Here is an 84,707-nt window from a genome sequence, read left to right as displayed (position 1 = left end):
ATTCTGATCTACATCGTGTTCCATCTCCAGTTCCAGATGTAGATCCTGATCGTGTTCCAGAGCCAGAGCCAGAGCCAGAGCCAGCGCCAGCGCCACAACCAGAACCTGTTGTTGCGGCTCAGCCATTACAGTGTTTGTTAGTGAAGATGTACGGCGTCAAGCTGGCCCTACCGATCGAATATTTGCAAGGCGCACATGATATCAGCGCGATGAAGCTGGGCTTGCATCATGATGCGGAATGGATTCTTGGCAGTTATGATGAATCCGGTACGCTTGTAGATGTTGTCGATACCGGTATGTGGATAATCCCAGAACGCTATGATCCCGCTAAAGCAAGCTACACCGAGTTGGTGAAGTTTAAAGGTGAGCCTTGGGCCATGACGATTGACTCGATGCTCGATTCGCAAGCGATAGACGAAAGCTTGATCACTTGGAATAACAATTCGAAAGCGCGGCCTTGGCTCTTGGGTACCTGTATGCAGTATCAGTGTGCCGTGATCAACGTTCCAGCCTTGTTAGCTGGGTTCAATGCCGCCTTGCATCCGTGAAGAGGAGATAAAATGATCTGGTTCGCTTTAGCACTCGTGGCCATGATGGCAGCCGTTTGCGTCGCTTATACGGTTAATGCTCGGCGTAAACTGCAACAACATCAGCGTCAATATGAAGCCTTAATCAATGTGCTGCGTAATGAAATACAGGCGCTCACCAGTAGCTCTATCGGCATGGGCCATCGCTTGATGGATGTCGAAAATCAACTCAATATTACCGCTGAAAAACAGCAAGAGCTAGCCAGTCGTGATCCGGGGGTTTTAGCCTACAATCAGGCAGCCCGGTTGATGGAAATGGGCGCCGATGTTGATGATCTGGTTAAAAATTGTGGAATTGGGCGGCCTGAAGCCGAGTTGATGGCTTTATTACATAAAGAGATAGCCGCACCGGATAAACAGGCTTAATCCGCGCCGTTCTTTAACTGATATGTAAAGGCGATAATCTCCGCGATCGCACGATAGAGGCTTTCGGGTATTTCATCGCCGAGTTCTAAGCGTAACAACACTTCTACCAATTCTGGGCTTTCGTGGATATGGACATCATGTTCCTGCGCTAGCCGGATAATCTGCTCAGCAATCACGCCTTGGCCTTTTGCCGTGACTTTCGGGGCACCTTCATGATCGTAATTAAGGGCAACCGCTTGTTGATATTGTTCTGTTTTTTTATTCATCAGCCGCTCGCTTAAGTGGTGATATCAATCAGTTGTTCAACGTTGTTAATCGCTTTCGGCGCTGTGCCTTCACTGCAATGAGTCGACTGAATCGTAAACCCCTGTTGCTGTAGCTGATGGTTAAATTCCGGCAGCTTTTGCTTAAGATCTTGTGCAGTTTGTGACTGACTACACCAAAAATGTGCCGTGATTTGATGTTCATCTTCCAATACCAATTCGACATCGATGCTGCCCTGTGTCTGCCAGTCAAAGTGTAGTCGAATGCGCCAGCGTTGTTGCCACTGGTCTTCATCTTGTTGATTGCGATGTTCGGAAATTTTAAGTTGGATATTATCCAGTAGATCGCCGTTTTTAACGGGCAGATCGAGGGCGAAGTAGCGTTCAGTCGTGCCATCACTATTACTGCGGGTATTATGAAGGCTCTCCAGTTGATTAGCGGTGACGCGATTGAGTAAATTTTTAACCAACTCGTGAAGCTGTTGCCTTGCTGATTCCGGTAGTTTGTCCGCCTGCTTTAGCAACTGATTGAGCTGATATTTCATATCGTTGTTGGCGAGTTGACGCTGTGGATCGGTGAGATTGCGCTCACTGAATAGACCGCCATTAATTAAGTTTTGTCGCACCCCCGTCTGCGCCTCGGCAGCCGAAGCGCTATTCACACCAAAGAGGTTGAGCAGTGAACTTAGCATGCTATTAATGGGGCTTTTCGTGCCGCCGGTTTTATTATTTAACTGCTGCAGCTTGATGAGACTATCGGCAATTGGCTGTTGAGCGGGTAACACATAGCGTAATGCGGCGTTAATCGTCTGCGAGACACTTTGATTTTGCGAGGAGGGTGTGAATGGCTGTATTAGCACCTGATTGTCAGCGGTGCGCGTGAGTAATGCTTTGCCTTCAAAGGGGAGAGACTGATTGAGTGTTAAGGGGAGTGGTTTACCATTGATGGTGGCGATAATATTCCCCTCGCCAGGCGCGACTTTGATCGCCACGGCTACGCTGCCTACAACGGGCTGATTGACGGGCAGTAGGCGATTAAGCTCTGCTGATATACGGGTGGCTAGGGTGGCGATGGAGGGGGGCGCCGCGTTATTCGCGAGCGATGGGTTCTGCGGCGCGACAGGCACCGACGTTTGCGCTTGAGGAGTGGATTGTTGGCTGTTGAGTAACAGCTGCCCGGCGGTCGTGCGCGTTAGCGTGGCGGTGCTGCCCGGTGGTAGTGATTGATCACTCTTGAGTTGATAGAGCTGACTACCGAGCTGTACCTGTAAGGTGAATTGATTTGGCCGTGTTGTATCGGCGCTGCTTTGACGGATGCTAATCGGTGCCGGCGTATTGAGCGGCAAGGCGCGCATCAGTTCGGCGGCGGATAGTGATTTTCCGGCACTGGTTTGCAGATTCTGTATGCTTAGCGGATTAAGCATGAGTGTTTTTCCTGCACGGTGTTAGCACCTTCATGGTTCTTTTGATCGAGTTATGCACTACGGCTGTTTATTTTGTATATAATGCCTTGCTTTCGGCGGTTATTGCCAATGATAAAGGTGAGCTTGTCAGTTTTTTCGTTTATTGAAGTCGTGTTTTTGAGGTTGCGCTGTTGTCTACATTAAGACTGAAAATCGAAAATCTTTTTTGCGAGCGGGATGATCGAGTGCTGTTTGATGCGCTTTGTTTCGAGGTTAACGCAGGCGAAGTGATTCAGATAGAAGGCCAGAATGGTAGCGGTAAAACCACCTTGCTGCGGATTCTTAGTGGCTTATCGCGTCATTTCGAGGGGGATATCTACTGGCAAGGTGAGCATCTTGATCACTGCGCACCGGCTTACCGTGAATCGTTGCTTTATTTCGGCCATCAGCCAGGCATCAAGGCGGTCTTGACGCCGCGAGAAAATTTGCGCTGGTATGCTTCGCTGCATCCCGATATGCACCTTGATCGACTCGATTATGCGCTCGCTCAGGTGGGTTTAAGCGGTTTTGAAGATGTCCCCTGTCACACCCTTTCGGCCGGTCAGAATCGACGCGTTAGTCTGGCTCGATTGTATTTGAGTCAAGCGCCGTTATGGATATTGGATGAGCCTTTTACGGCCATCGATAAGCGAGGCGTCGCCGAACAAGAAGCGTTAATGGCGGCTCATGCCGAGCAGGGCGGTAGTGTGATTTTAACGACTCACCATGAGTTGGCCATGGGGGATAAAATTCGTCGACTTAATTTGGATCAATTAGCAGGAACTTTATGAGCGATAGTATGCCTAATCGACCGGCAGGCGACGTCATGAATACTGAGTGCCGCGTTGATGGCCCATTTTGGGGCGCGTTAAAAAGGGAATTGCTGCTATCTTACCGGCGCAAAAGTGATTTAGTGAATCCGCTAATTTTCTTTCTCATGGTGGCAACACTGTTTCCGCTGGGAGTTAGCCCTGATCCTGCTTTTTTGGCGGATGTCGCGCCGGGAGTCGTGTGGGTCGCGGCATTGTTGGCCACGTTGTTATCGATGGATAGCCTGTTCCGCTCTGATTTTGAAGATGGAACATTAGAACAAATTTTACTCAGCCCGCAGCCGCTGTATTTAGTGGTGCTGGCAAAAGTGTTAGCTCATTGGATGCTAACCGGTTTGCCTTTAACCTTGTTGGCCCCGTTACTGGGGGTGATGTTGTTTCTGCCGAGTGATGGCATGTGGGGGTTGATGTTGAGTTTATTGCTGGGGACGCCCACGTTGAGTCTCGTCGGTGCGATTGGTGCAGCGCTGACGGTTGGTTTGCGCAAGGGGGGAGTACTGATTTCGTTATTGGTGTTACCGCTTTATATTCCGGTGCTGATTTTTGGCAGTGCCGCCGTGCAGGGTGCGGTGACAGGGTTACCCTTAGGAGGGTATTTAGCGCTACTTGGCGCCATGTTGTCGTTTGGGTTGGTGATGGCGCCGCTGGCAATTGGTGCCGCTTTAAGAATTAGTGTGAGTGGGTGAAACCCCGATAAGGTTGAAATATGGCTGAAAATAAGTGGCTGCCGCGTTGGTTTTATCAACTGGCTTCGCCCCGCTGGTGTTATGACATCACGGGTAAGTTACTACCAATTTTTGTGATTCTAACACTGCTAACGCTCGTCACTGGAACGGTTTGGGCGTTAGCCTTTGCCCCAGCTGACTATCAGCAGGGCAATAGTTTCAGAATTATCTACATTCATGTGCCTGCCTCCATCTTGGCTCAATCGTGTTATATGCTCATGGCACTGGCCGGCGCCATTGGTCTTATCTGGAAAATGAAAGTGGCCGATATGGTGGCGAAGAGTTGTGCGCCGATCGGTGCCTCACTTGCGATTTTATCACTGGTTACCGGCGCTATTTGGGGTAAGCCTACCTGGGGATCTTGGTGGGTATGGGATGCACGTCTAACCTCGATGTTGATTCTGTTATTTCTCTATCTTGGCGTGATCGCACTAAATTCGGCGATTGAAAGCGAACGCACTGCAGCACAGTCGACGGCTGTGCTGGCATTGGTGGGGTTAGTCAATATTCCTATTATTAAATACTCGGTCGACTGGTGGAATACGCTGCATCAGCCCGCCACTTTTACATTGACTGAACGTCCGGCGATGCCGGCCGAGATGTGGGTGCCCTTGTTGGTGATGGTCATCGGTTTTTACTGTTTCTTTGCTGTCGTTATGATGCTGCGGTTACGTAACGAAATTATTCAACGTGAGCGACGTAGTCGCTGGGTTCGCACCCTGATCACTGGTTGAGGATATGAATTTGAATTTCGAATCATTTGCCGAATTTATCGATATGGGAGGCCATGGCCTCTATGTCTGGTTGAGTTATGGGATTGCCCTCGCGGTGATGGTGATCAATGTTGTCAATCCGCTGATGCACAAGCGTCAGATTTTTAGTGAGCAAGCCCGTCGGCTGCGTAGGGAGAAACAGAAGTCATGAATCCTAAACGGAAGCAGCGTCTGATGATTGTACTGTTTATTGTTTTTGGTGCCGCTACGGCGGTTGGGCTGGTGATGTACGCCCTCAATCAGAATATTAACTTGTTTTATTCACCCACCGATATTGTCGAGCAGAAGGCGCCTGAAGGTACGCGTATTCGCGCCGGTGGAATGGTGGTCGAAGGCAGTGTTAAGCGTGATCCTGAAAGCCTCAAGGTTACCTTTGATATGACCGATTACGCCAATAATGTCACCGTAACGTTTACCGGAATCTTGCCGGATCTGTTCCGTGAAGGTCAGGGGATTGTCGCGCAAGGTGAAATGAATAGCGAAGGGGTCTTTGAAGCGGTGGAAGTGTTAGCGAAGCATGATGAAAACTATATGCCTCCGGAAGTCGCGGAAGCGCTGGAAAAAGCCGGAAAAATGCCGGATCAGCTGCGCGCTAAAGGAGCTCAGTCACTATGATTCCTGAATTAGGACAATATGCGCTGATTTTAGCGCTGTGTATGTCTGCTTTGCTGGCGGTTGTGCCGATGGTGGGGGCCTCTGTCGGTAATACGTTGTTAATGAATTATGCGCGTCCTCTATCGCTGGGGATGTTTTTCTTTTTAGCGATTAGTATGGCCTGTTTAGGTTATTCGTTTGTTACCGATGACTTCTCCGTTGTCTATGTTGCTTCCAATTCCAATACCTTATTACCTTGGTATTTTAAGATCAGTGCGGTCTGGGGTGGGCATGAAGGCTCGCTGCTGTTGTGGGTGTTCATTCTGAGTGGCTGGACGGTTGCGGTGGCCTTTAAAAGTAAGAATATGCCGCTAGAGATCGTGGCCCGCGTATTAGGCGTGATGGGGATTGTCGGGGTCGGCTTTACCCTGTTTACCTTGATGACATCGAGCCCCTTTGATCGTCATCTACCGACGTTTCCAGCGGAGGGAGGCGACCTTAATCCCTTGCTGCAGGATATTGGCCTCATTATTCATCCTCCTATGCTTTATATGGGCTATGTGGGCTTCTCGGTAGCATTTGCTTTTGCCATCGCCGCATTATTAACCGGTCGTCTCGATTCGGCTTGGGCGCGTTGGTCTCGCCCTTGGACGAGTATTGCTTGGGCGTTTCTGACACTGGGGATTGCATTAGGCAGCTGGTGGGCTTATTACGAGCTTGGCTGGGGTGGCTGGTGGTTCTGGGATCCGGTTGAAAATGCGTCCTTTATGCCTTGGTTAGTCGGGACTGCATTGGTGCATTCGCTGGCGGTGACAGAGAAGCGTGGCGTGTTTAAAAGCTGGACCGTGTTGTTAGCGATTTTTGCTTTTTCATTGAGCTTACTCGGGACATTCCTGGTGCGTTCTGGTGTACTGACATCGGTGCATGCATTCGCCTCAGATCCTGATCGAGGGTATTTTATTCTCGCATTACTGGTGATCACCATCGGTGGTTCTCTGATTCTTTATGCGGTTAAAGCGGGCAATGTGAAGAGTGAATCCAGTTTTGCGCTGTTGTCTCGCGAAACCCTGTTACTGATCAATAATATTTTGTTAGTGGTATCGGCGATGATGGTACTGTTAGGCACGATCTATCCGTTGATTGTCGATGCCATGGGCTGGGGTAAAATCTCAGTCGGGCCGCCCTATTTTAACTCGCTGTTTATTCCCTTGATGTTGTTGATTCTAGGGGCGATGGGGGTGGGGGTTGCCGCACGCTGGCGGGAAACATCGCTGTCATTTTTATTACGGCAGTTATGGCTGCCTGCGGTATTGAGCCTGATCGCCGGTCTAGCGTTCCAATACTATTACGCCGAAACGTTTAACGTTGTGGTTGCCGGCGTGATGACCTTGGTGTTCTGGGTTGTATTTACCAGCTTTAAGGATTTTTGGCGCAAAATTACGGGTCGTAACAGCCTGAAAAAAGCCTTGCAGGGGATGACGCGTAGCTATGTCGGTATGATGTTAGCGCATGCGGGTATTGCGGTTGCCGTTGTCGGGGCGTTGATGGTGAGTATCTATAACGAAGAACGCGATCTGCGTATGTCGCCCGGCGATGTGATCAATTTTAGTGAATATCAGTTTGAATTTTTAGGCGCGCAGAAGAAGCAGGGGCCGAACTATAGTTCTGATATGGGCATCATACGGGTACTGCATCAAGGCGAGTTTTACGGTGAATTACGCCCTGAAAAGCGTTTTTATCCTGCCCGAGGAAACGTGATGACCGAAGCGGATATCGATCCTGGGTTGTTCCGTGATTTGTATGTGGCGTTGGGTGAACCGTTGGAAAATGGCGCTTGGGCGGTGCGGGTACAGCATAAGCCTTATGTACGCTGGTTATGGTTGGGCGGTTTATTGATGACGGCGGGTGGCTTATTAGCTGCCACTGATCCTCGATATCGTAAGCAGGCTCGGCGCGATGCAGCCCGAGCGGCTGCGTGATTAAGTGTTTCGATAGCTACAGATAGGTATAGCGATGCGTCGATTAATTGTTATTGTTCCACTGGTTTTATTTGTCGCACTGGGACTGTTTCTCTGGAACGGTATCGGTAAAAATACTGAAACGATTCCGTCGCCGTTAATCGGTAAACCGGTGCCCGCGTTCAGTTTGTCTGCTTTGCTGGATGAACAACAAAGCATCACGGCTGCCGATTTAAAGGGACGTCCCGCCTTACTCAATGTGTGGGCCACCTGGTGTCCAACATGTAAGGCCGAGCATGCACAGCTCAACCGTATTGTGCAGCAAGAAGGGGTGACTATTTACGGTGTAAATTATAAAGATGATCGGGCTAAGGCGAAGGTCTGGCTGGATCAATATATGAATCCCTATGCGCTGAATATCTATGATCCTGACGGCAAGCTAGGACTGAATTTAGGGGTTTACGGTGCCCCAGAAACCTTTGTGTTAGATGCGCAGGGAATCATTCGTTATAAACATGTGGGCGCTGTCGATGAACAGGTCTGGCGTGTGTTACGCGAGCAACTGCAGCAGTTGGAGGTCAATCAATGATTCGGCATGGACTGTTAGTGCTATTACTGAGCCTAAGTGCTCTGGCAAATGGCGCTATTGATACCTTTGAATTTAAGGATGCCGCTACGCGTGAGCGGTTTCAGTCATTAGCAGCAGAATTGCGCTGTCCTAAGTGTCAGAATCAGAATATTGCCGATTCCAACTCGCCGATCGCCGAAGACCTGCGTCAGGAACTACATCGAATGCTCGAAGCGGGCGCTAACGATGAGCAGGTGATTGATTTTATGGTCAGCCGTTATGGTGAATTTGTGCTGTATCGCCCAAGGATGAACGAGCAGACCTATTTGTTATGGTTTGGACCGGCGGTGTTGTTATTGATTGGTATCGGTGTGGTTTTTTTGGTCAGCGGAAAACGAAAAAAAGTGCAGCAGGACAAACCCAACAGCAATCTCAGTGATGCAGAAAAGCAAAAGCTGGAGCAGTTATTGAAACAGGAAAAGACTAAATGATAGCGCTATGGTTAGGTATCGCACTGTTTTCTCTATTGGCGGTGGCATTTGTGCTGTACCCAGTTTATCAAGCACGTCAGGTAGAGACGAAAAGCCTAGTCGATGTTGATCGTCGGGCGTTAAATATCGCTATCTATGAAGAGCGTCTAGCAGAATTAGAGCAAGAGCGCGATGTTGGCAATCTGGATGCGCCTAACTTCGCGTCACTGAAACTAGAGCTAGAACGCAACCTGTTGCAAGATGTCGATGATACGATTGAATCGAACAGTAAACCGTTGAAAATTAACCGTCAATCGATCATCACCGCATTTGCATTGGCATTACTGATGCCCGCGATGGGGTTAGCGATCTATTCTGATTTTGGTCGTTCAGGTGATTTGGCGATTGCGATCAATGGCCCGGTGGATCCTTTCAATGGGAAAACGCCAACCGTGGAAGAGGCGATTACCGCTTTGCAAAACCGCCTTGAACAAGAACCTGAAAACCCTGAAGGCTGGTACTTATTAGCTAATACGTTTATGAGTATGCAAAACTACTCGGCGGCGGCCGATGGTTACCGCAATGCGTTAGCATATTTGCCGTCAGAAGCGCCTCAATATGCCGGCGTAAATGGACAGTATGCTCAAGCGCTGTTTTTTGCCAATAGCGGACAAATGGATGATAAAATTCGTACTGAGGTCGATAAAACACTGGCACTAGATCCGTTTGAGATCACGGCTCTCGGGTTATTAGGTATTGCTGCTTATGAAACCGGAGATTATCGCGCCGCCATTGGGTTTTGGCGTAAAGGTTTAACGCATGCCGAAGGCGAACAGGTGTCTTCACTTAAATCTGGGATTGTTTCGGCCCGCGATAAGCTGATCGCTGCCGGCGAAACGGTACCGGATCTGCCTGAATTAGAAGAGGTGAAACTGACACTGATGGTGAGTATTGACCCTGAACTTCGCAGTCGGGTAACGCCGGATATGACTGTCTTTGTGTTAGCTCGTCCGGTGGGCGGCAGAATGCCGTTGGCTGCCAAACGTTTAACCGTGGCTGATTTACCGCTGACGGTGGTATTGGATGACAGTGTATCAATGAGCCCACAGGCGAAGCTTTCTGGCGCCGAAACGGTAGAGTTGGTGGCGCGTGTATCCGCGTCAGGACAACCGACCCCTCAGGCAGGCGATTTGAGTGGAAAGATTTCTTCTGTTGCTGTTCATGGTCAAGTTGATATATTAGAGCTATCGATCGATCAGATTGTTGAATGATCGACATAAACCAGCACAAGAGACGATTTGTGCAACGTATATAAATTAAAATAAGGGTAATATCAGGCAATGGAATTAGGATTACGCGAATGGCTGATTATCGGTGGCGTGATAGTTGTTCTCCTGATTGTGTTGGATGGTTGGCGCCGCATGCGCGGCAGCAGCAATCGACTAAAGATGAAAATTGATAAGTCGCTCACCGATCTGCCTGAAATGCCCGAAGAATCGTCTTTTAATCCCGAATTGCCAGGTGGGGGAGCCCGTGTCGTTCATGGTCACGACGAGGCGGTTGCGGGTGGTCGTCGTGAGCCGGTGATGAGTGATGATCATCAGGCGGCCACTAAACAACCTGAGTTTGATGAACTGAATGTCTCGCCGGTAAGACGGGCTGAGGCCCATGTACAAATCCCTTCGGTGGATGATCGTCCTCTGAAGCCGGAGCGTTCGGATAGTCGTCAGAGCGAAAACGAGCTCGAAAACAATAGCGCAATCAAGCCCGCGAACAACGAGTATGCAAACGAGCACCCGAGCAAGAGCAGCTTCGATAGCGCAATTAACACCGCGCCCCGTGCCGCGTCTAGCGACAGGTTAGTACCGCCTAGCAACACATCTAGCAATACAGACAGTAACGCCGCCAAAACTTCAGGGTCTGATACGTCAGAGTCTGAGCCAACCGCTGTCACCAGACCGGTTGATCAATCACCGCTTCAAATGCCTTTGTCGACAGACAAACGTGATGAGCGCCAGCAATCGTTGTTAACCCCTGAACAAGTGGCAGAGCAAGACCCTCTATTCGCCTCATTTGATAGCTTTCCACCGCATCACGATGGCCCTTCTTTCGATGAGATGGATAATAATCTCTCGGCTGTTCGAGTGGTGCAGGATGAAGAATCCGAGCCTGAGGCGATCCCCTCGTCAACGGATAACGTGCCCACCATCGGCGATATCGATACTGATACAGAGCATGACCGCATCGCAGCAGCCGTCAGTGAGTTTGAGGCGCAGGAAACGTCGATTGAAGATGATGTGCCGTTGATTCAAACGCTTGTCCAGTCAAAAGCCACAGAGGCATCGTTCGACACGACTGAGCCCCCAGAACGTCAAGATCTGTTTGCTGCAGAAACGATGCCTGAGCGAAAAGCATCGCATACGCGCACACCGCCCGATTATTCGGCAGAAGAAGATAACTTGATTGATTCGTTGCCCGAAGGTTTCCGTTTTGATGTTGTCGATGACACCACCGCCGATGACGATGACTACGAGTTTGATTATACCCGTCCGGTGAGTGAGTTAATGCGTCCGTCACGAGAGGAGACGCCGGCGGCGCAACAAACGGCTATGGATCTGCCGCCAGCGCAAGATACAGACGTATTACATCGGCATAGGCCTGATACGCAAGATGCACAAACAAGCGCATCAGAAACGCTGCATTTTTCGGCGATCGATGATGATCAGGCTGAACTCAGTGGTAGTTTATTTACAGAAGAGCCACGTCAGACTCCCGTCGTTAACACGCTGCAGGCGTCAGATACGGACGTCAATGAGTTAGCCGCAGCGGATGATGTTGCAGCAGCGCCGGGAATGGGTATCAAAGGGCAGTCATTACAGAAAATTCCTGAGGCCGATAAAGTCTTGGTGATCTCGGTAGTCGCTGCCGAGGGTGAACAAAGTTTTACTGGCCGCAGTTTATTACAGATCTTGCTGGCCTGCGGTATGCGCTATGGCGATATGAAAATCTTCCATCGTTATGAAGATGGTATTGATGAAGGTGCGGTTCAATTCAGTATGACCAACGCGCTGGAACCGGGTTATTTTGATATCGATACCATGGACAGTATCGAAACCCGTGGCGTGACCTTCTTTATGTCGATGGAAGAGCCGCGCGACGTGATGAATGCCTATGAGTGCATGTTGGCCACGGCCACGGCTATCGCTAACAATCTGCACGGTATTCTGTTGGATGAAAATCGTTCAACTATGCGTGATCAAACCAAAGAACATTATCGCGAACGCATTCGTAAATTTGAAATGCGTAAGCTGAAAAAAACGACAACTGCCTGATAGTCTCAGATAAAGCCAATGAAACCCGATACCTCTATACCGCAGTTGCTTGAGCAACTGCGCGATCAATTGCGTCACTATAACTATCAATACTATGTACTCGATGACCCACAGGTGCCAGACGCTGAATATGATCGCGTGTTTCAGCAGCTCAAAGCATTGGAAGATGAACATCCCGAACTGATTACCGCTGAATCGCCCACGCAACGGGTGGGCGCAGCGCCGTTGACCGCATTTACTCAAGTGAGGCATGAAATGCCGATGCTATCGCTGGATAATGCGTTCTCAGCCGACGATATGTATAGTTTTGAAAAGCGTCTACATGATCGACTCAAATGGATCGAAGATACGCCATTGACCTTTGCCTGCGAGCCTAAACTGGATGGTATTGCGGTGAGTCTACTGTATGAACAGGGGCGCTTAGTGCGCGGTGCTACGCGAGGCGATGGCAGTACGGGGGAAGATATTAGTCTCAATGTCAGAACGATCGAGTCGATTCCGTTACAGTTGATGGGCGCGGGTTACCCTGAACGGTTAGAAGTGCGGGGGGAAATTTATATGCCCCGTAGAAGCTTTACGCGACTCAACGAGGCGGCGTTAAAGCGGGGTGATAAACCGTTTGTGAATCCGCGTAATGCGGCGGCGGGTAGCCTACGGCAGCTGGACCCGAAAATAACGGCACAGCGATCATTGGAGATGTGCTGTTATTCGGTTGGCGTTGTCAGTGGTGGTGAACTTCCCGATAATCATGCGGACATATTGCGTCAGTTAGCCACCTGGGGGCTGAAAATCAATGCTGAGATGGCAGTGGTGCAAGGGGCGAAGGGCTGTCTTGAGTATTATGATGCGCTCTCAGAGCGGCGTAATCAGCTAGCTTATGAGATTGATGGTATCGTATTCAAGGTGAATGATATTGCGCTACAGCAGCGTTTAGGCTTTGTCTCAAGGGCTCCTCGTTGGGCTATTGCGCATAAGTTTCCGGCGCAGGAAGAGATAACGCAGGTTAAAGCGATTGAGTTTCAGGTGGGCCGCACGGGCGCGATCACTCCGGTGGCGCGTTTAGAGCCGGTATTTGTCGGTGGCGTGACGGTGAGTAATGCCACCTTACACAATATGGATGAGGTGGAACGTTTAGATGTGCGGGCGGGGGATAGCGTGATTATCCGTCGAGCTGGGGATGTGATCCCGCAAGTCGTCTCGGTCGTGTTAGAACGTCGACCTGCTGACGCTGAAGCGGTGCAATTACCCGCAACCTGCCCGGTGTGTGATGCGGAAGTTATTCGCGTGGCGAGCGAAGCCGTGGCCCGTTGTTCGGGTGGGCTGAGTTGTGGCGCACAACGAAAAGAAGCGTTGAAGCATTATGTGTCGCGTAAAGCGATGGATATTGATGGCTTAGGTGAAAAACTGATCGATGCTTTAGTCGAAAAAGAACTGGTACATAGCCCTGCCGATCTGTATCAATTACATCATCGGCAGTTAGCCAGTATGGAGCGTATGGGTGATAAGTCGGCGACCAAGCTGTTACAGAGTATCGATAACAGTAAAGCCACTGAACTGGCGAATTTTATCTATGCCCTGGGTATTCGTGAAGTCGGCGAAGCCACGGCCAGAACATTAGCGCTTCATTTTGGCTCGTTGGAAGCGGTGATGGCGGCGAGTGAAGAGCAGCTTCAGGCGACCCCGGATATTGGCCCGGTGGTGGCACAATATATTGTTAGTTTCTTCCATCAAGTACATAACCGTGAAGTGATTGATGCCTTGCGTCAGGCCGGTGTTCATTGGCAGGATGTCAGCCTAGATCAAGCCTCGCAACCTTTGCTGGGGCAAACCTGGGTATTAACAGGCACACTGGAGCAGATGCCGCGTAGCGAGGCTAAAAAGCAATTATTAGCGCTCGGTGCTAAGGTTGCTGGCAGTGTGTCAGCCAAAACTGATTATGTGGTGGCCGGCCCTGGGGCTGGCTCTAAGTTACAGAAAGCGGAAGCGTTGAATATCCCGGTGATGGATGAAGCAGAGTTAATGGCATTACTGACGCAATATAACGAATAAGAGAGACGGACAGATGCGCAGATCGAAGATTTACCGATCAATACCGGTATGTTTACTGGGGGCCTTGTTAACGCAGGGCTGTAGTCAGATGGCTGAAGTCGTGCCGGAGCGATTTGTAAAGCCGGATAATCTGTTTTGTCGAGGGCTGTATCAGAATAATGATTGGCTCGATGCGGCGGCTGCCACTGAACAACGTTGGGGCTTACCGCTGCATATTGCTCTGGCCGAACTGAATATGACGGTGGGCACAGAGGCGAGTGAATATATTCGCCCTACGCACGCTGATTGGGAAGAATATCGTCTAGCGAGTGAGAATTGGTCCGCTGCGGTCGATGACATTAGCACGGCCCTGGATTATCTCGGCTGGCATGCGCAGATGGCGAGTCGGCGCATTGATTTGACCATGAATGAAGCGGGCAAACTCTATATGGCGTCGAGAATTGGTCATGGCGGTTTGTATCGAATGGAGTATCGTGCGGATTCACTGTTGCAGCGTCAAGCTGAGCAGGTTGATCATCGAGCGCAGCAGTATCGCGAAGATTTGAAGTCTTGCCCACGGATACGTGAACGCGCCGATAGCTTCTTTCGCTGGCCTTGGTAAGTATGATTATTCCTTGGCAACAACTGCAACCGGATACGTTAACGAGCCTGATCAAAGAGTTTGTTACTCGTGATGGCACCGACTACGGCTATAACGAAACCTCCCTTGATATGCGCATCGAACAAGTTAGGGCTAAACTCAGCAATGGGGAGGCCGTGGTGTTGTTCAGTCAGAGTACAGGCCTATGCAATATAGTGGCTCGTGACCGGTTATAGTTGAGCGAGGTATTCTCATGGATCAGTTAGAACAGATTACCGCACTGATTGCGCTGACCATGGGGGTTGGTTGGGCGAGTGGCATTAATCTTTATGCGACCATCCTGATGCTAGGGTTGGCGGCGAATATGGGGCATTTACAGCTGCCGAGTGGCTTAGAAATTGTGGCCGACCCGATGGTCTTGATGGCCGCAGGCTTGATCTACTGTGTTGAATTTTTTGCCGATAAAATTCCGGGCGTGGATAGCGGATGGGACACCATACACACCTTTATTCGTATCCCTGCAGGGGCTGCTCTGGCGGCGGGTGCGGTGGGGGATATGAATGAAGCGGTGATTGTTGCTGCCGCCTTGGTCGGAGGCTCATTATCCGCGACCAGTCATGCCTTCAAGGCGGGCGGACGAGTCATAATCAATACCTCTCCCGAGCCTGTGAGTAACTGGGCGGCCTCGATTACCGAAGATCTGGCGGTGTTTGGCGGGCTATGGGCCGCACTCAACTATCCGATCGCCTTTCTCATCATACTGATCTTGTTTATCGCCTTGGTGATCTGGCTACTGCCGAAAATTTGGCGCGGTATTAAAAAGGTTTTTGCGTTTTTAGCGGGGCTATTGGGACGGCGAGAAGCAGACATTCACCTCGAGAAGGGGAGTGCGTTACCCCATCGGAAGCCTTAAATCAGACCCTAGCGGCTGTCTAACCACTCATTATTAATCAGTGATTGGAGCAGATCGGTGCGCGTGATGATGCCTTGAAGGTTACCGTTCTCTTCAACCACCGGAATACAGCTTAAGTGATGTTCGACGCAGCTAACCGCCAGTTGTCGAATATTTGTATCTGGCGTCGCGGTGATGACTTGCTGTGTATAACATCGCTCGATGCTATCTTCTACCGAATGTTCCTGAGCCCCCTGATAACTCAAGTATTGTAACAACAGTTTCTCCGTCACAATGCCCATCAGGCGGCCGGTGCCAGACAGCACTAGCAGGTGACTAATAGAGTACTGTTGCATCTTATACAGTGCCGACTGAATTTTACTGCCTTCCAATACCGACTGAATTGGGGATGACATGATCAATGAGGCTGGAATATAAGAGCGTGGACGTGTCGGTGTGGCGCTGCTATCACTGGTTTGGCTATAAACGATAGCCGCTTTATGGGCTGTGCCAGAGGTGCTTGGTGGGCTATCCTGATGCTGTGTTTGATCAACCATGGCTTTCTCATGATCTTGATCACCCGCAGCGGCAGCCGTTTTTTTGGACGCACCGAGTTGCTCTACCCCGCGAGGGGTAAAGAGGGATTTAACCGGTGTTTGGATGCGGTATCCTTGATCGTATATAACCAATGCCATAAGATTTTACTACTGCTCATTCGAAAGCTTAAAGACTATATCGCCCGACGTATCAAATTCTTGATGATAAATCGTGCTGGATTGAGTTTATCCACAAGCTCTTTTTCTAGCGGTAAAGGCTCATGTTCCAGCATCGCCGCGATAAGCTCTCCACTAATTAGACCACTAATTAACCCTTTTGATCCATGCGCGAGGTTAGCAAACAAACCGGGGTAGTGACTCGGGGGTGTGTTTATCGGTGTTTTGGCATCGTGTCGCAGACGGGCATAATGCGCTATGAAGTCGGTATCAATGGGCACAGGCCCAATCATGGGGAGCTTATCGGGTGAGACACAGCGAAAACCAACACGTCCCGCTAAATGATGCTGCGTATGGTAGTGTGCTAAAGCATCACCGAGCCGAGGCGCCATATCGGTAATCTTTTGCAGATTATGTTGGTGCCCCGATTCACGAATATCGGTTTTTTCATCTTTAAGATCAAAGGTGGCACCAAAACAGAAACGACCCTGCTGACTCGGCGATATATACCCTTCACTGCATAGCACGGTGTTGAGTGGCTCAATGTTGGCTTGTGGCGCGGTAATCGATACCTGTCCACGGATATTCTGTAGCGGAAGATGATGAGATTGTTCAAATGATACACTATTGGCGGCGGCAGCAATCACCGTTACCGCCGCCGTCAAGACATCGCCTTGTCGAGTGTGGCCCTGCCAACCCTCCTTTTGCTGTTCCAGGCGGACGATCTCCGTATGGGTCATCACCGTGATATTTGGCTGCTCACTTAACCAGCGACATAAACGTGGCGGTGACACCCAGCCCGCTTCGGGGAAAAATAAACCGCTGTTATTGACCGCAGTACCGGCGATATCCGTGGCTTCCGCTTGCTCAACATAACGCACCACCGAGGCGGGATAATGACTGGAAGCGGCTAATTTTTCGTGTTTTACGCGCTCTTTTTCATGCGCGGCCAGCTGTAATAAGCCACAGGGTGACCAAATATCAGCACGATCAGCCAAGCTCTGTTGCAGCAAACGACTGCTATAAAGAAAGCCCGACAGGTGAAAGCGGCTAGCGGGAATTGGCTCAATCGGTAGCTTCGCATAGAGAGCGCCTTGATGATTGCCCGAGCCTTCAGCCGCAATCTGTGGATTCTTATCCACAAGCGTGACTTTCCAGCCACGCTTGGCTAACGCGTAAGCCGTTGCACAGCCAGCGATACCCGCGCCAATAATCAGGGCCGTTTTGTCACCGCTATGCTTATTAGGCAGCTCAAACCAAGCCGGTGAGAGCGGAGCCGCTACGTTCATGGGTTCTTGTGCCGTGAATGTGCCAATCAGCATCTCGCGTTTACGCCCAAATCCCGTTACCGTTTCAACGTTAAAGCCGACATCACGTAACCCACGTCTAGCAACCCCAGCGCAAGTAAAGGTTGAAAAGGTTGTCCCCTGCTGACTTAGACGGCCAACCTGCTCAAACAGCTCAGGACGCCACATATCAGGGTTTCTAAATGGAGTGAAACCATCGAAGAACCAAGCATCCACTATCGCGTCTAATTGACGATAACAGTCAACAGCATCCCCCAACATCAAGGTCAGTGTTACCCGACCCTGATCAAAAGAAAGCTGATGAAACCCCGGCACCGGAGATGGATACTGGACAATGAGCTGTTCAGAGAACATGCTAAGTGCTGGCCAAAGGGCGAGTGCCTTGATGAGATCATCGGTTGCGATAGGGTATTTTTCAACACTGACAAAATGTAACCTAGCCGAAGCCGGTGCTTGCTCGCGAAACAGCTGCCAGGTGGCAAGAAAGTTAAGCCCCGTACCAAAGCCGGTTTCGGCAATGGTAAATGAGTCAGCGGTAGCGAAGCGTTCGCGTAGCTGATTGCTCTCGAGAAAAACATGATTGGTTTCCTCGAGACCGTTCTCCGTGGAGAAGTAGATGTCTTCATGTTGCACCGAATACGGTAGATGATCGTTCCAGATAATCGTTGCTTGTGTCGTTTTTTTCATAAGAATAATGCTGGGTGCTAGCTATTGATATCAGTGCTTTTAGGGATACATTGCATATAATAACGCGCTTGGGATAGGATCAGATATGCTTATTATCAGTTTACCTCCTGTTTCATTTTAAATACTTAATTTTGCTAAACCTCTGAAAACGATGGAGGGTTAGATAAGGATGATCTATGTCTTGTCGTCAGGAACTGATTTCGAAGCTTGAAGGGAAAACCGCTGTCATTGGTATAGTCGGATTAGGCTACGTGGGGCTTCCTTTAATGATACGCTATAACGCGATAGGTTATAGCGTTCTTGGCATCGATATCGACGCAGATAAAGTTAGTCGCTTGAACCGAGGTCAGAGTTACATAGAACATATCTCTGATGAATCCATTGCTATTGCACGTTCTAAAGGCTTTGAGGCCACCAATGAATTTTCCCGTGCGGGTGAGTGCGATGCGCTTATTTTGTGTGTGCCCACTCCGCTGAACAAATACAGAGAGCCTGATATTAGTTTTGTGACGAAGACGACGGATGCTTTAGTTCCGTTTTTGCGCGAAGGGCAAGTTATATCATTAGAAAGCACGACGTACCCCGGAACAACAGAAGAAGAGTTGTTACCTCGCGTGGAGGCTAGTGGTTTGACCGTTGGCGAGTCTTTGTTTCTGGTTTATTCCCCTGAAAGAGAAGACCCAGGTAATCAAAACTTTGCAACGCGTAATATCCCTAAAATTGTCGGGGGGCATACACAGTACTGCTTAGAAGTAGGTCAAACACTGTATCGGCAAGCGATTGATACAGTGGTGCCTGTCAGCACGACAAAAGCTGCAGAAATGACTAAGCTATTAGAAAATATCCACAGGGCAGTAAACATTGGCTTAGTCAATGAGATGAAAATTGTTGCGGATAAAATGGGCATCGATATCTTCGAAGTGGTCGATGCGGCGGCAACCAAGCCATTTGGCTTTACGCCATACTACCCAGGACCTGGCTTGGGTGGTCATTGCATTCCGATAGATCCGTTCTATTTAACTTGGAAAGCGCGTGAGTATGGTTTGCATACGCGTTTTATTGAGCTGGCAGGAGAGGTGAATACTTCGATGCCTCATTGGATAGTGACGAAGCTAATGGATGGATTAAATGATCAGTGTAAAGCGCTAAAAGGAAGCCGAATACTTGTATTAGGTATCGCGTACAAAAAAAATGTTGATGATGTACGCGAATCTCCTTCAGTTGACATCATGGAGTTATTGCAAGGCAAAGGTGCTATTGTCGAATACAGTGATCCTCATGTTCATTCGTTCCCCAAAATGCGTGAACATAAGTTTGACCTCCATAGTGTTAGGATAACGAAAGAGTCTCTTCATGGTTATGATGCCGTTGTGTTAGCAACAGATCATGATGCGTTTGATTATGATCTGATTGCAGAGCAATCGGTATTATTGATAGATACGCGTGGCAAGTTCAGAGCGACGCAATCGAATATTATCAAAGCCTAATTTGGAGGGTTGTGGTGTGAAGAAATTTGCATTAATAGGTGCTGCAGGTTATATCGCTCCTAGGCATATGAAAGCGATAAAAGAAACAGGCAATTTGTTGGTTTGTGGTTACGATATCAATGATTCGGTTGGCATTATTGATAGCTTGGCGCCTAATAGTGATTTTTTTACCGAGTTTGAACGTTTCTCTGATCACATCTATACACTGAAAAGAAGTGCAGAAACCGAACTAGACTTCATTTCGGTCTGCTCGCCAAACTACTTGCATAAAGCCCATATCGCCGCAGGCTTACGAATGGGATGTGATGTTATCTGCGAAAAACCACTAGTGCCCTCACCTGATTTGTTGAATGAACTTCAGCTAATAGAGCAAGAAACAGGTCAGCGAATCTACAATATTCTTCAATTACGTCACCATCAGGCGATTCTCGAACTCAAACAGAAAGTCGCACGTGAGCAGCGAGAGGATAAGCATGAGGTTGAGTTAACATACATTACCAGCCGTGGTCATTGGTATATGGAAAGCTGGAAAGGTGATCCACGAAAATCATTCGGTATTGCAACCAATATCGGTGTTCATTTCTTCGATATGCTGCATTTTGTTTTTGGTCAATTACAAAAAAGCGTGCTGCATTATGCGAATGCTTATAAAGCAGCAGGCTATCTTGAATATGAAAATGCGAGAGTACCGTGGTTCTTGTCGATTGATGCTAGTGACTTACCTGAATCAGTTAGAGGTAAGCAGCCGACCTATCGTTCGATAAAGTGTGATGGTGATGAGATAGAGTTTTCTGGAGGCTTCACTGACCTGCATACCATGAGTTATCAAGAGATCTTAGCGGGCCGTGGTTATGGGCTGGAAGATGCCCGTCATTGTGTGGCAACGGTCAACGATATTCGTGACGCGATACCAGAAAAAGCAATGGCAAGAGAAGCACATCCCTTTTTAAATAAACTGGTGTGAACATGGGTTATCAGATTCATGATAGTGCGATTGTTGATGAAGGGGCTGAAATCGGTTTAGGCACTAGAATTTGGCACTTTGTTCATATCTGTGGAGGTGCCCGAATTGGACGTTATTGTTCCCTAGGTCAGAATGTATTCGTGGCTAATAACGTTGTTATCGGTGATAACTGTAAAATTCAAAATAATGTCTCTGTATATGACAACGTTACGCTAGAAGACGGGGTATTTTGTGGGCCCAGTATGGTATTTACCAATGTCTATAACCCCCGTGCTTTGGTTGAACGTAAAAATGAATACCGCAATACAGTAGTTAAAAAAGGGGCGACCTTAGGGGCGAACTGCACCATTGTTTGCGGTGTAACCATCGGTAAATTCGCATTTATAGGGGCGGGTGCTGTTGTGAAGCACGATGTACCTCCTTATGCATTGATGGTTGGCGTTCCCGCTAAGCAGATCGGATGGATGAGTGAGTTTGGGGAGCAGTTAGACTTACCTGTCACAGGAGAAGCTGAAGCGGTTTGTCTGCATACTCAAGAAAAGTACGTACTTGCTAATAAGGTAGTAAAGAAGGTTAATTAACATGCAATTTATCGATTTGGCTGCTCAGTATCAACATTTAAAAGCACGTATTGATAAGCGCATTCAAAATGTACTAAATCATGGCCAATATATAATGGGGCCAGAAGTACAAGAGTTAGAAGATAAGCTTGCCGGATACGTGGGGGTTAAGCATGCAATTACCTGTGCTAATGGAACGGATGCATTGACTCTCGCCATGATGGTTTTAGACATTAAAGAAGGCGACGCTGTTTTTTGTCCAACCTTCACCTTTTTTGCGACAGCAGAAACCATAGCCTTTCAAAAGGCAACGCCAGTATTCGTAGATTCAGACGAAGCGACATTTAATATTTGTCCTATTGACCTAGAAAAACGCATAAGACAAACGATTGCAGAAGGGAAACTGAATCCAACAGCTATTGTTGCCGTAGATCTATTTGGCTTGCCAGCTCACTACTCTGAACTAGAGCGTATAGCAGAAAAATATAACTTAAAGCTGATTGAAGATGCAGCCCAAGGCTTTGGAGGTTCAATTACTAACCAGCAAGGTAGCAAAAGATTTGCTGGAAGCTTTGGTGATATTGCCACTACTAGTTTCTTTCCTGCAAAACCATTGGGTTGTTACGGTGATGGTGGTGCTGTTTTTACAAATAATGACGAATACGCGGAGTTATTAAAATCATTAAGAGCGCACGGTAAAGGCAGTGATAAATATGACAATGTTCGTATTGGGATGAATAGTCGCCTAGACACTATTCAAGCTGCGATTTTATTAGAAAAATTAGCAGAATTTCCGCAAGAGTTAATAAACCGTAATAAAGCAGCAAAAAACTACGAAAACACTCTGTCAAGTCAGTATAAAACCCCTCAAGTACCAGAAGGCTATATTAGCTCTTGGGCACAATATACATTGGTTTCTGATAAACGAGATGCTGAAATGAAAAAGTATAAAGAGCAAGGTATCCCAACCATGATTTATTATGCTACCTGTATGCATCAGCAAAGTGTTTTTGAAATATTGAATTACACAGAAGGATCTTTTCCTGTTGCAGAAAAATTAGCGCGAAGTGTTTTCAGTTTACCAATGCACCCATATCTCGAACAAACTAAATCGCGAAATATTTCTCAAGTTGCAGTTTCATGAGATCAAATTATTTTCGTCCAGAGATACAGAGTTTAAGAGCCGTTGCTGTTATCGCTGTGATGGTTTTTCATTTAAACCCTACTTGGTTGCCTGGCGGCTTTGTTGGGGTGGATGTCTTTTTAGTTATATCAGGTTTTTTGATAACGTCTATCCTGCTTGATAGGAAGTCTTGTCCTGAATATAACATCTTGGTTACGTTAAAATACTTTTATTTGAGTCGTATTAAACGTATAGCCCCTGCATACTTTACTATGCTGTTAATTGTAGCGTTGATTTCTGCTGTATTTTTATTGCCTCAAGATTTTAAAGTTTTTAAAAAAGGACTAGAGAAAACAGTATGGTTTGCTAGTAACAATTACTTTGCCCCTGCAAGTTATGAGAAACCACTACTGCAAACTTTGTCATTAGCCGTCGAGATTCAATTTTATTTAATATCTCCTTTTCTTATTTTGTTACAAAGTGAGGCATTTAGATATGCACTTGATATATTTTTAGAAGAAATAAATAAGGGGGGTACGATATATATACTTAGTCAAGAATCGTTGTTGAATTATCATCCTCAGCGTAGTAGAAAGTTTGAATATTTGGGTGTAGATGCATCAATAGGCCTTGATAAGAGGCGCTTGTCTACAAATGATTTATTAAGAGACTTATCAGTCTCAGAAAATAAAAAAATTAAATTTATAGAGTTGGATGAAATTAATTTGTTTAAGCGGACTCCTTACTGGAATGGTGAGTTAATATTTTATGATACTCATCATATTAATGAAGTCGGTGCCAAAGAGCATGCTAAACAAGCTTTACCTATAATTTCAAAAGAATTATTTTATGATCAATAGGTTTTTTAAGGGAAGTGAGTTTTCTCGAAATGTATTAACTCTTATAACTGGGGCTTCTATCGCGCAAGCTATTCCTATTGCAATTAGTCCAATTCTTACACGTATTTATACACCAGAAGATTTTGGGATTTTAAGCTTATTTGCAACAATTTCAGCTGTGTTCGGAAGCATTGTTAATGGACGGTATGAGCTTGCTATTATGCTGCCTAAAAAGGACAGTGATGCAATTAATTTATTGGTTTTGGGTTTTGCAATATGTGCAGTAATATCTTTTTTGCTTGGTTTTATCGTGTTTTTTTTAAATGAAAATATAAGGAATTTATTGGGGAACCAAGAAATAGAATTTTGGCTTTACTTTGTACCTGTAGCTGTCTTTCTTACGGGTGTTTTTAATTTGCTTAATTATTATAATGTTAGGAATAAATATTATAAAGATATAAGGAATGCGGCTGTTTCAAAATCTATAGTAGGTGCTGCAAGTCAACTAAGTATAGGTGTTTTGAAGGGAGGAGTCGTAGGTCTAATAACAGGACAACTATTGTCTCAATTAGTGGCTAATTCGAGACTAATTAAAAATCTAGGCAGGAAAAAAATAGCGGTATCTGTTAATAAAATAAAGATTATTGCCTTAGCTAAAAAGTATAAAGACTTTCCTAGGTTTACGCTCTGGGCAGGTTTGTTCAATACGCTTTCGCAGAATATTAATAATGTTATAATTTCAATGTTTTATGGTTTATCAACCTTAGGTTATTATAGCTTTACTGAGAGAGTGCTAGGTATGCCAGCTAGTTTAATAGGTAGTGCTATCGGAAAAGTTTATTTTCAAGAAGCAAGTAAAGAGCAGCAAGAGACAGGTAGTGCTTATAACAGCTTTATAAGTGCAAGTAAGAAGTTAGTGCTTATCGGTTTGCCATTTTATTTTGTTTTGTATTTTGTTGTGGAAGATATTTTTTATTACGTTTTTGGGAGTGATTGGCTTGTGGCTGGTAGCTATGCCAAGATCATGGTTCCATTTTTTATGGTTAGATTTGTTGTTTCTCCACTAACCGTAACAAATCAAATTAATAAAAAAAACAAATTAGGTATGATTTGGCAGCTCGGTCTTTTAGGGCTCTATTTAACTGTAATTTATTTAAGTGACTATTTAGAGTTGAGTTTTGAAGAGTTTTTGAATTTTTTGGTTGTGGTCTTGTCTGTTTATTATATGTTTTTTTATATTTTGATTTACTCGCACGTGAGAATACGAGGTTAATTTGGATAAATATCTAGATCCTAAAAGGTATTGTTTTTTTATTATATGTAAAATAATCTCATTAACTTCACCTGTCATAAAAATATGGGAAAAAAGTCAATGTAAAAAATATGCTGAAGCTTCAATTAAGCATCAACCAATGTTTATCATTGGGGCACCAAGAACGGGGTCAACAATTTTATATCAAACTCTAACAAATCAATTAGATGTTCTTTATATTGACAACTTGGCTTGCAGGTTTAATAAAAATCTTTTTTTTGGGTTTTGGTTGAGTAACTTGTTTTTTAAGCAAAAAGCACATAACTGCTTTTCCTCTAATCATGGGTCGACAAAAGGACTACATTCACCCAGTGAATGCGGTAGCTTTTGGTATAGATGGTTGCCAAGAGATAGACATTTTATAAATCATGATGACGTGACAGATAAAATGGTAAAAGAAATTAGAGAAGAAATAACAGCAATTACAAATAAATATGGTAAGCCTGTAGTTTTTAAGAATTTAAATGCTGGTCAAAGATTAAGGTTTATTAATAAAGCGTTTCCTAATGCTAAAATTATTTTCTTGAGAAGGGACCCGCGTTTTGTTATACGATCAATTTTGAAAGCTAGGGAGAAGCTTGGGGTTGATGTAAACTCTTGGTGGAGTGTTATGCCGCCGAATGTTGAGGAGTTGATGGGTTTGTCAGAAAGTGTTAAGTGTGCGGCGCAAGTATACTTCTTAGAGAAACAAATATCTGATGATTTAAATTTGTTTCCTCAAAACAATATTAAAGTTATTCATTATAAAAATTTAAACCAATTTCTGTTGCAAGGTCTTGCGAAATGGATAGGTGTAAAGCCGAAAGAGGCAGGTCTATTACCTGTTTTTGAGAAGGATTGTTTTTCTGAGCTAGCGCGAGAAGAACAAGAGTATTTAGATGGAATTATTACTAGTTATCCATTTGAGAAGGACTTATTTTTTTGAAAGAGATTTATCGTAAGCTTTGTAGCGATGAGCCATCAATCCCTCTTTTTTCACAGGCCTGGTGGTTAGACGCTGTTGCTGGAGATAACTGGGATGTGTGCCTCGTTGAGAAAGGAGGAGTGGTGGTAGCGAGTATGCCATATACTCGTTCGTCTCGTTTAGGAATGACGGTTATTTCTAAGCCTGCCCTGACGCAAACCCTTGGGCCTTGGATTCGTCCAACCAATGCAAAGTATGCAAAACAGTTATCGACCGAAAAAGAGCTAATGGGAATGTTGATCGACCAACTGCCAGAATACGCCTATTTTAATCAAACATGGCATCATAGTATGCAAAATTGGTTGCCCTTTTTTTGGAGAGGCTTTGAGCAAACGACTAGATACACATACGTGATCGAAGACTTATCAGATATTGATTATGTTTGGGCTAACCTACAAGAAAATATTCGAAGAGAAATACGAAAAGCTACAAATAAAGTCAAGCTTAAGGTTAGAACGGACTTATCTATTGATGATTTTATTGCGCTTAATAAAATGACGTTTTCTCGGCAGGGTAAGGCCATGCCATATTCTCCCAGCTTTATAATAAAAATGGTTACAGAAGCTAAAAAGCGTAACCAATGTCAGTGGTTTATTGCCCAGGATGATAAAGGTCAAAATCACGCAGGGGTCTTAATCATATGGGATGAGCAATCGGCTTATTATCTAATGGGTGGTGGAAATCCGGAGTTACGTAACAGCGGCGCAACCAGTTTATGTATGTGGGAGGCTATCAAATTTTCTTCGACAGTAACACAACGTTTTGATTTTGAAGGTTCTATGATTGAACCCATTGAGCGATTTTTCAGAGGGTTTGGTGCAGTTCAAACGCCTTATAGTATGTTGACTCACGTGCCGAGTAAGCGATTCAGGCTCTTGAAACTCTTACGCGAACTTATAAATCGATGAATCTGAACGCCTTACGCTGGATGGAAGCTATTCTGTTCGACAGATATGGAATTAACTTTACCTTAGTTGAAGTTAATTCCACTATTGCGCTTAGTCACCCGTCATGTCCTGGAAATATAATATTCGATCAATTGAATTCTGACTTTTTAATGGTAGGTGGGAAACTTTTGTTTGGGGTTTGGAATCCAGAGGCTGAGGGCTGGAGTTCTGTCATGAATCTTCCTATACCTATGCCAGGGATGTTGCCTGTTAAAGGAGATCTGATCGAGAAACTTGATGAAGATTATCTTATTCATTATGATATTCTTGGCTTGGCGTATTGGATGCTGACACGAGTGGAAGAAGTCGGTTGCTCTGACTTAGATGTCCACGGGCGCTTTCAAGCCTCATCCTCTCATGCTTATAAATATGGATATTTAAATAGGCCTATTGTAGATGAGTGGTTTGGAGTACTAGGGCAGGTCATTGAGCGTCAGTGGCACGAAGTGACGTTAAAACGTCGAGAGTTTCGTGTAAAAGTTTCTCATGATGTAGACCTCCCAAGTAGATATGGGTTTAAAACTTGGTCCAGACTAGTACGGATAATGGCTGGTGATATACTTATAAGAGGTGATTTTAATGCTTTAGCCGCCCCTTTGATTAAACTCAAAACAAAAAATAAAATGTGGTCCAGAGATCCGTATAATAACATGAAAAAAATAATGGATCTTTCTGATAAATATAATATCAAAAGTGCATTTTATTTTATTTCAGGCTGTACAGATGTCTCCAAAGATTCTGACTATACACTTGATCATCCTGCAATACAGTCGTTGATGATTGAGATCGATTCAAGAAACCATGAAATAGGCCTACATCCTAGTTATGGGGCTTCGTTGGACAGCGCTGCTTTTTTCTCTGAAGTTGATAACCTTAAAGAAACAATGATCTCTTTAGGTATTAGAGTTAAAAAAATTGGAGGGAGAATGCATTATTTACGATTTACTGCTCCAGAAACATTCAGGTTGTGGGGTGATAGTTCTTTTTTACAATATGATTCTTCTCTTGGGTATGCTGATCATAGCGGTTTTCGTGCAGGAACAGCTGTTCCTTATATATATTTTGATCCTATCAAGAAATGCCAAGTGGATATAGTTATTCAGCCTTTAATTGCAATGGAAGTAAGTGTGACTTCTCCTTCCTATCAAAACTTAGGCTTAGGTAACTTGGCTTTAAAACAATTTCTAGAACTGAAAAATACCTGTCGAAAGGTAGGTGGTGATTTTACGTTGTTATGGCATAACTCTAATATGGTCGACAACCAATCATTTGAGCTTTACGAAGCAGTTTTAAGAGGTTAGGTTTAAGTGATTGCGAAAAAAAATACAAGTAAGAAAATACTGATTGTTTCGTGTATTTCTACGGATAAACAGAGTGCTTTTCAAAGAATTAATGGATTTGTTTCGTACTTGTCCGAGTTTGGTCATGACGTGGAAGTTGTCGCGTTAAAATCAAATAATGGACCTTCGTTTTCAGACTTTATGAGCGTTCCAGTCCATGATATTAGTAATAAAGGCTATATTAGCTATTTTAATTTAACGGGGAGGGATTGCTTCGTTGTTCACAAAATTAAGGCTGCATTTAATCTTGTTCTTAATATAACAGGCTTTGAACGTTATAAAAAATGGAAGATTGAGGCGGAGAGGGAGATTAGAATGCTACTAGCCAGTGAAAATTTTGACGTTGTAATTAGTTCGTATGCGCCTGAAGCTGCCCATGAGGTTATACTGAAATTAAAATCAAGTTTTCCTCATATTAAATGGATTGCGGATATGCGTGATGAGATGTCCCATTCTCCATATTTGAAACCAAGGCAGCAGAAAAAAATATATAAAATTGAACAAGATATTTTAAATAAGGCAGATGCGATTGTTTCTGTTTCTAAACCCATTATTGATGGTTTTTTAGAAAACAGTAGAAATCCTGATCTGATCTTTGGGGAAATTAGAAATGGTTATAATTACGAGCCCATTCTATATAAAAAAGTAGCTCCCAGACTTCCTTCAGAAAAATGTAGGCTAGCATTTTTAGGGACTTTTTATGGTGATATAATCCCAAATACATTATTTTCTGCAATAAAAATTTTGGGTGACAATTCATGTTGTTTTGATATTAAATTTATAGGCACTAATTCTGGGGTTCTTATTCCCAATGAGCTATCAGCAATTGTCACAAAATGTGAACCTATTGCTTACGATGATGCAATTAATAATATGAAGTATAAGCAGGATGGTCTTCTTCTTATTTTGCCTAACTCCGGGCGTAGAGGTGTTTATTCCGGAAAGGTATTCGAATATATGGCGTCCGGGACTCCAATACTGGGGATTTTAGATCCTACTGATGTGGCGGCTGATCTTATTAAAGAAAGTTGTACGGGTTATGTGGCTGATTTTAATTGTCCAGATAAAATTGCAGAAATGTTATTGAGTTTTTTAGAGCAGTGGAGATTGGGTTTAAATATACGCGTTAATGACGAGGTGGTTTTGAATCACCATCGAAGAAGCCAAGTCTCTAAACTTAATAATCTTATAGTCAAAGAAATTTTTAATGAACATAGATGAATCTAATAAAACAAAAATCCTGGTTTTCGGGCCTGATTCTATTCACACATTTAAATTTATTAAAATGATAGTCCCTGAATACGATGTTACATTAATTACTGATGGGAATAGTAATTCTTACTTATGCCGAACGATTGTTATGTCTCGGGGTATAAAAATGTTTTTTGAAATTCCAAAAATTATCAAAGAAGTTTGCCCTGATTATATTCATGTCCATACAATTAATCGTGTCACTTTTCCATTGTGCTTTCTTGCTCCTTCAAATATTCCTATTGTATTAAGTGCATGGGGGTCAAGTGTATTAGTTATTCCGTATATAAGTTGGTTCCATAAGAAATTTGTTCAATATTGTTTGAATAAGTCCTCAGTTATCACCGTAGATGCGAATATCGAGCAATATGTGATAGAACGGCTAGTCGATGATAAAGTTGTACGTGAGGCAAACTTTGGCATTGATGACTCTTACTTGAACTTACTAGATGATAGTAACTCAGTGAAAGAGAATATTATTTATTCTCCAAGAAGTCATTCAAATATTTATAATATTGGAAAGGTTATTGATGGTTTCGTTAAGTTCTCAAAATCCAACCCTGAGTGGAGGCTGATTTTAGGTGGTTTCGAGCATGAAGAAAATACTTCCAGATATAAAGAGATAATTAAATCAGCGGGATTGTCTGAACGAGTGCTATTCAAAGGCTTTGTGAGTCCAGAGGAAAATTTAAAATTAAATATCCGGTCAAAAATTGTAGTTTCTGTCCCCCACTCAGATGGTAAATCTCATTCAGTAATGGAGGCTATTTCTTCTGGGGCTATATGTTTCGTTTCTGATATTCCTTCTAATCATGAGCTGATAATGCAAGGAGTTAACGGTTTTTTTGTAGAATCTAATGAAAAGATCGATTTTTCATTATTTAGTGAAATTGATATGGACTTGCTTGAATCTGTCAACAAAAAGCTTGTGACCGGATTTTCTTTTTCAGTTAATTCTTATCGTTTTAAACAGGTATACGAAAATTTATGAGTATTTGGTATCTGCATCATTATGCAGGACATCCTAAAGTTGGAATGTCTTATAGACCTTATTATCTTGCTCGTGCTATGAAGGATCTTCATCAAGAAATGGTTGTTTTTAGTGCAAGTTTTCATCACCTTAAAATCAACGAATGTTCTCAAAAGGACAGAATCGTATTGGAGTATGTTGATGGTATACCATACTGCTGGATAAAAACGAGAGCTTATAGCGGGAATGGTTTTGGACGTATAATCAATATGTTTCAGTTTGCATTTATATTACTCTTAATTAATCCTGTTAAACAACTAGGGTTAACTAAGCCTCGGCATATTATAGTTTCTTCAGCACACCCTTTTCATATTTTAGCTGGCTGGCTATATGCTAAACGTTATAAAGCAAGTCTGTCTTTCGAAATACGTGATATTTGGCCACTTAGTATTATAGAACTATTAGGGATAAGTCGTTTTCACCCTTTATGTGTTTTAATTAAAATTTTTGAAAAATTTGCATTTATTGTATCAGACAGAATAATATCTGTATTACCAAATGCTTGGCCTTATCTTGAAAGAAATGGAGTTAAGCCAAATGATTTTTTCTATCTTCCGAATGGAACTTTAGAGGTTGATGATTCTGAAAGCTATGCTCTTAAAGAAGAAGATGACTTAGTGCTGAAAGCAATGGAAAAAATTATTGACTCGTATCCGAAAGTAATATTTTATGGCGGAGGCCATGGTGTGCCAAATAATTTGGAGCTGCTGATTGAGGCTATGCGCTACGTACCAAGTAAATATGCACTTGTGTTAGTTGGTGACGGTCAATTGAAACCAAAACTAAAGGCTTTAGCGCAAAGCTATAAACTTCGTAATGTGTTTTTTTTAGATAAAGTCAGTAAATCAGCAATCATGTTATTAATAAGAATGTCTGAAATATGTATAATTTCTGCTCATAAAACTCCTTTATATCAGTATGGGGTTAGTATGAATAAGTTGTTTGACTATATGTTAGAGTCTAAACCTGTATTATTTGCTATAGACTCCCCAAATAGTGTTATTGAAAAATCAAAGTGTGGAATAGTATTGGCCTCTGAAAATGCAATTGACGTTGCAGAGGGAATTAAAGATATGTTAGAACTTCCAGATGAAAATCTTTTAAATATGGGCGAGAGAGGGCGTGATTTTGTTTTAAAGAATCATCTTTTTTCCGTACTTGCTCGTAAATTATTAAATGAATTAAATAAAATTGAATTTAAAGGAGGATAATTTTTGCTTTTATATAGTAGTTTTTACCTACTAGTTTGTTTTTTTACTTGGTTTCTTACAGGGAAACTCCTAAGTTATGCATTAAGAAAAAAATTACTTGATGTGCCAAATGAGCGAAGTTTACATGCAAATCCTACTCCGAGAGGGGGAGGAGTTTCTGTTGTTGTTGTTTTTATATTGGGTCTATGCATATTAGTTTTCAGCGATTTTTTGTCAGTAACAAATTTTATTTCTTTTACCTGTGCAGCGCTATTGGTCTCCGTAGTCGGTTTTATCGATGATCATGGTCACGTTCCCGCTCGCTGGAGGATTTTAGTACATGTTAGTGCTGCTCTGCTTTTAGTATTTATGTTGCGCGGAATTCCAGGGTTAATAGTTTTAGGGTTTGAAATAAACTTATCAGCGCTTGGCTATCCAATTGCCATTGTTTATCTAGTATGGCTACTTAATCTTTATAATTTTATGGATGGTATTGATGGTCTTGCCAGCATGGAGGCGATATGTGTATGTATTGGTGCGTCAATCTGTAGTTTCATTATTCAGCAATGTTCTCTGACTGAGTCTTCTATTGTATCGATGTTACTAGCAAGCTCTGTAGCAGGGTTTATGATATGGAATTACCCCCCCGCTAAAATATTCATGGGCGATGCGTGTAGTGGTTTTCTTGGGCTGGTATTAGGGGCGCTATCTTTACTTGCAGTCTGGGAAAACAGTGCAATGCTTTGGTGCTGGATTATTCTCCTTGCTGTATTTATTACTGATGCGACAATGACTCTGTTCAGACGGGTTGTGAGTGGAGAGAAAATATACGAAGCACATAGAAATCATGCATATCAGCATGCAGCCACTTATTTCGGTTCACATCTGCCTGTAGTGTTGGCTGTTGTGTTGATAAATACTCTCTGGCTTTTTCCTATGGCTCTTTTTGTCGCCCTGGATATGATTGATGGCCTTATTGCCATTATAATTTCATATACACCGCTTTTAGTTATTGCTTATAAATTTAATTCTGGTATTTCAGTAATAGAGAGGCGATAATGATTCAATTTTTCGTTAAATTTAGAAGTAGGAAATGAAGTGCTACCTTTCGTGATAAGGATGTCTCGTAATATGAAAAAGGCATTTTTTTTGTTGATTGACTTCTTATTACTTCCAATTTGTTGCTGGTTTAGCTATGCCTTACGTTATGGTGACTGGACTGCCGTCAATTTTGTGCACTGGCCTGCTTACCTACTAGCACCGTTGATCGCGATTCCTATCTTTATCAAGATGGGCATGTATCGGGCGATCATTCGCTATATTGGTTATCGGGCACAGTGGACGGTTGTTAAAGCGGTTTCGCTGTCGGTATTGGTTTGGGCTGTGGCCGTTTATATGATGGCGCTGGATTATAATACGCCTCGATCGGTCATCTTAATATTTTGTTTGGTGGCGGTATTAGTTATTGGCGGTAGCCGAATGGTTGCGCGCTGGATTATTTTGCATCAGTTCCCCGGCGGTAATAGTAAAGCACAAAGACATGCTGATCGGGTGCTTATCTATGGGGCAGGCTCTGCTGGCCGACAGTTGGCTACGGCTTTAGGTGAGTCGGGTGAGTTTTCACCCATCGCCTTTGTTGATCATGATCAAACCTTAAAAGGGATGGATATCAATGATCTACGGGTTTATGACCCTGCCGATATTGCTGCACTAATTGAGCGCTACGATATTGATTCGGTTTTGCTGGCTATTCCTTCGGCTTCTCGGCTGCGAAGAAAAGCGATTGTTGATTCGTTAAGCGGCTTTCACCTCAGAGTGCTAACGTTGCCTGCATTATCGGATATTGCCGGTGGCAAGGTGAGCATGAGTGATGTCCGTGAAGTTGATATTGCCGATCTGCTGGGCCGCGAAGAGGTTCAGCCCAATAAAGCATTGCTTGATGCCTGTATTTTAGGGCAGAGTGTTTTGGTCACTGGGGCAGGGGGATCGATTGGTTCCGAGCTTTGTCGTCAGATTATCAATCAAGCGCCTTCCACGCTGGTGCTTTATGAACAATCAGAGTTCGGCCTTTATTCCATCGAGCAAGAGTTACAGCCGTTAGTAACAGATGGCATTAAAGTGATCGCTGTTTTAGGCTCTGTGCTCGATTCCGCTTATCTCAAGCGAGTGATGACACAATATGGAGTGAACACCATTTACCATGCAGCTGCCTACAAACATGTGCCGCTAGTTGAGGTGAATATGGTTGCCGGTGTGCGTAATAATCTACTCGGCACTTGGAATGCAGCCGAAGCGGCGATTGCATGCGGGGTTAAAAACTTTGTTTTGATATCGACCGATAAAGCGGTTAGGCCAACGAATATCATGGGAGCCAGCAAGCGCTTTGCCGAGCTTGTTTTACAAGCATTGAGTCAGCGGGAACAAGGCCTTGGGCCGCGTTTTGCTATGGTGCGTTTTGGCAATGTGCTGGGTTCATCGGGATCGGTTATTCCCTTGTTTCGGCGTCAGATTCGTGAAGGAGGGCCGGTAACGGTAACCCACCCGCAAATTACGCGTTATTTTATGACGATCCCCGAAGCCTCATCGTTAGTCATTCAGGCGGGCTCGATGGGCTCGTCAGGTGATGTGTTTGTGTTAGATATGGGGAAGCCCGTTAAAATTAACACGCTGGCGAAGCAGATGATCAATTTGACCGGTTTATCGATCAAGGATGCAGATCATCCTGATGGTGATATAGAGATCACCTATACCGGTTTGCGTGATGGTGAAAAACTCTATGAAGAGCTGTTAATTGGTGACAATGTGCAAGCCACCGATCACCCGATGATCATGCGGGCAGAGGAAGATATGCTCGTGTGGGATAAGCTGAAGTGGATATTAGATGAGATGACGCAAGCGTTAAATCATTATGATTACGTTAAAGTGCGTCTGTTACTGTTGGAAGCCGTCAACGGCTATGATCCACAGCATGAAATCGTCGATCCAATGTATGCTCCTCTTTCAGTCGCTACGCTTGAGCATGAAATATAAACTCCTGGAGTATTTCACTGTAGGGTAAGCCTGCGAACCCTGCCATAAGCGATCAGTCATTACCCATGTAATAACATGAAATCGTCGCAGATTATGTTTACCCACACCATCGGTTCGCCAAGCTCACCGACACCCTACAGAAATGCCGTGCTTATTGATAACCTGTGGGAGCCGTGCCTCACGGCGATGTGTTTGATTTGTGGCCGATTCAATCGCGACGAGGGCGTGGCTCGCTACGTTGTGGTGTTTTTGATGGGTATCCAGCGCCACTAGAAAGGGCACTCACAGAGTGATGTTTATGTGGGAGCTGATTGGCTTTGGTCTTATGGATAACCTGTGGGAGCCGTGCCTCACGGCGATGTGTTTGATTTGTGGCTGATTCAATCGCGACGAGGGCGTCGCTTGCTACGTTGTGGTGTTTTTGATGGGTATCCAGCGCCATTAGAAAGGGCACTCACAGGGTGATGTTTATGTGGGAGTTGTTTCTGGGGGGGATTGGCTTTGGTCTCACCTATACGGCCACACCATCGGTTCGCTAAGCTCACCACACCTACAGAAATGCTGTGCTTATGGATAACCTGTGGGAGCTGTTTCTGGCTGTGATTGGCTTTGGTCTCACCTGTACGATCACACCATCGGTTCGCTAAGCTCACCACACCTACAGAAATGCTGTGCTTATAGATAACCTGTGGGAGCCGTGCCTTACGGCGATGTGTTTGATTTGTGGTCGATTCAATCGCGACGAGGGTGTCGCTCGCTACAAAACAATGCGTTTATAGGCGGCGTGTAGAGCACGACTTGAACCATCGACCTACACATTTCTATTAGAGAGTTGAGTCGGGCTTTTTCTTGATGATTTTAAGGGGGGAAATGGTGCCTCTTGATGGACTTGAACCATCGACCTACACATTTCTATTAGAGAGTTGAGTCGAGCTTTTTCTTAGATTTATGAGGTGAATGGCGGTGTATTTCAAGATAGTTGTCGCCTTGATTTTATCTTTATCTGGGTTCAATCGCGACGAGGGCGTCGCTCGCTACTCATTTCTATTAGAGAGTTGAGTCGGGCTTTTTCTTGATGATTTTAAGGGGGGGGAATGGTGCCTCTTGATGGACTTGAACCATCGACCTACACATTTCTATTAGAGAGTTGAGTCGAGCTTTTTCTTGATGATTTTAAGGGGGGAAATGGTGCCTCTTGATGGACTTGAACCATCGACCTACACATTTCTATTAGAGAGTTGAGTCGGGTTTTTTCTTTAAATTATAAAGGAGAAATGGTGCCTCTTGATGGACTTGAACCATCGACCTACCGATTATGAGTCGGGTGCTCTAACCAACTGAGCTAAAGAGGCACATGGGGTTCGGCTGAGATTACGTCTGTTGTAATAGCGAGTAAAATTTTACTATTTCAATCGAGGTAAAAGCCGCTCTCTGAGAGAGGACGCCCATAATACCACAGGATATTATGGGCGCAACGGTCTGATTTAAAAGATTTTAGTGTTCGTCTAGGAAACTGCGCAGATGGTCTGAGCGGCTTGGGTGACGAAGCTTACGCAGTGCCTTCGCTTCAATCTGACGAATACGTTCACGGGTCACATCAAACTGCTTACCAACTTCTTCAAGCGTGTGATCGGTGTTCATGTTAATACCGAAACGCATCCGCAGTACTTTGGCTTCACGAGCGGTTAGGCCTGAGAGGACATCTTTGGTCGCTTCGCGTAGACCTTCGCCTGTGGCGGAGTCTACCGGTGAATCGATGGTGATATCTTCGATAAAATCACCCAAGCTTGAATCTTCATCGTCGCCAATTGGCGTTTCCATGGAGATTGGCTCTTTGGCGATTTTTAGCACTTTACGAATTTTGTCTTCAGGCATATCCATCCGTTCAGCTAACTCTTCAGGAGATGGCTCGCGGCCCATTTCCTGTAGCATCTGACGGGAGATACGATTTAGCTTGTTGATTGTTTCGATCATATGCACCGGAATACGAATGGTACGTGCCTGATCGGCAATCGAACGGGTAATTGCCTGACGAATCCACCAAGTAGCATAAGTCGAGAACTTATAACCGCGACGGTATTCAAACTTATCTACGGCTTTCATCAAGCCGATGTTGCCTTCTTGAATAAGGTCAAGGAACTGCAAACCGCGGTTGGTATATTTTTTAGCGATCGAGATAACCAGACGCAGGTTGGCTTCCACCATCTCTTTTTTAGCTCGACGGGCGCGGGCTTCACCAATCGACATGCGACGGTTAACCTCTTTCATCTCGTTGAGTGTCAGTTGAATATCTTGTTCTGATTGCACCAGTTTTTTCTGCGCGCGACGCAGTTCGATCTCATGACGTCTAAGAATTTTGGCGTAATCCGTATCGGCACTTAACAGGTTGTCTAACCACTCGCTGTTAGTCTCGTTACCTGGGAACTCTTTGATAAACTGACGGCGAGGCATTTTTGCACGCTGAGTACAAATTTGCATAATCGTCCGTTCTTGCTTACGAATCTTATCGATAGAGCTACGCACATTCGTAACCAGCATATCGTAATAACGCGGCGAAAGTTTAATCGGTGAGAAGGCGTCGGCGAGCTCTTCAAATGCTTTCGCGGCGGTTTTGCTGTTACGGCCTTCTTTAGCAACGGCTTTCTTGTAGGTAGAGAAGGTGCTGCGTAATAAGTCAAAACGGCGTTTGGCTTCTTCAGGATCTGGGCCGCGCTCTTTCTCTTCGTCATCATCGTCATCTGCAGCGGCTTCTGCTTGTTGTGCTGCGGATGGGATTTCAACACCGTCATCCGGATCAATATAACCACTGAAGATATCGCTGAGGCGACTTTCTTCTTCTATGGTTAAATCGTATGCAGCCAGAATCGCGTCAACGGAGCCTGGAAACGCGGCTAAGCCGGCCATCACTTCACGTAAGCCTTCTTCAATCCGCTTGGCTATTTCGATCTCGCCTTGACGGGTGAGTAGCTCAACGGTACCCATTTCACGCATATACATACGCACGGGATCGGTGGTGCGTCCGGCATCTGATTCTACCGCGGCCAGTGCGGCAACGGCTTCTTCATCTGCTTCTTCAGCGGAGTCGCCTTCGGTCATCAGCAGGGTTTCTGCATCCGGCGCTTCTTCGGTGACTGAGATACCCATATCGTTGATCATACGGATTATATCTTCGACTTGGTCCGGATCAGCAATATCTTCTGGCAGATGGTCATTAACTTCAGCATAGGTAAGGTAGCCTTGTTCCTTACCTCTTGCGATCAATTCCTTGAGGCGTGACTGCTGCTTTGAGGTATCTGACATAATTGCCCTTCAGTGATGACAAAAGTGAAAAAATTAGCCCGACATTATAGCGATTTCAGGCTAGGAATTCTACAGACCGCTAATGCTTAAGCGGATAATTCCCTTATAAAAATAGACTATTTTCAATGTGCTGCGTAGAAAGATGAAAATCGAGTCTGAGATTTCTCTGTAGCTCAATTATGGGGGTGGTTTGACGAATTTCAAGGCGGATGGTTATTTTTCAGGTGTCTTTCTTAATCGGCTGCCAGCTTGTTGCATGATCAGTTGATTGAGGCGGCGCTTATCTTCGCTACTCAGATGAGGTTGAGATTTTAGCTGAAGGATTTCGCGGTCGAGGTGGCGCTCTTGTAAACGATTCAGGCAATCGCTTAATACCTGCTTGGCATTGTCGAAATCGATAATGGGTGTTTGATGGGCAATCTCATTGAGTTGACGAATCAGTGGCTTGAGGTGCTCGTGTTCTTGCCAGTCGATCGCCAGAATGCCGGGCGTGACGCCGGGGTTTTCTTGTAAATACATGGCGAGTTGGTAGAGCAGTACTTCGGCGCTATCATCAGAATTGGCGAGCACTTCAAGGTCGCGGCACTGATTAGCAAGGGTTGGCAAGTGTAGCAGGATGGATACTGCGGTGCTGCTTGGGTTGAAGTGCACTGCCGATCCGCCTGGTGGTGCGGGGCGAAACTTTTTATGGCTGCCTTTGCCAAACTCCTTTGAGCTTTTTTTGCCTTGGCTAAAGGGTTTTTGTTCAAACCCATGGGGGTCGTACTGGTTTTGCCCGGCATCATGGTAGTCAGATGAAGGCTCAAAATAGCCAGCGTCTTCATAGCTGGCCGCTTCATATGAGTAATCGGGTGCTGGTGCGGCAGCGCTGGCCGTGGTTTCTTGTAAGTTATTCACACTGACAAGCTGCTCTAAGCTGAGGCCGGTGAGATCCGCTATTTTTTCCTGCATCATCTGTTTCAAAATGCCGGGCTGCATTTGATCAATCAAGGGCAGGGCTTGATTACTGAAGCGAGCGCGACCATCGAGTGAGAGCATGTCGGCACCGTCTTCGAGCGTCTTGAAGAAGAAATCAGAGAGCGGCAATGATTCATTTAGGCGTTGCTCAAACTGCTCGCAGCCCTCTTGACGCACGAGGCTATCGGGGTCTTCGCCTTCAGGCAGGAAAAGAAATCGCGCTTGCTTGCCATCAGTAATCACGGGTAACGTGGTGTGCAGTGCGCGTTTTGCGGCTTTACGTCCCGCTTCATCGCCATCGAAACAGAAGATGACTTCGGGCACCATCTTTAGGAGGCGCTCGAGATGTTGTTCGGTGGTGGCGGTGCCGAGAGTAGCGACTGCATAGCCGATACCGTATTGGGCTAAGCCGACAACATCCATATACCCTTCGACAATAATCAGCCGTTCAAGGCTTTGATTAAACTTGCGGGCTTCGTATAGACCGTACAGTTCACGGCTCTTGTGAAAGGTATCGGTTTCTGGCGAGTTGAGATATTTAGGTTTTTCATCGCCGAGCACGCGGCCACCAAAGGCGATGACTCGGCCGCGCATATCACGTATCGGAAACATAATCCGTTCGCGGAAACGATCGTAATAACGGTCGGAATCTTCCTTGTTGATCAGCATGCCGGCTTGTTCTAAGCGCACCTTGGTGGCTTCATCTTTAGCCAGCTTTTTCAGCAGGTTATCCCAGCCAGGTGGCGCATAGCCAATACCAAAGCGAGCGGCAAACTGACCTGTTAGACCGCGGTTTTTAAGATAGTCGACCGCGATCGCTTTATGGGGATGATCTCTGAGCTGATGCTGATAAAAGGCCGATGCTTCTTCCAGTAAGGCGTAGATATCTTTGATACGCTGTTCGCGTTGATGATCAACTGGGCCATCCGTTTTCGGCATTTCAACGCCGGCGAGTTTAGCGAGCTCTTCCACGGCTTCGGGGAAGCTGAGGCGATCATGTTCCATTAAGAAACTAAGCGAGTTGCCGCCTGCGCCACAGCCAAAGCAGTAGTAAAACTGTTTTTCGTTATTGACGGTAAACGAGGGGGATTTTTCTTTATGAAACGGACAGAGGCCGGAATAGTTTTTTCCGGTGCGTTTTAGCTTGACGCGAGCTTCAACGATATCGAGAACGTTAACACGTGCAAGAAGATCATCAATGAATGCCTGAGGAATGCGTCCGGCCATGGTGTCAGACTACCTGCTGATAAGGGAAGGGGCAGCAGTTATTTAACTATTTAAAGCGTTTTTGACCAGCTTGCTGATAGTGCCCATATCGGCGCGCCCTTGAGCCTGCGGCTTAACTAGAGCCATGACTTTGCCCATATCTTGCATGCTTTGCGCACCAGAATCGACGACGGCTTGCTTAACAATAGCGGCAATTTCAGCTTCTATAAGCGGCTGAGGCAGGAACTCCTTGATAACAAGAAGCTCCTGTTGCTCAATATCGGCCAGATCATCACGACCGGCAGTATTAAACTGCTCGATCGAATCGCGGCGCTGTTTTTGCATTTTGTCTAGCGTCGCGAGAACGCGGGCATCATCCAGCTCAATACGCTCATCCACTTCGATGCGTTTAAGCTCAGACAGGATCATTCGGATAGTACCTAGGCGCTCTTTTGCTTTGGCGCGCATGGCTGCTTTCATCTCGGTACTGATGCGTTGCTTCAGTTCAGACATGCCGATCTCCTGTCTATATTGTGCTGATTAATGCGTGGTGAAGATCTTAGTACAGACGTACGCGGCGTTGGTTTTCGCGCTGAACTTTCTTCAGGTGACGCTTAACAGCAGCAGCAGCTTTACGTTTACGGATTGAAGTTGGCTTTTCGTAGAATTCACGACGACGCACTTCAGCCAAAACACCGGCTTTTTCGCAAGAACGCTTGAAACGACGCAGAGCTACGTCAAATGGCTCGTTTTCTTTAACTTTAACTGCTGGCATATAATACCTTACCTTTCCTGTAGAAATTTAATGTCTGTTCCGCTGAGTATTAGACACAGCTGGCCAATAAGGGCCGGTATTTTATTCTTATGGATCGACAGTGTAAAGCCTAAATACGATGAAATGATTGTTAAAATGGATGATAATAGCTCGATCTTAAGTGCCAGCGGCTTTGAGGCGGGTATTTATCCATGTTTATGAGTGAGAATAGTTAACAATGCGTGTGTTAGGAATCGAAACCTCCTGTGATGAAACCGGCGTGGCTATCTACGACAGTGAGGCCGGCTTATTGGGCGATGCGCTGTATAGTCAGATAGCTGTGCATGCTGAATATGGTGGCGTGGTGCCAGAACTTGCCTCCCGCGATCATGTACGCAAGCTGTTACCGTTGGTTAACGAGGTATTACAGCAGGCGGGTATGCAGGGTAGTGAGTTGGATGCCGTGGCTTATACGGCCGGTCCTGGGCTTATCGGTGCGCTGATGGTTGGGGCTTCTACAGGGCGAGCGATGGCTTTGGCTTGGGGAATCCCCGCTATTGGGGTGCATCATATGGAAGGACACCTGTTAGCGCCGATGCTGGAAGAACAGCCACCGGCGTTCCCGTTCGTTGCGCTGTTAGTGTCCGGTGGACATACACAGTTAGTGCAGGTCGATGGTATCGGCGAATATACATTGCTGGGTGAATCTTTAGATGATGCCGCGGGTGAGGCGTTCGATAAGGCGGCTAAAATGATCGGCCTTAACTATCCCGGTGGGCCGGAAGTGGCGCGTTTAGCGGCGCAGGGCGATCAGAGTCGGTTTCGTTTTCCGCGACCAATGACCGACCGACCAGGCTTGGATTTTAGCTTCAGCGGCTTGAAAACCTTTACCTTGAATACCGCCAATGATCTTCGAGTAGAGGGCGAGTTATCCGATAAGGATCGCTGTGATATTGCAGCCGCCTTTGAAAATGCGGTGGTGGATACGTTGGCAATCAAGTGTCGTCGAGCGTTACAGCAAACGGGCTTTAAGCAGTTAATTATTGCCGGTGGTGTCAGTGCTAATCAGCGTTTACGCGATCGTCTAGAAGCGATGGTTAAAAAAGAGCGTGCTGCTTTGTTTTACGCGCGTCCGCGTTTTTGCACCGATAATGGCGCGATGATCGCTTATGCCGGATGTCAGCGTTTGATGGCGGGACAGAGCAGTGATCTATCGATTCAATGTCAGCCTCGCTGGCCAATGGACACTCTTCCATCGATTGCACTTTGATGCCGTCGGTTTTCAGGCATTCATGAAGCGCTTCATATTCAATTGTCCCCGTTGTATCTTTCAGCGATGAATGATTAGTGATCTCCATCGCACGGCAGTCAATCAGTCTGACGTGCGATGGAGCCTTCAGATGGTGGCTTGATGGCTGCTTGCTACGGTTTGAATTACAGTGGTTTTTCTCTGTGATTCAATAAATTGCGTATGTTTTGATGATGCGTCGCTAATATTAAGCTGCTCATTATGATGACGGGTATGAGTAGCGGTGGGTTGAGCAGCCAGCAGAATATCGGGCTTAGCAAGGCCATGCTCACGGCGGCGAGGGATGAGATACGCCGAATAGCCAGTAGTACAAGCCAGACACCCGCCTGCAGTATCGCCAGCCGATAATCCAAAAGTAAGCAGCAACCGAGCATAGTGGCGACGCCTTTGCCGCCGCTGAAGCGTAAGAAAATAGACCATATATGGCCGATCAAGGCGCAGATACCGACGAGTGCCTGATTAAACAGCGCGAAATCCATCCAGCGAGCGATGGAGATGGCCAGCATGCCTTTACACAGATCACCCGTCAGCGTGAGCAAGGCGGCAGGCCAGTTGCCCGTCCTTAGTACATTGGTTGCCCCGGGGTTACCAGAGCCCAGTTGACGAGGATCATCGATCCCCATAAAGTGGCATATAAGCACCGCATTAGATACAGAACCGAGTAGATAAGCGATAGCCATCACGGACAGTGTTATTATGGCATCGGCTTCGATCATAGGTGTGTTTCGCCGTTGTTAATAAGTAACTATTTTTTATAGCGTACTTAAGCCAAGGATGAAAGGAATATTGCGACGCTAAGGAGTTCAGGGATGAAGAAAGTGATAGTACTAACGTTGCTCTTATGGGCAAACGATGTTTTTGCTGGGTTGCGAATGGATGATGGCAGCTTGATTAGGGCAGGTGATAATATTGATCTTCTCTATGCGCATTGGGGCAAAGAAGATTTACGCCTCAGGAGTAAGAAAACCTGTAACCATATCATTCAGTTAAAGCGAAGTTACTGTTCTACTCGACGACTCGTTTGGGTAAGTGATGGCCGTTATATACTGGTACAGGTGTTAGGGCGTATGATTATTAAAACAGGTTGGACTCGATCAAAGCGAGCGCTGCAAGATGCGCTTTAATTAATTTGTGAAAAATCTGATATCGATTGCTGATTGTAAGGGTTTTGTCTTGGATATTGTGTACATTGAGGGTTTAACCGTAGAGACCGTGATCGGAATCTATGACTGGGAGCGTGAGATTCGTCAGCGCGTGTGTTTGGATATTGAGATGGCAACGGATATTCAGCAGGCGGCCGCCGCTGAAGATATCGATCGCACACTGAATTATAAAACCGTCTCTGATCGCTTAATTAGTTTTATTGAAAGCAGTGAGTTTTTGCTGGTTGAAACTATGGCGGAAGAGATTGCGCAGATTGTGTTGGATGAGTTTGATGTTCGCTGGCTCAAGTTGAAATTAGGTAAACCGGGTGCCGTGCCAATGGCACGAGATGTCGGTGTCATTATTGAACGAGGAGAGCGCTTCTAATGGCTGAGGTGTTTGTGAGTATCGGTAGTAATACTCAACGTGAAGTTTATATTCAACGTTGTCTTGATGCATTGGATGCACAATTTACAAAATTGCAGTTATCGCCTGTGTATGAAAGCGAGGCCGTCGGCTTTGTTGGGGATAGTTTTTATAACCTAGTGGCATCGTTTAAAACGGATCTACCGGTTGGCGAATTGAGTAAACAACTCAAGCAGATAGAGGATGATAATGATCGTTGTCGCACCGCGGAGAAGTTTAGCGGCCGTACGCTAGATGTGGATATTCTCACTTATGATGCACTGATCGGCAAGATCGATGGTGTGACATTGCCGCGTGAGGAGATTACCGAAAATGCGTTTGTCTTGTGGCCTTTAGCCGAACTGGCACCCAAAGCTCGGCATCCGGTGCTGGCGGAGACTTATCAACAGCTGTGGTTGGATTACGATAAAACCAAACAAGCGTTGAACCCAGTGCCATTTATCTGGCGAGACAAGGATCTTTCTGCCTGATTTATACAGCAGCACGACTAATCAAAAGGGGTAGGTGATGGATATGGGCTCAGTTATTTTTCTGGTTGTTGTGGCGGCGTTGGTGTTCTATGTGGTGGCGATTTATAACCGTTTAGTCACATTGAAGAATCGTTTTCAAAACAGCTTCGCGCAAATCGATGTGCAGCTGAAGCGGCGTTATGACTTGATTCCTAATTTAGTCGAAACCGCGAAAGCCTACCTTGAGCATGAACGCGGTACGCTGGAGGCCGTTATTGCGGCGCGTAATGATGCGCTGGCGGGCCTTAAAGCGGCGGCGGCTGATCCTGGCAGTGCTCAAGCGTTATCGCAATTGGCGCAGGCCGAAGGGGGCTTGCAAGGCGCCCTCGGTAAGCTAAATATCGTGGTTGAGGCCTATCCAGAACTGAAAGCCGACACCAATATGCGTCAACTCAGTGAAGAGCTAACGTCTACTGAAAATCGTGTTGCTTTTTCACGTCAAGCATTCAACGATGCGGTGACTGAATACAATAGTTATAAACAGAGCTTTCCGCCGGTGATATTGGCTGGAACCTTTGGTCATGCGCAAGATGCTTCATTGCTTGAATTTGCGGATAAAGAGCAGCTACAAGAAGTGCCTAAAGTGAGCTTTTGATACTCGCGTGGTTAAAGCCTGAGAGCGGCGAATCGTATGAATTTTTATAGGGCGCAGGATCAAGCGCGTCAGCGTAGCCGCCTCTTGCTATTGCTGTTTGTATTATTGAATATTGGCTTAGTCTGTCTCATCAATCTCCTGTTTGCTTGGTATCTTTGGGTCAACGATGATCCGCTTTTGTTAGCCGATCGTGTCTTTCTGGATTACCTGAGTTGGCAGCGGATTGCGGTGGTTGCGCTAGCCATCGCATTGTTATTGCTGTTTGCAAGCTGGCTGAAATGGCTCGATGTTAAACAAGGAGGCGGTGCTGTTGCGCAACAGCTAGGTGGTGAACAGGTATTACCACTGACCACGGATGCGGCTGAACGTCGCTTGATCAATGTGGTTGAGGAGATGGCGTTGGCCGCGGGTGTGCCGGTACCGCCGGTATATGTGATGCAACGAGAGATGGGTATCAATGCATTTGCGGCGGGATTAGGGTTAACCGATGCGGCGATTTGTGTCACACGAGGTACCTTAGATAGTCTGAGTCGAGATCAACTGCAGGGTGTTATTGCGCATGAGTTTAGCCATATTTTGAATGGCGATATGCGTCTCAATATGCGTTTGCTGGTGATGTTACATGGGATGGTTTTCTTTGCCGAGTTGGGGCGAGTGTTTGTCAGTAGTCGCTCTAGCTGGTGGGTTGACTCGACCAAATCTCGTCGTTCTAATCGTGGCTATTTAGTGTTGTTAGGTCTCGGATTGATGCTCATCGGTTGGTGTGGCGTGATGGCGGGAAACATGATTAAGGCGGCGATTAGTCGTCAACGTGAGTTTCTTGCGGATGCCTCAGCGGTGCAGTTTACCCGTAATCCGGACGGCATCGCTGGGGCACTAAAAGTGATCGGCGGCAGTCATGTTCAAGGACGTGTGCAGCACCCGGAATGTCAAGAAGCGGGACATCTGTTTTTTGCCGCGGTGATGCCGAGTTGGCTATGGTCGACGCATCCACCACTGGATGTGCGTATTCGCAAAGTTGATCCCCGTTGGGACGGACAATACCTTGAGCCGCAGCCATCCTTAAAGTCTGCCGAGCAGGATGTGGATGGAAAAATTAAAGCTAACCGTCCTGAGGCGCAGGTTATCGAGGGCTTGCTTGGCGCGTTGGCCGGCGCCGAGTTGATGGATTATGCGGCGCCGGATCAACACCGTCAGGTCGCGGCGGAGCATCACCTCTACTCGTTAGCCAGAGATCCTTATGATGCGAGAATGATACTGTTAGGTTTACTCATGGATGGGGATCATGCGCTTCGGCAGCAGCAATTGAATCTAATTCAGGCGGAAGATACCGCCCTCTGTAGCCGCCTCATGGCGTGTCTCGATCAGTTTGAGTTACTGTCAAGAGCCGACTATTTGCCCTTAATAGAGTTAACCTTGCCCGCCTTAAAATCGCAATCCGCTAATCAATACAAAGCCTTTAAACGGTTGTTATTAAAAGTCGTGCAGGCGGATCGACAGATTGATCTGTTTGAATGGGTATTGTATCAACTGGTGAGCCGTTATTGCGATGCGCATTTCGGTGCGCGACGCGCGCGAGAAAATAAGCATAAGCAGATCGCATCGTTAGCCGATGAGTATGCGCTAGTTATCTCGATGCTTGCTTATCATGGAGAAACCGCTGACGATATAACGTTGAAAGCCTTTAATCGGGGGGCTGGTATGGTCGGCCTGTATACGCTCAAGCAGGTTAAGCCGGCGGCGTGTACGCGAGAAGCTTTTGCCGCGGCTGTATCGACATTGGCGACGGCGACGCCTTTTTTACGTCAGCGGATGCTCAAAGGTATGGTGCAAGTGGTACGTCATGATGGTCAGATATTGCCGATTGAGCGGGAGTTGATCACGGCGATTGCCGCGGTGATGGAAAGCCCACTGATTGGCTTAGATGACGCATGAAAATACATGGCGCATAAAAACTATGAGCGGTTGCTATCTTTTTAGTCGCGCTATTTTTAATCGTTCTATTATGAGTCGCGTTTTTTTAGTTGCTTTATTGCTGCCTGACGAATTAAACGAGAGGTACGTTCAGATGACGATGACAGCATTAGTGGCTATAGAGTGATTTACCGCCATCGACGGCGATAATTTGTCCGGTGATGTAGCTTTGCTGGGCTAGAAAAAGCACGGTTGCCGCGATATCGTCAGGTGTTCCAGCCCGTTTCAATAGGGTTTTATCGACAATGGCGCTTTGTTCGGCGGCACTGATTGCGGCACTTTGCTCGGGCCAGAGTATTGGTCCAGGTGCGACGCCATTAACCCGTACATGCGGCGCGAGTTCTTTGGCTAAGCTGAGCGTCATCATCTGTAGGCCCGCTTTAGCAATGGAATAGATCGGGTAGCCAGGTAGGGCGCGTTGCGCGTGGATATCGATCAGATTGATAATACAGCCTTGCTGTTGAGTGAGCGTATCGGCGAGTTGTGCACAGAGAAAATAGGGGGCTTTAAGATTGCTATTGATGAGCTCATCCCACTGTTGATCGGTGCTCTGCTCCAGCGCGGTGGGGTAAAACGAAGACGCATTATTGATCAGTAAGTCGACCTGTCCCCAGGTTGTCAGTGCCTGAGCCGCCAGTTGCCTGACCTGCTGAGCGTCAGTCAAGTCGGCTTGTAATACCGCAGCGCTATGGGCGGATTGCTGATTTAAGTCGGCGGCGAGTTGTGTGGCTGCATTCACCGAGTGATGACAGTGAATAATGACGCGGTATCCCTGTTGCCACAGTCGACGAGTGATACTTGCGCCGATTCGACGGGCGGCGCCGGTAATCAGTGCGACGGGTTTAGTCATGATGATTGACCATCAATTTGTTGTTGACAGATAGTCAGCTGCGCCTCGTTAATGGCGTTACCTAAGGCCTTGCCTTTATAACCATGCTGCATGAGTTGTTTGGGACTCACCTGTTGTAGCAGCTGCAATAGTTGCGGTAGTGCCGATTTTACGGCTAACTGATCATGCCCGATCAGCCTGCAGCCTTCTAATAACAGTGGTAGATGTTCTTGTCGACGTAACAGGTCGAGATCTTTGACTAATGCGAGACGTTGATGAGCATCGAGTTGCGCATAATGGCAGAGTTGGTCGGCCTGTTGACTGAATTGTAAGGCCAGGTCTCGATAGGCGTTAGGGACGCGATGACGCTGGCAAAACATTTTAATCGGTTGGCTTTGTTCGGTCGTGGCAAGATGAGCGAACGCGCTGCGCATGAGTATCGCAAAGCGAACCTTGGCATCGGCCGGCTGACTAATGGCTGTCAGAGTGGATGGATCATTGACGGCGGATTGCAGTTCCGGAAATAGTACCGCGAGTGCATTGGCTTGCTTTAGGGTGAGCAGAAATGCCTGCGGTGCTGCTTCACTTAACGCCCGTTGAAACTCTTGCCACACGCGTTCGGCGGTGAGATGTTCGAGTTCATCGCTGGCCGCGAGCTGTTGCATCAGTGTTAGGGTTTCAGCTGCAATACTGAAACCAAGCGGTGCGTAACGCGCCAGAAAGCGCGCCACTCGAAGCACGCGTAGCGGATCTTCGGCGAAGGCAGACGATACATGACGCAGGGTTTTCGTGTGGAGATCTCGCTGACCATGATAAGGATCAATGATGTTTCCTCGATCATCCATGGCCATTGCATTGATGGTTAAATCACGACGAATAAGATCTTCTTCGAGAGTCACCTCTGGGCTGGCGTGGTACTGAAACCCGGTATAACCCTTGCCTGACTTTCGTTCAGTGCGGGCGAGGGCATATTCTTCACCACTTTGAGGGTGGATAAAAACGGGAAAATCTTTACCCACCGGATGATAGCCCTGTTGCTGCATCTCCTCAGGGGTAGCGCCCACAACGACCCAATCCTTATCATAAACAGGGTAATTCAGTAGCCCGTCTCTGACTGCGCCGCCGACTAGATAAATTTGCATCGATTAGCGATTAGCACATTGTTCGGGGCGACTGGCTTGCCAGAGTTCAAACCCTCCATCAAGGCTATACACTTCATCGAAGCCTTGTTGCACCAGGAAGTTGGCTGCGGATTGACTACTGAAACCGTGATAACAACATACAATCACCGCGGTATCCATATCGGCAGACTGAATGAAATCATGTAGCGTTTCGTTACTCAGATGAATAGCGTCTTTGATATGGTTTTGTTGATAGCTTTGTGGATCGCGAATATCGACAATCACCGCACCTGAAGCAATCAGCGTTTCGGCGCGAGGGATATCGATACATTCAAAGGAGTCCATTAGTTGCCATACCTCATTTTACTATTGACGGAAAACAGTTGTTGATCTTCGAGCCGGAGGGCGGTTAACGTGCCGCCCCAGACGCAGCCAGTATCGAGCGCATAGACGTTAGCGCGATCCGCTTTACCTTCTAGTGCCGCCCAGTGGCCAAAGATGATGCGGCTCTTGGCTAATACTTTTCCGCGATGGCTAAACCAAGGCATAAAGCCGCTGGGCTGACTCGATAGGGTGCCCTTAGCGGAAAATTCCATACGGCCTTTCGTGTCGCAAAAGCGCATCCGAGTGAAGTAATTGGTAATGATTCGTAAGCGATCAAAGCCTTCTAAATCGGCTGACCAACAGGCCGGTTGATTGCCATACATACGCTTAAAAAACTCATTTGCCAGTGTGCTTTGTAATATCACTTCAACTTCATGGGCGCGTTTGTGAGCCTTCTTGAGTGACCATTGTGGCGGAATACCGGCATGAACCATGGTAAATCCGAGTTGCTCATCGGTCACCAGTAGGGGTTGAGAGCGGAGCCAGGTCAGCAGCGTCTTGGCATCGTCGGCTTGCAGAATATCCTGAAAGGTATCCGATTTTTTCGGTTTGAGGGCGCCACTATAAACCGCTAGCAGATGTAGATCATGATTGCCGAGGGTAATCGTGACGCGATCACGGATGCGATAAAGAAAACGCAGGGTTTCCAGTGATTTAGGACCTCGATTGACTAGATCTCCCGCCAACCAGAGCTGATCGGATTGGCTAAAATTGACGCACTCGAGCAAAGCTTGAAGCTCATCATAACAGCCTTGAATATCGCCAATTGCGTAGGTTGCCATCTGTTGCCTCAGTGCAGTGCGTTGGGCAGAGCCAAGGTGAAGGGCTCGATATCGGCATTAAACGTCTGGCCATCATCGGTTTTCATTTGATAATGTCCTTGCATACTGCCTACCCGCGTCGCTAAAACGGTGCCACTGGTGTAGCTATAGCTTTCTTCGGGTTCGATAATCGGTTGTTCTCCGATGACACCTTCGCCTTCAACTTCTTGAGCCTGCTCATCACCATCGATGATGAGCCAGCGACGACGCAGCAATTGCACCGGCTGAGATTCGCGGTTGGTGATGGTGATGTGATAGGAGAACACGTAGCGCTTTTTTTCCGGATCAGATTGCTCCGGAAGATAGGCGGTTTCAACATGGATATCGATATTATGAGAGGTGTCTGAGTAGATCATATCGTTTCGTTATAAGTTGTTATTGGCTGCTCAGATAATCACTTATCCGGATAAAGTCAGTGAGTGCGAGTCGTTCGGGTCTTAGACCTGGGTCAATCCCGAGAGATTCAATCGCATCAGCCGACAGCAAGGGTTTAAGGTTATTACGCAGGGTTTTTCTGCGTTGCCCAAAAGCGGTACGTACCACGGTTTCCAGTTTGCTGATGTCCTGTGCTTTATGAGGCAGTTGCTTGTAGGGGATTAGGCGCACAATTGCCGAATCGACCTTAGGCGCAGGATCGAAAGCATAGGGTGGCACCAAAAATAACGGTTCGATCTGACAATAATACTGAGCCATGATGCCGAGTCGGCCATAGGCGCTCTCGCCAGGCTGAGCGGCGAGACGATCGACCACCTCTTTTTGCAACATAAAGTGCATATCTTCAATCTGATCGGCATAGCTCAGCAGATGGAAAATCAGCGGTGTGGATATGTTGTATGGCAGGTTACCGACCACCCGTAATTGTTCATCTTGCTGTTGCAACGAACTAAAATCGAATTTTAGTGCATCACCCTCGTGAATGGTGAATTTATCGGCATAACTAAAAAACTTGGTACGTAGAATAGGGATCAAATCACGGTCAAGTTCGACGACATCGAGACGTTGACAGAGATCCAGTAACTCTTCGGTAATGGCGCCGAGTCCCGGCCCAATTTCTATCAAGTGCTGTGTTTCACTCGGTGCAATAGCACGAATAATACGACGTATAACGCCTTGGTCTTGCAGGAAGTTTTGGCCAAAACGTTTACGTGCTTTATGACCTGTAGGCTTATTACTCATTCACTGTTCCGGTGCTGTGACGGTTCGCTGCCATATCGGCAGCATAATTGATGGCGGTTAGTAGGCTGCCGCTATCGGCTGTGCCGCTGCCGGCTAGATCTAAGGCGGTGCCGTGATCGACAGAGGTGCGGATAATCGGCATGCCGAGAGTGATATTGACGGCTCGGCCAAAGCCTTTATATTTCAGCACAGGTAAGCCTTGATCATGATACATCGCTAACACGGCATCGGCCGTCTTGAGCAGTTTATCGGTAAATAGGGTATCCGCAGGCAGAGGATCGCTGAGATTATAGCCGCGTGCTCTTAAACGATCGATGACCGGTTGAATGGTCTCGATCTCTTCTCGTCCCATATGACCGCCTTCACCCGCGTGCGGATTTAAGCCGGCAATTAGAATTCTCGGATTGGCTAAACCAAAGCTACGTTGTAGGTCTTGCTGTAATACCTCGAGCACCTGTTCGAGTAGCGGTTGCGTGATCGCCGCAGGCACCTCTGATAATGGCAGATGAGTGGTTGCTAGCGCAACACGTAACCCCTCGGTGGCCAGCATCATGACAACCTTTCGCGTCTCGGTTAGCTGTTCGAGAAATTCGGTATGACCGCTAAATGGAATTCCCGCCTCATTAATCACTCCTTTATGCACAGGGGCCGTAATTAATGCGGCAAATTCCCCGCTTTGACAGCCTTGCGTGGCACGCGTCAGCGTGTCGAGTACATAACGGGCATTCGCCGGATTAAGCTGCCCCGCGAGGGAGGTTTTGATTAAGCTCACCGGCTCGATCCATAACGTGCCAGGAGCGGTCGGCGTCACCGGTGAATCCGCATCATAAGGCAGCAGCGTGATCGGCAGGTCAAGCTGACGCGCTCGCGCTTGCATCATCAGAGGGTCAGCAATAACGACTAATTGATGAGTATGTCCCTGCTGAGCGATCTGAATACATAGATCGGGCCCTATTCCGGCAGGTTCGCCCGGGGTGAGGGCCAGTCTGTATGTTTGCATGTTAATTATTTAAGCTCGATATACGCTTGTGAGCGGATTTCACGTAGCCAGTTTTGCAGTTCTTCGTTGAACTTGCGTTGACGGATGGACGCACGGGCTTGATTGGTTTGCATCTCTTCGCTCATATCCTGCTGTCGACGATCTTCAACTTTGAGGATATGCCAGCCAAAACGTGACTCAAAGGGACGACTGATTTCGCCTGATGCAGTATTAAACATCACCTCTTCGAATTCAGGTACCATCTGTCCTGATTGAGCCCAGCCGAGCTCACCGCCTAAGGAGCCACTGCCGGCATCATCACTGAACTGCTTGGCGAGTTCAGCAAAAGGAACACCTTGTTGGAGTTTCTGATAGAGAGTATCGATTTCGCGACGGGTTTGCGCGGCAGAACGAATCTCATTAGGGGTTAGGAGAATATGACGTACCTTAACCTGATTAACCAGTTGAACGGCACCACCCTGTTTGTCGTTGACCTTCAGAATATGGAAACCACTGGGGCTACGAAGCGGCGTGCTGAATTCACCCTTTTTGAGTGTTTTCACTACCTTAGCAAACTCTTCTGGCATTTCATTCAGTTTGCGCCAGCCAATCTCACCCCCTTTTAGGGCGTTCGGGCCGTTTGATTGGGCGATAGCTGTTTCGGCAAAATCGGCGCCGTTGGCGAGTTCGGCAGCAATTTTATCGGCTTGTTGTTGCGCCGACTGTAACATGTTCGAGGTTGCTTGCAGTGGCACGGCCAGCAAAATCTGGGATAGATTATAGTTTGTCGCGTTGAGCTGCTCGCCCTGCTGAGAGCTGAGGAAGTTAGTGATCTCTTGCTGAGAGACATTGATGCGACTGTTAACGATGCGTTGCTGAATGCGCTGAATGAGCATTTCATTACGAATTTGCTGACGCACTTGAGCGTAATCTTGTCCTTCAGCAATCAATGCTTCGCGGAATTGATCGAGGCTTAAGTTAGAGCTCGCCGCGATACGTTCTATCGAGGCGTTAAGCTCGCTATCACTGATACGAATACCGCGCTCTTTACCCACCTGTAGCTGAATGTTGTCCAAAATCAGTCGATCAAGCACTTGATTTTGCAGGATTTGCTCGTCAGGTAAATTACGACCTTGAGCGTTAAGACGGCTCTTGATGGTCGCTTCTCGAGCACTCAGTTCACTTTGTAAGACGATATCATCGTTCACAATCGCGACGATACGATCGAGTGGAATATCTGCGGCATTGGCCGAGACACTGAGGCCTAAAATCAGGGCAGCCATCGATGGCTTTAGTTTTTTTATGAGCTTAGTAGTCATCATTCTCTTCACGTTCTTGAAAGCCAACGATATCTTGCAGTGTATTACTGCCGTTACCAATTGTGCCTAATCCTTTTAGGATAAATTGCAGAAACAGGGCGGTATCTTCCTCGCCATCGCTATCATCCTCTATCCACTGTCGTGCAGCAACCCGGACTTTCCAGCAGCAGCTAGCGTACTCTAAGGCCAGCATTGCTTCAGGCGTCTGAGAGTTTTCCATATCCTCTTGCCAGCGACCCAGTACGGTCCACTCGGGGGAGAGAGGCCAAATAAATGATATCTCAGTCTGATCGCGGAGATCTTCTCGATAGCGGTAGCTGAAGTTAATCACTTTATTGAGCGACGGAGTGTAGCGTACTTTGAAATTGCTCTCTAATGGGTTTAAGTTTCCTTTATCCAGTTCGGCATCGATTGATAAACGAAGCGCTGAATAAGGATTCCAATAAGCTTCGGCGGCAAAGTTGGATTGCTCTTCAGTATCGACACTGGTATCACCATTAAGTTGCACGGTACGATCGGCAAAATAATACGCTTGGCCTAAACCTAAGCGTACCATCTCGCTGCCGTCTTCACGATAGAAGCCTGAGCCGACTCCCACCGATATTTGTTGGCTATCGCCGATTTTGTCTAAACCGGTGAAGCGGTTCTCTCTGAAAAGCCCTTCATAGCTGAAGTCCGACTCGGAGGTGTCAAAGTCAGGAATCCCTTGTTGTTCGTCTTCCTCGCTGTAGAGCGCGAATAAACGTGGCTCAAGGGTTTGCGTATAGTCACCTGACTGACGCTCAAACAGGAGTCCTGAATCAATACTGAAGACGCCCACGGCGCGACTGATATTGTCATCTTCACCGGCGACCTGATCTTCAAGATTATACTGGCTCAACCAGTAGCTGAGTTTGGGTGTCAGGTAGCCCCATGATGAGAGCATCGGCATACTAATAGAGGGTTGTACGTGGAGGCGGCTACCGGTAACGCGATCAATACCACTTAAGTCTTCGATATCACGATCAAATTGGGTGGTATCGGTTAGGTAGCTGAACACGACTTCTTGGCCTAAGTCATAGCTATAACTGCCTTTCACCTGTAATTGGGGCATCATCTGATAAGGCGAATCACTATCGTTGATGGTTTGATAACTGTGTGTGCGCAGAGTGGCTTCCCAGTTTTGCTCGCTATAGGTGACCTCGGCTAATTTATCGAGATGGTTCGAGCGATCGACTTCGAGGCTGGAGCCTAAATCATCAAAATAATCATCATCGCTGACCGCCGTAAAGTCGATCAAACTACTCCAATGCCCCTGATAGCCGGTATGATCCAAGCCAACCAACCAGCGATCGCGGTCTGCTTCATTATCGTCAATCATCAGCCCAGTACTGAGGGCTTGTTGACCATAGTCGTTCATGTAACGGAATTCATTTTCGAGCAAGAGACCGCGCTCGGTAAATACTTTGGGTGTCAGCGTATCATCATAGTTAGGTGCGAGATTGAAATAGTAAGGCGTGGCTATTTCGAGACCATCTTCGTTGGAATAGCCAAACGAAGGAAATAAAAAGCCAGAATGACGCAGATCGTCAATCGGGAATTCTAAATATGGGAAGTAAAATACCGGTGTGTCGCCGACTTTCAGAGTGGCGTGTCGAGCGGTACCGAAGCCTCGATTAGGGTCGAGTACCAATGAATCTGAAGCGATTTTCCAGCTTTCGTCGGCCGGTGGACAGGTAGTGTAGCTGCTCTGTTCCATGCGTATACGATTATCTTGCAGCCGAATAATTCGTTTAGCGCCGCCTCGCAATGACTGTTCGTGAACCACGTAGTCGGCATCGCTGATAATGGTTTCGCCGGTGAGTGCGTTAGTTTGTGCGTTAGAGCCACGCAACAATAACCCCGGTTCACGATAACGGATATCACCGCTCATGGAGATTTGATTCGAAACCTGATCGACCTCGGCGGTGTTACCGCGCAAAAAGTGACCACTCTGTCGCAGCTCGACGTTCCCCTCTAATTGCGTTAGACCGCCAATTTTAGTACTTGAACTGTCGGCATCAACGGTGAGCTTTTCGCTATCGTTGGTAACGCTGGTAGATTCGGGCTCGATATAGACACCAAAGCAGGCTTTCGAGGCGCCCGTAATGGGATACCAGTCTAGGCTGGCATAGCGAGTATCGGTTAGATCGGGCTGCGCTGCGTTAGTGTTAGGGAGTATCGCCTCGGCGTTGGGCAAATTGCTGGCAGTGCTTTTAGCCGGTGTTATTGCCGGGGTTGCCTCGATCGTCGTCGCTGCAGCCAATGGCGTCGATATTACTTGCGCGGCGGTAGTGCTGCTAGAGGCGGCTGTGACCGCTGCTGCAGGATTGACGCTTGATGACGCAGCAGTTTGATTGTCTAAACATGACCAACCACCGCTGACATTGGCTTCACATAGCCAGGCACCGTTGACCTGCGGTTTGGCTGCTGTCGCCTTTGTCGCCTGAGTGACCGGTGCTTCGGGCAGCTCTTTATCGCTGACGGGTTCGAGCGTTGGCGTTGTTGGTTGTCGTGTTACAACGGACTGATCGGGTTGATCACATTGCCAGTTCTCACCATTTTCCATGGTGCAAGTCCAAAGGGCATCACGGATATCGGCATCCATTTCGGCGCTTAAGACAGCGGTTGGTGAGCCAGCAATAATCGCCAGTGTCAGTGTGTAAGAAGAACGTCTTAAAAACGGCATTCAGATTATCCATTAGGAAACGCAGAAAAAAGCGGCTATTTCCCTTATCGCTAAACCTTGATTCGAGTAACATACCCCATAGAGCATGGCATGATAAAACATTCAGCTATAACAAGGCTAGGGGATTGATCAATATGGGACAAAGGCTGGCCGGACTCAGGCATTGGGTGGAACAGGAATTTGCCAAGCAAAAGATAGATTTGGCGGATGACTGGCAGTGTGTTCCGGTGTCTGGTGATGCGAGTTTTCGACGTTATTTTCGACTTGAGAATCAGGGCAATAGCTGGATTTTGATGGATGCTCCACCCGAGAAAGAAGATAGTCATCCCTTTGTCTGTATCGCTAAGGCATGGGAATCTCTGTCGATACATGCGCCGGTGGTGTATGCCGTTGATTTTGAACAAGGGTATATGTTGCTTTCCGATCTCGGTGATGATCTCTATCTGAGTCAACTGAATGACGCTAATGCCGATCAGCTTTATCAGCAAGCATTCAAGGCTTTGACTCGCTTGCAGCCGTGTCAAACGATTGCGGGGCATACACTGCCTCACTATGACCGCGCCTTACTGCAGCGGGAGATGGATCTATTTCGTGATTGGTTGGTGGCCGATCTATTGAACATTACTATTGGGCCCGGTGTTAAACACCTTTTGGCTGAGGTATCTGAATACCTTATTCAAGCGGCACTGGAGCAGCCGACCGTCTGCGTCCATCGTGATTATCACTCGCGTAATTTACTGGTGGATGGCGAACATACCCCAGGAGTGATTGATTTTCAGGATGCGGTTATCGGTCCGATAACCTATGACTTGGTATCCCTGTTACGTGATTGTTATATCGAGTGGCCGGATATGCGGGTCTATGGCTGGGTCGATCAATTTGCTGAACGATTAGTCGCCGATGGTGTGTTAGATGAATATGATCGTGCGACCTTCTATCGCTGGTTTGATCTAATGGGGGCGCAGCGACATCTTAAGGCGGCGGGTATTTTTGCCCGTTTGTGGCTCAGAGATGGTAAGTCGGGTTATCTTGACGACATTCCACGTACCGTTAACTACATTATTCGTGTGGCTGGACGTTATGATGCACTTGTGACGTTTTCGGCGTGGCTGCAGGATGTCGTGGTGCCGGCCATGTATGCCTGTGATCAATTTGAGCGTCAACATCTGGATAAGTGGTTTAGCTGATGCGAGCGATGATACTGGCGGCTGGGTTAGGCACACGTATGCGACCGCTGACGCTGACAACGCCTAAGCCCCTCCTGCCGGTGGCCGGCAAACCGTTGATTGAATACCATATTGAACGATTAGTAGCTGCGGGTGTCACGGACATTGTCATCAATCATGCGTGGTTAGGCGCTCAATTAGAAGCCTGCATTGGTGACGGTCAGCGCTGGGGCATCAAGATCCATTGGTCGGCCGAAACCGAGCCGTTGGAAACCGGCGGGGGAATTTTGCGTGCATTACCTTGGTTGAGTGTTCAAGGCGAGCCATTTTTATTAGTCAATGGCGATGTTTTTACGAACTATCCGTTTGCTCAGTTGATAGCGCAGGCGCTGCAAGCGGATGATTTAGCACACCTAGTGATGACCACAAATCCGGCACATCACCCGATAGGTGACTTTCAGCTTGAACAGCGACGCGTGCTGGAGGAAGGGGAGGCAAAGCTAACCTATAGTGGCATCAGTGTTATTTCGCCTCAGCTTTTTGAGGGATGCCGCGAAGGGAAGTTTGCTTTAGCGCCGTTGTTACGTAAAGCGATGCAATCAGGCCGAGTGAGTGGTGAGCGCTTCTCGGGGTATTGGCAAGATATAGGAACGCCTGAACGACTTCAGGACGTCAGAGAAGATATTAACAAAGGTCGGATAGATGGCATTTAGAAGCGAAAACGCAGGATTTAGTCTGGGTCAGTTGGTTCGTAGAAATCGTACCGCGTTAATTATTGGTGGTTTAATTGGCTTGATGAGCGGCGGTTTGTTTGGCTTGTTATTGGGGGCGGGTGTCGGTGTAGCACTGTCGGCGGCGTTGAAAAACGCTTTGGGTAATGCGCTGAATCCGCAAGATGCTTTTTTTCGTGCAACCTTTACGGTGATGGGAAAGCTGGCAAAAGCGGATGGTCTTGTCAGTGAAGCCGAAATTCAGTACGCCCGCGAGGTGATGAATCGGATGGGCCTGAGTGAAGAACGTCGTCGTGAAGCGATGCAACTGTTCTCGCAAGGTAAAGACAGTGATTTTGATATCGCCGAGGTTATGCGGCCGCTGAGTGCTTTGATTCGTTTTCGTATTCCTCTTAAGCTCATGTTTGTTGAAATACAGTTACAGGCGGCGATGGCGGATGGTCAGGTGAGCGAAGCGGAAACGCAAATTATTCGCGAAGTGTGCGGTTTGTTACAAATGTCGCAGGCGGAGATGGCGGCATTAATGGCGCGGATGCAGTCGCAGTTTTCTTATCAACAGCATAGCTATCAGTCGCATCAGGGGGGCTTTGTATCAGAGCAAGAGCTGTTGAAAGAGTCTTATGGCGTATTGGGGGTCGATGAATCCGTATCGGATGCCGAGCTGAAAAAAGCCTATCGACGCTTAATGAGTCAACATCACCCGGATAAACTAGTGGCCAAAGGGTTGCCGGAGGATATGATGCAATTAGCGAAGGAAAAAACTCAGGAGATTCAAGCCGCTTACGATCGGATACGTACGGCGCGAAAAAATCGCTGAGTAGCGTTTGACGCGATGCGTTTTTAGCTGCATCGCGTTAGCTTCCCGGCGTTAACTCTACGGTTGGCTCTCCTATTGACTCCCGTTGTGGCAACGTTGATGTGGTGATGCTATTTAAGTGGGTTTTCAGAATGCCTCTGAGTTGCCGAGTTAGCCACAGGGGCTGTTTTTTGACAGCGTTACGGCGTTGATTAAGGCGGATCTGACGATAGCCTGAGTTGCCGCTTCTTTGTGCCGTGTGTTTGCGCAGAGTCGCTTGTTGCTGTTGATAGCGGCTACGGTTAAACCAAAGATCGAGAATCGGCGCTTGGCTTTGACTGATCATCGCGAGCAGGTCTGGCGTTTCAATACCTTCGGCTTGTACTGGATCGAGCAACACCAAGTAGCGATGTTCTTGCGTCTCATTTTGAGCAAAATAATGCATCGCCCATACAGCGCCTTCCCCTATCCCTAACATAATCTTTATCTCTCCCTCGGTTGCCGCTAGACGGGCCGCGGCGAGATCCGCTAAGGCGATAATGTTGTTCTGGTAGGCGGTATTCGTTTGTGCTGCAGAACTTGTCGCTGAGTTATTGGGACTATTTTTTGATGCCTCGGGATTGAGCGTTGTCGCGGTGTTAGTGCTGACATCGACGGCTGTTTCGGCGCCGCTCGTGGCGGACTGAAGCTGCTGACGGTTTTGTAAACTCGGCAATGTGCGCTGCGGAATAGCGATCTCAGGTGGGGTAGGGAGCGACAGACTGAGGGTGTTCCAGCCGTACTCGGTGAGTTGTGTCCGCAGTGGATGGATCAGATCGGGCCAGTCTGCGCTGCTCGCGGGCGGAGTGAAAATGAGAATACTGCCCGTTGGGGATGACGTTGTCGCTCGTTGTAGCAGTGCTAACTGCTTGGTTTGATTCAATTCTAGCCAGATCACCTCGGTGTCTGCGGGTTGTGCCTTTGCTAGATCGATCTGTCGTTGCCGAGCGGGGTCGGGCAGGGCTCGGTTAACGCTATCGGTTGCGTCAGCGGCGTCGGAGGGCGTGGCTGACGTGTCGGTTATATTATCATTCTCTGCCGCCGTGAGAAGCATTGGCCAGCTTAAAAATAGTGTCAAAAACAGGGGCTTAAGTTTCATACGTCGATTATTAAAGAGCCGGGTGATATTAGCAAGGGCGAAAGCTGGTTGAGTTTCGAAGCGTGCAAAGTACAATAGCCGCATCCTCCTTTTACTTTCCGAGTTTTATTCATGGCTGATTATAAGATTGCTCCATCCATTTTGTCTGCAGACTTCGCTCGCCTCGGTGAAGAGGTTGAAAATGTGCTTGCTGCGGGCGCTGATTATGTCCATTTCGATGTTATGGATAATCACTATGTACCCAATTTAACGATCGGCCCGATGGTTTGTAAAGCACTGCGTAAACATGGTATCGAGGCGCCAATTGATGTGCATCTGATGGTCAAGCCGGTAGATCGTTTGATCGGTGATTTTATTGATGCCGGCGCGAGTATCATTACCTTTCATCCAGAAGGGTCTGAACATATTGATCGTTCCTTGCAGATGATCCGTGACGGAGGTTGTCGTTCCGGTCTGGTGTTTAATCCGGCGACACCGCTAAGTTATCTGGACTATGTGCTCGATAAGGTCGATATGATCCTCCTAATGTCCGTTAACCCAGGTTTTGGGGGGCAGAAGTTTATTCCCGGTACCTTGGATAAGTTGAAGCAGGCACGGGCATTGATTGATCAAAGTGGCTACGACATTCGCCTTGAAGTTGATGGTGGGGTTGGTGTCGCCAATATCGCTGAGATTGCCGCGGCCGGTGCCGATACCTTTGTGGCGGGTTCCGCTATCTTTAATACCGATGACTATAAAGCCACCATCGATAAGATGCGCGCTGAACTGGCTAAGGTCTAAGTCGCCCGTAAACAAACCGGCCATCGCTGATGATTAACGTCAAGGGTTATCTATATCAATGCGCTTAACTTCTCATTTTAATGATCAACTGCCGCGACTGGTACTGTTCGACTTGGACGGTACCTTGCTGGACAGTGTGCCTGATTTAGCCCTTGCCATTGATCGGATGCTGGCGGCGCTTGATTTACCGTTCGCCGGTGAGACTCAAGTACGTAACTGGGTGGGCAATGGCGCGCCGCTATTGGTTAAGCGAGCACTGCTCGGTAGCGGCGCTGTGCGTGACATTGATGATGAGCCCGATGAGGCGCTGTTTGAGCAGGCATTTGCATTGTTTTTACACCATTATGGTCAATGTAGTGCGGAACAAAGTCAGCTTTATGCTGGGGTGCGCGAGTACCTTGATTTTCTGCAAACGCAGCAGGTAGATATGGGGCTGGTGACCAATAAGCCGATCCGATTTACCGAAACATTGTTGGATGAGTTTGATCTGCGGCGCTATTTTTCGGTTGTGTTAGGTGGCGATAGCCTAGAAGAAAAGAAACCGCATCCATTACCGCTGTTGCACGCGATGACGCAACGCGGCTCAACCGCAGAACAAACCTTGATGATAGGCGACTCGCGCAGTGATATTAAAGCGGCACAAGCGGCGGGCTGTCAGGTGGCTGCCGTCACCTATGGCTATAATCACGGTGAGCCGGTATCGATCTATCAACCGGATTTTATGATTGATGATCTGCGGGCGTTAATGAGCTGATGGCTGAACGGCTTGGTTGATCGACGGCATCGAATAGCGCCATTCTTGCGGCATTGCAGACGGCCAATACACCCGGGTGACTGACGCGTCGTTCGAGAGAGATGGCGTAAAAGCGTTCTCGAATATCATCCATTCTACCAATGACTTCAACACCGTATTGTTGTGTCATCTGCTGTTCAATCACCGTAGGCGCGCAAAAAATCCCCGCGCCGGATAGCCCAAACGCTTCTATCAATGCCGTATCAGCACATTCCACACGGATATCAGGGCAAATTTTATAGCGTTCAAACCAGCGCTTAAGGCCCATACCTCGTTCTGTCTCGGCGGAAGGCATCAACATCGGCGCACCTTCTAATGACGCCGGAAAGTCGGCGCGGTAAGTGGATGCCATTGCGATAGTGGCAAAGAAGCTGAGACCGCATTCACCCAAGAGGTGGTTGTAGCCACGGATATGAAAGCTGGCATCTAGGGGGCGATCCGCTAACACCAGATCGAGTTTTTGCGTGGCTAAATCGGCCAATAAGCTCGGCAGAGGGCCTTCTTCACAGATTAGTCGATTGGCATCATTCAGTTTCAGTGCCGGTTCGAGTAGGTGGTAGGTGATGAGCTTGGGTAAGACATCGGCAATGCCGATATTAAAGCGCTGCTGTTGTTGAGATGCTGGGTTCTGAATGCTTTGTTTTAGTTCATCGCCTAACTGGAAAATATCTTCTGCATAGTTCAGCGCATGTTGTCCTGCTTTGGTGAGAATGAGATTACGGCCGCGCTTTTTGAACAGTGCGCTACCGAGTTCATGTTCGAGAAGTTTGAGTTGGCCGCTGATTGTTTGAGGGGTTAGATGTAATTTTTCACTGGCTTTATTGATGCTGCCTTCTTGAGCCACAACGAGAAAATAGCGTAGGTGTTTAAAATTCATAGGGATACCTGAACAACTATAATAGTTCGTATAAATCTTAATATTTCTATAGTAAATTCGTATTTTATTTGTCTTTTGCTGGACTATACTGTGACTTATCGGATTTGTCATGAACTCTCGGGTTCCCCCTCAGATTCATGTAGACCGAGCTGTTAGTAAAGGTTGTTAGTAAAGGTTGTTAGTAAAGAGTGTTAAGTTGTTACAACGTTAGGCTGTTATGAAAGTAAGTGTAAGACTCTCCAGTCTTCAGTAAATGGACTCTCATCCAACTATTTTACCCGGCGCCCAAGGCCGGGTTTTTTTTGTCTGATATTTAAAAAAACGCTCTAGGTATTACCGACTTGGTTGATTCAAACAGAGGGCTGCTATAAGGTTGGATCTCTGAATTAAAGGTTGTTTGGAATTACTGTGTCAGATTTGTTATCCCCGCTGAATATAAAATGGTGTGCCCACTACGTTGGGGATCGCTGGCGATGGCGTAACTGAGCCCTGCTTATCAGTTATTGCATTGGGTGAAGACATAATTGATTCACTCGAAATAGACTTCAAAACTCTGCGTTATCAATCGCAGAGCCGTTATGAGAACAGACCATGACTCCTGAACAATTTGCTGAGCTAGCGGCTCAGAATTTCAATCGTATTCCTGTGGTGCGCGAAGTATTAGCCGATTTGGATACACCGCTATCGACCTATATGAAATTGGCGAATCAGCCCTACACGTATTTGCTGGAATCCGTAGAAGGCGGTGAAAAGTGGGGACGTTATTCCATTATAGGCTTACCGAGCCGGACCGTTTTAAAAGTCTTTGGTCACAGTGTTCGCGTTGAAACCGACGGTGAGATCGTTGAGCAGGCCGAGGTGGAAGATCCACTGGCTTTTGTCGAGCAGTTTAAGGCGCGTTATCGTGCCGCCGAGTTGCCGGATCTACCGCGTTTTAATGGGGGGCTAGTCGGTTATTTTGGCTACGATAGTGTTCGCTATGTGGAAAAACGTCTCGCTGAGAGTGTTCCCGATGATGTGATTGGCACACCGGATATTCTCTTGATGGTGTCCGATGAAGTGGTGGTGTTTGATAATCTTAGCGGCAAACTCATTTTGGTGAGTCATGCCGATCCTGCCAATGAGGATGCGCTGGGACAAGCGCAGCTACGTTTGGATGAGTTAGTCACTCGGTTACGTTTTTCTGTGCCCCATAAAGAAACGCGGTCAGCCGAACGTCGAGAGGTGACAGAAGCAGAGTTCAAATCGAGTTTTGGTGAGCAGCAGTTTAAAGATGCCGTCGATCGCATTAAGGAATATATCCTCTCTGGGGATGTGATGCAGACGGTGATATCGCAGCGAATGACGATTCCTTTTACCAGTAATCCGCTGGATCTTTATCGTGCGCTACGCTGCCTTAATCCCTCCCCTTATATGTATGTACTGCATTTAGGTGATCACCATGTCGTGGGTTCTTCGCCGGAGATTTTAGCCCGTGTTGAAGACCGCGTAGTGACGGTGCGCCCGATTGCGGGCACCCGTCCACGAGGGGAAACCGAGGCGGAAGATCAGGCCCTAGAAAAAGATCTATTGGCTGATCCTAAAGAGCTGGCGGAACACCTGATGTTGATTGATCTGGGTCGTAATGATGTTGGCAGGGTTTCGGAAGTAGGTCGAGTGGAGCTAACCGCTCAGATGACGGTTGAGCGTTATTCCCATGTGATGCATATTGTTTCGAATGTGATTGGTCATTTAAAGCCAGACGTGTCGGTGATGGATGTGTTGCGGGCAACCCTACCGGCGGGCACTCTGAGTGGTGCAGCTAAAGTACGAGCGATGGAAATCATCGATGAACTAGAGCCGGTCAAGCGCGGCATTTACGGTGGTGCCGTGGGTTACCTTTCCTGGAATGGCAATATGGATACGGCTATCGCTATTCGTACCGCGGTGATTAAGGACGGTGAACTGCATATACAGGCGGGTGCCGGTATTGTGGCGGATTCAGTGCCTGATTCCGAATGGGATGAAACTATGAACAAAGGTCGAGCGATCTTTAAAGCCGTGGCGATGGTGGAGCAAGGGTTAGATAATCTCTGAGGCATATTGTGTTTGAGAAAACCTCCTTCGGGAGGTTTTTTTATGACTGTAGAGACGAGTATTGTCTTTTTTCTGCTTGATTAGCAGACGATGGGCCGCAAGCGATCACGACTGCTGATTGTCATCGTCATGATGGATGCTGTCGAGCTAAATTGATACCACTGAATATCTCGCTGATCTGCTTGAGTGAGGGGTATAAGCGTTATGCTGCCACTGAATTGTTTGTTATCTTATAACAAATAAATTTGTAGAGTCCGATGATGTATACACAGATACCAACCAACGTTATTACCGGTTTTCTCGGTGTGGGTAAAACTACCGTTATTCAGTACTTATTAAAACATAAACCAGTGAATGAGCGTTGGGCCGTATTAGTCAATGAGTTTGGCGAAATAGGCATCGATGCCGGCTTGTTGGCGAATGAGCAACAGGCAACCGGTGTGTTTATGAAAGAGGTGCCCGGTGGTTGTATGTGTTGCGCCGCCGGCATTCCGATGCAGGTTGCGCTCAGTCAGTTGATTCGTCAGGCTAAGCCTGACCGTATCCTGATCGAACCGACTGGACTGGGACACCCGCTGGAGGTGATTCGGGTGTTGCAGCAGCCTCATTATCGCGAGGTATTGGATCTACGTACGGTGATAACGCTGGTGGATGCGCGCAAGCTTGTCGATCCTCGTTACACTGAACATGACACGTTTAATCAACAACTTCAGGTGGCCGATTTAGTCGTTGCACACAAAGAGGATCTGTATCGTAGCGATGAAGTGCAGCAGTTAACGGATTACCTTTCATCACTTGGAAATAAAGCCTCGGTCATCAGCAGTATCAATGGTGCGCTTGATCTACAGTGGCTTGATGGGGCCTCTAAACATCATGCTGATCAGCCATCAGCGTCGTCACATCACCATCATGATACTTATCCGGCAGATGACGTGTTACCCGAGAGTGGTTACCTGCGTAAAGATAATCAGGGAGAGGGCTATTATAGTAGTGGCTGGGTCTTTAGTCCTGAGTTTGAGTTTCGCTATGCCGATTTAGAGTCGCTGTTAATGGGAATTGAGTCGGAACGCTTGAAAGCGGTGTTTATTACCGATGAGGGGGTTTTCGCTTTTAATCAGGCCGACGACGTCTTGAAGGTACAGGCGTTAGACGAAGTGATGGATAGTCGCATTGAAGTGATTGGTAGGGATACTGCTGCATGGGCCGAATTAGAGCCGCAACTGTTGGCGATGGCGGTTCGCTATACCGCCTAGTCGATCATCGTTGCGATGTATGAGGCTTAAATTGATGCAGCGTAGGTTTTCGAAGCCTAAGCTTATGAAGCTTCTTTCTGTGTATAACGTTTAGGTTTACAAAGCTTAGTACTTAGTAATACGAAATTTAGTTTTCTCCCGTGTGCGCTTAAACGACGGCTGCTCACGGGATTTAGCGTTACGTTGCTACTTTGCCAAGGTGATTGCTGTGGCTGTGACTAGGGATAGATCAGTTGTATTCATGTTTGGCCTCACTCAAGGCCAACAGTGAGTCGGCATCATACGCTTCAGCATCCATCATGCCGGAAATCTGTTTTAATGCATCCAGAATATGTTGCTGTTCTGCGGCCGTTAGATGCTCGAAGCGGTTGATAAACGACTCGTGTAATAGGGTTGGCACCGTGAGAAAAATCCCTTCCCCAGCGGGAGTCAGTCGGGCATTAACGATGCGGCGATCGGTATGACTTCGCAGTCGTTGGACTAACTGTCGTTCTTCGAGGCGATTCATAATGGTACTCACCGTCGCCTGACTTAATGAGACATTATCGGATATCTTTTTGACGGTAACATCCCCTAAATCTTTGATCGCTTGAAGCACCATCACCTGTGGAATCGTCAAACCACAGGCCTTCACAACGCGTTTTGATTGTAGATCGGTTGCCCGGTTAATCTTTCTTAGCTCAATCAAAACATCCTGCCAGCAAGGAAGCTTATCAGTCATTGTCTCTAAAGACCTCTTAACACATAAAAACTGAGCCCATGTATAGCTCAGAAGGTTTGCCATACATCGAATATGGCAGGGATTTGATTATTTAAACAGAAAAATAGTTTGAGTTCTAATTATTAGAAGTCTAATATAATCAACATCAAACTATATTAGCTCAAATATCATGGAGACATCATGAAAAAATTGATCGCTGCATCTGCAATGCTGTTGGCTGCTACTCAGGCCCACGCAGCAGACGAGTGCGGAACAGTTACCATTGCCGATATGAACTGGAGCTCTGCAACACTGATCGCCAATGTGGATAAGTTTATTTTGCAACACGGTTATGGCTGTGATGCTGAACTGGTCCCAGGGGATACGATGCCAACGGGCACCTCAATGATTGAAAAAGGTGAGCCGGATATTGCTCCAGAGATGTGGAGTAACTCGATGCGTGAAGCATTGGATAAAGGTGTCGCTGAAAAACGTCTACGCTATGCCGGTAATTCACTCTCCGATGGTGGTGAAGAAGGTTTTTGGGTGCCAGAATATCTGGTTAAACAATACCCAGAGTTAACGACCATTGAGGGTGTTAAAAAGCACGCCGCACTGTTCGAACACCCAGAAGATGATAGTAAGTATGCTTTTTATGGCTGTCCTGCGGGTTGGAACTGTCAGATCAGTTCCGGTAATTTGTTTAAAGCGTTAAATATGGCTGATGCTGGTTTTGAATTGATCGATCCCGGTTCAGGTGCAGGCCTGTCAGGCTCTATCGCCAAAGCGTTTGCCCGTGAAGAAGCGTGGTTGGGCTATTACTGGGCACCAACTGCGGTGTTAGGTAAGTACAAAATGGTGAAAATCGACTTTGGTTCGGGCGTTGATAAAGATGAGTTTGTTAACTGTACTTCATCGAATGAGTGTGAAAACCCTAAAGTCACTATGTATCCGCCTTCGGCGGTGCAAACGGTAACCACTGAAGAGTTTGCTACGCGTTCCCCTGCGGCTTATGACTATGTGTCTAAGCGCTCTCTGACCAATAATCAGTTAAACAATCTGCTAGCTTGGATGGAAGATAATCAGGCTGATGGTGAAGTGGCGGCTGAGTACTTCTTGCTGGAACACGAAGACCTTTGGACACCTTGGGTTTCGGCCGATGTGGCTGAAAAAGTTAAGCAAGCATTGCAATAATCATTGCGCTTAAATGCTAAAAATCACTGCCTGATTGCCCACAGTAATCGGGCAGTGTTGTTTCTAAAAGAGGTTATTTATGGCTGATGCAAGCTGGTTGAGTGAGATACCCCAACTAAGCAGAGGGGATCTTAGGGATATTCGGAAATATCTGGATACCGCGTATCGTGATTTTTCCCGTGAATACGGTGAGATGATTGAAGGTTTTTTTGACCCTTTGCTGACATTTTTGGTTTGGTTTGAAAAGTTACTATTAGCAACGCCGTGGTGGTTGGTAATTGCCATTGTGGCGGGCCTGGCCTACCTTTCAAGCCGTTCATGGAAGCTGAGCTTGGGGGTGGTCATATCATTCTTTATGATTGGCTATTTCGGTATGTGGGATAATACCATGCGTACCATGAGTATTATTCTCGTTTGTACCTTCATGGCCATTGCCCTAGGGGTGCCCATAGGCATTGCCATGGCGCGCTCCGATCGGGTTCAGTCGGTGGTCACGCCGTTACTCGATATCATGCAGACGATGCCGGCATTCGTGTATCTGATACCGGTGGTGATGTTGTTGGGGATTGGTAAAATTCCGGGCGTAATTGCGGTTATTATTTATGCGATTCCACCGGTTATTCGCTTAACCAATCTGGGTATCCGGCTGGTGGATAAGGATGTCTTGGAAGCCGCCACGGCCTATGGTGCGAATTCGATGCAGCGATTAATGGGGGTGCAGCTACCCTTAGCGATGCCAACGATTATGGCCGGTATTAATCAGACGATTATGATGGCGCTATCGATGGTGGTTATCGCTTCGATGATCGGTGTGAAAGGCTTAGGTCAGCCAGTCTTGAAATCGATCACCAATCAGTATTTTACCTTAGGACTATTAAACGGCTTAGCGATTGTGGCACTGGCAATTATTTTTGACCGAGTCTCACAGGCATATGCCAAGCGTAGTCAGCGACATCTAGGGGGAATGGATAATGGTTGAATCGGATAACAACAGCGCCGCGACAACGCTGATTAAGATCGAAGGGCTGTATAAACTCTTCGGGAATAATCCCAAGAAATATATGCCATTGGTGCATGAAGGTAAAAGCAAGGATGAAATTCTGGCGGAGACTGGGCACACATTAGGCCTGAAAGATATTAATCTGACGATCAATAAAGGCGAGATTTTCGTCATCATGGGCCTGTCGGGCTCCGGCAAGTCGACTTTGATTCGTCACTTCAACCGTCTGATCGACCCTACCGAAGGGGTGATTGAGGTCGAAGGCACCGATGTGATGAAGCTTGGGCCTAAAGAGTTAGAACAGTTCCGCCGACACAAAATGTCGATGGTGTTTCAGCGCTTTGGCTTACTACCGCATAAATCAGTGGTTGATAATGTTGCTTATGGTCTCTCTATTCAGGGTGTCAGTAAGAGTGAAAGCAAGGCAAAAGCCGTTGAGTGGTTAGCGACGGTCGGTTTGGCCGGTTATGAAGATCAGTACCCGGCGCAGTTGTCAGGTGGTCAGCAGCAACGGGTCGGCTTGGCCCGAGCACTGTGTACCGATGCTGAAATTCTGTTGATGGACGAAGCGTTTTCAGCACTCGATCCCCTGATTCGTTCAGAGATGCAGGATCAGTTGATTGAACTGCAGGAAAAACTACATAAAACCATTATCTTCATCACCCACGATCTCGATGAAGCACTGCGTATCGGTGACCGTATCGCTATCTTGAAAGATGGTGAAATGGTACAGCAGGGTGAGCCTGAAGATATTCTGCTCAATCCTGCCAATGATTATGTCGAAGCCTTCGTGCGGGATGTTAACCGGGCACGTGCATTGACGGTTGAGACGGTTATGAAAGATCCGGCTTATCGTATCACTGCCAGTACCATCGAAGATGCCTTGAAGCAGATGAAGGGCTTTAAGGAAGACTATGGTTATTATGTCAACGAAGATGGCTACCAAGGGGTTCTGACAGAAGAAACGCTACAGGCCGCTTTTGACGATGATAAGAAAGCCGATCTGGATTCGCTTCAATATGAAGATCTTGAGGCCATTTCACAGGATGCGGTATTAGAAACGGTTATTCCCGATACACTCAATTCACAATACTCATTACCGGTTATTGATGATGATGGCAAAATAACGGGGCGTTTATCCCGTAGTACCTTGGCCGAAGTCTTGGGTAATGATGATAAGGTGACAGAAGAAAAACCAGCAGAGCCAAAATCGAACTAAGCGGTTGAAGGTGAGTCAGGTGATTTTAAAAAGGCCGATGCAGTATGCATCGGCCTTTTTTTTGTTTTAAGTCGGCTATTTAGTACGTTGATGCAGGGCTTATGTTTTGAATAGATACTTGGTTAGGGGATAGAATTGTGCCAATTTTACTGCATCTGAAAGGCTGAATGTTGCACCTAGCTTTAGACGAGTATATTTTGTACTAAATGGGTCGAGGATGTAGTGGCCATATGGAAATGAGTCTCAAATCTAAGGAAAGTATAATGGAACTGAGCAATGGTTTGTTATCAATAGCGAAAAAAATCACCTCTTACGCGCAGAACCTACAGACAGAAGAAGCAACTAAAAATGCTTTAGTTATGCCTTTTTTAAGTCAAGTTCTAGGTTATGACGTTTTCGATCCTAATGAAGTTATCCCGGAATTTACAGCAGATACCGGGACAAAAAAAGGTGAAAAGGTCGATTATGCAATAGTCAAAAATGGTGTAGTACAGATCCTAATCGAGTGTAAAAAAAGTGGTGAAGCTTTATCACTTAAACATGCATCACAGCTTTATCGATATTTTTCTGTCACAAATGCCAGAATAGCTATTCTGACTAATGGTAAAGATTACCAGTTTTATACTGATTTAGATGCACCCAACAAAATGGATGAAAAGCCTTTTTTAGAGTTGGACGTGTCAGATATTGATGATCATGTTCTGCCTGAGTTAGAAAAGTTGACGAAACAGTCTTTTGATGTCGATTCCGTTATTGATGCAGCTGGAGAACTGAAGTATCTGAGCCAAATTAAAAAAGTCATTGCGACTCAAATGAAGCAGCCTGAAGATGATCTTGTAAAGTTTTTTGCTTCTAGGGTGTATGAAGGGATGATTACTCAGAAAGTGCGTGAACAATTTACTGAGCTAACCAGAAAGGCGTTGCTTCAGTATGTTAACGATAAAGTTAATGAAAGATTAAAAAGCGCACTTGACGGGTCCAATGCAAAGTCAGAAGAACCCGAGGAAGAGCAATTAAGTGAGGCTGTTAGTAATGTCGTTGCTGCTGACCCTGATCGAAACATCGTCACGACTGAGGAAGAAATTGATGCTTATAATATGGTTAAGGCTATTGTTAGAGAAGTGATTGAGGTATCAAGGATAGCTGCAAGAGATACGCAGTCATATTTTGGTGTTTTGCTGGATGATAATAATCGTAAGCCTATCTGTAGGCTACATTTTAACCGTACTCAGAAATACATTGGCATACTGGACCATGATAAAAAGGAAACAAGGCACCCAATCAATGAGCTCGATGAGATTTTCGGTTTTGCAGATGCACTCAAAAGCACAGCTACGTCCTATTTGGATTAAGGCTGGAAAATTTAAGCGGGTTAGAGCGCCAGCCAATCGAGTAGGCCTTTAATACTGACTAACAGCGCAGAGGCGCCGGAAACAGCTAATAACATCGGCTTTGCAGAGGTTGTGGATAACTTGCCATCAATTTTTCGGGCTAAAAAGAAACCGAGAAACAGTCCCGGCACTATTTTTAAACTCAGCTGAGCACTGTGCCAGTCGAGGCTGCCTTTATAGATCAGCATTAACAGCGATATGGGCGTGCCGATCAGGAAAAAGGCGGCGATTTCGCTGCGCGCGGTAATTCTATCCTGCTGCTGATAGACCAGTGCGATCGGTGGCCCGCCTACGGAGGTGGCGGTGCCTCCCACACCGGAAAAGAAGCCGCCGATGATCAGGTTGATCGGGGTGGCTGAAATCTTGAAGTGCCAGAGGCTAAGACTCACGGCGGTGAGTACAGAAAAACCGAAGAAAAGGCTGAGCGCATATTGAGGCAGGGCGATTAATAGTGCTGCGCCGCACCAAGCACCGGGGATTCGCGCGATGGAGGCTGGCATGACTCGTCGCCAGCGCAAGGCACTGCGTTCTCGTATGACCATCATCAAGGCCAAACCAAAGCCGACTAATAAGACTGGGCCGGGGACATAAGCGGGGTTGAGTAGATAAAGTAATGGCGCAGCCAGTAGCCCATAGCCGATGCCCACGACCGTTTGCAGGGCTATGCCGCAGGTGACGATTAAAACGGCCAGTAGTTCCGGCAGGGTATATAACATGGTTTTCAGCTATTCACGAGTGAGGAGACAGTATGCCTGTGGATAAGACGAAGGGGTATCTCTAGATTAAAAATGCCCCAGCCAGAGAGGTGCAGTCAATGGTTGGGGCATGGGGTTGATCTAGCGGATGTTAAATCCGTTAGGTCAAACTGACTGTGTGGTGCGGCATATCGTTTAACGACCGCCAGCACCTTGACGAGAGCGTTCGGTATTGGCAACTAAGATACCATCGCCAATACGATTAATCTCAGCCCAGAGTTCGGTATCGATAGCGATACCGTCATCTACGCTTTGCTCTTTATTTAAGCGGATCTGCTCTGCGCTTATATGCCGGGCTTTACGGTTGCCCTGTGACTGTTGCAGTGATGAGGCTAGATTGACCCGTGAACTACAAATAATCGTAAGCGCTTGTTTGTCATCGATCTGTGTTGCTAAGTTTGTCTCCGCTTCACTGTAACTCGGGTAACGTTCGCCGGCTTTGATAGCGGCGGTATGTTCGGTAATCGTTTGACTGCCATTCTGCCAATAAGCGGTGACGCTAATCCCTCGGCGACCACAATCGGTGAGTGCCTTGAGAATAAATATACGGTTATGACAGTTATGCACGGTAACGGTTGCGATACCGTTTTCCAGTGCTTTGGCATGGGCAAGATCGACGGAGGCGGCGATACAGTTCAAGGCGCTACGGTTATGGCTATCGATAACGGCGGCGGTACTGTCTTCATAGATTACGGTACTGAGTGGTTTATCACTATCGTCACGAATATAGGGCAGTGCACTTTGTAACTCTTTAAGACCATCCAGGCCATGTTTTTCCAACCAAAGAATCATATTGGCGGCATCTTCATAATTGCCAACATAGTAAGCCGTGGCTTCAAAGCAGCGCCGTAGCGCCGCTTTCAATTCTGTCATTGAAATATGCATTAGCATGCTCCTTGTGCGCCGGGAGCCAGAGGCATAAACCAGTCGTCATTAAATGTTTTGCCAATATCTTCCAGTAGTGGCGCACCTTGGAACATCGTATTACGGACCCACAACTTAGAGCGTGGATCAAATTTTCCGACACCAAAGCAGGCGAGTTTGGCGCGCAATAGATGCATGGGCATAATCTCGCGATCCAGTAGGTTGGCCTGAATATCACCGTAAAGGCAGCGATTCATACTTTGAATACGGCGCACGATGCCACGTAGCTTGGGCTGTGCAACCATAAAGCGGGCGGTAGAGTGTTGTGGATGCTCGGTTATATAGTCGCACAGCTGGTCATAGCATTTACGCACCGCATAACCGACACCTAACGCCATCTGCTTATCTTTGCCGTCATCTTCGCGGACATCGCCTAAACGAGGCTCCATTTTCTCTTCGGAACGATACCAGAAAGTGTCTTTTGCCCCTTCGGCGGCAAAATCGAGTTTGAGTGCCCACTGATAACGCTGTTCAATCACCTGTTTTAACTGCTGTACCGGCATCACGGGATCAAGGTCGAGAAACTCTTCTGCTGTGTAGTGTTCTTCGAGATCATCCACCAGTTCTGGATAGAGCTCTAACAGTACAGATATCAGCATCTCTTGCCCCTGTAGTGAGCAGTTGGCTTCGCTCCAATGCAGCAGGTTATCCCAGCTTTCGATACCCTGAGCACAATGAGTCTCAATGGCTTGTAAATCTTGCAGCACTAAACGATTGTTTTCGCTTTGCCAGGCATCTTCGGTAACGGTCTGTTGTGTATGGGCGGTGCAGCGTTGTAGTAATTGTGGAAACTGCTGCAGCACTCGCTGATTGATATTGCCCAGTACGCGGATGCGAGCTAATGCCAGCTCTCGCATCTCTATCCACTGATTGATCAGTAACGGATGATTGATTAGGTAGGGCGCCATACCTAAGCCGGTGGAGTTGCCGATACCGAAGAAACGCTTAATATCGGTTTGCATCGGCGTATATGTGTCGGGGCTGCGATGACGCGCGATATGCTCGGCTTGTTGAAGGCTGAAGTTACGTAGCATCAGACAAACAAACATTTCGGCGGCGAATGGACGGGCAAAATCCGCATGGCGAGAGGCTACCTTTTCCCAATCGGCCATGCCGAGTTTGCCACTACCGTAGACGGCGGTGGTGCGATACAGATAGCCTACTCGGGCAATCTGAGCGATGTCAGGCTGTTCACCGCTGGCGAGCTGATCGACAACATAGTCGAAATTACGGGCACTGCGGTTGGCGCGGGAGAGGACAAATACGCGGGCGTCGACACGACCCGCTTCCTGTTTAGGTACATTCTGGCGCAGTTTAGCTAGATATAGATCGTCTATTTCCCCTTCGACCAGCGCCATGGTTAGATCCCATTGAGTGGCAATCACTCGATCATTGCGGTCTTCGGCAGAGAGATAATCGGAAAACAGCACAAAGCTATAGCATTTATGAGGGGTTTTGATGCTGTAAATAACGGTGCCGTAACCCTGTTTATCGAGCTCAAAGTGGCTGGCGCTGATCTGCCAGCGCTCGCGCATAATACGTCGCACCAAGGTACGCATAAAACTTAGCCGACTCTGATGCAGAGCGCCGAGCCTTTCTAAGTTCATCACCTGATCAGCGGGACGCAATGGCAGTGCGTTTTCCCCTCGTAGAGCAGCCTGTATAGCAGCGGGCATGGTCATTGTTATTATCCTCTTAAATAGCCGCACATCGTTTTTTATCATTAAACCTATCGATGTGTCCAAAACCTTAAACAGTGTTTGCTCTGTTCGCTCAACAGCGGGCTAGCATCTCGTTGCAACCCGCAGCGGAACAGGGAGCTAAACGACAAGGCGGTACTTATCGATGTTGTCGTCTCATCTGATGGCTTTATTTGAAAGCCATTTTGAGTGTCCTGTTCGGTTAGGGGTAATCATGGGCTATATCGGGGATAACATACAAATCAGAAGGTTATATCGTTTAATAAGCAAAACTTATCAAATACATCAAACTATTATTTTTTCTATGGATTACGTTGCTGCAGGGCCACTCACGCAGACAATGTTTTTGTCGCTGCTGATTCACACCACATGGTTGCTGGCGAGAATAAAGTCGACGAGAGCCTGTGCTGGGGGTGTCAGTGATTTATTCGTCAATTTGACGATCCCGATTCGACGTACGACCACGGGAGCACTCAGAGGTATAAAACACAGGGTTTGACTGTCTTTAGGGACGGCATAACGGGGCAGGGTGGTGACACCAAACCCGGCTTCTAGCATAGCGATGAGTGAGATCATGCTAGAGACGTAGAACTGTGAATTATGAATCAAAGGCTCCGCCTCACTGCCTTCAAATAAACGCGATGTACCATTACCGATCAACCGGTGGTTACACAGTTCTTGCCAGTGCAGCTCTTTATATTTGGCCAGAGGATGATGGATAGGGCAAACGACGCCGATCTGATCTTCCCAGATCGGGATAAAGGTTTTATCACTGTGTTCCTCTTCGTGAAATAGGTGAGCAATGCCGAAGTCGACCTGTTGATTCTCCACCATGCGATAGACCGCTGAGGAGTTGTCATCGAAAAAGCTGATATGTAAGTCGGGCGTATCGTTAACAAATTCGAATAGCAGTTCAGGCAAGACCTGACTGGCAATCGATGGCACCGATGCGAGCCGCAGGTGACCGGTTTTATGTTCGGCCAGTAGGGTCATGTCTTCGGCAATGCGATCGTGATGCTCAATCAGTTCTTTGGCTTTAGGCAGAAAGTATTTACCAAAGGGGGTTAGCTCGGTCTTGGCAGTTTTCGCATTGCGTTTTTCAAATAGCGATTCACTTAACTTATTTTCGAGATCGCGAACCGATAGCGAGATAGCGGGTTGAGTACGGTGCGCTTTTTCTGCGGCGGCATGAAAGCCTTTAAGTTCGGCCACCCAGACAAAATGACGTAGTTGAGTAATCTTCAGTTCCGGTAGCATCGTCGACTCCAGCCATGTGATGAGGGAAATATCTAAATAAGAAAACCTTATCAGCGAATATTATTTATTAATTATTCTTATTGAATCACAAAATCTATGATGGATCTATCAACATTCAGGAGGTCAATATGTCTGATTCAATTTTTCGTAATTACATTGCAGGTGAGTGGGTAGAGGGTAACAACGGTCATGTCGCTAATGTTAGCCCCGCCGATACCTCTGATGTTATTGGTTTATACGCTCAGGCTGATAAGGCTCAGACAGACGCGGCGATTGCAGCGGCTGCGGTTGGCCAGCTTGAATGGCAAAAGAGTGGCTTAGAGCAGCGTTATTCTGTGCTCATGGCGATTGGTGATGAGTTGATCGCCCGTAAAGATGAACTGGGTGAGTTGCTGGCCCGCGAAGAGGGTAAAACGCTGGCAGAAGGTGTCGGTGAAACTTATCGTTCGGGGCAGTTCTTCCATTACTATGCCGCTGAAGTGTTACGCCAGATGGGTGAAACGGCGGATTCTGTTCGCCCAGGCATTGAGATTGAAACCCGTCGCGAACCCGTGGGTGTGGTCGGTATTATCACTCCGTGGAATTTCCCGACGGCGACCGGTGCGTGGAAGATTGCGCCTGCTTTAGCCTTTGGTAATGCGGTAGTTTGGAAACCCGCTAATCAGGTGCCTGCATCGGCGTGGGCGCTGACAGAGATTATCTCCCGTCAGGGACTACCTGCTGGTACTTTTAACCTTGTGATGGGGCCGGGTGCTGAGGTCGGTGATACCTTGATTAACTCCCGTGGAATTAACGCGCTGACCTTTACCGGCTCATTGGAAACCGGGCGTAAGGTGGCGGCGGCAACGGCGGTTAATCTGGTTAAGTGTCAACTAGAGATGGGCAGCAAGAATGCGCTGGTGGTGCTCGATGATGCGGATCTCGACAATGCGGTTGAGTGTGCCGTTGGTGGTGCGTTTGGTGGCACGGGTCAGAAGTGTACGGCGTCTTCTCGTTTGATTGTGACTGAAGGTATTCACGATCGTTTTGTGGCTGCCATGGTCGAACGGATGAAGCAACTGGTGGTTGGTCATCCGCTGAAAGCCGGTGTTCATATTGGTGCCGTCGCTGATGCTCGGCAGATGGAACAAAACCTCAACTATCTAGCCATCGCTAAACAAGAAGGCGGGCAGTTGGTTTATGGCGGTGAAGTGCTGACAGAAGAGACCGATGGTTACTACATGCAACCGGCGCTATTCACCGAAACCACAAATCAGATGACGATTAACCGTGAAGAAGCGTTCGCGCCTATCGGCTGCATTATCAAAGTGAAGGATTATGACGAAGCCTTGGCGACCCTGAATGATACTAACTTCGGTTTGACCGGCGGTATCTGTACCGAATCACTGAAATACGCGACACACTTTAAGCGCAATGCCAAAACCGGCTGTGTGATGGTGAATCTGCCAACCGCAGGCACCGATTATCATGTGCCTTTTGGTGGCCGCAAAGACTCTAGCTTTGGCCCGCGTGAGCAGGGTAGTTATGCTAAAGAGTTTTATACCGTTGTTAAAACTACCTATATCCGTGGTTAACGGAGGCGAATGATGCACAATTTACAAACACAGCCGGCACATATGGCGCTGCATAACGACCTGATTGTGGTTGATGGCTTACAGTATTCCAACTGGAGTCGGGATATCTTCGAGCAGCTGCGCGATGGTGGTGTGACGATGGTCCATGCAACCATTGTGTATCACGAGCAGATTCGTGAAACCCTGCTACGAATCGCTGAGTGGAATCGTCATTTTGAGATGAACAGCGATCTGATTATGCCGGTGAGAAGCGCTGCCGATATCCGCTTAGCGAAACAGTTAGGTAAGGTGGGCGTCATGTTTGGCGCACAAAACTGCTCACCGATTGAAGATGATATCGGCATGGTTGAGGTGATGCGTGAGCTGAACCTGATGATTATGCAGTTGACCTATAACAATCAGAGTTTGTTGGCTTGTGGTTGCTATGAAGCGCACGACAGTGGTGTCACACGGTTTGGCCGGCAGGCGATTAAAGAGATGAATCGGGTCGGCATGATTGTCGATATGAGTCACAGTGGCGAACGCAGCACGCTGGATGCGATCGAGATTTCTGAACGGCCCATCGTGATCTCCCATGCCAACCCTTCGAGTTTTCATGCGGCTAAACGCAACAAATCCGATCAGGTGCTGAAAGCACTAGCGGAGTCGGGAGGGCTGTTGGGCTTTAGTCTTTATCCGTTCCACCTAAACAATGGGCCGGATTGCAGCCTCAATGAATTCTGCGACATGGTCGCGAGCACCGCCGATATGATGGGGATTGATCATATTGGCATCGGCACCGATCTGTGTCAGGCACAGCCTTTATCTGTGTTGGAATGGATGCGAAATGGCCGCTGGTCGAAGGCGATGGATTATGGCGAAGGCTCAAAAGCCAATGCGGATTGGCCTAAGCCGTTGTCCTGGTTCCGTGATAGTCGGGATTTCCCGAATCTGACTCAGGGGCTGTTGGCACGAGGGTTTAGCGCTACGGAAGTGGGCAAGATTATGGGGCTTAACTGGCTTAACTTTTTGGATGAAGGGCTTAAGCCTCAATAACCTGAGCAGTAGAGAAAAACCGTATAGATAGTTTAAAGCTGTTTATGATTCAGCCAGCTGATCGTCCTGTCTGAATCATAGATTTACCTGATAATTAAGAAATATAAAGATCCGTCAGGAGACGACTATGACTAACGCAACGCAAGCTGTTGTTACCGGACAGCAGGTTTTGAATGATGAGACAGAGATGGCTGGTAAAAAATTATTGGCCGGTGTTGATCTGCCGGTATTTTTGATCAGTGGTGGTGTGTTGGTGCTGTTTGTGGCACTAGCGTTGTACGACATAGACATGATGAGTGGTTGGGTCAATACGGGGTTTGCGATATCGACTCAATATTTTGGCGCTTATTGGCAGGTGCTGTTACTGCTCACCTTCGTCATCGGCCTGATGTTGACGATAGGGCGGACGGGCTCGGTGGTTTTAGGCGGCGTTAAAACCCCAGAAATGCCACGATTTCAGTGGATTTCGGTGATTATGTGTACGCTCTTAGCGGGTGGTGGTGTGTTTTGGGCCGCCGCCGAGCCAATGGCACATTTTACCTCGCCTCCACCGCTGTTTGCGGCGACTGAAACGGGCACGGTTGGTGCGGCTTATAATGCCTTAGCACAGAGTTTTATGCACTGGGGATTCCTTGCATGGGCGATTCTTGGCAGCCTAACCGGCATTGTGTATATGTATCTGCATTATGAAAAAGGGTTGCCGTTAAAACCGCGCACACTGCTCTATCCGGTGTTTGGCGATAAGGTAATGACCGGCCCTTTTGGTGCGCTTGTTGATTCCAGTTGTGTGCTAGCCGTCGTGGCTGGCACCGTTGGACCTATCGGCTTTCTGGGGTTACAGGTTAGCTTCGGTTTAGAGAAGCTGTTTGGTATTCCTGACACTTATACCACTCAGGTGATGATCCTAGTGGCCTTAATCTGCATCTATACGCTCTCGGCGGTCACGGGGGTGACTAAGGGGATTCAAATACTGAGCCGAGCGAACGTGATTCTTGCCGTGATTCTGATGGCCTTTATTTTACTGTTTGGTCCGACCGCTTTTATTATCGACGGCTATTTGCAGTCTTTCGGTATCTACCTGAATCAGTTTCTTCCAATGGCGACGTTTCGGGCTGATACCGGCTGGTTGGATTGGTGGACGGTATTCTTCTGGGGTTGGTTTTTAGGTTACGGCCCATTGATGGCGATGTTTGTCGCGCGGATCTCTAAGGGACGCACGATTCGTGAAATGATCCTGTTGATCTCGGTTGTGGCACCGATTATCACTTGCTTCTGGTTCACCATTGTTGGCGGCAGTGGGCTAGCCTATGAACTGGCCAATCCAGGGGTGATCTCTGAGCCTTTCACCGGCTTTAACCTACCGGCGGCGCTGCTGGCGATTACCGATCAGTTACCCATGGGCTTTATGATCTCGGTGCTGTTTCTGGTGTTAACCACTATTTTTGTGGCCACCACCGGTGACTCAATGACCTATGCCGTCTCGATGGTGATGACCGGTACAGATCATCCGCAGAGTTCGGTGCGCGTATTCTGGGGTGTCATGATGGGGGTTGTGGCCGCTTTATTAGTCTCGATAGGCTCCGGTGGTATCTCGGCACTGCAGTCATTTATCGTTATTACCGCCGTGCCAGTGTCACTTGTTCTGTTGCCCTCGCTTTGGACGGCACCACAAATTGCCCGCAAGATGGCGGACGAGCAAGGCTTGTAATGCGGTTGATATCCACCGTTTAGGAGGGCCAAACAGAAGGTTTGCCTGAGCGATCAATATCGCCGGGCAAACATTATGTGAGGCACCGGCTTTATTTATATATTTAAAAGTGAATTGCTATGAAACACGCTGTAAAAACAGATCTGTTTGCCTCGAAAGCACCGCTTGAGTGGGCTGTTATTGCCAATGGTCAATTATCCACCGCGCAGATTCCGATCAATGCGCAAGGGCAAGTGGTGGACGGCGGGATTGAAGCTCAAGCACGCCAAACGATGGACAACTTTAAACACACCATTGAAGCGGCTGAGCTGACGATGGATGATGTAACCCAAGTACTGATATATGTGACTGATCGCGATTTGTTACCGGCCTTTAATCGAGTGTATGCAGATTATTTCACTGCACCTTATCCAAATCGTGCCGCAATGGTGGTTGCGGGGCTCGCGCGGGAAGAGATGCTGTGTGAAATCGTTGCCTATGCGGCGGTGCCTAGTCTTTGAATAGAACGTTGCTTTGAACTTGTGATATGTCTTAAAAACCGCCTTATGGCGGTTTTTTAAGTTGTAGCTTTGTTGATGCTGTTTTTTTATTTACGCCATTTGGCCCAGGGATCATCGTTATCGGTTACGGATTCAGAGGAGGCCGATGCGGGTCTCGAAGGTTTCCTGCGTTGTTTATCCCGCGCATTTTCCTCTTTACTCGAATAGCCCTGCTTACCCTGAGAACGGCTAGTGCGGTAGCTTTTAGTTTTATTATGCTCGGCTGCTTTGAGGGCTTGTTTTTCACGCATCCGTTCGGCATCTTCGAGGCTCAGCTCTGCCGGTTGCCGAGGTGTTTGACCTTCAGGAATGATGCGATCTCTAGGTGATAGATCAAACTGTTCAGATGAGACGCGTGGCAGATTTTTGAATTTATAGAGATAGAACAACTCAACCTTTTCCCGTGCCCAATCGGTTTTCTTGAGAAACTTAATGCTGGATTCAATACTGGGGTTGGTCTTGAAGCAATTGATGTTGAGGTAAGCGTAAAGAATCTCAAACCCATAATGATCGACTATCTGAGTTAATAACTCTTTTAAGCCGAGACCGTGTAGTGGGTTATTTTGGTAGTTGATCTCGTCTGTCATAATGATGCCCGGCAATCGCTGCCTGTAAGTGTGCTGAATAGGGTTAAGTATGGGCATCATACCTGTCGCCGTCCAGACAACCTAGTGTAAAGCCGTGATTGCAACTGAATTTAGACCCCTGCACCGAGTGGTGGATGGTTCGGTGTCCCTATGATCCATCATCATGAGTGAGGCACTGAAGAGATAACAGTGATATCCGAGTGTGTCTATCCGTCATATTGCCATCTGTTGTCTTGATATCGTTCTGTTAAACTGAGAAGGTGCAACGATAAAAATAATTGCAAGGGATTCCTATGCCATCTGTGAGCAACGCCATTATCCGTATCAAAAACCTGCGATTACGCACCTATATTGGTTTTAATCCAGAGGAGCGCGAAAAGCTACAAGATGTCGTCATCAATATCGAGATTCATTACCCTGCGGCCAAAGCGGCGATCAGTGATGATGTTGAAAGAGCGCTCAACTATAAAGTGGTCTGTAAAGATATTATTCAGCATGTGGAAGAGGGGCACTTTTTATTACTAGAAAAGCTGGTCGGTGATGTGTTGGAAATAGCCACGGCTCACCCGTGGGTGACCTTCGCCAGTGTGACCATTGATAAGCCTCATGCGCTACGGTTTGCTGATTCAGTGTCGCTGACGTTGGAAAAGCACTGCTGTGAGTCTTCAGGCGAATTAAATCGATAGACATAGGGCGGCGACTCATTGATCGCTTGTATCGATAGTTCAGAGCTATAGCCTTCGAGATAGCGTCTTGTTTATCTATAATCCTGATAGCAGTTAAGGTAATATATTCGGCTCTATTAAATGTTTTGATTCAATAGGTTTGGCTGAAATATGTTGCTAATGATCGATAACTACGACTCGTTTACTTACAATGTCGTGCAATATCTGGGTGAGTTAGGCGCTGATGTTCAGGTGTATCGTAATGATGAAATTACCCTAGAACAGATTGAGGCGCTTAAGCCTGATCAATTGGTCATCTCTCCAGGCCCCTGTACCCCGAATGAAGCGGGTATCTCCGTTGCGGCGATTAAATACTTTGCCGGTAAACTGCCTATTTTCGGTATCTGTTTGGGCCATCAGAGTATGGGTCAAGCCTTTGGTGGTGATGTGGTGCGTGCCCGTCAGGTGATGCACGGTAAAGTATCGCCCGTTTATCACCATAATACTGGGGTCTTTAAAGGGTTGGAAAATCCGGTTTCTGTGACGCGCTATCATTCGTTGGTGATCGATAAAAACACGCTACCCGATTGTCTTGAAATAACAGCCTGGACTCAGAACGAAGACGGCTCTGTGGATGAGATCATGGGGGTTCGGCATAAAGAGTTGGATCTCGAAGGGGTACAATTTCACCCAGAATCGATCTTGACTCAGCAAGGCCATGATTTGTTGCAAAACTTTTTGAACCGAGGATAACAAGGTCACAATGGATATCAAACAAGCGCTGGCGCGGGTGGTCGAGCATATCGATCTGAGCCGTGATGAAATGGTTGACGTTATGCGTCAAGTGATGACGGGTGAATGTTCCGAATCACAGATTGCCGGTTTTCTCATTGCTCTACGGATGAAGAGTGAGTCGATCGATGAGATCACTGGCGCCGCGCAGGTGATGCGTGAGTTGGCGACGCCGGTGAAGGCGACGGCCGCGCCGTTGGTTGATATCGTTGGCACCGGTGGCGATGGCGCCAATTTGTTTAATGTGTCATCGGCGAGTGCATTTGTAGCGGCGGCTTGTGGCGTGAATGTCGCTAAACACGGTAACCGAGGCGTCTCTTCTAGTAGTGGTAGTGCCGACCTGCTTGAACAAGCGGGCATTAGCCTAGAGCTGAGTGCTGATGCGGTGGCGCGCTGTATCGATGAAGTAGGTGTAGGCTTTATGTTCGCGCCGGGCTTTCATGGTGCGATGAAACATGCCATCGGTGCCCGTCGAGCCTTAGCGACGCGAACATTATTTAATATTCTTGGGCCGATGACCAATCCGGCGGGCGCACAACGCTTGGTGATTGGTGTCTTTAGCAAGACACTCTGTCGACCGATGGCCGAGGTGATGCAGCAACTCGGTGGCGAGCACATCATGGTGGTGCATGCCGAGGATGGCTTGGATGAGATTAGCCTCGCAACTCATAGCTATGTGGCCGAATTGAAACACGGAAGCATTTCGGAATACCGCGTCTCACCTGAAGATCTTGGCATTGAAAGTCGAAGTTTGATCGGTTTAGAGGTCGATAGTCCTGCAGAGTCGTTAGCGCTGATTCGTAAAACGTTTGCTGGAAATGATGATAGCGTGGCGAAGAAAGCCGCGGCGATGATTGCGCTGAATGCTGGTGCGGCCATTTACTTGAGTGGTCAGGCAGATAGCCATAAAGCGGGTGTAGCACAAGCACTGGCGGCGATTGAGTCGGGCGCCGCACTGAAAAAAATGCAACAGTTGGCTGATTTTAGTCAGTCATTGAATGGTTGAGTTAACGATGACAGATACACCCACCATATTAAAAAAAATCATTGCTCGTAAACATGAAGAAGTGGCAGAACGCGCCGCGAAGGTCAGTCTTGATGAGTTAAAAGCAACGATTGAAAAGCAGCAGGGCAGTGCGTTTGATCCGCGTGGTTTTGCCTCGAGTCTCGCAAATACGCTGGCGGCTGGTCGCTCTGCGATTATTGCGGAAGTGAAGAAAGCGAGCCCATCTAAGGGCGTTATTCGTGATCCTTTTGTGCCAGCAGAGATTGCCCGTTCATATCAGGCGGGCGGTGCCAGTTGTTTGTCAGTATTGACCGATGCCGACTTTTTTCAGGGCAGTGAAGCTTACTTGATGGAAGCGCGCGCGGCGTGTGCATTACCGGTGATCCGTAAAGACTTTATTGTCGACCCTTATCAGGTCTATGAAGCGCGTGCCATAGGGGCGGATTGTATTTTGCTGATTGTTGCCGCGTTGCAAGATCAGCAGATGGCCGATCTGAACGCCCTAGCCGCCGAGCTAGGCATGGATGTGCTGATCGAAGTGCATAATCAGCAAGAGTTAGAGCGTTCTCTGCCGTTAGGCAACCGTTTAGTGGGAATCAATAATCGCGACCTACACAGTTTTGAAGTTTCACTCGATCATACCTTTGATCTGTTGGATATGATTCCAGAGGATCGCATTGTGGTGACCGAGAGCGGCATTCAAACGCGTGCCGATGTGATGGCGATGCGAGAGCATCATGTTGATAGCTTCCTGGTGGGTGAAACCTTTATGCGAGCCGACGATCCAGGCGCTAAGTTAGCCGAACTGTTTGTTCAATAATAACGATTTGAAGAAGATACAGCGATTATGCAAGCAAAAGTAAAATGGGACGGCGATGTTCGTTTCAAAGGAACTACCGGTTCTGGGTTTGATATCACCTTAGATGGCGAACTCAAGCAGGGCCCACGGCCTATGGAAATGATTCTATTGGGCTTGGGCGGATGCACCTCTTATGATGTAGTGGGTATTCTGAAGAAAACTCGTCAAGATGTGGTGGATTGCGTCGCGGAAATTGATGCAGAACGTGCCGATGCCGTACCTGCTGTTTTCACTAAGATTCATGTTAAGTTTATCGTCTCTGGCCGTGATTTGAATGAGAAAAAAGTGGAACGGGCCGTGAAGCTGTCGGCAGAACAGTATTGCTCAGCCTCCTTGATGCTGGAAAAAGGCGGTGTTGAAATTACTCACAGTTTTGAAATCGTTGAAGTCGAGTAAGCGTCGCTGTTCTGATTGTGTTTGGGGAGGCCGAGGGTTAGGGAAGGTGCGAATAAGTCCGTTATGTTCTCTGCGGCCATTAGAATGGCCAGATACGCGAAAGCCAGTGCAGCG

82 protein-coding genes and 1 tRNA gene are annotated in these 84,707 nt (G+C 47.1%); 56 read left to right on the top strand and 27 right to left on the bottom strand.

What is annotated here, in order from left to right; genetic code table 11:
* Both Q4488_RS11585 and Q4488_RS11580 read left to right on the top strand, forming a co-directional pair.
* Positions 1-548 (top strand): chemotaxis protein CheW (locus Q4488_RS11585; protein WP_303580631.1); only part of this gene is annotated, 548 nt, incomplete at its 5' end.
* 12 nt (positions 549-560) lie between these two features.
* Positions 561-953, top strand: coding sequence for a DUF2802 domain-containing protein (locus Q4488_RS11580; RefSeq protein ID WP_303580630.1), 393 nt, complete (start codon positions 561-563; stop codon positions 951-953).
* On the opposite strand, the gene Q4488_RS11575 is transcribed toward Q4488_RS11580, so the two are convergent.
* Together Q4488_RS11575 and Q4488_RS11570 are read right to left on the bottom strand one after the other, a co-directional pair.
* A complete protein-coding gene (locus Q4488_RS11575) occupies positions 950-1,219 on the bottom strand; it encodes an EscU/YscU/HrcU family type III secretion system export apparatus switch protein (RefSeq protein ID WP_303580629.1) in 270 nt (89 codons plus the stop codon). The two genes, Q4488_RS11580 and Q4488_RS11575, sit on opposite strands and share 4 nt — an antisense overlap.
* Positions 1,220-1,230: 11 nt before the next feature.
* Positions 1,231-2,640: a flagellar hook-length control protein FliK gene (locus tag Q4488_RS11570; RefSeq protein WP_303580628.1), complete on the bottom strand. Its 1,410-nt coding sequence runs from the start codon at positions 2,638-2,640 to the stop codon at positions 1,231-1,233.
* Positions 2,641-2,810: 170 nt separating this feature from the next.
* Between Q4488_RS11570 and ccmA the strand changes: the two genes are divergently transcribed.
* The 14 genes from ccmA (at position 2,811) to Q4488_RS11500 (ending at position 15,450) form a co-directional block, all read left to right on the top strand.
* Entirely contained in the window at positions 2,811-3,449 is a 639-nt protein-coding gene (gene ccmA / locus Q4488_RS11565) for a cytochrome c biogenesis heme-transporting ATPase CcmA (protein WP_303580627.1), read from the top strand.
* A gap of 35 nt (positions 3,450-3,484) precedes the next feature.
* Positions 3,485-4,174, top strand: coding sequence for a heme exporter protein CcmB (gene ccmB, locus Q4488_RS11560; RefSeq protein ID WP_303580635.1), 690 nt, complete (start codon positions 3,485-3,487; stop codon positions 4,172-4,174).
* Between the two features lie 20 nt (positions 4,175-4,194).
* On the top strand, positions 4,195-4,947 hold the full coding sequence (locus Q4488_RS11555) for a heme ABC transporter permease (RefSeq protein WP_303580626.1): 753 nt from the start codon (positions 4,195-4,197) through the stop codon (positions 4,945-4,947).
* A gap of 10 nt (positions 4,948-4,957) precedes the next feature.
* Positions 4,958-5,137, top strand: a complete 180-nt coding sequence (gene ccmD, locus Q4488_RS11550) for a heme exporter protein CcmD (protein WP_303580634.1) — start codon at positions 4,958-4,960, stop codon at positions 5,135-5,137.
* A complete protein-coding gene (gene ccmE / locus Q4488_RS11545; RefSeq protein ID WP_303580625.1) occupies positions 5,134-5,601 on the top strand; it encodes a cytochrome c maturation protein CcmE in 468 nt (155 codons plus the stop codon). Before ccmD ends, ccmE begins: the two co-directional genes overlap by 4 nt.
* Complete coding sequence (locus Q4488_RS11540; protein WP_303580624.1) at positions 5,598-7,559, top strand: heme lyase CcmF/NrfE family subunit; 1,962 nt, start codon at positions 5,598-5,600, stop codon at positions 7,557-7,559. The genes ccmE and Q4488_RS11540 overlap by 4 nt, the downstream gene beginning before the upstream one ends.
* 34 nt (positions 7,560-7,593) lie before the next feature.
* Positions 7,594-8,127, top strand: coding sequence for a DsbE family thiol:disulfide interchange protein (locus tag Q4488_RS11535; protein WP_303580623.1), 534 nt, complete (start codon positions 7,594-7,596; stop codon positions 8,125-8,127).
* Positions 8,124-8,597 (top strand): cytochrome c-type biogenesis protein, encoded by a 474-nt coding sequence (locus Q4488_RS11530; protein ID WP_303580622.1) that lies wholly within the window; start codon positions 8,124-8,126, stop codon positions 8,595-8,597. Before Q4488_RS11535 ends, Q4488_RS11530 begins: the two co-directional genes overlap by 4 nt.
* Positions 8,594-9,847 (top strand): c-type cytochrome biogenesis protein CcmI, encoded by a 1,254-nt coding sequence (gene ccmI, locus Q4488_RS11525; RefSeq protein ID WP_303580621.1) that lies wholly within the window; start codon positions 8,594-8,596, stop codon positions 9,845-9,847. The genes Q4488_RS11530 and ccmI overlap by 4 nt, the downstream gene beginning before the upstream one ends.
* Before the next feature lie 69 nt (positions 9,848-9,916).
* Positions 9,917-11,908 carry a cell division protein ZipA gene (gene zipA, locus Q4488_RS11520; protein WP_303580620.1) on the top strand — a complete coding sequence of 664 codons (1,992 nt, stop codon included), beginning with the start codon at positions 9,917-9,919 and terminating at the stop codon, positions 11,906-11,908.
* Between the two features lie 18 nt (positions 11,909-11,926).
* Positions 11,927-13,957, top strand: coding sequence for an NAD-dependent DNA ligase LigA (gene ligA / locus Q4488_RS11515; protein WP_303580619.1), 2,031 nt, complete (start codon positions 11,927-11,929; stop codon positions 13,955-13,957).
* A 13-nt stretch (positions 13,958-13,970) separates the two neighbouring features.
* On the top strand, positions 13,971-14,558 hold the full coding sequence (locus tag Q4488_RS11510) for a hypothetical protein (protein ID WP_303580618.1): 588 nt from the start codon (positions 13,971-13,973) through the stop codon (positions 14,556-14,558).
* A 2-nt stretch (positions 14,559-14,560) separates the two neighbouring features.
* Positions 14,561-14,773: a YheU family protein gene (locus Q4488_RS11505; RefSeq protein ID WP_303580617.1), complete on the top strand. Its 213-nt coding sequence runs from the start codon at positions 14,561-14,563 to the stop codon at positions 14,771-14,773.
* A gap of 17 nt (positions 14,774-14,790) precedes the next feature.
* On the top strand, positions 14,791-15,450 hold the full coding sequence (locus Q4488_RS11500) for a DUF4126 domain-containing protein (protein WP_303580616.1): 660 nt from the start codon (positions 14,791-14,793) through the stop codon (positions 15,448-15,450).
* An 8-nt stretch (positions 15,451-15,458) separates the two neighbouring features.
* Here the strand turns inward: Q4488_RS11500 and Q4488_RS11495 are convergent, their stop codons facing one another.
* Together Q4488_RS11495 and mnmC are read right to left on the bottom strand one after the other, a co-directional pair.
* Positions 15,459-16,124, bottom strand: coding sequence for an HPP family protein (locus tag Q4488_RS11495; RefSeq protein WP_303580615.1), 666 nt, complete (start codon positions 16,122-16,124; stop codon positions 15,459-15,461).
* 35 nt (positions 16,125-16,159) lie between these two features.
* A complete protein-coding gene (gene mnmC, locus Q4488_RS11490; protein WP_303580614.1) occupies positions 16,160-18,136 on the bottom strand; it encodes a bifunctional tRNA (5-methylaminomethyl-2-thiouridine)(34)-methyltransferase MnmD/FAD-dependent 5-carboxymethylaminomethyl-2-thiouridine(34) oxidoreductase MnmC in 1,977 nt (658 codons plus the stop codon).
* Between the two features lie 176 nt (positions 18,137-18,312).
* On the opposite strand from mnmC, the gene Q4488_RS11485 reads away from it, so the two are divergent.
* The 14 genes from Q4488_RS11485 (at position 18,313) to Q4488_RS11420 (ending at position 34,173) form a co-directional block, all read left to right on the top strand.
* A complete protein-coding gene (locus tag Q4488_RS11485; RefSeq protein ID WP_303580613.1) occupies positions 18,313-19,623 on the top strand; it encodes a nucleotide sugar dehydrogenase in 1,311 nt (436 codons plus the stop codon).
* A 16-nt stretch (positions 19,624-19,639) separates the two neighbouring features.
* On the top strand, positions 19,640-20,587 hold the full coding sequence (locus Q4488_RS11480; RefSeq protein WP_303580612.1) for a Gfo/Idh/MocA family protein: 948 nt from the start codon (positions 19,640-19,642) through the stop codon (positions 20,585-20,587).
* A gap of 2 nt (positions 20,588-20,589) precedes the next feature.
* Positions 20,590-21,168 carry an acyltransferase gene (locus Q4488_RS11475; RefSeq protein ID WP_303580611.1) on the top strand — a complete coding sequence of 193 codons (579 nt, stop codon included), beginning with the start codon at positions 20,590-20,592 and terminating at the stop codon, positions 21,166-21,168.
* Between the two features lies 1 nt (position 21,169).
* A complete protein-coding gene (locus Q4488_RS11470) occupies positions 21,170-22,291 on the top strand; it encodes a DegT/DnrJ/EryC1/StrS aminotransferase family protein (protein WP_303580610.1) in 1,122 nt (373 codons plus the stop codon).
* The gene (locus tag Q4488_RS11465) at positions 22,288-23,130 is read left to right on the top strand and encodes an acyltransferase family protein (protein ID WP_303580609.1); all 843 of its coding nucleotides are present in this window, start codon (positions 22,288-22,290) and stop codon (positions 23,128-23,130) included. The genes Q4488_RS11470 and Q4488_RS11465 overlap by 4 nt, the downstream gene beginning before the upstream one ends.
* A complete protein-coding gene (locus Q4488_RS11460; RefSeq protein WP_303580608.1) occupies positions 23,120-24,382 on the top strand; it encodes a lipopolysaccharide biosynthesis protein in 1,263 nt (420 codons plus the stop codon). Before Q4488_RS11465 ends, Q4488_RS11460 begins: the two co-directional genes overlap by 11 nt.
* A 1-nt stretch (position 24,383) precedes the next feature.
* Positions 24,384-25,346 carry a sulfotransferase gene (locus Q4488_RS11455; RefSeq protein ID WP_303580607.1) on the top strand — a complete coding sequence of 321 codons (963 nt, stop codon included), beginning with the start codon at positions 24,384-24,386 and terminating at the stop codon, positions 25,344-25,346.
* On the top strand, positions 25,343-26,293 hold the full coding sequence (locus Q4488_RS11450) for a GNAT family N-acetyltransferase (protein WP_303580606.1): 951 nt from the start codon (positions 25,343-25,345) through the stop codon (positions 26,291-26,293). Before Q4488_RS11455 ends, Q4488_RS11450 begins: the two co-directional genes overlap by 4 nt.
* Before the next feature lie 20 nt (positions 26,294-26,313).
* Entirely contained in the window at positions 26,314-27,633 is a 1,320-nt protein-coding gene (locus tag Q4488_RS11445) for a polysaccharide deacetylase family protein (protein WP_303580605.1), read from the top strand.
* A 6-nt stretch (positions 27,634-27,639) separates the two neighbouring features.
* Positions 27,640-28,893 carry a hypothetical protein gene (locus tag Q4488_RS11440; RefSeq protein ID WP_303580604.1) on the top strand — a complete coding sequence of 418 codons (1,254 nt, stop codon included), beginning with the start codon at positions 27,640-27,642 and terminating at the stop codon, positions 28,891-28,893.
* On the top strand, positions 28,880-29,914 hold the full coding sequence (locus Q4488_RS11435) for a glycosyltransferase family 4 protein (protein ID WP_303580603.1): 1,035 nt from the start codon (positions 28,880-28,882) through the stop codon (positions 29,912-29,914). The genes Q4488_RS11440 and Q4488_RS11435 overlap by 14 nt, the downstream gene beginning before the upstream one ends.
* Positions 29,911-31,164 (top strand): glycosyltransferase family 4 protein, encoded by a 1,254-nt coding sequence (locus Q4488_RS11430; RefSeq protein ID WP_303580602.1) that lies wholly within the window; start codon positions 29,911-29,913, stop codon positions 31,162-31,164. Before Q4488_RS11435 ends, Q4488_RS11430 begins: the two co-directional genes overlap by 4 nt.
* Positions 31,165-31,167: 3 nt before the next feature.
* Positions 31,168-32,202: a glycosyltransferase family 4 protein gene (locus tag Q4488_RS11425; RefSeq protein ID WP_303580601.1), complete on the top strand. Its 1,035-nt coding sequence runs from the start codon at positions 31,168-31,170 to the stop codon at positions 32,200-32,202.
* A gap of 72 nt (positions 32,203-32,274) precedes the next feature.
* Positions 32,275-34,173 carry a nucleoside-diphosphate sugar epimerase/dehydratase gene (locus Q4488_RS11420; protein WP_303580600.1) on the top strand — a complete coding sequence of 633 codons (1,899 nt, stop codon included), beginning with the start codon at positions 32,275-32,277 and terminating at the stop codon, positions 34,171-34,173.
* A gap of 1,275 nt (positions 34,174-35,448) precedes the next feature.
* Here the strand turns inward: Q4488_RS11420 and Q4488_RS11415 are convergent.
* The 5 genes from Q4488_RS11415 to rpsU form a co-directional block, all read right to left on the bottom strand.
* A tRNA-Ile gene (locus Q4488_RS11415) sits at positions 35,449-35,525 on the bottom strand.
* Positions 35,526-35,667: 142 nt separating this feature from the next.
* Positions 35,668-37,473, bottom strand: a complete 1,806-nt coding sequence (gene rpoD / locus Q4488_RS11410; RefSeq protein ID WP_303580599.1) for an RNA polymerase sigma factor RpoD — start codon at positions 37,471-37,473, stop codon at positions 35,668-35,670.
* A 213-nt stretch (positions 37,474-37,686) separates the two neighbouring features.
* Positions 37,687-39,657: a DNA primase gene (dnaG, locus tag Q4488_RS11405; protein ID WP_303580598.1), complete on the bottom strand. Its 1,971-nt coding sequence runs from the start codon at positions 39,655-39,657 to the stop codon at positions 37,687-37,689.
* Positions 39,658-39,699: 42 nt separating this feature from the next.
* Positions 39,700-40,149: a GatB/YqeY domain-containing protein gene (locus Q4488_RS11400; RefSeq protein WP_303580597.1), complete on the bottom strand. Its 450-nt coding sequence runs from the start codon at positions 40,147-40,149 to the stop codon at positions 39,700-39,702.
* A 46-nt stretch (positions 40,150-40,195) separates the two neighbouring features.
* Positions 40,196-40,411 (bottom strand): 30S ribosomal protein S21, encoded by a 216-nt coding sequence (rpsU, locus tag Q4488_RS11395; RefSeq protein WP_019622914.1) that lies wholly within the window; start codon positions 40,409-40,411, stop codon positions 40,196-40,198.
* Positions 40,412-40,628: 217 nt separating this feature from the next.
* Here rpsU and tsaD point away from each other — a divergent pair, with 217 nt between their 5' ends.
* Positions 40,629-41,660: a tRNA (adenosine(37)-N6)-threonylcarbamoyltransferase complex transferase subunit TsaD gene (gene tsaD / locus Q4488_RS11390; RefSeq protein WP_303580596.1), complete on the top strand. Its 1,032-nt coding sequence runs from the start codon at positions 40,629-40,631 to the stop codon at positions 41,658-41,660.
* 164 nt (positions 41,661-41,824) lie between these two features.
* On the opposite strand, the gene plsY is transcribed toward tsaD, so the two are convergent.
* On the bottom strand, positions 41,825-42,415 hold the full coding sequence (plsY, locus tag Q4488_RS11385; RefSeq protein WP_303580595.1) for a glycerol-3-phosphate 1-O-acyltransferase PlsY: 591 nt from the start codon (positions 42,413-42,415) through the stop codon (positions 41,825-41,827).
* A 93-nt stretch (positions 42,416-42,508) separates the two neighbouring features.
* On the opposite strand from plsY, the gene Q4488_RS11380 reads away from it, so the two are divergent.
* The 5 genes from Q4488_RS11380 to Q4488_RS11360 are packed head-to-tail and all read left to right on the top strand — an operon-like array spanning position 42,509 to position 46,307.
* Positions 42,509-42,823 carry a hypothetical protein gene (locus Q4488_RS11380; protein ID WP_303580594.1) on the top strand — a complete coding sequence of 105 codons (315 nt, stop codon included), beginning with the start codon at positions 42,509-42,511 and terminating at the stop codon, positions 42,821-42,823.
* A 49-nt stretch (positions 42,824-42,872) separates the two neighbouring features.
* Positions 42,873-43,229, top strand: coding sequence for a dihydroneopterin aldolase (gene folB, locus Q4488_RS11375; RefSeq protein WP_303580593.1), 357 nt, complete (start codon positions 42,873-42,875; stop codon positions 43,227-43,229).
* A complete protein-coding gene (gene folK / locus Q4488_RS11370; protein WP_303580592.1) occupies positions 43,229-43,738 on the top strand; it encodes a 2-amino-4-hydroxy-6-hydroxymethyldihydropteridine diphosphokinase in 510 nt (169 codons plus the stop codon). Before folB ends, folK begins: the two co-directional genes overlap by 1 nt.
* A gap of 37 nt (positions 43,739-43,775) precedes the next feature.
* A complete protein-coding gene (locus Q4488_RS11365) occupies positions 43,776-44,372 on the top strand; it encodes a LemA family protein (RefSeq protein ID WP_303580591.1) in 597 nt (198 codons plus the stop codon).
* 36 nt (positions 44,373-44,408) lie between these two features.
* The gene (locus Q4488_RS11360; protein WP_303580590.1) at positions 44,409-46,307 is read left to right on the top strand and encodes a M48 family metallopeptidase; all 1,899 of its coding nucleotides are present in this window, start codon (positions 44,409-44,411) and stop codon (positions 46,305-46,307) included.
* 148 nt (positions 46,308-46,455) lie between these two features.
* On the opposite strand, the gene Q4488_RS11355 is transcribed toward Q4488_RS11360, so the two are convergent.
* Genes Q4488_RS11355 through Q4488_RS11315 form a run of 9 tightly spaced genes read right to left on the bottom strand, consistent with a single transcriptional unit; the run spans position 46,456 to position 55,682 of the window.
* Positions 46,456-47,196 (bottom strand): pteridine reductase, encoded by a 741-nt coding sequence (locus tag Q4488_RS11355; RefSeq protein ID WP_303580589.1) that lies wholly within the window; start codon positions 47,194-47,196, stop codon positions 46,456-46,458.
* Positions 47,193-48,317, bottom strand: coding sequence for a hypothetical protein (locus Q4488_RS11350; RefSeq protein ID WP_303580588.1), 1,125 nt, complete (start codon positions 48,315-48,317; stop codon positions 47,193-47,195). Before Q4488_RS11350 ends, Q4488_RS11355 begins: the two co-directional genes overlap by 4 nt.
* Before the next feature lie 3 nt (positions 48,318-48,320).
* Positions 48,321-48,641: a thiosulfate sulfurtransferase GlpE gene (gene glpE, locus Q4488_RS11345; RefSeq protein ID WP_303580587.1), complete on the bottom strand. Its 321-nt coding sequence runs from the start codon at positions 48,639-48,641 to the stop codon at positions 48,321-48,323.
* A complete protein-coding gene (locus Q4488_RS11340; protein ID WP_303580586.1) occupies positions 48,641-49,462 on the bottom strand; it encodes a symmetrical bis(5'-nucleosyl)-tetraphosphatase in 822 nt (273 codons plus the stop codon). The genes glpE and Q4488_RS11340 overlap by 1 nt, the downstream gene beginning before the upstream one ends.
* An 8-nt stretch (positions 49,463-49,470) precedes the next feature.
* On the bottom strand, positions 49,471-49,857 hold the full coding sequence (apaG, locus tag Q4488_RS11335) for a Co2+/Mg2+ efflux protein ApaG (RefSeq protein ID WP_303580585.1): 387 nt from the start codon (positions 49,855-49,857) through the stop codon (positions 49,471-49,473).
* A 19-nt stretch (positions 49,858-49,876) separates the two neighbouring features.
* A complete protein-coding gene (gene rsmA, locus Q4488_RS11330; protein WP_303580584.1) occupies positions 49,877-50,677 on the bottom strand; it encodes a 16S rRNA (adenine(1518)-N(6)/adenine(1519)-N(6))-dimethyltransferase RsmA in 801 nt (266 codons plus the stop codon).
* Positions 50,670-51,677, bottom strand: a complete 1,008-nt coding sequence (gene pdxA, locus Q4488_RS11325; protein ID WP_303580583.1) for a 4-hydroxythreonine-4-phosphate dehydrogenase PdxA — start codon at positions 51,675-51,677, stop codon at positions 50,670-50,672. The genes rsmA and pdxA overlap by 8 nt, the downstream gene beginning before the upstream one ends.
* A gap of 5 nt (positions 51,678-51,682) precedes the next feature.
* A complete protein-coding gene (locus Q4488_RS11320; protein WP_303580582.1) occupies positions 51,683-52,978 on the bottom strand; it encodes a peptidylprolyl isomerase in 1,296 nt (431 codons plus the stop codon).
* Positions 52,965-55,682, bottom strand: coding sequence for an LPS-assembly protein LptD (locus Q4488_RS11315; RefSeq protein ID WP_303580581.1), 2,718 nt, complete (start codon positions 55,680-55,682; stop codon positions 52,965-52,967). Before Q4488_RS11315 ends, Q4488_RS11320 begins: the two co-directional genes overlap by 14 nt.
* A 134-nt stretch (positions 55,683-55,816) precedes the next feature.
* Between Q4488_RS11315 and Q4488_RS11310 the strand changes: the two genes are divergently transcribed.
* The 3 genes from Q4488_RS11310 to djlA are packed head-to-tail and all read left to right on the top strand — an operon-like array spanning position 55,817 to position 58,396.
* A complete protein-coding gene (locus Q4488_RS11310; RefSeq protein WP_303580580.1) occupies positions 55,817-56,869 on the top strand; it encodes an aminoglycoside phosphotransferase family protein in 1,053 nt (350 codons plus the stop codon).
* Positions 56,869-57,561 carry an N-acetylmuramate alpha-1-phosphate uridylyltransferase MurU gene (gene murU, locus Q4488_RS11305; protein ID WP_303580579.1) on the top strand — a complete coding sequence of 231 codons (693 nt, stop codon included), beginning with the start codon at positions 56,869-56,871 and terminating at the stop codon, positions 57,559-57,561. Before Q4488_RS11310 ends, murU begins: the two co-directional genes overlap by 1 nt.
* A complete protein-coding gene (djlA, locus tag Q4488_RS11300) occupies positions 57,551-58,396 on the top strand; it encodes a co-chaperone DjlA (RefSeq protein WP_303580578.1) in 846 nt (281 codons plus the stop codon). The genes murU and djlA overlap by 11 nt, the downstream gene beginning before the upstream one ends.
* A 37-nt stretch (positions 58,397-58,433) precedes the next feature.
* Here djlA and Q4488_RS11295 read toward each other — a convergent pair whose 3' ends face one another.
* Complete coding sequence (locus tag Q4488_RS11295) at positions 58,434-59,513, bottom strand: DUF3530 family protein (protein WP_303580577.1); 1,080 nt, start codon at positions 59,511-59,513, stop codon at positions 58,434-58,436.
* Between the two features lie 111 nt (positions 59,514-59,624).
* Here Q4488_RS11295 and rpe point away from each other — a divergent pair, with 111 nt between their 5' ends.
* Positions 59,625-60,293, top strand: a complete 669-nt coding sequence (gene rpe, locus Q4488_RS11290; protein ID WP_303580576.1) for a ribulose-phosphate 3-epimerase — start codon at positions 59,625-59,627, stop codon at positions 60,291-60,293.
* Positions 60,294-60,351: 58 nt separating this feature from the next.
* Positions 60,352-61,047: a phosphoglycolate phosphatase gene (locus Q4488_RS11285; protein WP_303580575.1), complete on the top strand. Its 696-nt coding sequence runs from the start codon at positions 60,352-60,354 to the stop codon at positions 61,045-61,047.
* On the opposite strand, the gene nhaR is transcribed toward Q4488_RS11285, so the two are convergent.
* Positions 61,013-61,963, bottom strand: a complete 951-nt coding sequence (nhaR, locus tag Q4488_RS11280; RefSeq protein ID WP_303580574.1) for a transcriptional activator NhaR — start codon at positions 61,961-61,963, stop codon at positions 61,013-61,015. The genes Q4488_RS11285 and nhaR overlap by 35 nt on opposite strands.
* Positions 61,964-62,554: 591 nt before the next feature.
* Here nhaR and trpE point away from each other — a divergent pair.
* Both trpE and Q4488_RS11270 read left to right on the top strand, forming a co-directional pair.
* The gene (gene trpE / locus Q4488_RS11275; protein ID WP_303580573.1) at positions 62,555-64,039 is read left to right on the top strand and encodes an anthranilate synthase component I; all 1,485 of its coding nucleotides are present in this window, start codon (positions 62,555-62,557) and stop codon (positions 64,037-64,039) included.
* 257 nt (positions 64,040-64,296) lie between these two features.
* Positions 64,297-65,292, top strand: coding sequence for a GTP-binding protein (locus Q4488_RS11270; RefSeq protein WP_303580572.1), 996 nt, complete (start codon positions 64,297-64,299; stop codon positions 65,290-65,292).
* Between the two features lie 229 nt (positions 65,293-65,521).
* On the opposite strand, the gene Q4488_RS11265 is transcribed toward Q4488_RS11270, so the two are convergent.
* Positions 65,522-66,013, bottom strand: a complete 492-nt coding sequence (locus tag Q4488_RS11265) for a MarR family winged helix-turn-helix transcriptional regulator (RefSeq protein ID WP_303580571.1) — start codon at positions 66,011-66,013, stop codon at positions 65,522-65,524.
* A 180-nt stretch (positions 66,014-66,193) separates the two neighbouring features.
* Between Q4488_RS11265 and Q4488_RS11260 the strand changes: the two genes are divergently transcribed.
* The 4 genes from Q4488_RS11260 (at position 66,194) to Q4488_RS11245 (ending at position 70,757) form a co-directional block, all read left to right on the top strand.
* The gene (locus tag Q4488_RS11260) at positions 66,194-67,186 is read left to right on the top strand and encodes an ABC transporter substrate-binding protein (protein WP_303580570.1); all 993 of its coding nucleotides are present in this window, start codon (positions 66,194-66,196) and stop codon (positions 67,184-67,186) included.
* A 79-nt stretch (positions 67,187-67,265) separates the two neighbouring features.
* Positions 67,266-68,165, top strand: coding sequence for a proline/glycine betaine ABC transporter permease (locus Q4488_RS11255; protein ID WP_303580569.1), 900 nt, complete (start codon positions 67,266-67,268; stop codon positions 68,163-68,165).
* Entirely contained in the window at positions 68,158-69,405 is a 1,248-nt protein-coding gene (locus Q4488_RS11250; protein WP_303580568.1) for a glycine betaine/L-proline ABC transporter ATP-binding protein, read from the top strand. Before Q4488_RS11255 ends, Q4488_RS11250 begins: the two co-directional genes overlap by 8 nt.
* A 263-nt stretch (positions 69,406-69,668) precedes the next feature.
* Positions 69,669-70,757, top strand: coding sequence for a type I restriction endonuclease (locus tag Q4488_RS11245; protein WP_303580567.1), 1,089 nt, complete (start codon positions 69,669-69,671; stop codon positions 70,755-70,757).
* Between the two features lie 20 nt (positions 70,758-70,777).
* Here the strand turns inward: Q4488_RS11245 and Q4488_RS11240 are convergent, their stop codons facing one another.
* The 4 genes from Q4488_RS11240 to Q4488_RS11225 form a co-directional block, all read right to left on the bottom strand.
* Positions 70,778-71,512 (bottom strand): sulfite exporter TauE/SafE family protein, encoded by a 735-nt coding sequence (locus Q4488_RS11240; RefSeq protein WP_303580566.1) that lies wholly within the window; start codon positions 71,510-71,512, stop codon positions 70,778-70,780.
* A gap of 174 nt (positions 71,513-71,686) precedes the next feature.
* Positions 71,687-72,436, bottom strand: a complete 750-nt coding sequence (locus Q4488_RS11235; RefSeq protein ID WP_303580565.1) for a DUF3726 domain-containing protein — start codon at positions 72,434-72,436, stop codon at positions 71,687-71,689.
* On the bottom strand, positions 72,436-74,157 hold the full coding sequence (locus Q4488_RS11230) for a hypothetical protein (protein ID WP_303580564.1): 1,722 nt from the start codon (positions 74,155-74,157) through the stop codon (positions 72,436-72,438). The genes Q4488_RS11235 and Q4488_RS11230 overlap by 1 nt, the downstream gene beginning before the upstream one ends.
* Before the next feature lie 378 nt (positions 74,158-74,535).
* Complete coding sequence (locus Q4488_RS11225) at positions 74,536-75,432, bottom strand: LysR family transcriptional regulator (protein ID WP_303580563.1); 897 nt, start codon at positions 75,430-75,432, stop codon at positions 74,536-74,538.
* A 128-nt stretch (positions 75,433-75,560) separates the two neighbouring features.
* Between Q4488_RS11225 and Q4488_RS11220 the strand changes: the two genes are divergently transcribed.
* From Q4488_RS11220 to Q4488_RS11205, 4 genes are all read left to right on the top strand, one after another.
* The gene (locus Q4488_RS11220) at positions 75,561-77,006 is read left to right on the top strand and encodes an aldehyde dehydrogenase family protein (RefSeq protein ID WP_303580562.1); all 1,446 of its coding nucleotides are present in this window, start codon (positions 75,561-75,563) and stop codon (positions 77,004-77,006) included.
* Between the two features lie 48 nt (positions 77,007-77,054).
* Entirely contained in the window at positions 77,055-78,041 is a 987-nt protein-coding gene (locus Q4488_RS11215; protein ID WP_303580633.1) for a dipeptidase, read from the top strand.
* 187 nt (positions 78,042-78,228) lie between these two features.
* Positions 78,229-79,749, top strand: a complete 1,521-nt coding sequence (locus Q4488_RS11210) for a BCCT family transporter (protein WP_303580632.1) — start codon at positions 78,229-78,231, stop codon at positions 79,747-79,749.
* 119 nt (positions 79,750-79,868) lie between these two features.
* Positions 79,869-80,249: a RidA family protein gene (locus Q4488_RS11205; RefSeq protein WP_303580561.1), complete on the top strand. Its 381-nt coding sequence runs from the start codon at positions 79,869-79,871 to the stop codon at positions 80,247-80,249.
* Between the two features lie 86 nt (positions 80,250-80,335).
* Here the strand turns inward: Q4488_RS11205 and Q4488_RS11200 are convergent, their stop codons facing one another.
* On the bottom strand, positions 80,336-80,935 hold the full coding sequence (locus Q4488_RS11200) for a VF530 family DNA-binding protein (protein ID WP_303580560.1): 600 nt from the start codon (positions 80,933-80,935) through the stop codon (positions 80,336-80,338).
* A gap of 233 nt (positions 80,936-81,168) precedes the next feature.
* On the opposite strand from Q4488_RS11200, the gene folX reads away from it, so the two are divergent.
* From folX to Q4488_RS11175, 5 genes are all read left to right on the top strand, one after another.
* The gene (folX, locus tag Q4488_RS11195; RefSeq protein ID WP_303580559.1) at positions 81,169-81,561 is read left to right on the top strand and encodes a dihydroneopterin triphosphate 2'-epimerase; all 393 of its coding nucleotides are present in this window, start codon (positions 81,169-81,171) and stop codon (positions 81,559-81,561) included.
* A 150-nt stretch (positions 81,562-81,711) separates the two neighbouring features.
* Entirely contained in the window at positions 81,712-82,293 is a 582-nt protein-coding gene (locus Q4488_RS11190; protein WP_303580558.1) for an aminodeoxychorismate/anthranilate synthase component II, read from the top strand.
* Between the two features lie 10 nt (positions 82,294-82,303).
* Entirely contained in the window at positions 82,304-83,338 is a 1,035-nt protein-coding gene (gene trpD, locus Q4488_RS11185) for an anthranilate phosphoribosyltransferase (protein WP_303580557.1), read from the top strand.
* A gap of 7 nt (positions 83,339-83,345) precedes the next feature.
* Positions 83,346-84,158, top strand: coding sequence for an indole-3-glycerol phosphate synthase TrpC (trpC, locus tag Q4488_RS11180; RefSeq protein WP_303580556.1), 813 nt, complete (start codon positions 83,346-83,348; stop codon positions 84,156-84,158).
* Between the two features lie 27 nt (positions 84,159-84,185).
* Positions 84,186-84,593, top strand: coding sequence for an OsmC family protein (locus Q4488_RS11175; RefSeq protein WP_303580555.1), 408 nt, complete (start codon positions 84,186-84,188; stop codon positions 84,591-84,593).
* The last annotated feature ends 114 nt before the right edge of the window (positions 84,594-84,707 follow it).

The organism is Amphritea sp. 1_MG-2023, assembly GCF_030547545.1.
Classification (GTDB): domain Bacteria; phylum Pseudomonadota; class Gammaproteobacteria; order Pseudomonadales; family Balneatricaceae; genus Amphritea.
Note: the sequence above shows the minus strand (reverse complement) of the source record. Positions and strands in the feature narration are given on the sequence as shown.

What these genes read in the sequence shown, in the direction of transcription:
- trpC (WP_303580556.1), top strand. Translation starts at nt 83,346, where the DNA reads ATGACAGATACACCCACCATATTAAAAAAAATCATTGCTCGTAAACAT.
- Q4488_RS11530 (WP_303580622.1), top strand. Translation starts at nt 8,124, where the DNA reads ATGATTCGGCATGGACTGTTAGTGCTATTACTGAGCCTAAGTGCTCTG.
- ccmB (WP_303580635.1), top strand. Translation starts at nt 3,485, where the DNA reads ATGAATACTGAGTGCCGCGTTGATGGCCCATTTTGGGGCGCGTTAAAA.
- Q4488_RS11310 (WP_303580580.1), top strand. Translation starts at nt 55,817, where the DNA reads ATGGGACAAAGGCTGGCCGGACTCAGGCATTGGGTGGAACAGGAATTT.
- Q4488_RS11320 (WP_303580582.1), bottom strand. Translation starts at nt 52,978, where the DNA reads ATGATGACTACTAAGCTCATAAAAAAACTAAAGCCATCGATGGCTGCC.
- Q4488_RS11460 (WP_303580608.1), top strand. Translation starts at nt 23,120, where the DNA reads ATGATCAATAGGTTTTTTAAGGGAAGTGAGTTTTCTCGAAATGTATTA.
- Q4488_RS11175 (WP_303580555.1), top strand. Translation starts at nt 84,186, where the DNA reads ATGCAAGCAAAAGTAAAATGGGACGGCGATGTTCGTTTCAAAGGAACT.
- Q4488_RS11220 (WP_303580562.1), top strand. Translation starts at nt 75,561, where the DNA reads ATGTCTGATTCAATTTTTCGTAATTACATTGCAGGTGAGTGGGTAGAG.
- Q4488_RS11260 (WP_303580570.1), top strand. Translation starts at nt 66,194, where the DNA reads ATGAAAAAATTGATCGCTGCATCTGCAATGCTGTTGGCTGCTACTCAG.
- Q4488_RS11580 (WP_303580630.1), top strand. Translation starts at nt 561, where the DNA reads ATGATCTGGTTCGCTTTAGCACTCGTGGCCATGATGGCAGCCGTTTGC.
- Q4488_RS11535 (WP_303580623.1), top strand. Translation starts at nt 7,594, where the DNA reads ATGCGTCGATTAATTGTTATTGTTCCACTGGTTTTATTTGTCGCACTG.
- Q4488_RS11240 (WP_303580566.1), bottom strand. Translation starts at nt 71,512, where the DNA reads ATGTTATATACCCTGCCGGAACTACTGGCCGTTTTAATCGTCACCTGC.
- Q4488_RS11555 (WP_303580626.1), top strand. Translation starts at nt 4,195, where the DNA reads ATGGCTGAAAATAAGTGGCTGCCGCGTTGGTTTTATCAACTGGCTTCG.
- trpE (WP_303580573.1), top strand. Translation starts at nt 62,555, where the DNA reads ATGACTCCTGAACAATTTGCTGAGCTAGCGGCTCAGAATTTCAATCGT.
- Q4488_RS11205 (WP_303580561.1), top strand. Translation starts at nt 79,869, where the DNA reads ATGAAACACGCTGTAAAAACAGATCTGTTTGCCTCGAAAGCACCGCTT.
- rpoD (WP_303580599.1), bottom strand. Translation starts at nt 37,473, where the DNA reads ATGTCAGATACCTCAAAGCAGCAGTCACGCCTCAAGGAATTGATCGCA.
- Q4488_RS11270 (WP_303580572.1), top strand. Translation starts at nt 64,297, where the DNA reads ATGATGTATACACAGATACCAACCAACGTTATTACCGGTTTTCTCGGT.
- Q4488_RS11380 (WP_303580594.1), top strand. Translation starts at nt 42,509, where the DNA reads ATGAAGAAAGTGATAGTACTAACGTTGCTCTTATGGGCAAACGATGTT.
- Q4488_RS11495 (WP_303580615.1), bottom strand. Translation starts at nt 16,124, where the DNA reads ATGGCATTGGTTATATACGATCAAGGATACCGCATCCAAACACCGGTT.
- Q4488_RS11435 (WP_303580603.1), top strand. Translation starts at nt 28,880, where the DNA reads ATGAACATAGATGAATCTAATAAAACAAAAATCCTGGTTTTCGGGCCT.
- Q4488_RS11230 (WP_303580564.1), bottom strand. Translation starts at nt 74,157, where the DNA reads ATGACCATGCCCGCTGCTATACAGGCTGCTCTACGAGGGGAAAACGCA.
- Q4488_RS11575 (WP_303580629.1), bottom strand. Translation starts at nt 1,219, where the DNA reads ATGAATAAAAAAACAGAACAATATCAACAAGCGGTTGCCCTTAATTAC.
- ligA (WP_303580619.1), top strand. Translation starts at nt 11,927, where the DNA reads ATGAAACCCGATACCTCTATACCGCAGTTGCTTGAGCAACTGCGCGAT.
- Q4488_RS11400 (WP_303580597.1), bottom strand. Translation starts at nt 40,149, where the DNA reads ATGTCTGAACTGAAGCAACGCATCAGTACCGAGATGAAAGCAGCCATG.
- Q4488_RS11235 (WP_303580565.1), bottom strand. Translation starts at nt 72,436, where the DNA reads ATGCATATTTCAATGACAGAATTGAAAGCGGCGCTACGGCGCTGCTTT.
- ccmE (WP_303580625.1), top strand. Translation starts at nt 5,134, where the DNA reads ATGAATCCTAAACGGAAGCAGCGTCTGATGATTGTACTGTTTATTGTT.
- rsmA (WP_303580584.1), bottom strand. Translation starts at nt 50,677, where the DNA reads ATGAGTAATAAGCCTACAGGTCATAAAGCACGTAAACGTTTTGGCCAA.
- Q4488_RS11315 (WP_303580581.1), bottom strand. Translation starts at nt 55,682, where the DNA reads ATGCCGTTTTTAAGACGTTCTTCTTACACACTGACACTGGCGATTATT.
- Q4488_RS11510 (WP_303580618.1), top strand. Translation starts at nt 13,971, where the DNA reads ATGCGCAGATCGAAGATTTACCGATCAATACCGGTATGTTTACTGGGG.
- Q4488_RS11465 (WP_303580609.1), top strand. Translation starts at nt 22,288, where the DNA reads ATGAGATCAAATTATTTTCGTCCAGAGATACAGAGTTTAAGAGCCGTT.
- plsY (WP_303580595.1), bottom strand. Translation starts at nt 42,415, where the DNA reads ATGATCGAAGCCGATGCCATAATAACACTGTCCGTGATGGCTATCGCT.
- trpD (WP_303580557.1), top strand. Translation starts at nt 82,304, where the DNA reads ATGGATATCAAACAAGCGCTGGCGCGGGTGGTCGAGCATATCGATCTG.
- zipA (WP_303580620.1), top strand. Translation starts at nt 9,917, where the DNA reads ATGGAATTAGGATTACGCGAATGGCTGATTATCGGTGGCGTGATAGTT.
- Q4488_RS11225 (WP_303580563.1), bottom strand. Translation starts at nt 75,432, where the DNA reads ATGCTACCGGAACTGAAGATTACTCAACTACGTCATTTTGTCTGGGTG.
- dnaG (WP_303580598.1), bottom strand. Translation starts at nt 39,657, where the DNA reads ATGGCCGGACGCATTCCTCAGGCATTCATTGATGATCTTCTTGCACGT.
- murU (WP_303580579.1), top strand. Translation starts at nt 56,869, where the DNA reads ATGCGAGCGATGATACTGGCGGCTGGGTTAGGCACACGTATGCGACCG.
- rpsU (WP_019622914.1), bottom strand. Translation starts at nt 40,411, where the DNA reads ATGCCAGCAGTTAAAGTTAAAGAAAACGAGCCATTTGACGTAGCTCTG.
- glpE (WP_303580587.1), bottom strand. Translation starts at nt 48,641, where the DNA reads ATGGACTCCTTTGAATGTATCGATATCCCTCGCGCCGAAACGCTGATT.
- nhaR (WP_303580574.1), bottom strand. Translation starts at nt 61,963, where the DNA reads ATGAATTTTAAACACCTACGCTATTTTCTCGTTGTGGCTCAAGAAGGC.
- Q4488_RS11540 (WP_303580624.1), top strand. Translation starts at nt 5,598, where the DNA reads ATGATTCCTGAATTAGGACAATATGCGCTGATTTTAGCGCTGTGTATG.
- ccmI (WP_303580621.1), top strand. Translation starts at nt 8,594, where the DNA reads ATGATAGCGCTATGGTTAGGTATCGCACTGTTTTCTCTATTGGCGGTG.
- pdxA (WP_303580583.1), bottom strand. Translation starts at nt 51,677, where the DNA reads ATGCAAACATACAGACTGGCCCTCACCCCGGGCGAACCTGCCGGAATA.
- tsaD (WP_303580596.1), top strand. Translation starts at nt 40,629, where the DNA reads ATGCGTGTGTTAGGAATCGAAACCTCCTGTGATGAAACCGGCGTGGCT.
- apaG (WP_303580585.1), bottom strand. Translation starts at nt 49,857, where the DNA reads ATGATCTACTCAGACACCTCTCATAATATCGATATCCATGTTGAAACC.
- Q4488_RS11255 (WP_303580569.1), top strand. Translation starts at nt 67,266, where the DNA reads ATGGCTGATGCAAGCTGGTTGAGTGAGATACCCCAACTAAGCAGAGGG.
- Q4488_RS11350 (WP_303580588.1), bottom strand. Translation starts at nt 48,317, where the DNA reads ATGCAAATTTATCTAGTCGGCGGCGCAGTCAGAGACGGGCTACTGAAT.
- Q4488_RS11355 (WP_303580589.1), bottom strand. Translation starts at nt 47,196, where the DNA reads ATGACTAAACCCGTCGCACTGATTACCGGCGCCGCCCGTCGAATCGGC.
- djlA (WP_303580578.1), top strand. Translation starts at nt 57,551, where the DNA reads ATGGCATTTAGAAGCGAAAACGCAGGATTTAGTCTGGGTCAGTTGGTT.
- Q4488_RS11190 (WP_303580558.1), top strand. Translation starts at nt 81,712, where the DNA reads ATGTTGCTAATGATCGATAACTACGACTCGTTTACTTACAATGTCGTG.
- Q4488_RS11285 (WP_303580575.1), top strand. Translation starts at nt 60,352, where the DNA reads ATGCGCTTAACTTCTCATTTTAATGATCAACTGCCGCGACTGGTACTG.
- Q4488_RS11470 (WP_303580610.1), top strand. Translation starts at nt 21,170, where the DNA reads ATGCAATTTATCGATTTGGCTGCTCAGTATCAACATTTAAAAGCACGT.
- Q4488_RS11420 (WP_303580600.1), top strand. Translation starts at nt 32,275, where the DNA reads ATGAAAAAGGCATTTTTTTTGTTGATTGACTTCTTATTACTTCCAATT.
- Q4488_RS11485 (WP_303580613.1), top strand. Translation starts at nt 18,313, where the DNA reads ATGTCTTGTCGTCAGGAACTGATTTCGAAGCTTGAAGGGAAAACCGCT.
- Q4488_RS11295 (WP_303580577.1), bottom strand. Translation starts at nt 59,513, where the DNA reads ATGAAACTTAAGCCCCTGTTTTTGACACTATTTTTAAGCTGGCCAATG.
- folX (WP_303580559.1), top strand. Translation starts at nt 81,169, where the DNA reads ATGCCATCTGTGAGCAACGCCATTATCCGTATCAAAAACCTGCGATTA.
- Q4488_RS11200 (WP_303580560.1), bottom strand. Translation starts at nt 80,935, where the DNA reads ATGATGCCCATACTTAACCCTATTCAGCACACTTACAGGCAGCGATTG.
- Q4488_RS11445 (WP_303580605.1), top strand. Translation starts at nt 26,314, where the DNA reads ATGGAAGCTATTCTGTTCGACAGATATGGAATTAACTTTACCTTAGTT.
- Q4488_RS11265 (WP_303580571.1), bottom strand. Translation starts at nt 66,013, where the DNA reads ATGACTGATAAGCTTCCTTGCTGGCAGGATGTTTTGATTGAGCTAAGA.
- Q4488_RS11500 (WP_303580616.1), top strand. Translation starts at nt 14,791, where the DNA reads ATGGATCAGTTAGAACAGATTACCGCACTGATTGCGCTGACCATGGGG.
- Q4488_RS11570 (WP_303580628.1), bottom strand. Translation starts at nt 2,640, where the DNA reads ATGCTTAATCCGCTAAGCATACAGAATCTGCAAACCAGTGCCGGAAAA.
- Q4488_RS11505 (WP_303580617.1), top strand. Translation starts at nt 14,561, where the DNA reads ATGATTATTCCTTGGCAACAACTGCAACCGGATACGTTAACGAGCCTG.
- Q4488_RS11365 (WP_303580591.1), top strand. Translation starts at nt 43,776, where the DNA reads ATGGATATGGGCTCAGTTATTTTTCTGGTTGTTGTGGCGGCGTTGGTG.
- Q4488_RS11250 (WP_303580568.1), top strand. Translation starts at nt 68,158, where the DNA reads ATGGTTGAATCGGATAACAACAGCGCCGCGACAACGCTGATTAAGATC.
- Q4488_RS11210 (WP_303580632.1), top strand. Translation starts at nt 78,229, where the DNA reads ATGGCTGGTAAAAAATTATTGGCCGGTGTTGATCTGCCGGTATTTTTG.
- mnmC (WP_303580614.1), bottom strand. Translation starts at nt 18,136, where the DNA reads ATGAAAAAAACGACACAAGCAACGATTATCTGGAACGATCATCTACCG.
- Q4488_RS11475 (WP_303580611.1), top strand. Translation starts at nt 20,590, where the DNA reads ATGGGTTATCAGATTCATGATAGTGCGATTGTTGATGAAGGGGCTGAA.
- Q4488_RS11245 (WP_303580567.1), top strand. Translation starts at nt 69,669, where the DNA reads ATGGAACTGAGCAATGGTTTGTTATCAATAGCGAAAAAAATCACCTCT.
- rpe (WP_303580576.1), top strand. Translation starts at nt 59,625, where the DNA reads ATGGCTGATTATAAGATTGCTCCATCCATTTTGTCTGCAGACTTCGCT.
- Q4488_RS11340 (WP_303580586.1), bottom strand. Translation starts at nt 49,462, where the DNA reads ATGGCAACCTACGCAATTGGCGATATTCAAGGCTGTTATGATGAGCTT.
- folK (WP_303580592.1), top strand. Translation starts at nt 43,229, where the DNA reads ATGGCTGAGGTGTTTGTGAGTATCGGTAGTAATACTCAACGTGAAGTT.
- Q4488_RS11360 (WP_303580590.1), top strand. Translation starts at nt 44,409, where the DNA reads ATGAATTTTTATAGGGCGCAGGATCAAGCGCGTCAGCGTAGCCGCCTC.
- Q4488_RS11430 (WP_303580602.1), top strand. Translation starts at nt 29,911, where the DNA reads ATGAGTATTTGGTATCTGCATCATTATGCAGGACATCCTAAAGTTGGA.